Here is a 115,343-nt window from a genome sequence, read left to right as displayed (position 1 = left end):
GGCACCTATGACAGCCTCACCTGCGCGACGGTCGAGCGTCCCGACAGCCACCCCTTGCGTCCGGGCAACTACATCCCCATCACAAGATTCCTCACCCGTACCGGATTTTCCCGGCTTTCCGGGGTAACCACCAGCTTCACGTGGTGCGAGATTGACGGCGTCGAGCGGGATCATCCCATGCAATTCTGGATCAAGGGGCTGAATTGACCCATCAGGCCGGGCACTGGGCTGCTCACTCGCGGGCGGAGGAACTCCGCTGGTGATGCACTTACGGATTGAATCAAAAAGTATAAGAGTTTTGTATACTGCCCCCTGAGATCTCCTGCTGGCATAGAACTGAAACCAGTTTGCTGTTCTCCGTGCCTCCGTGAGCTTGAGCGAACGCAGTGAGCGGGTGAAAAACCATCTGATACTCCCCGTTCCGGGACTTTTACAATAGATTTACATTCCACCTGTCATATCTGCGGTATGCTTGAAAAAGGTGAACCTTCCCCCCGCAACCCCCTCCCCCGGACCGCCGCAAGGGCAACCAGCATGAACATTCTTCTCGTATACCCCCACTACCCCGACACCTTCTGGAGCTTCCGCCACGCCCTCAAATTCATCGGCAAAAAGGCTGCCTTTCCGCCCTTGGGCCTTTTGACCGTGGCCGCCATGCTTCCCCCTGCGTGGGACAAGCAGCTGGTGGATATGAATGTGCAACCACTGTCCGACAAGCAGATTCTGTGGGCGGACTATGTGTTCATCAGCGCCATGACGGTCCAGAAGGACTCCGTCAGTGAAGTTCTGGCACTTTGCCGCCGCCTGGGAGCCAGGACCGTCGTGGGAGGGCCGCTCTTCACCGCCGCCCCAGCCGAGTTTGATTCGGCTGACCACCTGGTGTTGGGTGAAGCCGAGGTCACCCTTCCTCGTTTTCTTGACGATCTGGACCACGGGCAGGCACGCCATAGCTATACCACCGACCAATGGGCGGAGATGCGGGAAACTCCCATCCCGCTTTGGGAGTTGATCGACCCCTCAAAATATGCGGCCATGAACATCCAGTATTCCAGGGGCTGCCCGTTCGATTGCGAGTTCTGCGATATTACCCAACTGTTCGGGCGCAGGCCGCGCACCAAGAGCACCGCGCAGCTGATCGGGGAACTCGATGCTCTCTATGCCTGGGGATGGCGCGAAGGTATCTTTTTTGTGGATGACAATTTCATCGGAGACAGGCGCAAACTGAAGACGGACACCCTCCCTGCCGTGCTTGCATGGCAGGAACGACACAAGCATCCCTTTGCCTTTTTTACCGAGGTGTCCATCGACCTGGCGGACGACCAGGCACTCATGGACCTCATGGTGCGGACCGGGTTTGAAGAGGTATTTATCGGCATCGAAACCCCGAATGAGGACTGCCTGAGTGAAACCGGCAAGATCCAGAACAAAAACCGCAACCTCCTTGAGTGCGTCAAGCAGATCCAGCATGCGGGCTTGCAGGTCCAGGGCGGGTTTATCGTGGGCTTTGACAGCGATCCCCTGTCGATCTTCGAGAAGCAGATCCACTTTATCCAGGAGAGCGGTATCGCCACGGCCATGGTGGGAATGCTCACGGCATTGCGCGGCACCAAGCTCCACCAGCGGCTCTTCAAGGAGGGCAGGTTATTGGGCGACACCTCCGGCAACAACACAGCCGTTGCCCTCAACTTTATCCCCCGCATGAAAGTGGAGACGCTTATTGACGGCTATCGGAGCATTCTTACCAGCATCTATGCCCCAAAGAACTACTATAGGCGGGTAACCGGCTTTCTCCGCGAGTACCGGCCTCTTAAACGGGGGAGCTTCCATATGAAGTCCGGTTATTGCGGGGCGTTCTTCAAATCCATCGTCATGCTGGGGATAATCGGCAAAGAGCGGTTCCAGTTCTGGAAGCTCTTCTTCTGGTCACTTTTCAGACGCCCGCGCCTGTTCCCCTTGGCCATTACCTTTGCCATCTATGGCTACCACTTTCGGAAGATAACGGAAAAAATGAACTGGAACGGCATGTTCGACGCGAGCGCCATTGAACATACCTGATCATGGGCTTGATAAACGTACCGCCCTGTCACAGAGACACAGAGAACAATACGGAATTTTTCCCTTTTTCTCATAACCGGAATGGTGAAGAAAAAACCGGCCCCTAAAAAGTTCTATCTCCGTGTCCCTACGGCCCTATTGTACATACCTGTTCTCCGGCATCCAGCTCCCACATGTCCCGGTAACGCCGGCTGCGCGCCAGCAGTTCGGCATGGCTGCCCCGCTCGGCGATGCATCCGTCGTCCATGAGCAGCACCTCGTCCATGGCCTCCAAGCCGATCCGGCTGTGGGTGATCACCAAAAGCGCCCGAGCCTCGGCATAGTCGAACACCCGCTCCAGCAACGAACGGGCTGCGGCAGCATCCACCCCTTCCGTCGGTTCGTCCAAAAGCAGGATCGGACTGTCCTTGAGGATTGCCCGGGCAATGGCCAGCCGGCGAACCTGGCCGCCGGAAAGCTTCACCCCCCCTTCGCCAGCCGGGGTATCGTACCCTTGCGCAAGGGCGGCGATTTCGTCATGAATACCGGCCATATCGGCCGCCGCAATCATTTCCTCCTCACCGGCCCCGGGCCGGGCAATCAACAGGTTTTCCCGCAGGGAGGCGTTGAATATAAAAGGTTGCTGACTGGCCACCGCCATCAGACGCCGCACGTCCTCGCCGTCATACTCCCTGATCTCCCGTCCCGCCAGGGTTATGGAGCCGCTATCGTAGTCCCGGAAACGGAGCAGCAGGGCCAACAGGGTGCTCTTGCCGACGCCGCTGGCCCCCACCACGGCCACCTTGCGGCCCGGCGACAGCTCCAGGTTGATATCTTCCAGGGTTGCCGCACCATTCCCATAGGAAAAACCGACTCCGCGCAGGCTGAGGATAGCATTCTCCGGCAGGGGTGCCGACTCAGGGGGTTCCATGACAGCGGGGGTTTCATCTGCCAAGGAGAATATACGCCGGGCCGCCGACAAGGTTTGCCCCAGCAGTCGAAAAGCTGGTGGCAACGGCAGGACCGCCTCAAAGGCAGCTTGGCAGAAGAGCGCCAGCATGACCATCTGGGGCCCGGTCAGGGAACCGGCACGTACCAGGGGGATCGAGATCACCAACGCCAGCCAGAGGGCAAGGCCGGAACAGAGCCCCACGCCACCGGCGGAGATACCCGCCAGTCCGGCCAAACGGGCCTGGTCGGCCAGCAGATTCCGATTCAACTCCTCCACCCGTTCTTTCTGACGCTCCGCCCCACCATAGGACAAAAGCTCTTCCATTCCCCGCAGGCCGTCCACTACGGCGGTGCGCAGTTCCGCTGAGGTCCGGGTCACCCGCGCCCCCGGTTTCCGGCCCAGCAGGTGGACCACCAGGGGGAGGAACCCGCCGGCCGCGAGCAGCAGCGCCGCGGTCGCCAGGGCCACCTCACTGCTGAAATACCACAGGAACAGGATGAAGATCAGGCTACCGCAGAGCGCGGTCAGAACCGGCGCCAGCAAGCGCAGGTAAAAATTGTCCAGGCTGTCGATGTCGGCCCGGATGCGGCTGAGAAGATCGCCGCTGGCATAACCCTCCAACCGGGCCGGGGCCAGCGGTTCGATGCGGCGGTAGATCCAGACCCGCAGCCCTGCCAGAATACGTAACGAGGCCTGGTGGCTGACCACCCGCTCGGCGTAACGCCCAAGGGTCCGCCAGATCGCCAGGGCGCGAATACCGGCCGCAGGATAGTGATAATTGATGGGAATGCCGCTGATCCCGGCAAGGGCCATGGCAGCAATGAACCATCCCGAGAGGGCCAGAAGCCCTACATTTGCCAGAAGCGTCATCAGGGAGAGCCCAAGAGCGGCCATAAGCCAGGCGCGATAGGGCCACGCCAATTTCAGGAGACGCAGGAGATCCCTCATGCCCCCTCCCCTGCGGCAGCCATCCGCGAGAACAGGCCACCCGCCACCCTCAGCTCTTCATAATTTCCTTGTTCGACGATCTTTCCCCCACTCATGACAACGATCCGGTCGGCATCCTCCAGGGTGATCAGGCGGTGGGCGATGGAGAGCACGGTCCGGCCCCGGGCAAGTTCCTTGAGCGCCTCCCGTACCATTGCCTCCGAATGAGCGTCCAGCCCGGCAGTCGGCTCATCGGTGATGATCAGGGGGGCGTCTTTGAGAAACACCCGCGCCAGGGCTATACGTCGTGCCTGTCCGCCGGACAGGCCAGCCCCCTGTTCGCCGATGACCGTATCCAATCCTTGAGGCAGGCGGCCGATAAACTCCCCGCAACGAGCCTGTGTAACAGCCTGAAGAACATCTGCCTCCGTGGCGTCCCGGCGCCCCAGACGAATATTGTCGCCAATGGTGCCATGAAAGAGGTGGGGCTGCTGGGGAACCCAGGCCACGTGGCGTCGCCATTGGTCGGGATCGCAGTGCGCCAGGTCCGCGCCGTTGACCAGCACCCGCCCCTGTTCCGGCACGGCAAAACCCAAAAGTAGCGCCGCCAGGGTACTCTTCCCGGCCCCGCTCGGCCCCACCAGGGCAACCCGCTCTCCCGGCGCCAGATTAAACGTGACACCGTTGATCACAGGGGCCGAGTCTGACACGTAACGGAAGTAGACATCTTCGAGGCAGATCCTGAGCGAAGAGATGGGGGGTAGTGGACGTGGTACCGAGGGGCGAGGGGCAAGAGGGGTGTCCAGCAGACTGAAGATGCGTTCTGCCGCGCCGATGGCCTCCATGCGGGCATGGTAGTAGTTACCCATCAAACGCAACGGCAGATAGAATTCAGGCGCCAGGAGCAGTACGGTGAAGCCGTCCTGAAAGGTCATACCACCCTTCAGGAGCCGAAAACCGATGATCACCGCCATCAACGCCACGCTGACCGTGGCGAAAAACTCCAGGACCAGGGCGGAGAGGAAAGCGAGGTAGAGTACCGACATGGTGGCTTTGCGGTAATCGTCCGAGATTTGGGCGATCATCCCGGCTTCTCGCCGCGAGGCGTTGAACATGCGCAGGGTAGCCAGGCCGTTGACCCGATCGAGAAAGTAGCCTCCCAAGCGAGCCAGTGTTTGCCACTGCCGCTGGTTGAGCCGTTCGGCGCCACGTCCGATCAGAATGGTAAAAAAGGGGATGAAGGGAGCCGAGAACAGCATGATCCCTGCCGAGATCCAGTCGGACGGAACAACCGCCGCCAGTATGGAGAGCGGTACCATGGCCATCACGGCCAGGTGTGGCAGGTAACGGCTGTAGTACCCTTCCAGCGCTTCCACACCGTCCACGATCACCGTGGCCACTTCGCCGGCACGGTCGCCCTTGAGCCGCAAGGGGCCGGCATCCAGCAGGCGCTGAAAGAGATCGTTACGCACATCCTGACGGATAGTGGCAGAGGCCGCAAAGGCAACCCGCTCCGAGACCCATGAAAGCCCGGCCCTCGCCAGCACTAAAGGGGGAAGCCAGAGCAGTTGGGGCAACACCTCCCGGTAACCGGCGCCGTCTATCATGACCCGGTGCACCAGCCTGGCCACGATCAGAGCCTGGGCGATCAGCACGAAGCCGCCCGCCACACCCAGTCCCACGGCAAGCAACAGGGTCGGCTTTACGCGATTTTTAAGGAGGTTGAGACGTTGTTCCGACGTAGGTATTTCAGAGGTGTCCGCGCTCACGAAGACCCGGTTACGCCGAGACGCCGCGCCGGCGGGCAGCCTCGAACAGGGCGATCCCGCCAGCCACCGAGGCGTTCAGGGAGGATACGCCGCCATGCAGGGGGATCGACAGGACCACGTCGCACTGCTTGCGCACCAAGGGGCGAATCCCCTCCCCCTCGTTACCGACCAGTAGGACAACCTTGCCGGTGAAATCCACATCGTAAAGCGACTGCCCAGCCTCGCCAGCCAGGCCGTAGACCCAGTAGCCGCCATCCTTGAGGCGTTGGAGGGTCTGGGCCACGTTGGTCACGAGGGCAATCGGGATAGTCTCCACCGCACCGGCTGAGGCCTTTTCCACGGTCGGAGTGACGCCGACGGCGCGATCCTTGGGGATAATGACGCCATCGCAACCGGCACAGGCTGCGGTACGGATCAGCGCCCCCAGGTTATGGGGGTCCTGGATGCCGTCCAGCACCAGCAGAAAACCGCTGTGTCCCGCCTCATCGATGCGGGTTACGAGATCGTCCAGGTCGGCATAACGGAAGGGTTCCACCATGAGCGCAACGCCCTGGTGATGACTGGAAGCGCACAGCTTGGTAAGATCGTCCCGCTCGCGTCGATGGACCGGGACTCCCCGTTCCTCGGCCAGTTTGAGGATCTTCTCGAGACGATGGTCGGTTGCGGAAGATTGCACATACAGCTCGAAGGCTCCACGCGTAGCGCGCAGCGCCTCCTTGACCGGGTTGACGCCAAAAACCAACTCGCCCTTCATGGGCACCCCCCTGCGATCTCATCCACGATCATTCGGGAAGCCTCCACCGGATCAGCGGCCTTGGCGATGGGGCGGCCGATTACCAGATAATCGGCTCCGGCAGTAACCGCTTCGGCCGGGGTCATGACGCGCTTCTGGTCGTCCAGGGAGGCGAACGACGGCCGGACGCCGGGGGTAACGATCAGGAAATCCCGGCCGCAGGCCGCTCGGATCGATTCGATCTCCAGGGGCGAGGCAACCACGCCGTCCATGCCGGAATCCTTGGCAAGGCGGGCCAGTCGGACGGCCATCTCCTCCACCGGGCGCTCGATCCCCACCTGACGCAGGGTTTCAGCCGTGGACGAGGTCAGGATGGTTACGGCCAACAGCCGGGGCCGCTCATCGCCGAATTCTTTGCGTACCGCGGCGGCGGCCGTCGCCATCATCTCTTCACCACCCAGGGCGTGCAGATTGGCCAACTGTACTCCGAGCCGGGCCGCTTCGACCATGGCTTTGGCTACGGTGTTGGGGATGTCGTGGTACTTGAGGTCGAGAAATACCTGCCCGCCATGGCGCTGCACGGTCCTGACCGCCTCGGGACCACAGGAGGTGAAAAGCTCCTTGCCGACCTTGAACATGCCCACATGGCCCGTCAACTGTGCCGACCAGCGATCGATGTCGGCCAAGCCGTGGACATCCAGGGCAAAAATGATTTTGTCACGTGCTTGTTCATTTGTCATACGACACCTCTTTTATACACCTGCCACAGAGACACGGAGACACAGAGGTTCACAGAGGTTCACAGAGAAAGGCACAAATAGATTCGGCCAAACCGGCATCAAAATTCGTATGGTTTGCCTTACTGCCTTGCTTTTCTCTGTGTCTCCGTGTCTCTGTGGCGGAATTTGATTGTTATTTGGATTTTGTTCTACAGCAGGTTTGCCGCCAGTTCCGCCAGCTCCGAGCGTTCCCCTTTAGTCAGGGTCACATGGGCGGCTATCTTCTCCCCCTTGAACCTCTCCACCAGGAAGCTCAGACCGTTGCTGGACGAATCCACGTAGGGGTTGTCGATCTGGTAGGGGTCGCCGGTCAGTATGATCTTGGTCCCCTCCCCCACCCGGGTAACGATGGTCTTGATCTCATGGGGGGTCAGGTTTTGGGCCTCATCCACAATCAGATATTGATTGGGGATGGAACGACCGCGGATGTAGGTCAGCGGTTCGATGTCCAAAAGCCCCATGGCCATCAGCTCTTTGTACCCCTTGCTGTGGCGCTTCTCCGACTCGTGCCCCGAGATGAGCAGTTCCACGTTGTCAAAGATCGGCTGCATCCAGGGGGTCAGTTTTTCCTCGATGTCACCCGGCAAAAATCCCAGATCCTTGCCCATGGGGAACACAGGCCGGGAAACCAGAAGGCGGTTGTACACATTTTCTTCGGCTGTCTTGTGCAGGCCTGCGGCGATGGCCAGAAGCGTCTTGCCGGTGCCCGCCTTGCCCACCAGGGTCACCAGTTTGATGGAGTCGTCCATCAGAACGTCCAAGGCAAAGGACTGTTCGCGGTTGCGGGCGAAGATGCTCCAGATACCTTCCTTGGGGACCTTCCGCACCGGGACGATGTGCCCGCTGTCCGCATCGTAGCGGCAGATCGCGGTATGGGAAGGGTTGGTGTTGTCCGTGATGGTGATGAACTCGTTGGGAGCGAGCCCTTCCGGCGCCTCCAGCCAGTTCTGCCCGTAGAACCGGTCCACGGCATCGGGCGCCATCTCGATGCTGCGGGTTCCGGAATAGAGATCCTGGATATCGATCTTATCCGATTCGTAATCCTCGGCGGCCAAACCGATGGCATCGGCCTTGATACGCAGGTTGGTGTCCTTGGTAACAAAGATGAGCTCGGTGTCGGGAAAGCGGTCGCGCATATCCAGGGCTACCGCCAGGATGCGGTTGTCGCCGCTGTCTACCCGCAGATCGACCGGCAACCGTTTGAGATAGTTTTCGCTGAACAGCTCAACCCGCAGGGTTCCCTGGCCAGGGAGCGTAACGCCGGATGCCAGCGATCCCTTTTCCCGCATGGTGTCGAGGATACGCGAGATCTGGCGGGCGTTACGGCCGGTTTCGTTCATGTCTTTCTTGAAGCGGTCGACCTCTTCGATGACGGTTATGGGAATGATGATGTTGTTGTCCTGGAATCTGAACAGGGATTGGGGGTCATGCAGCAGTACGTTGGTATCGAGGATGAAGTTTTTCACGGAAGGCCTTTCTGTCGGGAGTGATTAATAGACCAAATACTTCAATCTGCTACGGAGTCACAGAGACACGGAGAACTGCATTGAACTTGATCCAAAACTTAAAAAACGGCCACCTATCTCTACCATTCAATTGAATATTTTAAACTCATTCTCAAAGATCTTCTCTGCGTCTCCGTGTCTCTGTGGCAGATTTGCATGCCTTTTTACAGACGGCAGCATTCTACAACGGCATCGCAGAAAATAGCAATCTCTTCGCCCGTGGAGAACCAGCCCGGACTCATACGCAGGGTGCCGCCGGGAAAACTGCCCAGGGTGCGGTGCGCCCGGGGGGCGCAGTGCAATCCGGCCCGCACCGCAATATCATGGTTGTGGTCCAGCATAAATGCCAGGGCTGCCGGGTCGGCTCCCGCAACGGTAAAAGAAAGTACGCCTCCCCGCAGGGCCGGGTCGGAGGGGCCATAAAGCGTTACCTGCGGCAGTTCGGCCAGACGTTCTGTGGCTGACGCCACCAGTCGGCGTTCCTTGTCCCCGATGGCGACAACGCCCTGCTCCAGGACGAATTCGACCCCTGCCCTGAGCCCGGCAATACCTGGCAGGTTATGAGTCCCCGCTTCAAAACCGTCCGGCAGGATCAGGGGTTGCTCCTCGGAAGAGGAACTGGTGCCGGTCCCGCCCTGAAGAAGCGGTTTCAGGGAGACGGATGGCGAGACATAGAGGAACCCGGTTCCCTGGGGGCCGTAGAGCCCCTTGTGTCCCGGCGCGGCCAAAAGGTCGATACCGGTCCTGATCACATCGATCGGTTCGCTGCCCGCCGATTGGGCTGCATCCAGTAGGAACAGCGCACCGGCCTCACGGGCGATTGCCCCCATGCTGTCGATGGCCTGGATTGTGCCGCATACGTTGGAGATATGCGCCAGGGCGATCATACGGGTAGTGGGCCGCAGAGCGCGCCTGACATCGTCCGGGTCCACCATGCCCGTGCCGTCGGCCCTGACGATGGTCATCTCAACCCCAAAGGCGCGCAGCGCAACCAGGGGGCGCATCAGCGAATTATGCTCCATGGAGGTGGTGATCACATGGTCGCCGGGGGTAAGAACTCCACGAAGCGCCAGGTTGAGGGCCTCGGTCGTGCTATGGGTCATGATGATCCGTGAAGAATCGGGGATGGCAAACAGGGCGGCGATGGCGTCACGCGCCTGAAGCAGCAAACGGCCGGCCTCCAGGGAACGCCGGTGCCCCCCGCGTCCCGGTGACGCGCCAATCTCCCGCATGGCGTGCATGACTGCCTGGTAAATGGATTCCGGCTTTGGATGGGATGTTGCCGCGTTATCGAGATAGATGGACATGGGGTAGTTTCGCTTCAAGGCAGAATGGGCGGCTGGCTGGAAAGCCAGGGGAATACCTGCACCGTACCGGAACGCGGCTCCTGTGAACCGCCGAAGACCTTGGATGAAACGCTCTTTTCATCGTCGCCGCCCCACCAGTTCTGAACGGCAGTCACAACTTCCCGCCCGGCGTTGTAGAGATTGAAGCCGCCGTTACCGCGGAAAGCGCATCCCCAGACTGTTGCCCGGCCATCCTCGATCCGCAGGGCGTCGCGGTCGTTGTCGGCGAAAAGGGAGCGGTTGACCTTCATGCGGGCGGAACCGAGTTGCAGGGCCGTATCCTTGTTGAGCATGAAGCGCGTCATGAAGATCTGCCCTTCACCGCCCGTTACCACGGCCCCGGCGCCGTTGGAGGAGATGCTGCCGGAACTGATCCTGAGGCGGCATTCCTCGGCCAGAATGCCGTAGCGAGCGTTATCCGTCACACTGGTGGATGTAAGAACGACTGAGGATCGAGACAGGGACATGCCCAAGCGGTTCGTACTCACGCTGCTGTCGCGCAGCTCGAATTCGCCGTCGTGGACTTCGATACCCGTTTCGCAGGCGGAAAAACTCGACGACTCGGCACTGACAATGCTGTCGCGCAGCACCACACCTGTCTTCGAGAGGGTGACTCGCACCGACTTGGCGGTAAAGGCCGAGAAGTGCGCTTCAATGCCTGTTTCCGCTCCTTCGACGGAAGTATGCTCAAACTGGTTGCGCTTTTCGGTGGAGAGCAGCAGAATGCCGCCCCAATCCCCTCTGACCGGTGTAGGAGCATCCGACGAAAACCGGATCGGACGCTCGGCCGTGCCGATGCACTGAATGCGTCCCAAGACCACCAGCCGGGCCTTTTTGATACTCCCCTCGATGCGGGCAAAGCGTACCGTCGTCCCCGGTTCGATGCGGAGTGTAGCCTGGGGGGCAACCACCACGGCCCCCTTGATCAGTACGGTCCCGCGCCAGGTCGCGTCTTCGGTAAGGGTCGCCTGTTCGTAACGGAGGTCGGAAAGGCCATCGAAACTTTCCCTAGAGGGAGTTGCCGGGGTATTAAAGGCATGGGAGGCCGGCGGACGGGCCGGTTCAAGCGGGATAATGCCGTGTAACCGGGCAGACATGACGCTTTTGTTGAGCGGGGTTTCTTCACGCGTAACAAAAGTGTTTTGACAACCGGCCAGCGACAGGATGATGAGGCAAAAGCCGATGCTCGCGAACGCAAGGTTCTTCACATGGTGCTCCATTCGGTAATGAGCACGTTCTATCATACTGCGGCGATACTGTAAATTTTTTGTTCATTTCAGCACGTTATGTTTGCCGTAAATATTATATTGACTTGTCATATATGTTGTGGTTTATTTTCCCATGTTCTACCAAATATTGTGGTTTTACTCAAACAAACCATACCAGCCCAATTGCTCAATATAATTCAATTTTTTGCGCCACAAGGAGAACCATCCATGAAAAAGGAATCCGCACACGACACAATCCCCGACCTTTCCAAAAACGCCGCAACCGTCCTTGAAAAGCGTTACCTGAGGCGCGATACCGAGGGCAAGGTTCTGGAGACCCCGGCCGATATGTTTCGCCGGGTGGCCGAAACCATTGCTGCTCCCGATAAACAGTTCGACAAGAAGGCCGATATCAAAGGCTTGGCCGAAACGTTTTACCGCATGATGACCAGCTTCGAATTTCTTCCCAACTCCCCGACCCTGATGAATGCCGGCCGCCAACTGGGGCAGCTCTCGGCCTGTTTCGTCCTGCCGGTGGGCGACTCCATGGAAGAGATCTTCGACGCGGTTAAATTTACCGCCCTGATCCACAAATCCGGCGGCGGTACCGGTTTTTCGTTCTCGCGCCTGCGCCCGGCCAACGACGTGGTCAGCTCGACCACCGGCATCTCCAGCGGCCCGCTCTCCTTCATGCGGGTGTTCGACATCGCCACGGAAACCATCAAGCAGGGCGGTACGCGGCGCGGCGCCAACATGGGCATCCTGCGGGTCGATCACCCCGACATCATGAATTTCATCATGTGTAAGGCCGACCAGAGACACCTCAACAACTTCAACATCTCCGTCGGCTTGACCGAGAAATTCATGCAGGCCGTGGAACGGGACGAAGAGTATGATCTTATCAACCCCCGTGACAAGAAGGTTATAGGTAAACAAAACGCCCGCAAGGTCTTTCATCGCATCGTAGTGCAGGCCTGGGAAAACGGGGAGCCGGGCATTATCTTTCTGGACCGTCTCAACCGCGACAACCCCACTCCCCATATCGGCGAGATCGAGTCCACCAACCCCTGCGGCGAACAGCCGCTGCTCCCCTATGAGTCCTGTAATCTGGGCTCCATCAACCTGGGGAAATTCGTCAAGGACAACGCCGTTGACTGGAAGAAACTGAAAACCGTGGTACACGACTCGGTCCACTTCCTGGACAACGTTATCGAGGCCAACAACTATCCCCTGCAGCAGATCCACGACATGACCCACGCCAATCGCAAGGTCGGCCTGGGGGTCATGGGATGGGCCGACATGCTGATCCTGTTGGGGGTTCCCTACAACTCCGACGAGGCGATCAAACTGGGCAAAAAGGTGATGAAGTTCATCAACGACGAAGGGCACCTTGCATCCGAGGAACTTGGCAAGCAACGCGGTTCCTTCCCCAACTTCAAGGGTTCGATCTTCGACAAGAAGAGTGCGCCGCCCATGCGCAATGCCACGGTCACCACAATTGCCCCCACCGGCACCATCTCGATCATCTCCAACGCCTCCTCCGGCGTGGAGCCGCTCTTTGCCGTCTCCTACATCCGTACCGTCATGGACAAGAACGTGCTGGTTGAGGTCAACCCGATGTTCGAACAGATCGCCAAGGAGCGTGGCTTCTATTCCGAGGCGTTGATGAAGAAGATCGCCGAACACGGCACAGTACACGATATCCCCGAGGTCCCGGAGGACGTGCGCCGAGTATTCGTTACCGCCCACGACATCACTCCCGAAGACCATATCCAGATGCAGGCCGCCTTCCAGCTCTACACCGACAATGCGGTCTCCAAGACGGTCAATTTCCCTAATTCGGCTACCATGGACGATGTTGAAAAAGCCTATATGCTGGCCTACGAAACCGGCTGCAAGGGTGTCACCATCTACCGTGACGGTTCCCGCGACGAGCAGGTTCTCTCCACCGGCAAGAAAGAGGAACAGCAGGCTGCCGTCGCCGCCACGCCGGTGGAAGAGGAGAAAAAAGCCATCAAGCGCGACCGGCCCAAGGCGCTCAAGGGCTGGACCCACCAGATGCAAACCGGCTGCGGACCGCTCTATGTAACCATCAACGAAGACAACTCCGGACTATTCGAGCTCTTCACCACCATGGGCAAGGCCGGCGGTTGCGCCGCGTCCCAGAGCGAAGCCATCGGCCGCATGGTATCCCTGGCATGGCGTAGCGGCGTCCAGGCACGTCAGGTAATCAAGCAACTCCTGGGGATCTCCTGCCACTGCCCTTCCGGCTTCGGCGACAATCGCATCCTCTCCTGCGCCGACGCCGTGGCCAAGGCCATCCAGGCTCACATGGTGGCCAACGGCTATGACATCAACGCCGAAACCGCCACCCAGGAACGAGGCGCCTGTCCCGATTGCGGCGGCATCGTCGAGCACGAGGGGGGCTGCTGCGTCTGCCGCGTGTGCGGGTACTCGGAGTGTGCCTAGCGGAGATTACTTCTCCATGATGGACAACTGAAACACGACCGGCGCCGCGGAATCTTCCGGGCGCCGGTTTGCGTTGGGGGTTGAGTCACCTGTATAAGAAATTTTGTGGTTTCCTCTACAAATGGCGAACACACCATATCACGTCAACCTGTTGATAACCTGCTATTAAATATTTGAATTTTATTGGAGAATTTGACGTTGTTTCAAAGATTCATTTCCAAACAACTGGCAAGACCGTCGGGCCTGTTCGGACGATTATTCACTGCCCGATGGCTGGAAAAAGCTAATGCCGGGATGAACAGGCTGACGATTGAAGGACTTGCTCTGGGCGCACACGACCGGCTTCTTGAAGTGGGCTTTGGCAGTGGATGCCTCCTGGAAATGGTTCTGGCGAATAACTTGTGTAGCTCTATCGCCGGAGTGGACGTATCGCGCGAGATGATACAACATGTCAGTGGACGCCTTCGACGTTACATTGAAGAGGGGAAGGCCGAAATTCGATACGGAGATATTGAATCTCTTCCGTATGGTAATGGGGAATTCAGCAAACTCTGTAGTGTCAATACGCTGTATTTCTGGCATGATCCGAGGGTTGCCTTGGCCGAGTGCCTGCGTGTATTGGGAGTTGGCGGCCGGCTTACGCTCTGTTTCAACGCCAAGGCCGACCTTGCGCAGTGGCCCGGCCATGTGTACGGGTTTACCCTGTACGAACTGTCCCAAGTTGAGGAGATGCTTGCCGCCGCCGGTTTCTCGGCGATAGAGGTAATGAGTAGGAATGATCCCGGCCAGGGGCTCTATTACTGTGTTACCGGAACCGCAGCATAAGGCTTTTCACCAGTAACGGAAGATGGCGGACCAGCCGCATATTCCCCGAGCCTTTGGCAATCGCTTCGAAAAAAACGAAAACCCGTTGCAATTTCAAAAACATCGGGAGTAACGACAACGCCATGAATCTCGATAAAATTTCACGCAAAGACCTGTATGACATTCTCTGCAACATGCCGAAAGCAGAACTGCATATTCACATTGAAGGCTCACTGGAGCCGGAACTGCTCTTTGAACTGGCAACGCGGAACGGGATTCTCCTCCCCTACGCCACTATCCCGGAACTGCGAGCAGCCTATGACTTTACCGATCTGCAGAGTTTCCTGGACATTTATTATGCCGGAGCCGGTGTGCTGCAAAATGAAGAAGATTTCTTCGATATGGCCTGGGCGTACCTGAAACGCGCCAAAACGGAACATATCCTCCATGCGGAAATCTTCTTTGATCCGCAGACACATATGGCCAGAGGAATTCCATTTAAAACGGTGATCAACGGGTTGGATCGGGCAATCAGTCAAGCCCGTGAGGAACTGGGACTCAGCGCTTCATTGATACCCTGTTTTTTGCGTCACCTGAGTGAAGATGACGCTTTTGCTGCGCTGGAGGATGCTCTTCCGTTCCGGGACAAGTTCATCGGGGTCGGACTTGACAGCAGTGAGCGCGGAAATCCGCCGGAGAAATTCGCCAGGGTATTTGCCCGCTGCCGGGAGTTGGGACTGCGACTTGTGGCTCATGCAGGTGAAGAAGGGCCAGCCGAATACATACGCCATGCCCTTGATCTACTGCACGCGGAAAGGATCGACCATGGTGTGCATTCTCTGGATGATCCCCAACTTGTCGCAAGGCTGGCGCAGCAACAGATACCGTTGACCATATGCCCCCTTTCAAACGTAAAACTCCGTGTCTTTTCGAGCCTTTCCGCTCACAACATCGGCACATTGCTGGCTGCCGGCATTGCCGTAACCATTAATTCCGACGATCCGGCCTATTTCGGTGGCTATCTGAACCGGAACTACACCGCTACGTTCGCGGCACTGCCGGAGCTTGGGGCAAGAGAAGCGTATCAACTGGCTCGTAACAGCTTCCAGGCCAGTTTTGTGGATGAAAGCATCAAAAATGAATGGATCAGGGAACTTGACGAATTCTTTTCGGGAATGGAACAAGAACTGACTCCTGCCCCGAATAATGGAAAATGATTACTGATTTTCCCGTCGACATTTTGGAGAACACCATACCATGCCCAAGGAACTGACCCACTGGATGCTGGCCGCACAATCCCTGGCCGGGCTTGAGGACACGCGCCGCCTCTCTGTCCTTATACGTGAACACCGGGCCCTGTACCTGGCCGGCGCGGTCCTGCCCGACACCCTGCTGCATCTCTACTTCGGCCCCCATGGTCCGGCAGCCCTCAGGCTGGCCCATCAATTCCACGACACCGCAGGCAACAGTTATGCGCCGCTCATCCGGATCGAAGAGAGCTATGGGGCGGCAGGTCTTCCGGCGGAGATGCTGGCCTGCCTGCTGGGGGTGCTCTCCCATATGGAGGCCGACATCGTTTTTCACCCCTTTGTCTATGCCCACAGCGGCGTGGGGGATATCGGTCGTCATTACCATGTGGAGACCGCCCTGGATTGCCATTTCTCACGCCAGGGCATCTATTTCCCCGCGCAACGGCTGGATAGCCTCATGACACCCGCCATTCGGGCCGAGCTTGTTACTGCCAGCGCCCTTTTATTCGATCCCGAGGGTCAACTGCCGCGCCAGGCCCTGGAACGTGCTCTCACGCTCCATTGCCGCATCCAGGCCCTGTACGGCAATACCTTCTGGAAGCTGGCTGCCCGTCTGCTGGCCTGCCTGCCGGTTCCCCTGTTCAAACACGCGCGCCACCTGTTCTATCCCCTGACCCGGTCCGAGGATGATCCCGGCGAATTGCCCGGCACCTGGCGGCACCCGGTTACGGGCGAAGAGAAGACCGAAACGCCCGATGACCTGGCAAAGGAGGTGGTACAACGCACCGTGGCCTTGTTCCAGCGGATTGACGCCGAGGACGGCCTGAAGGAGGTACTCAGCGCTTCACCGGGAGAAAACCTGCTGACCGGCCTCTACGGCGTCACGCAGCGCAGGATGGAAAATCATCCGGCATAAGAGAGTTTTCTTTCCCGAGCAGCCAACCTCAACTATACTACCTCCATGAGCACACCCGCCTTTATCCTGATCGTCACCTCGGCGGTCATGCATGCCCTCTGGAACCTGCTGGTGAAGCGCAGCCGCCACAAGACCGTCTTCATCTGGTGGATGTTCATAGCCGCCACCCTGCTCTTCAGCCTGTGCCTGCCGCTGGCGGGCGAGCCGTTCCGCTGGCCCGCCCCCGCAACCGCGCTCATGATCGCCATCGGCGCCGTCTGCTATGTCCTCTACCACCTCCTGAACGGCCGCGCGTACCGGGGCGGCGACCTGTCGGTCGTGTACCCCCTGTCCCAGACCTCCATGATCTACGTGCCGATCTGGGGCATGATCCTGCTGAAGGAACACCTGTCCCTCGTTGGCGTCGGCGGCATCCTGCTGGTGATCCTCGGGACCTTTGCGGTGCAGATGCAGCGCCTGTCCCTGCTGGAGCTGGTGCGTCCCTTCCGCAATCTGCGCAGCAGCTCGGTCCAGTCCGCCCTGGCCGCCGGGTTCATCTACTCCATCGGCTCCATAGCCGAAAAAACCGGGGTCACCAACTATTCCCCCCTCTATTTCACCTATTTCCTGGTCCTCTCCATGCTGGCCATGATGACCCTCAACCTGGCGCGCCCCAAGTATCGCCTCCATATTGGCCAGGAGTTGCGCGAGCACTGGAAGCTGGTACTCTGGAGCGGGCCGATCATCATGGCCTCGTTCCTCACCTTCCGCTACGGCCTCAATCTGTCGCCGGTCAGCTATGCCGTGCCGGTCCGCCAGGTCAGCATCCTGGTGGGGGTGGTGATCGGCATCCTGTTCCTGGGGGAGTCCTTCGGCAGGATTCGCCTGGTCTCGGCGCTGCTCATTCTGGCCGGGGCGGCCCTGATCAGGCTCGGATAACATGACCATGGACACGACCGTCGCATTTTTGAAAGAACTTTTCCCCACCTCCTGCCACGGGCGCATCCTCCTGGTGGGCGGCTGTGTGCGGGATCATCTGCTGGGACGGGAGCAATCCGACATCGACCTGGTCACCTGCCTCGATGAAGCGGAACTGCGCGCCTGCGGCTTCCGCCGGGTGGACCCCAGGAGTACGACCACGATCTGGTTCCGGCATGATCGGGCCTTCGGTTCCATTGAAGTGACACAATTGCCCGACGTGGACGCTGCCCTGGCCACGGACCTGGCCCGGCGCGATTTCGTCGTCAACGCCATGGCCATGACCCTGAACGGCAAGGTCATCGACCCTCTGGGGGGGAGGCACTATTTGGAAGAACGGCTCCTGGCCACCTGCTCTTCCAATTCGTTCAGGGACGATCCGCTGCGCCTGTTCCGCGCCTTCCGGTTCGAGGCCGACGACTGGCGGATGACGCCCGAAAGCGAAGCGTTGATCCGAGAGCAGGAATGGGGGCAGCTGTTGAGCCCCGTACCGGTGGAACGCTTCTCGCGAGAGATGCTGAAATCCTTGGAATGTGCAGAGCCGGAACGCTTTTTCAGCCGCATGCTCCAGTTCGACGTGGGGCGGGGCTACCTGCCGGAACTCTTTGCCATGCCCGCCATCCCGGCCGGTCCCTTGCAGCATCACCCCGAGGGGGACCTGTTCAGCCATAGCGTCCAGGTACTGCAACGGGTGACGCAGCGCACCCCTGACCCCCTGGCCCGGTTCTGCGCCTTTTTCCACGACATCGGCAAGCTGGTCACCAACCCGGAGTTCTACCCCAAACACCACGGCCACGAGGATGCGGGAGTCGCTATGGCCCGCACTCTGTGCGAGCGCCTGCGGCTGCCATCCGATTACCGCACGGCCCTGGCCTGGACCAGCAGGCTCCACGGCCTGCTCAACAGATGGGGGGAACTGCGGACAGCCACCCGGCTGAGGACGGCCCAGCAGGCCATGAAGGCTGGAATTGGGGAGATCCTGCCCCTAGTGGCGATGGCGGACAAGCCGGATGGCTTGTTTTCAAAAGAGAAATGGGAACGTGCTGTTCGGATTTCCGCCATGACCACCGTGGAGTTAGGAATCGACGAGGTACGGTTGGAGGGGATCGCGCCGGGGAAACGGGCGGATTTTATCTTGCAGAGAAGGGTCGAGATGTTGCGGGGCGGGGATGGAGGGGGAAGCGGGTAAGCCGTACTGTAAAGCCCCATCCATCTGTAATCACACAAAAAAAGACGCCCGGACCACTGCCGGACGCCTTGAATTGCATCATTATGACACATCATCACCGGCCTCTCACAAAGCTCACAGAGGCACGGAGAGAATCCTGAAACCTTTTGGGTCCACGAATGACACGAACGGACACGAACACGGCGGGGGAACCTTTGACCCGACAGGTCTTACCCTGATTATGTTCGTGTCCGGGTTTCTTTCGTGCAGTTCGTGCCTTTCGTGGACAGCCTTGTGAAACACCCGCCACAGGGCGAATGCTTTTCGTCGTCATTCTCCAATAATCAGGGTGTACATACAGGCGGCGCGGACGCGAAAGCGTTAAACACATTGGCCCCTGTCGTTATTGCCTCGAAGACATAGTTGCCGATAACCGTCAGCCCCTGTGAATAACCATTCAAGACATTTGACTGGTAATAGCCGACAAGTTGGGGGTCGGCCGAATTCGCTACATTAACAACGAGGAAATTCGTGTGGCCGGGGTAAAAATCGACGGATTGCTCGACAATATAGGCAAACTGGCCGGAAACGACGATGTCTTCCGCAGCCTTGAGGGTCACTACGGACGACACGACCTTCGGACAGAGCGGTTGGGAGATGTCGACAAGATACAGGGTTCCGTTCGTCAGGGTGCAGCCCTCGTCATCGCAAAAAACGCCGTGGGCCGTCACATAGGCCAGGTTCCCGGAAACGGCGATACCGCGCGTTGTGTCGCCATTCGGCATGGTGGGGAAGGTAAGGACGGTTGACTGCTGCGGTGCGGCCGGATTGGAGATGTCCACGACAAGAAGTGAATTCTCCATGGTGACGAAGGCGTAGTTCCCGGAAACGGCGACGGCAGTAGGAGTCCCGGTCAGGCTGAGCGAGGCCGTCAGAGTCGGTGACGTGGGGATGCTGATATCGACGATGCGCAATTGATTGGGAATGCCATTACTGGCAGAACCGGCGGCGGTGACCAGGTAGTAGGAAGAGAGGGACATCTTGTTCCCCCCCAGGCCGGAGAAAGTATTCACCAGGACCGGCGCAGTGGGGGTTGAGACGTCAACGACAGTGAGCGCGTCCGGACCGCCCACGAACACGTAACGGCCTAACGTCGCCAGGTCAAGGCCGCCAGCCCCGGTCAGTGCCGCCACTTTTGCGGGCGCCGTAGGGCTCGTGAGATCGAAGACCGTCAATTGCCCACCATCGGCTGTGTACACGTAGGCACCCGAAGCAGCGGCACGGGAGCCCGCCTGCCCATACCCAAGGTTCAGGCTTGCGGCCGGAGTAATCTGGGGGGGAGTCGCCATTGCCGTTGCCGCTACACCTAACACCACCAGCACTGCCGCAGAAATGAGAAACCTCTTCATCTTCGTCCTCCTCTTCTTATGTCGTTTTGAAAAACCGACTCATGAGAAAACCAATACGCCTGTTTTTCTATACCACCTTCTACTCCCTGCAAACGCATAATTCAATCGCAAAATCAATATGTTAAAAAAATTAACACTATCCTGAAAGTGTTAATTAAATTAACACTCCCCACCCTTTTTCCCATCCTCCTGGTATCACATAAAAAAAGACGCCCGGACCACTGCCGGACGTCTCAAATTGTATCATTATGACACATGGCTCTCACAAAGCTCACAGAGGCACGGAGAGAATCTTGAAACCTTTTTAGTCCACGAACGACACGAGAAACACGAACAAGGCGGGGTGAATCTTTAACCCGGATAGTTTAAACCGCTGTTATCCCGATTTTGTTCGTGTCCTGGTTTCTTTCGTATCTTTCGTGCTTTTCGTGGACAGCCTTTTGGCGGGTTATTCCGACATCTTCAGCCGGAAGATCCACACCCCGGCCCCAAAGGTCAGCATCGCCGTGATTGCCACCTGAAGCGCGGAGCCCACGGGAAAGACGCCGCTCACCAGGGCCTGGCGGGCTCCTTCAAACAGGGCCGTGGTGGGCAGGGCCCGGACCCAGGGTATGACGTTGGCCGGATAGGAGGAGAGCGGGAAGAACAGGCCGGACATGAAGATCAGCGGCATGATGAAGACCGCCTCGACCTTGCCGATGGTCTCGGGCTTGTCCATGACCGTGCCGCAGATCACGCCGGCGCAGGAGAACAAGGCCGAGCCGGGTATCAGGAAGGCCAGGTACGCCAGGAGGTGAAGCGGCGAGAAACGGAACGGGGTGATGGCGAAGATCACCAGCCCTACGGCCAACCCCTTGACCAAACCGTGGGAAAAGCCGGACATGATCTTGGCGATCACGATCTCGGAGACCGAGATGGGGGTCACCCGGTAGGATTCGATGGTAAACTGCACCTTACGGTGGAACCAGAGGCTCCAGGTGCTCTCGCTGTAGGCTGCGTTGACCGCGGTCATGGTGATCAGCCCCGGCGCGATAAACAGGCTGTAGGGCACGCCGTCCACCAGGCCGATGTACCCCTTCATGCCGATGCCGAACGCCAGGTAGATGGTCATGGGATAGGCCACCACCGCCACCAGTTCGGACAGGATGCTGCGACGCAGGACCAGCATATCGCGGCGCCAGATGGCAAAGGCCCCTCTGAACACTATTCCCTCACCTTCTCGCCGGTCAGGCTGAGAAACACGTCTTCCAGCGTTTGTTCCCGCAGGGCAATGCGTCGTACCGGAGCGCCGTTCAGAGCCGTGACCACCTCGGCGAGGCATTCCCAGCTTTCGAGCCCCACGCAGACCGACCGGTCGTTTACCTCGATCTGCCGCACACAGGCCATTGCCCGAAGAATTGCCCCATACCGCCCGGCGTCCTCCCCGAACTCTATCAGGTAGAAGGTCCCCCCGGCCAGACGGTCCTTCAGTTCCTGGGTGCTGCCCAGGGCGATCAGCCTGCCGTGGTCCATGATGGCGATCCTGTCGCAGAGCTGTTCGGCCTCTTCCAGATAATGGGTAGTCAAGAAGATGGTCATGCTGCCGGCGATGGATTTGACATAGTCCCACACCGCCCGCCGCGATTGGGGGTCGAGCCCGGTGGTCGGTTCATCCAGGAACAGCACCCGCGGCTCGTGCAAGAGCGCTCGGGTCACCACCAAACGACGCTGCATGCCGCCCGAATAGGTATCGGGAAAATCCTTCTGTCGGGCGGCCAACCCCATCAACTCCAACAACTCATCGATACGTTTCCGGTAGTGCCTGCTCTCCATGCCGTGCAGCCGGGCGTGCAGTTCCAGGTTTTCCCGTGCCGTCAGGTAACGGTCCAGGCTGTTCTCCTGGGGCACCACCCCGATCAGGCGGCGGATCTCACGCCCGTTGCCGCGGGTATCCAGGCCTTCGATAAAGGCCTCGCCCGAGGTCTGGCGCATCAACGTGGTCAGGACGCGGATCAGGGTAGTCTTGCCGGCACCGTTCGGGCCCAGCAGGCCGAAGATAGCCCCTTGGGCCACCTCCAGATCGAAGTTTTCCAGGGCGGTCAGGTCGCCGTAGCGTTTGGTGAGGCTATGGGTGATTATGGCTGCAGACATGATCAGATTAAACCTTCTAACGGACCACCATTAACACCTAATGCTTCAACCTTTCGTTTAACTTCTGGATCATCTTCCAGCACCGGTGCATGGAATGGCTTTACCCGGGCGTCGATCACCAACGGTCCACGGCAACCCCAGTGTTTTGCACGCGTCGAAACACCGATACCATAGATGTCAGTAGCCGGGTTGGAGCGGGTAAAGGTAACCCAGAGGAAGTTGTTAAGGGCAGCCGCCGCAAAGGGGCTGTCGTCGCAGGTCACGATCAGAGGGAAACCATCAAAACACTCCCGCTCGGCGTAAAAGCGGCAGAACTCCTCCATGGCCGGGTCGCACTCCCCCCTCCCCTGCCCCGAACGCGGTCCCTGAATCGCCAGAATACCGGGCAGGCAGACCGCCGCCGGACCGAAACCGGGCGGCAGTTCCAGCCCGGCCGGCACTTCGGTTGCCAAGGTGCGCCGTTTTGGACCGGCGGCGGCGATGACCACCTTGGACCCTTCGTTGAGCCCGGTGCCGCTATAATCCAGGGTATCGATAGTAGAGGCGGTCTGAAAATGAAGATCGGCACGCCAGTCGGCCCGCTCCAGCACATGGCGGAAAAAGGCGACGATATCGTGAGTATGCAGGCCGGGGGCGTCCTCATGGGCCGCGATGAACAGGTACTTGGCCAGGGAGAGTTGGCCCTGGCCAAGGATGGCGTTGGCGATGGTCAGCAGCTCCTGGGGGTGCCGCTCCGGCGCATAGGGGACATATCGCTCGCTGGCCACGGCCAGGAGCAGCGGATGCACGCCCGCCGCGTCCACGGCATGCACCTCCTTGACGCCGTTGACCACAGTGGGGATCAGGGGACCGGTCAATTCGTGAATAAAGGCGCCGAAACTGGTATCCTCCTGGGGTGGCCGCCCGACCGTGGTAAAGGGCCAGATGGCGTCACGGCGGTGATAGACCGCCTCAACCTGGATGAAGGGGAAGTCGTGGGTCAGGCTGTAATAGCCGAGATGGTCGCCGAAAGGGCCTTCCGGCAGGGTTTTGGCTGGATCGACGACACCACAGATGCAAAAATCGGCCTCGGCCGAGACCGGCAGATGTCCCGGCAGGCGAGCCATGGGGATACGGTGGCCTCCCAGGAGTCCGGCAAAGGAAAGCTCCGGCATTCCCTCCGGCAACGGCATAACCGCCGCCACAGTCATGGAAGGGGCACCGCCCACAAAGATGTTGACTCGCAGTAAATCACCCCGTTCGATGGCCTCGGCGTGGTGCGCCCCGATACCGCGCTGAATCTGGTAATGCAGCCCTGCCTGCCGGTCGGCGGCATAGGTATTACCGGAGATCTGTACCCGGTACATCCCCAGGTTGGATGCTCCGAAGCCTGGCTTGGCCAAGCTCTCGGTGTAGACCTGCGGGAGGGTTATGAAGGCACCACCATCCTTGGGCCAGGATACGATCTGGGGCAGATTGGACAAGCTCGTGCGGCATTCCAGCACCGGCGCATGGGAGACGGTTTTGGGCAGGAGATGGTACGCGGCAAAGGGTGCCTTCAGAGCATCCAGGGGGTGTTTGATCAGGGAAAACGGGTTGATCTTGGCGTCAACCAGGCGACGGATATCGGCCAGACTGTCGCGGAAGATGAAACGGGTACGCTCCAGGGTGCCAAACAGGTTGCCCAGCAGGGGAAAGTTGCAATTAACCGGATTGGTGAAGAGCAGCGCCGGCCCACCGGCCTGGTAGACGCGTCGTTGGACAGCCCCGATTTCGAGGCGAGGATCGAGTTGCGCATCGATGCGCAGCAACATGCCGCGGCGCTCCAGGTCGGAGACGCATTCCTGCAGATTACGGTATCCCATCTGTCACCCGCCTACTGAAGCTTCTTGATGATCATTTCAGTCTGGCGCAGTTTTTCCTGCATCGTAAGGATCTCCTGGCGCGACGGTTCGTCAGTGATCCGCTCCAGTCCCTTGCTGAGCATCTTTTGCGCTTCGTCGAAGTGTCCGGCCTTATGGCGCATCCGGGCCAACGTCACAAGGTACAGGGCATTCTCCGGGTCCAGGGCCACCGACTTGCGCAACGACGCTTCGGCCTCCGCCTCTTTATCGCTTTTGGCATCCTTCAATGCTTTTTTGAAATATACCAAGGCTATAATTTCGTTGATCTCTTTACGGCCCTCCGCATCTTCGAGCTTGGCGGCAGCCTGTTCAAGAAAGGTTACCGCCTCGTTGTAATGCCCGCTACGGATATGCACGGCCATGACGGTGTGAATGCTGTCCTTGTTCTGGGGGTTGAGTTGGTAGGCCTTCATCAGCGTCTTCAGAGCCGATTCATATTCTGCCTGGGCAAGCAACCCGCGCCCTTCTTGTAGCAACGCATTGACGCGAAGCCTGGTAAGTGCAGTTTTAAGGGATTGGTCGGCGATGGTGTTGATCCGCTGGTCGTAGAGGGCGTTAAATTCCTTGGCGCGGCCAAGCCTGGTGTAACAGTTTGCCAAGCCCCTGATGTAGTGGGTCAGTTGCGGGGACCCCTGCCCGAAAACCGAATCGGCCAGTTTAAGAGCCTTCTCGAAGAGCGGCAACGCCTCCTCGTAATTGCCGCTCTGGGTGAGGAAAAAGGCGTGGTAAAGCGTAGCTTGGGCTTCAAACTGGTTGCTCAACTGTTTTAGAGCCGCGGGAGCGGCTTTTTCATCTTTGACGAGGTTCAACGTCATGCGGCCAAGGTCAAAGGTGCAGTGGTTGACCGTCGTGTTGCCGTTCAGTTCTCCTGTAAGCGTTGTACCGGAACGGGTAAGTGAGAGGGTGGTGCTACTCCCCTCTTCTCCGGGATAGCCGATCCTCAGATGAGACAGGTCCGAACCGGACAGTTTTCCAACGGCAATTCCCTCGCTCTCAAAGTAGCCGTTCAAATCCGTCTGGGCGCTATCTTCCACTATGACCAGGGTCGTGGAATGTTTTCCCAAAACCCCTTCACAGACCTTGCTGGGCGCGGTAACGGCATCCATGGTCCCGCGGTAAAGTTGCATTCCCGCCAGGGCCGGCGCTGCGGTCAATAGAGGGATAACAAAAGGCAAAACCCGGACAACAGCGAATCTCATAATCCCAGTACCTCTCTCCACCATGTAAATGAATACTTGACCGCTTCAGGTTAACATTGTAATCAGACAAACACAATCAGGATTGCTGTAACTGGAGCCGACATGCCGCGCATGACCCTCTTCAAAAAGATCCTTGCCATCACGTTGTTTTTGACCCTGATGCCGCTCCTGGCCACGTCGCTGATCCTGTTCTCAAACCTGGAAAAGATCAACTCTCGCCTGACAACGGAGATTGCCGCCGATGCCGATACCCAGGCATCGGAGTTGCTCCAGATGCGCGCTCAGCAGGTCGCTGACAGCGTGTCCGATTTTCTTCATCAGTGCGAAAGCGATCTCCAATTTCTGGCGCGCTCCAACCTTGATCGCCGGACCCTGCTCAACTTCTATGCCAACCGCCGCGGCGAAGTCTGGGAGCGACGAGGCACTGCCAAAGCCCCCCGCGAGACACGGGAACTCATCCCTCTCTACCGGTCAATCGCCATTATCGACAGATACGGTCACGAGCGGACTGTCATCCGGGACGGCGGCTTTTTACCGGCATCAGGTCTTATGGACGTTTCACGGCCTGCACATACCGAATTCAAGGGAGAGGACTATTTCCAGCGTATCAAGGTACTGAAGCGGGGTGATGTGTATGTCAGCCACCTGACCGGATTTCACGTATCCCGCCAGGAACAACTTGTTGGCGCGGATGAACCGGAAACTGCCTACGGCGGTGCAACTTATCAGGGTGTGATCCGCTTCGGTTCGCCGCTTTTCAACCGGGCGGGACGTTTCGACGGCATGGTTGTCATCTCCCTCGACCACCGACATCTCATGGAATTCACTCAACATATCGACCCGGGCCGGAATTTTTCCACCATCTTCCCGTCCTACAAAAGTGGAAATTATGCTTTCCTGTTCGACGACGAAGGGTGGATCATCACGCATCCCAAATACTGGGATATTCGCGGCCTGGACCGCCGGGGCAGACTACTGCCGGCCTACAGCGAACAGTCGGCGCCCGGCGATGTTCAGAATGGGCGCATCCCCTTCAATCTTGATCGGGCCGGCTTTGTCCATCCCAACTATCCCCGGGTGGCCGAGGAGGTCAGGCGGCAAAAGGCCGGTTCCGTCGACATAACCAATGTAGGGGGATCCAAGAAGATCATGGCGTTTGCGCCGATCCGTTATGACACCAGCGATTACCGTCGTTACGGCATCTTCGGTGGGGTAACCATCGGCTTTCAGGTCGATCAATTTCATGACCTTGCCCGCAAGGGAAGCCGCATGATCGACCGGCAACTGGGCCAGCACCGTACCCTGAGCGCCATCATCCTGATGATTGCCGCCCTGCTGGCCGGATTGGCGGCATGGGGGCTGGCGCGGGGTATTACTCAACCGCTCAGGCAGTTGAACGAAGGAGCCCGCAAGCTGGCTGAGGGGGACACCCGCAACCGGGTAAACGTCACCTCCGGTGACGAGATCGGCGAATTGGCCGGCGCCTTCAACTTCATGGCAGACGAACTGGAATTACGCAAGATCAGCCTGCATTCAACCCTGGACGAACTGCGGCGCTCCCGCCTGGAAATCCTTGACGAACGCAACTTCAAGGAGAACATTCTGGAGAGTATCTCCAGTGCGATCCTCACCTTTTCTCCCCAGGGCCTGCTCACGTCCATAAACGGAACGGGGCACCACTTTCTTGGGGACGACATCGCCGTCAACACACACTTCAATGAAGTATTCCGCGGCTGGTCCGACATGCCTCAGCGCATTGCCCACGCCCTGACGACCCGTAGCGGCTACGGCCGTGAGCCGCTCACCATAGGCCAAGGTGCCGACACAACCTATTTCGAAGTCGGTTTTTTTCCTATCGGCAACGACACAGAGCAGGGTCTCACCGTCACCATGCGTAACGAAACCGAGCGGGAGAAGCTGCGGGACGAGATGATGCGGCTCGACCGTCTGGCATCCTTGGGCAAGTTGGCGGCCGGTATCGCCCATGAGGTGCGCAATCCTTTGACCGGTATCTCCCTGCTGCTGGACGACCTGCATGACCGCGCAACATCCGTTTCAGGCGACCAGGCGATGATCAAGAAAGCCGTGGCCGAGATCGAACGTGTTGAACGCCTGATCACCGCACTATTGAACTATTCCTCGCCGGTCCGGGCCGAATTCAGGGAGGGCGACCTGAACGCGGTAGTGCATGACTCGCTCCTGTTGATACGGCGGCAGTGCGAACGTCGTAAGGTTGCCATCGAACTGAAGATTCAGGCAGTCCCGGTTTTCCGCTTTGACCCGGAGAAGATCAAGCAAGCTCTGCTCAATGTCGTCAAAAACGCCCTGGAGGCCATGCCCGACGGCGGTCGCATCGTCATCTCGACCGCTTCCGATGACAAAAACGCACTGGTCACTATCTCCGACAACGGGCCGGGCATCGCCTCCGACGACCTGCCCCTGATCTTCGAACCGTTCTTTACCCGCAAAGGGGCGGGAACCGGCCTGGGGCTCTCCATTACCCACCGTATCATTGTCGAGGAGCACCATGGCCGCATCAGCGTGGAAAGCGACGGGGACACGGGAACTCGTTTTATCCTGGAACTGCCACGCAACAAGGACTCCGTGGAAGCTTGATGACAGCCTGACCAAGAAAAGGACTGACATGGAAAAGATTCTGATAATAGATGACGAAAACTTTATTCGTGAAAACGTGGAGCGCATTCTGGAGGACGAGGGTTTCCAGGTCTGCGCCGCCGCTTCGGGAAAAGAGGCGTTGGAAATCGTCGCTTCGGATGAGATAGATCTGGCGCTGCTCGATCTCAATCTGGGGATTGAAAACGGTATAGACGTGCTCAAGGCTCTCAAGGAGCTTGATCCAGACCTCCTGGTGATCATAATAACCGGTTACGGGTCAGTGGAGAGCGCGGTGGAATCCCTGAAACTCGGGGCGTTCCATTACATGAAAAAACCTTTCAAAGCCGATGCCTTGCGGGTTATCGTCAAACTGGCGCTACAGACACAGACACTGAAACGCGAAGTGCGCAACCTGAAGCGGGCCGGCGGCACCCTACCGGGCCGTTCGCCCATGATCGGCACAAGCCGGCTTTTCAAGGAGTTGATCGCCCAGATTGGGGAGATAGCCCGTAGGCCATCCACCGTTCTGATCAGTGGCGAATCGGGCACCGGCAAGGAGTTGGTGGCTCGTGCCATCCATGAGTTGTCCGACCGTAGCGAGGCCGCCTTCATAGACATCAACTGCGCCTCCATCCCGGCGACGCTCCTGGAGAGTGAGTTGTTCGGCCACGAGAGGGGAGCATTCACTAACGCTACCAGTCGTAAAACGGGCCTGTTCGAAGAGGCCCAGCGGGGCACCATTTTCCTGGACGAGATCGGCGAGATGGACCTGGCCATGCAGGCCAAACTGCTGAGGGTATTGCAAGAACGCACTATCCGGCGGGTGGGCGGGATCAAGGATATCCCCATCGACGTGCGGGTAATTGCCGCTACTAACCGCGACCTGAACAAGCGCATCAAGGAAGGAGCCTTCCGGGAAGACCTCTTTTACCGCCTCAATGTGTTTCCCATCCATATTCCGCCGCTACGGGAGCGGACCGAGGATATTCCAGCCCTTGCAGCCTATTTTCTGGATAGTTTCAGCAGGGCCTTTGGGCGGAATTTTTTGGAGGTGTCATCCGAGGCGGTCCGCTTGATGGAACGGTATGCCTGGCCGGGAAACATTCGGGAACTCAGGAACGTGATCGAACGGATCAGTATCATGCGCTCCGGTCCGGTCCTGCTGGCCGAACACCTCCCCCAGGAGATACGGACCAGTCAGACTGACACCCTGGCGCCTCAGATTGCAGACATGGAAACCGCTGACATACTCCCCCACGGCATGGGGCTTGAGGACGCCCTGGCGATTTACGAACAGGCCATCATCGGCCAGGCTCTGAAAAGGACCGGGGGCAACGTACTGCAAACAGCCTCACTCCTGATGATCCCGCGCGGCACTCTGCGTTACAAGATGGAAAAATACGGCCTCTGACTATTTTACTGGCCGATTTCCGCCACATGCCTGGCTGTTTTTCGCCACCCGCCCCCCTTGCATACCCGGCCGCTTATGGTAAATTATCAACTCAATGCAGCAATATCCGCACATTATCTTATTCCTTGATTATGGCACCTTGATTGCAGTAGGATAGAACACCATTTCATATTTTGGTAAACAGTTATCAACCTGGCTGGCAATCACAACAAACAAGGAGGTTAAGCATGTTCAGAAAGATTCAGGTAACAGCATTGGCCCTGATACTGGCATTACCGATGGCAGCCCATGCCGCTAAGGTAAAAATTGGTTTTATCAATTCCATCACCGGTCCCGAAGCCCCGATCGGGGAGAATCTGACGAACGGCGTTACCTTGGCCCTTGAAGATTTGAAGAAAAAGGGGATCGATGTCGAACTCGTTAAAGAGGATGACACCGGCAAGCCGCAGATATCCATGAGCGCCATGGAGAAACTCGCCACGCGGGACAACGTGGTCGGCGTGGTCGGTCCCTACACCTCGGCGTGCGCCAACGCTATCGCCAAGGTCGCTGAGAAGTACAAAGTGCCGCTCCTGATTCCTGTCGCCTCAAAGGACGAGATCACCAAACAAAATCTTAAATGGCTCTTCCGCCTCAGCGCCACAACCACCGACTATGCTGAAATACTGATTGATATGGCGGCAAGCCTCGGTAAGCAGAAAACCATGGCCATTATCAACGAGAATACCGATTTCGGCACATCGGCCGCCCGCGCCGCAAAAGCCGTGGCAGCCCAGAAGGGTATCAAGGTCGTCTTTGAGGAGGCATATTCCAAGGGGTCTCCCGACTACCGTTCGACCTTGACCAAGATCAAGGCCCATAATCCCGACCTGGTCTTCATGGTTTCCTATGTTGCCGATGCCATCCTGCTTATGCGCCAATCCCGCGAGATCGGCTTGCAGCCCAAGGCCTTCCTCGGTGCCGGCGCCGGGTTCGCCGTGGCACAATTTGCCAAGGAACGGGCCATCTCCAACAATGTTTTTTCCAGCACCCAATGGACGGACGACGTGAACTGGCCCGGCGCCAAGGAATTCGGCAAACGCTACAAAGCGCGCTTCGGCAAGGAACCGACCTACCACGCCTCTACCGCGTATGAATCCATGATCATTATGGGTGAGACCGCTGCCAAGGCCAACGGCAACCGGGAAAAATTGCGTGAAGGGCTCAAATCCGGCAAGTGGAACGGCGTCATGGGCGAGGTAAAGTTTGCCGATTACGGTGGCTATACCAACCAGAACAAGCATCAAATGCTGGTCGAACAGATCCAGAATGGAAAACACGAAACCGTCTACCCTGCACAGTTTACATCGCACAAACCGGTGTACCCTTTCCCCAGATGGAAATAATGACTCACTCACCGTATTTATGACAGGCAAGCCTGCGGGGATGGTAGTCGCCATCCCCGCAGCTACCACAACCGTTGTCTCGATGGCGCTGTTTTATCCAGAACCCGGAGATTGCCTACAATGACCGTATTTCTTCAATCATTGCTCAGCGGCGTACTCGTCGGCGGCGTCTATGCCCTGATAGGAATCGGCCTGACTATAATTTTCGGCGTGATGCGTGTAATCAATTTCGCACACGGCGATATTCTCATGCTTGGCATGTATCTGTCCTACTATTTGTTTACCCTTGCGGGAATTGATCCCTTCGTATCGGTATTGATTGTCCTCCCCGTCATGTTTCTATATGGCGGTTTTTTGCAGAAGGTCTTCATCAACAGGGTGCTGAATGCCCTGCCGCAAAACCAGATACTGCTGACCATCGGACTCGGCCTCATCATGAGCAATACCATGATGCTCGTGTTCACCTCCGACTATAAAATACTAACGACCAAATACTCTTCAGCAAGCTTCCAGGTGCTCACCACCATCATCAACCCGGACAAGTATGAAGAATTGTACAACCGCGGCAACTCTCTCCTGAAGGACGCCAAGTCATCAACCGAAAGCAAAGCCGCTGACCTGTTTACCGAGGCCGCTTCAAAGTTTGCCGAAGCGACTAAAATAAGCCCGGACCAGTACCGTGCGCTGAATAACTGGGGCGTTGCCCTCGGTGGCGAGGCGTTCCTGAAGGGGGGGGCTGAGGCGGACAGGCTTTTCGTCCAGGCCTATGAGAAGTTCGCGGAGGCGGAAAAGACAAGCCCCGACGATTTTGATGTCAAGTATAACTGGGCCTCGACTCTCGCACGGCAGGCTGCGATGAAGAAAGGCGCGGAGGCGGAGTCCCTCTTCGCCGACGCATCCCGTAAGATGGCAGCAGCTCTGGATGTGCAATCCGACAGTTACGATGGCCTCAACGGGGCCGCTTTCATCCTGTACTCCCAGGCAAAACTCAAAAATGGCGCCGCGGCTGACGACTTGTATCGCCAAGCCCTGGAAAAGTACGCGGCCGCAGCCGAGGCCAAGACTGATTCGGGCGACAATAACACCCCGCCGGATGTCTCAGGCAAGTCCGCCGACGAGATCCGCGCCTTGCTGGCAGCAACCTACCAATCTTTTCGCCCGGCGTTCAAAATCAAGCCGGACAAGCGGGGCGCGGGGATTTCCGTATCATCTCCCTTGGCCATTTCATTTATCATCACCTTTATCATTACCGCGTTCCTCTATTGGTTCCTGAAGAAGACCGATACCGGTCAGGCCATCCGGGCGACTGCCCAGGACCGGGAAGCTGCCCAGTTGATGGGGATCAACGTCAAACGCATGTCGATCATTGCCTTCGGGTTGGGCGCGTCGCTGGCCGCCACTGCCGGAGCGCTGATTTCACCGACATACTACATCTTTCCCCAAGTAGGCAGCACATTTACCCTCAAGGCGTTCGTCATCACCGTCCTGGGAGGGATGGGGAGCATCGTTGGCGCGACGCTCGGAGGGATCATCATCGGTGTGGCAGAATCGCTCGGAGCGGTATACATCTCGTCGGGCTGGAAGGACGTTGTGGTCTTCGTCCTGTTCCTGCTGGTGCTACTCTTCAAACCGTCCGGCCTTATGGGCAAATCCAGAATGTAACGGGGATCGACAGCGATGAAGACAATCAGAACCATTCTTGCAACCACTTCAGGCCGTTCGCCAATCTCGGTCGCACTATTTCTGGCCGTGCTGGCTGCATTGTTCCTTTTTCCGCGTTTCGTCGAGAGCCCCTATACGCTCCACATAATGATCCTCTTCTTTCTCAGTACTATCATGGGTGAGAGCTGGAACATCCTGGGGGGCTACACCGGGCAGTATTCGGTAGGACACGCTGCTTACTTCGGAACTGGTGCCTACGCGACCATGATGCTGCTTCAATTCAAACAGATTCCCCCCTGGTACGGTGTATGGGTTGGCCTTGCAGCAGTTGCGGTGATAGCCCTGATTATCGGTTCCATCTGCTTCCGGCTGCGCGGGCCATATTTTGTTCTGGCTTCCATCGCTGTCGCCGAGATCATGCGCCTGTGCGCCATGAACCTTCAGAGCTTCACCAATGGTGCGGAGGGAATCCTGTCCGCCGGGTTACCGCCCTTTACGATCGGTGGTACCGTGATTACCGATTTCGTTTCAAAAGTGCCGTTCTACTACATCGGACTCTGTCTGGCACTGCTTACCATTGTTGTTACCTGGCTGGTGCAGAATTCCAAACTGGGCTACTACTTCCAGGCAATCCGCGAGGACCAGGATGCGGCAAACTCCCTCGGAATAAACCTCACCATCTATAAAAACATCGCCTTGGTAATATCGGCCATGCTTACCTCACTGGCAGGTAGCTTCTATGCCATCTACGTCGGTTTCGTTGATCCGCCGACAGTCCTGGCCCTGGATATCTCGGTGCAGATTGTCCTCATCTGCATCATCGGCGGAATCGGCACGATTTATGGCCCCGTCATAGGCGCTCTTGTCCTGGTACCTCTCTCAGAAGCGTTGCGGAGCAACCTGATCGCTTCAGCCATATTCAAGACCGGCATCGTTTCGGAAGAATCAAACATCGGCAATTTTCTCAAGGAAAACCTCGCCCATGCCCATACCCTTATCTACGGCATCCTGGTGGTGATCGTCATACTCTTCATGCCGGATGGCATACTCGGATTCTTCAAGTCGCTGACTGCCAGGAAGCATAAGGAGACAGCCTGATGGCCATTCTTGAAATCAAACACGTCAGCAAATTTTTTGGGGGCCTTGCCGCCAACTCGGATGTCTCTTTCGAGATGGAGGCAGGCATGGTCATGGGCCTGATAGGTCCCAACGGCGCCGGCAAAACGACCCTCTTCAACTGCATTACCGGCTACTATCCTCCCTCCAAGGGAGAGATTCTCTTTGACGGCCGACGTATGAACGGCCTGCACCCCGATGCAGTCTGCAAGCTGGGCATGGCCCGAACCTGGCAAAAGGTCCGGCCGCTGGCCAAGATGAATGTTGTGGACAATGTCATGGTCGGGGCACTGTGCCGTACCGGGTCCCTCAAAGTTGCCCGTGACATGGCCTTGGATCAGATCAAGATCGTCAAGCTGGAGCACAAGACAAATTTTCTTGCGGGCGGACTGCCCATCGGAGAGCGGAAAAAATTGGAGGTGGCTCGGGTATTGGCGACGCAACCCAGGCTGTTGCTTCTGGACGAAGTCATGGGTGGTCTCAATCCTGCGGAAAGTGAAGAAATCATTCAACTGATCCTCGACATCAAAAAACGGGGAATCACTCAAATGGTGATCGAGCATGACATGAAGGCCATCATGCGCATATCCGATCGGATCGTCGTGCTCAACTCAGGTGAAAAACTTGCGGAAGGCGCTCCACAGGAGATCGTCAGCAATCCCGACGTGGTGGCGGCTTATCTGGGCAGCGAATAATAATCGACATTTGCCACGAAGCCACAGAGGCACAGGGAACGTCAAAACAAAACGAAATACGATTTTCCGGTTTTCTCCGTGTGGCTAACGTTTCATAAGAGGTATTTTCATGCTCACCATCGATAAACTTAATTTCAGTTACGGCGACCTGAAGGTCCTCTGGGACATCGACCTGGAGGTTCAAGAGGGGGAAATCGTCACCGTGGTTGGCGCCAACGGCGCCGGCAAATCCACCACCCTCAAGAATGTCTCCCGCTTGGTGAAACCGACCTCGGGCAACATCACCTTTTTGGGAGAGGATCTCGAAAAACTCGAGTCCCATCAGGTGGTGGAGCGCGGCATTGTGCAGGTTCCCGAGGGACGGAAGATATTTCCCGAGATGACGGTTCTGGAAAATCTGCGCATGGGATCTTACATCACAAGTGCCAGGAAAGATCGCGAGGCGAACGTGGAGCGGGTGTTCGGCATGTTTCCCCGCCTGAAGGAGCGCGAAAAGCAGTTGGGGGGCACCATGTCGGGCGGTGAGCAGCAGATGCTGGCCATAGGCCGCGGCCTCATGGCAAACCCGAAACTCTTGCTGCTGGATGAGCCGTCGCTGGGGCTTTCGCCGCTGTTTGTCAAGATCATCTTCGAAATTATCCAGGAGATCAACCGGCAGGGGGTCACCATCCTGCTGGTTGAGCAAAACGTTTTCCAATCCCTGAAGATCGCCCACCGTGCCTATGTACTGGAAACCGGCCGCGTCGTCCTGACCGGTGCGGGCACGGATTTGCTCAATAATGAGCATGTCAAAAAAGCATTTCTGGGTATGTAGACTCTAAAGCCTTCCTTCCCCTCCCCTGCTCCTGGCAAGAACGGGAACGAAACCTTCCTATCAGCAGCAGGAGATACGAATCAAGGGCCGGGTGAGGAACATGAAAGGAACCGTCATGCAGACCGTCGAACAATGGATGACCCCAGACCCGATCACCATCGAGGAAAACGCCTCCATCATTGAAGCGATCCACCTGTTGAAAGAGAAGAACATTCGCCGCCTGCCGGTGACCCGCAAAGGAAAGTTCTGCGGCCTGATCACCGACCGCATGATCAAGGACTATTCTCCCGGCAAGTCAACCCCTCTGGATACCTGGGAGGTGCATTACGTGCTTTCCAAGGCAACGGTCAAGGATGCCATGAACCCCACCCCCTACACCATCCTGCCCGACGCGCCCCTTTGCCAGGCCGCCCAGTTGGTTCACGATAAAAAACTCTACGGATTATGTGTGACCGACAAGAATGGCGATCTGGTGGGGCTTTTGACTACCACCAATTTCATGGAAGCCTTGATCGCCATATGCACCATGGCGTAGCGGCCGACACTGTACGTTGCACCGGCACCATGCCACGGCAAGTGTCGGCGTACCGACAGTTTGTTGGTGTGTGTATTTAGAATCAGCGCTTGACGCGGGGATCCAGAGCGTCTCTGATCCCTTCTCCCAGCAGGTTGTAGGCCAGCACGGTCACCAGGATGGCCAGGCCGGGAAACAGGGAGAGCCACCAGGCAAATTCGATATAATCCTTGCCTGAGGTGAGGATGTTGCCCCAACTGGGGGTGGGCGGCTGGACACCGATACCCAGGAACGAGAGGGCCGACTCCGTCAATATGGCGCCTGCGATGCCCAGGGTGGCCGCCACCAAAGCCGGAGACACGGCATTAGGCAGGATGTGGCGGAAGATGATGCGTTTGTCGGAACAGCCGATGCAACGGGCGGCCATGATGTAGTCCATCTCGCGGATGGAAAGGGTCTCGGCCCTTACCAGCCGGGCCACTCCCATCCACCCGGTCAGGCCGATAACGGTCATGATGTACCAGATGGAGGGACGCAGAAAGGTAATAACCGCCAGAATCAGGAAAAAGGTCGGAAAGCAGAACATGATGTCAACGACCCGCATGAGGATGTTGTCAACCCAGCCTCCGTAAAACCCTGCCACGAGCCCCAGGACCGTTCCAATCAAGACGGCGATCCCCGCCGCTACAAAGCCAACCAGCAGAGAAATCCGCGCCCCGTAAACGATCCGGCTGAAGACGTCGCGTCCCAGGTCGTCGGTACCGAACCAGTGTTTCAGGGATGGGGGTGACAACACCTCCCAAGCGTTGATCTCATTGGGGCCGAATCGTACAATCAGGGGGGCCAAAAGAGCGACCGCCAGCATCAGCAACACCACAACCGCCCCGACCACGGCAAATCTGTTGCGCGACAAACGCGGCCAGAACACGGCACGGAAATAGGAATGCGCTCCGATCACTGCGCCCCCCTTCCTTCCCTGATGCGTGGGTCGGCCAGAGCATAGCAGACGTCGGCGACCAGGTTCCCGATCAGGGTCAAGAGAGCCCCAATGATCACGATTCCCATAACCACCGGATAATCGCGGGCCATCACCGCCTGGTAGAAGAGCTGTCCCATGCCGGGAATGGCGTAGATGGTCTCGAAGATAACACTTCCACCGATCAATCCGGGAATCGCCAGGCCCGCCTGGGTAATCAGCGGCAACAGGGCATTGCGCAAGGCATGTTTGTAGATCACCACGCGTTCCGAAAGTCCTTTGGCCCGTGCGGTCGTAATGTAATCCTGGCCGATCACATTCAGCATGGATGATCGCATATAGCGTGACAACCCGGCCAGGCTGCCGAAGGAAGCAACCATGATCGGCATGCAGAGATGTCTGGCCATGTCCCAGAGGTAATGCAGCATACCGTAACTGTCACTCCCCAGGGTGTGCAGGCCCGAGATGGGAAGCCAATTCAACTTGACGCCGAACAGGTACATCAAAAGCAGCGCCAGCCAGAAGGTCGGCACGGCGAAACCAACGAAAACGAAAATGGTTATCCCCTTGTCCAGCCAGGTATCCCGGTGGGTGGCGGCAATGATGCCGATGGGGACCGCCAAGCCGAATTCCAGCACCAGGGCGATAATATTGAGTGCAAGGGTAATAGGCAGGCGCTCTGTGATCTTGTCCTTGACCGGCCGGTTGTCCGAGGAAAAGGAGCGCCCCAGGTCCAGCCGTGCCAGCTTGCCGACCCAGGTAAAATACTGCTCGTGCAGCGGCTTGTCCAGGCCGTAAAATTTGCGCAGCCGCTCCCGTGCCTCCTTGCCCACCTTGGGGTTCATGGCCATCTGCATCTCCACCGGCTCTCCCGGCGCCAGATGGACGACCGAAAAAGTGATCAGCGTTATGCCGACCATGAGCGGGATCAACATCAGGATGCGTTTTACCAAGTATGTCGTCATAACATCATTCTCTCACAGAGCCACTTTTAGCAGATTGTTGAAAAACTCAGGTTGTTCAAAAATGGTCAGATCGTCGCACCCGCAGAAAGCCCCGCGGAGGCGTAGCAGCGCTACGCCGCACAAGGCGGCTTTTGAGGACGGCGGCGAGATGGCTGTTTTTCAACAACCTGTTAGTATACCTGCTCGGCCTTGGGCACGTACCATTGGATCTCGTTGTAGCCGATGCCGATCGGAGCCGGCTCCACTCCGCGAATCCTGGAGCTGACCACCGGCAAGGCATCCGGTACATAGAGAAAGGTATAGGGTTGCTCGTCGGCCATGATCTCCTGGATGCGGAAGTAGGCCTTCTTGCGTTTTTCCATGTCAAAGGTGCTGCGCCCCTCCACCAGCAGGCGATCCACCTCGGTGTTCTTGTACCCGATGAAATTCAGTTCGCCCGGATTGGTTTTACTGGAATGCCAGACATCGTACATGTCCGGGTCCGGGCTGGTTGTCCACCCCAGTATAACCACCTCGAAGTTCCCCTTGTCCACGAACTCCTTGAGGAACGTGGCCCACTCAACGATGCGGATCTTCACATCGATCCCCACATACCTGAGCCGTTGCTGAATGATCTGGGCTGTCAAAAGCCGTTGCTGGTTTCCCTGGTTGGTCAGGATGGTGAAGCTGAATGGTTTGCCGTCTTTCGTCAGAATACCATCGCTGTTTTTCTCCTTCCACCCGGCCTGGGCCAGAAGGTCGGCCGCATGTTTGGGATCGTAAGCGATGTCTTTGACGTTGGGATTGTAGGCCCAGCGGCCCGGAGCAATCGGCCCCACCGCTTTCCGGCCCATGCCGAACAGTACGCCGTGGATCAGTTCGTCCTTGTCGATGGCCGCTGTCAGGGCCTGGCGGATGCGCTTATCCTTAAAGAGCGGATGACGGAGGTTGTAGCCCATATAGACATAGCTGGATGAAGGATAGCGGTACTTAGTGAAGCGCGACGTAAAGTCGGCCCCGGTGGTCTGGCGGGCATACTGCACCGGCGTCAGTCCCATCATGTCTATGGCGCCTGCCTTAAGCTCCATGTACATGGTGGAGGTATCGGGGATGATACGGTAGATGTAGCGGTCGATCCAGGGTCTGCCCTCGAAATAGTCGTGGTTGGATTCCAGCACGATCTTCTGCCCGGCGACCCACTCCTTGAAGCGGTACGGCCCGGTACCAACCGGCGCGCGAGCCAGGGGGCTCTTGGTGATATCCTTGCCCTCAAGCAGGTGCGCCGGCAGGATACTGTTCCCCCACGAGGCCAGGGCCGGGGCAAAGGGTGTGCCATAGGTCACTCGAACGGTATAATCGTCGGGCGCAGTAATGCTTTTGACCTGTTTGAAATCCTCGGCATAGGCGGTGGGGGTTTTGGGGTCGATGGTGACCCGGTAGGTGTAAAGGACATCCCGGGCGGTAAAGGGCGCGCCGTCGTGCCACTTCACCCCCTTGCGTAGATGAAAGGTGATGGTGAGCCCATCCGGTGCAATATCGAAGGACTGTGCCAGATCGGGGACGATGTTCAGGTCTTTGTCGTATTTGACCAGACCGTTGTAGATCTGCCCTGCCACGGCATGGGATGAGGAATCGGTCGCCAGGAGCGGGATCAGGGTAGAGGCGTCGCCAATGGTTCCTTCCACCAGGGCGTCACCATAGGCGGGTTTTTCATCATGGGCGCCGCTCCGGGGCGGTGCCGGCGATTGGGTACATGCGGTAGTTGCGGCAAGGAACAGGGCCGGGAGCAGCAGCCTGAGGCGGCGCAGCCTGTTCATCGATCCCCGGGCTCCCCTTTGAGCTTGCGCAGTTTGTCCGCCAATTCCTTGCGATCAGGCTCGATCTTCAACGCCCGCTTGTAGAGTTTTAACGCCTTGCGGTAATCCCTTTTGGCATAATAGGCGTCCCCCAAGTGCTCGGCAATGGTGGAATCCTCCTCCACCAGGCGGTTGGCGTCTTCCAGGCACTTCACGGCCTCGTTATACCTTTTCATCTTGTAGTAGACCCAGCCAAGGCTGTCCAGGAAGAAACCGTCATTGGGGCGGATGGCGACGGCCTGCTTGACGTATTCAAGGGCCTGATCAAGATTGATGTCCATCTCGGCGTAGGTGTAGCCCAGAAAATTAAGCGCCTGGGCATCCTTCGGATTGATGGCGAGCACCTTCTTCATCTGTTCAATGGATTCGTGCCTCTTGCCCAGCTTGTCATAAAGAACACCGATGCGGAAGTAGAGGCGGGCTTCGTTCGGGAACTCCTTTTCGGCGCCGAGAACGAGGGCGAGCGCTTCATCGGTCCTGCCGAGCGACTCGTAGAGCGTCGAAAGATTGAGATACAGGTCAAGCTGGCCCGGATTAGCATCAATGGCATCCTTGAGCATCTCCACCGCTTGGTCGGTCTTGCCCTTTTCCTTGAGAATGAAGGCAATATGCCCTATGGCGTCCAGATAGGCGGGCGAATCGTGAGGTATCTTAGCGTATTCGGCGTAGGCGCGGTCTATATCCCCCTTCTCCTCATAGGTCATCCCCAGGTAGAAGCGTATCTGATCAGCGCTCGAATCCTTCTCAAGCATGTCGTTGAATACTTTGATAGCGTCGTCATACTGTTCCAGCTCAAGATGGAGCAACCCTATCTTGCGCATCGTTTCCGGGCCCGAGAGTCCCGTGTCCGCCGCCCGCTTCAGGAGCTCAAGTGCGTCCTCGAAGCGACGCTGCTGGATGAGAAGCTGAATCAGGCGCTGCAGGACCGGGATCTTGCTGTCATCATCGTCCACAAGGTTTTTGTAGATATCTATGGCCTTGGAATAGTCTCCCAACGCCTCGTACGAGGCAGCCATGTCAAGGGCAGCCTGTTCGAATTCGGGCCGCAGTTCAAGGGCTTTTTGAAAATAACCCACCGCCTCCCGGTACAGCTTCATCTGGCTGTAAGCCCGGCCGAGATAGTAGTAACCCAGCAGGGTATCAGGATTGATCTTGATCAACGACTTCAGAGTAGTAACGGTTTCCTCGTACTCGTTGAGCCGCGACAGGGCCAAGGCCAGATGCAGGTAGGCGTCTTCCCGGGAAGGATTAAGCTGAACCGCTTTACGCAGGTAGTCAAGCGCTTCCCGGTCCTTGCCGATGGAAGACAGGGTCGTACCTGCCAGAAGATAGGGATCGCGGTAAGACGGGTCAAGCTTGATAGCCTTATCGAAGTATTCCAGGGCCTCCTGCGCCTGCCCAATCTTCAGCTTAACCTCGGCAACGGCGTTGTTGAGGAAGGCGGAAGTCGGGTCCAACTCCAGGGCATCCCGCAGTATGGACAAGGCGGTGGGGAAATCTCCGTCATAGGCCGCCAACCGGGCTCGCGAATAGAGGTACAGGGCTCGGGATTGGCTACCGTATGCCATGCGGGATAACCCGGAATCGACAGACGTATGGGAACCGGTTGTCGCACAGGATGAAAGCAGAATGGCGGACAGCGCTATTATTGGTAAACTGAGCTTCACAGCGGCGTTCCTCGTTGTTGAAAAATGTAGTAAAACCTAGCATGAAACATAATCACCGTCAAATGAATATCAGAACGCCCAGTTGCTTGCGGAAGCGCCGTTTTAATGGTAGTATTCTTATCTGAGAGAGACCACCATATGCATCGTAACATATTAAAATCATTAATGAAACATGACGCCTACCCGGAGGTGGTCAGTTCCGTCGAACTGATTCAGACGCATGTTTCCTGGATATTCCTGGCAGGCGATACCGCCTACAAGATCAAAAAGCCCGTGGATTTCGGGTTTCTCAACTTCTCCACCATCGATCGGCGCCGCTTTTATTGCCATGAGGAGGTACGACTCAACAGTCGTCTTTGCCCGGACATCTACCTGGGGGTCGTCGAGGTCCGGGAGTCCCCCGGCGGAGCAGCGTTCTTCGGCGACGGCCCGATCATCGACTATGCCGTCAAGATGAAGAGGCTTCCGGCCGAACGGATGCTCGATCGCCTGGTGGAGCATGGAGAGGTGACCAGTGCCGATATGCGGGCCGTGGCCAGGGTCATCGCCGCATTCCACCACGCCGCCGCGACCTCACCCGCCATCAGCGAATACGGCCAACGGGAACGGATCATGGCCAATTGGCAGGAAAACCTCGATCAAAGCGCAGATGACCACCAGACACCTCTTTCTGCCGATGAGTTGGAAGTGATCCGGGAGTGGGTGTCATCATTCGTCAAAAACCGTTCTGAGCTTTTCGAAAAGCGTATATCCGGCGGGTTCATCCGTGAGTGCGACGGAGACATCCACCTGGAGAACATCTGCCTGACCGACGGCAAAATATATATCTTCGATTGCATTGAGTTCAACGAACGCTTCCGTTACTGCGACACCGCCGCCGATATCGCTTTTCTCCTGATGGATCTGGACTTCCACCGTCGTCGCGACTTGGCCGAAGCGGTGCTCGATGAATATCTGGCCGCTTCGGGTGATACCGGCCTTTGCGAGGTGATCGATTTTTACAAGCTTTACCGCGCATTTGTGCGGGGTAAAGTGGAAAGTTTCCGCCAGAACGACGGCGGCATCGATCCGCAGGAACGGGAACTCGCCGGTGGCAGATCCGCCGCCTATTTCCGGCTGGCACGCGGTTATCTCGAACGACAACGCCTGAAAACCACACTATTCATCACCTGCGGACTGACGGGAAGCGGCAAAAGCACCCTGGCGGCACAACTTGCCTTTGAACTCGGTATCGCAACCTACAATTCGGACAGGGTCCGAAAACAGATGGCGGCCCTGCCACCGGATACGGCCATGCATGTGCCGTTCGAAACAGGACTTTACTCGGCCGCTGCAAGCGAGGCTACCTATGCCGAACTACTACGCCTGGCGGAAGCCGAACTTGCCGCAGGACGTTCCGTCATTATCGATGCCTGTTTCATCAGCCGCGAGCAGCGTCATCGCTTTGGCCAACTGGCCGCAAGCCTGTCCCTGCCCTTCGTTGTGTTGCACTGTTCCTGCCCGGATACGGAGCAGCGACGCCGCCTGCTCAAACGGGAATCGTCCGGAGAGAGTGTTTCCGACGGCCGCCTTGAAATTCTCGAATTGCAGCAAAACAGCTTCCAACCGCCGGATGATTCGGAGGGTACCGTACTGAATATTGCCACCGCAACTCCCCCTGGAACTCTCGCCAGTCAGATCTACGCGAGGCTTATGCCATGACGAATCGGTTGCGTCACAGCCTCCTGCACAGGCTCCAATTTCGGGAATCATGGGTCATTTTCTTCGTGATGGGCTTCATCATGATGAACTTCCCCTTCCTGCATATCTTCAATAAGCCGGACACCATCCTGGGCTACCCGCTCATGTTTCTCTATTTTTATCTCGGCTGGGCGGTTTCCATCTTCGTAATATATCTTTTCACCCTGGCTGTCAGCCACACCACCGATAAATCCCCGGAGAACAAACAACCGTGAACTCCGGCTTCGCCCACGCGGCCATCATATCAACCATCTATACCGCGCTGATCTTCCTGATCGCCTGGTACGCCCACCACCGTAAGGAAACCGGCCGGAGCATCATCAGTAACCCCTACGTCTACTCCCTGTCCATCGCAGTCTACTGTACGTCGTGGACCTTTTACGGCAGCGTCGGCAAAGCGGCTACCGCCGGTCTGGACTTTCTGATGATTTATGTCGGGCCGTCCCTCACCGCTTTTTCCTGGTTTTTTCTCTTGCGGCGCATCGTTAAGATCAGCAAGGAAAACAATATAACCTCAATCGCCGATTTTATCAGCCTGCGCTACGGCAAATCTCTTTGGCTGGGCGCCCTGGTGACCCTGATCTCCATCCTGGGCATCATGCCCTACATCGCTCTGCAGATAAAAGCCGTTTCCACCAGTTTCTACCTGATCAGCGGCTCTCAGGGCAACCGTATCCACATACCCCACGGTGAATCGGAGTTGACGGTGCCGACCGGTCTGTTACTCGCTCTGATCCTGTCGATTTTCAGTATTATTTTCGGTGCCCGCAGACTGGTATCGAGCGAACGCCATGAGGGGTTGATCGCCGCCGTGGCCTTTGAATCACTGGTCAAACTGGTCAGCTTGCTCGGCGTGGGCATCTTCGTCACCTACTACCTGTTCGATGGGTTCAACGATATCTTCACCCGTTTTCATGCCGCCCGGCCCGAACTGTTCAAACAGCTTTTCACCTTTGGCGGTGCTCGCAACGATCCGGGCTACATACCGTCATTCACCATGCTCTTCATGTCCATGGCGGCCATCATGCTCCTGCCACGCCAGTTCCACGTCATGGTTATCGAGAACTCGGACGAGAAGCACATTACCAAAGCCATGTGGCTCTTTCCCGCCTATCTCTTTCTGATTAACCTGTTCGTCATGCCGATTGCCCTGGGCGGCATCCTGACTACCGGCAGCAGCAGCGGCGCCGATTTTTTCGTCATCAACATCCCGCTTCTCAGCGGGCACGGCACCATTGCCCTGCTGGCCTTCCTGGGGGGGCTGTCGGCCGCAGCCGGGATGGTGATGGTGGAGTCGGTAGCCATATCCACCATGCTTCTCAACAACATCTTCATGCCGGTCATTGTCCGGTTTACCCCACAACCCTGGTTCCCATATCTGCTGATCAACCTGAAACGGCTGGGTATCTTCATGGTGGTCTTCCTCGGGTACTTCTACTACCGGATCGTGGGCGATACCTACATGTTGGTGAATATGGGGTTGATCTCCTTCTCGGCCGCCTGCCAATTCATGCCGGCAATGCTGGGTGGCCTCTACTGGAAGCGCGGTAACAAGGCCGGCGCCATTACCGGCATCCTGTTCGGCTTTCTGATCTGGGCCTACACCCTGCTGCTCCCCTCGTTCGGCAAATCCGGCTGGCTTGAGACGGACTTGCTCACGAAAGGTCCTTTCGGTATCGGGCTCCTCAAACCGACCGAACTGTTCGGCCTCAGCAACATGGACCTGTGGAGCCACTCCCTGTTCTGGAGCATGCTTTTCAATATCAGTGCATATATCTTCTGTTCGATCCTGCTGCGCCAGGACGAGCCTGAGCGTGAACAAGTACGCCGCTTCATCGGCACTTACAATCTCGAACGCCCCGACCATCCGACCGAGACCAAACGCCTCTCCAAACCGGTTACCATCAGCCAGTTCGTTAACCTGATGGCCAAGTTTATCGGAGAAGCGGACGCACACCACGCCATAAGCAACCACCTTGGGGATCGCGAGATTGATGCGGAAGGTAACGTTTCCGAATTTGAACTCCCAAACCTCAAGCGTTTCACCGAGAAAACCCTGGCCGGTTCGGTCGGGGCCGCCGCCGCCGGGGCCATTGTGGACAGTTTCCTCTCCGACATGGGGTCGCGCATGGAATCGGTCTACGACATCTTCAGCTCAGTCCGCACCTCCCTCGACCAGAGCCGCGAAGCACTCTACGTCCGTCTGAAGGCATCCGAGATCATCAACCGTACCCTTGACCTCCAGATCATTATGGATGACCTGCTCAACCTGCTGCTCAAGGAATTCAAGCTGGATGTGGCCTTCATCCAACTGCGCGATGGCAACGGCACCCTCGCGGTCAAAAGCTATCAGGGAAGCAACCGGCGCCCCTTCAACCGGAACCACTGGTTCATGGAGAGCGCCCCTTATTGGGACATGGCGCTTTTGGACCGCAAAGCTCACTTCGTCAACGACACCAGCCAAATCGGGATGACCGTCAACTTTGAACAGACGCTGGCGGAGGGGATTGTCTCCTGCGCGTATCTCCCCATTTTCCGCGAGGGAGAACCATCACTAGGCGTTCTATCGGTTTTTTCCAAATCAATTACCGGTATATTCACTGAAGAGTTTATCAGCCTGTTGTGCAGCCTGGCAGGTCAGTTGGCCCAGGCGGTCACCATTGTCCTGGAGATGGAGGCCAAGGAGCGTGAACGAACCGGGAAGGAACTGGCACTTCTGGAAAAGGCCCGGGTCATGCGGGACATGGAAATCGCCCAGCAAATCCAGATATCGCTCCTGCCCGACGCCGCTCCGGAAACCTTCGGGATCGACATGGCGGGTCGCTGCATCTCGGCCGCGCATGTGGGGGGCGACTATTATGATTTTTTCAAGCGGGACGACCACACCATCGATCTCTTGATCGCCGACGTTTCGGGACACAGTGTCGGTGCGGCCCTGATCATGGCAGAAGTGCGCACCCTGCTGCGTGCCCAGGTCAATTCGGCCCACAGCGCCAGCGCCATCCTGCAGATCCTCAACAGCCAGCTTTATGATGATCTGACCCGCGCCGAACTTTTCATCACCATGTTCTACGCCAAATACAACTCCGCCACCGGTCGCCTCTCTTTCGCCAATGCCGGCCACAACCGGCCCATGATCAGTCGCGATGGTGAGTATTCATGCATCGAACTGGATGCGGAAGGATTGATCCTCGGCGTCAAGACCTCGGTGGTATTCGAGGAGCGCAGCTTTGAACTCAAAGCGGGCGATGTATTACTCTTCTATACGGACGGGTTGACCGAAGCGCGTAACGGGAATGACGAATTATACGGAAATGAGCGGGTATGCTCTCTCCTGCACACTCTGCGGCACCTGCCGGCCAAGGAGATCATCGACGCGTTCTATGCGGCGGTCGGCGACTTCACCGCTTCCGAGACATTCCAGGACGATATTTCGCTGGTTGTGCTCAAGATACTTTAGTGTATCGTGCGGTTAGCCGTGGGAAGTAATTCCTTTGCTCTTTTGGCCGCTGCCGAGGCGCGGCGACACAGGTGTCGCACGGTCTGCATCAAGGAGGCAGAACAACGGCAACGGCCTTAAGAGCCTTAATGACGAGTACGAACTAACCGCACGGAACACTACATCCACCACCGTTCCCCGGCCCTGGCGCCAGGGGGGCACAGAACGAAAGGAGTTACGCCATGCAATATAAAATCGAGGAAAACGGGGCCGTCAAGGTCGTCTACGTAAAGGAGGAGCGACTTGACGCCCACAATTCCGAGGAACTCAAGACAGAACTGAACCGGCTGTTCGACAGCGGGACGAAAGACCTGTTGATCGACCTCAAGGAGGTGCGTTTTATCGACAGTTCCGGCTTGGGAGTATTGGTATCCGGCTTCAAGAATGCCGCCGCGCGCCAGGGAAGCCTCAAGCTCTCCGGACTTCAAAGCCAGGTAAAGTCGATGTTCGAGCTGACCCGCCTGCACCGGGTATTCGATATCTTTCAGACCGTTGACGATGCGCTCGAGAGCTACTGAGCGCAACCTTCATTTACGTACATGCAGCTCTCTCACACGCGAGGTTGTCATGAAAAATACCATCGACATCGAGATCGTTGTACCTAATCAGACCCGTTACCTGAGCATGATCGGCAGGATCGGTGAGAACATGGTGCGGGAATTGGATCGTTTCAAGGGGGACCGGGAGGCCTTGGCGCACCACCTCAATGTGGTGCTGACCGAGGCCATGGTAAACGCCATCAAACACGCCAATGCCGCCGATCCCAACAAGGATATCCAGATACGCATCAGCGCTTCGGATAAAGAGATTTGCATCAAGGTTTATGACAGCGGCCAGGGCTTTGATCTCACGTCAGTGCCCGATCCCTGCTTCGAAGCGGATCAGCTCGGCGAGAAGGGGCGCGGCATCTTCATCATCCGGTCATTGATGGATTCCGTGGAGTACAAAAAAACCAACGAAGGGAATGTGCTGGAAATGAAAAAGAAGCTTGGCTAGATCAAATTGGCTTCAACATTCCATTCTCTTAATTTTATAAGTACGTTGGAAATCATTTCTTCAAGTTGTTCAGCAACATTTTTCGAGAGTTCATCACCCATCTCGATGCAGGCTGGCTGGATGCCGACCAACACCATCTCCCGGGGGGCGCACCCCATCAACTCTGCCACGACAAGAAGATCCTTGAGCCCCATCTGGTGAGGAGAAACCTTGGTTTGAAGTGCAATCGGCAACTCCTCGCCCGACAGTTGCACCATGGTTCCCGGTTTGCCTCCCGTTTCGACCGCATCCACCACCAAAAGCCGCTCAATCCCCTCCAAACTGGGCAGGAGGTCCAGCCCCAAGGTACCCCCATCCATGATCTTCACATGGAGGGGGAAGAGATACCGTTTCTGGAGTTCCTGGACAACCCGCACGCCTGCCCCGTCGTCACTCATCACCAAATTTCCGATGCCGAGCACCAGGATGGACGGCGATATATCTCCACGTAAATTCATAACGGCTCCCCTCCCCCGCTCCAAAAAAAAGGCGCGCCACGATGCGCGCCTCCATCATAACATCGAAATGCAATCGTCAATCCTCTTTTCTCACCGTAAACTTATAGCCGCAGAACATACTGGATATCTCGCTGCCATGCTCCTTGATATCCATCAACCAGGCGCTGTAGATATGATTTATGACAAAACCTACGATCAGCCACATGCAAAAATGGTGGGTCAGCCGCATCCCCTGATCGCTGAACATGACATACATGAAACCGAGCGCACGGTGCATCGAAGATCCGGGGGCATGTTCGGCATAGAGCGAAAAACCTGTCAGGATCATGATCGAGTAAATACAGAACAAGGCGATATAGGCGGTGGTCGCCAATGGGTTATGGCCAACGGTTTCAGGCACGTCCTTGTCGATCAGCAGATAATACCGAAGCATCTTGATCAACTTATGGCGCCCTTTGTCGGTGGCGAGGGGGAAAAACTCCCGCCAGCCCGAATACCTGTTGCCGATGAACGACCAGAGTACGCGCGAGATCACGCTGATGGTAAAGAGGTATGCAGCCGTAAAATGGATGAAACGAATCCATCCCATCGTAAAATCTGATGCAGAATGACCGAACGAGAATGGTGTGCCAATAAAGAAGCCGGTCACGGACAGTACGACGATACAGAGAACATTGGTCCAGTGACACCAACGTACCGGCAATTCCCAGATGTAATTCTTGAATTTGCACTGTTCACTCATACCGGCCCCCTTTCTAGGAAACTTTCACCTTGATCACTTCGTTTCCGGTTGCATCCACTACGTGAACGGCGCAGGCAAGGCACGGGTCAAAGGAATGGACGGTGCGCAGAATTTCGAGCGGTTTGCCGGGATCGGCAACCGGTGTACCGACCAGGGCCGCTTCATAGGGCCCTCGCTGCCCTTTGCCGTCGCGGGGAGAGGCGTTCCAGGTTGAGGGGACAACCGCTTGGTAATTGAGGATCTTCTGGTCCTTGATCTTGATCCAATGCCCCAAAGCGCCGCGCGGTGCTTCATGCCACCCGTAACCGCTGGCCTCGGCGGGCCATTCGCTGGGGTCCCACTTCTCGTTGGCGTGGATGCGATAGTCGCCTTTGGAAATATTGACGATCAGTTCGTCCAGCCATTTAGGGGTCTGGCGGGCAATCAGCAGACAATCGATACCACGGGCACCGGTCCTTCCCAAGGTGGAAAAAAGCGCCTCAGGGCCGACACCCAGCTTGTTTAGAACCAGTTCCACCGCCGCCTTTGTCTCCTTGTGCCCCGAGGCGTACGCCACCAGCACCCGCGCCAGGGGGCCGACCTCCATGGCTTTTTCATCGTAACGGGGGGCCTTGACCCAGGAGTACTTTTTGTCCGTATCAAGAAACTCATAGGGCGGTTTGGGACCGCTGTAGCGGGCTTCCGATTCACCGTCCCAGGGGTGGAGACCTTTTTCCGGACCGGTAGTGTACTCGAACCAGGAATGATCCACATATTCGGCCACCTTTTTCTGGTCCAACGGCAGCACCTTACTAAGGTCCCTGTTCAGAATGGCGCCCTGGGGCAACCATTGGTTGCCGGCTGCGTCGGGAAATTCGCCATAGCAAAGGTAATTGCCCACCCCGCCGCCAATGGCGGCCCACTCCTTGTAGAATGAGGCAACCGCCAGAAGATCCGGGATATAGACCTTTTCGACGAAATCCTGGGCCTTCTTCAACAGGCGCTTTATCTCCTCCAACTTGTCGGCGTTAAGGGCGTTCTGGGAGTCGGGATCGATAGGGATCGCCATCCCCCCAACCAGAAAGGTTTGGGGATGAGGGTTCTTGCTCCCCAGGATGGCGTGAATCCTGATCACATCTTTCTGCCACTCCAAGGCTTCAAGATAATGGGCCGTTGCCATCAGGTTGGCCTCGGGAGGCAGTTTATAGGCCGGATGCCCCCAGTAGGCGTTGGCAAAGGGACCGAGGCGGCCCGATGCAACGAAAGATTTGAGCTTGTCCTGAACCGACTTGAAGTAGGTTGTAGAGTTGTTGGGCCAATCTGAAAGCGAGGCAGCCAGGACCGACGTCTTGCCCGGATCGGCCTTGAGGGCCGAGGTTACGTCCACCCAATCCAGGGCGTGCAGGTGATAGAAGTGGATGACATGGTCCTGCACATTCTGGATGCCGATGATGATGTTCCTGATCAACTGGGCATTGGGTGGAATCTTGATTTTGAGAGCATCCTCCACTGCCCGGATAGAGGCAATGGAATGCACGGTGGTGCAGACGCCGCAGAAACGCTGGGTCCAAAACCAGGCATCCCGCGGATCCCGTCCCTTGAGAATCTTCTCGATGCCGCGGAACATGGTGCTGGAACTCCAGGCATCGGTGATTCTCCCGTTATCCACCTCGGCTTCGATACGAAGATGTCCTTCAATCCTGGTTATCGGGTCAACCACTATCTTGGCCATTGCCTATCCCTCCCTGGTTTCGTCGCTGGGTTCTTTGTCTTTTCTGAAGGCGTTCAGCGCGCCGTGAACGGCAAAGGCTGCCGCAGCACCTGCAGCCAGACCGATACCGATCTTGTCGGCGGTATGCTCAATGCCGAAGCCGGGCACGTTGGGCAGACGCTTATACAGGGGCCCCATGGTGTCCCAGAAAGCAGGCTCTGAACATCCGGCGCAGCCATGACCGCTGCCCACCGGCCAACTGGTCTTGTCGTTGTAGCGCTGGGTGGGACAATTATGGAAGGTGGCTGGCCCCTTGCATCCCATCCGATAGAGGCAGAATCCCTTGCGGTGGCCGTCGTCGCCCCAATGTTCCACGTACTGGCCGGCGTCGAAATGGGCGCGGCGCTCGCAGTTGTCGTGGATACGCTTGCCATAGGCAAACAGCGGACGCCCATGGCCGTCCAGGGCCGGAATCTTGCCGAATACCAGGTAGTGAACCACGGTGGCGGTTAGATTGTCGGCATTGACCGGACAACCGGGCAGGTTGATGACCGTTGCGCCGGGGACCGCCTCCCTGACGCCGACGGCGCCGGTTGGATTGGGCACGGCGGCGGGGATACCGCCGAAGGAGGCGCAGGTGCCTACCGCAATGGTTGCCAGGGCACCGCCGCAGACCTGACGAGCACGATCGAGGTGCGACTTGCCGCCGACACAGCCGTAGACGCCGCCGTCCTTCATGGGAATCGACCCCTCAACGACACAGATGTATTTACCCCTGTAATCGGTTATGGTTTTTTCCAGGGCGGCTTCAGCCTGATGACCGGCTGCGGCCATAATGGTCTCGTGGTAATCGACGGAGAGAATATCGAGAATGATTTCCCCTACGGTCGGGTTGGCGGAACGGAGCAATGCCTCGGTATCCCCCGCGCAGTCCTGAAACTCCAGCCAGACCAGCGGCGGACGCTTGACCTCGTCCAGGGCCTGGGCCACCTTGGGAACAAATGCGGCCGGCAGGGCCATGGCTGCCGTCATGGCGGAACAGAACTTCAAAAAATCCCGCCGGGACACCCCCCGCTCTCGGAGTATTTCACCCACGGAATACTCACGACAAGTGTAATCACGTTCTACTGAACCGTTTTCAATACCATCATCGTGTTTATTCATACACAACCCCCTTTTTTGGTTGGCGTGGTCTAATTCCAATTATTATAGCCATGTAACAAAACATTTATTGCCATTTAGTATATTATAAAATTGTTCTATTGCAACACATTTATCTCAAAAGATCTGACACACCTGCAAAAAAAAACGGCTGCCAAAGCAGCCGTTGAAAATGAGCATTTAATAGGATCAGGATTTCAATCGGGTTTTCTTCTTTTGCTTCTGGGATTCCCTAAGACGCCTGGCGGCCCACTCGATCATCAGGTGATGGCTCCCATGGGGCGGGGAATCCGAAGCAGGCTTGCGTTGAATATAACTACCGTCCGACTGCATATCCCAGACCGAACATTGATCGGAAATATGGATATCAAAGATGGCACGCAGGTCCTTGGTCAACTCCGGGGACTCGACCGGGCAGAGAATCTCAACTCTCGCTTCCAGATTGCGCTTCATGGCGTCGGCCGAAGCGATGAAATATTCATCCGCTCCGCCATTCTTGAAATAGTAAAGGCGGGAGTGTTCCAAAAACCTGCCGACAACACTCATTACACGAATATTTTCAGAGAGTCCCGGGATGCCGGGGCGCAGGCGGCACGTGTCGCGCACCACCAGATCGATCTTCACCCCTGCCTGGGACGCGCGGTAGAGAGCCTTGACGATGTCGCCGTCTTCCAGGGCATTCATCTTGAACTGGATCAGCCCGCCGCCCTTTTGGCGGTGCAGTTCAATTTCCCGCTCGATCCGGGACAGCAGCGCCTTTTTAAGCATGCGGGGAGCCGGCACGATTTTCTGATAGTTGCGTTTTGCCATGAAACCGGTGGTCAGGTAATTGAACAGTTCCGTCACGTCCTGGCCAATGGTCTGGTCGCAGGTCAGGATGCCCAGGTCACTGTAGATGCGAGCTGTCTCGGCATGATAGTTTCCGGTGCCGATATGCACATACCTCCGCAGCCCGTTGTAGTCCTGACGCACCACCAGTATCACCTTGCAATGGGTCTTGAGTCCGACGACGCCGTAGGTGACATGGATACCGGCCTCTTCCATCCGTTCCGCCAGCCGGATATTGGCCGCTTCATCGAAGCGGGCCTTGAGTTCCACCACCACCGCCACCTGTTTGCCGTTCTGGGCGGCCAGAACCAGGGAATCAATGATACGGCCATGAACGGAGGTGCGGTAGAGGGTCATCTTGATGCCGCGTACCTTGGGATCGGTCGCCGCTTCGCGCAGGAAGCGCTCCACCGAGGTGGAAAAAGATTCATAGGGGTGCTGCAGGAGAATGGACCCGCTGTCGCGGATAATATGGAAGATATTGCGCGTCGTCTGCAACAAGGGATGTTCTATGGGGTAATGGGGCGGATCGTGTAGCCGGGCATAGTCGAGACAAGTCAGTTCGAACAGATCGCGCATGGCCAGAAGTCCGGGCACTTCAAAGACATCGTTTTCTTCATCCAGTTCCAGTTCAGCCGCCAGACGACCGCGATGGACCGGGTCCATACCGGCACCTATCTCCATACGTACAATCGGGGCAAACTTGCGCTCTTTCAACTCGGATTCGATCATGGCCATCAGATCGTCGGCCTCTTCTTCGTCCTTTTCGGTATTGGCGTTGCGGGTAACGCGAAAAATCTCGCAACTCACGATATTCATACCGGGAAAGAGCATATCCAGGTTGTTCATCATCACTTCTTCCAGGCAAACGAAATGATCTCCCTTCCCCACCCTGATAAAACGAGGCGTTCCCAGGCCGACCGGCACCTTGACCCGTGCCAGGGATACCTCTCGCGCTCTGGGGTAACGCAGGGTCACCAGCAGGTTGAGCGACAAGCTGGAAATGAAGGGAAAAGGATGGGCCGGATCGATGGACTGGGGGGTCAACAGAGGGAATATATTGGTATAGTAGTGTTCCCGAAGCGTCTTTTTCTCTTTTGCCGTCAGCTCGTTATAGGTTTCTATGGCGATACCCTTTTCCTCCAGCAGGGAACATACCTGGCGGAAAAGGGCATCCTTGCGAGCCTCCAGACCACGAATGAGGAGGTGGCATTCCTGTACCTGCTGGCGAGGTGTGCGTCCGTCCAGGGTCAGTTCCCGCATGCCGGCGCCGATCTGCTGTTTGAGGCCGCCGATGCGCTTCATAAAAAATTCGTCAAGATTGGAGCTGACAATAGCGATAAACTTCAGGCGCTCGAGCAGGGGCGTACGACTGTCCTCGGCCTCATGCAGCACCCTCTGGTTGAACGCCAGCCAGGTAAGTTCGCGATTGAGATACCATTCGCTGTCGTTCAGGTCGAACCCGGGCGCCGCCGGGGCTACACACTGTGCGGCTGCAGTCGGATTACGTTTCAATACCTTGGCTTTGGGAATTTTTTCCGCTGTTGTCTCAGCCTTTTCCACCTTGCCTCGCTTAGTCTTGTTCTGGGATTGTTTCTTTGCGTGGGGAGAGGTTGTCACCGTGATCTCCGTGGTGTCGATGTAATTTACCTTCAAAATGTTACATTATTTTTGCAGCTTGGCAACAAACATGAAACTGATTTGCCTCGGCAAGGCCGCATGTGGTACACCTGATCACCTATGAAACGACTCAATCCACCGCAGCAACAAGCTGTCAACCAGACCGAAGGTGCCCTGCTGGTCCTGGCCGGGGCCGGTTCCGGCAAGACCCAGGTCATCACAACCCGCATTGTTCACCTGCTCAAGGACAAGCGTATCTCCGCCGAAAACATCCTGGCGGTGACCTTCACTAACAAGGCAGCCCGTGAGATGAAGGAGCGCGTCGGTGCCATGGCCGGCAGAATAGCGGACGGGATCGTCATCTCCACCTTCCACTCCCTGGGGGTACGCGTCCTGCGGCGAGACATCCGGGCTTTGGGCTTCAAACCCAACTTCTCCATTTACTCTTCGTCGGATCAGGCCGGCGTACTGCGCCAAGCCATGCGTGAGCGGGACATCGATCCGAAACAATGCGATCCGGACCTGATCCTGTGGAAGATATCCGGCCTCAAAAACCGCCTGATCGGGCCGGCGGACTTCAAACCGGCACACGACGACAAGCTTGAACTGGCCGCGGCAGCCGTATACCCCCGCTACCAGGAACTGCTCAAAGGCTTCAACGCCATCGATTTCGACGACATCATCATGCTCTCGGTCAGGTTACTGCAATCAAACGCCGCAATCCTGGGGTACTGGCAGGAACGTTTCCGCTACATCATGGTGGATGAATACCAGGACACCAATGCCTCCCAGTACCTGCTGATCTCACTTTTGGCACAGAGGCACGGCAACATCTGCGTGGTGGGGGACGACGACCAGTCCATCTACGGCTGGCGGGGAGCCGAGGTGCAGAACATCCTTAACTTCGAACACGACTATCCCGGCTGCCGGGTAATCAAGCTGGAGCAGAACTATCGCTCCACCAGTTCGATCCTGGACGCGGCCAACAGCGTCATCAGGAATAATCCGGTCCGCACCGACAAGGCGCTCTGGACGGCCGGCGGCCAAGGCCGCGGAATTGACCTGATCGTCGCGGCCGACGAGGAGGAAGAGGCCGCCAAGGTAATTGATGCCATGATGTTGGAGCAGTTCCGGGACAAACTCCCATGGTCCGATTTCGCCGTACTCTATCGTTCCAATGCCCAAAGCCGCGCCTTTGAGGAAAAACTGCGCCTGGAGCGCATCCCCTATGTGGTGGTGGGAGGGCAGCAGTTCTACGAACGCAAAGAGGTCAAGGACGCCGTGGCCTACCTGCGGGTCATCGACAATCCGGGCGACGAGGCATCCCTCTTGCGCATCATCAATTTCCCCCGTCGGGGCATCGGCGATAATACCCTGGTGCATCTTAACCAGTGGTCCCTGGCGCATAACGTCCCTCTATTCGAGACCCTGGGCCGGGTGACGCAGATCGCCGACATCTCGGAGTCGTCAAAAAAGGCGGTAACGGCCTTCCACAGGATGATGACGGAAGTTATTGCCGGTTTCAGCCGTACCGACATGGGCGCTCAAGTCAACGCCCTTTTCAACCGCCTGCGCATAGAGGACGAATTGTACCGCACCCTGAACGACGCCTCCCAGGCCCGCAAACGGATCGAAAACATCGAACAGGTGGTCAACTCCCTGGCCATCTTCGAGGCGCAAACCCCCAGAGCCACCTTGTCGGCCTTTCTGGAACGAATAACACTGATGGACGAGGAAAAATCAGAGGACGACAAGGATCACGGCCACAATGCCGTCACGCTCATGTCGCTGCACTCCAGCAAGGGGCTGGAGTTCAATCATGTCTATCTGGTGGGAATGGAGGAGGACTTGCTCCCCCATAAGCGCTCAATCGAAGAGGATCCGGCCTGCGCCGAGGAGCGGCGGCTGTGTTATGTGGGCATCACCCGTGCCCGGCAGCACCTGACCCTCTCCCGCTGCCTGACCCGGAGGAAGTACGGTACCATCGAGGAGCGCAAGCCGAGCCGCTTCCTGGCCGAGATACCGGAACACCTGCTGATAGATACGGCGGACAATGACGGCGCACCGGGGGAGACGGTGGATATGGCGGCCGCTTTCTTTGCGCGGATGCTGGGGGAGTAACGAAGAGCGCTATTCTGCCGTGATCACCAAAAAACGATCATCAAAATGGGGTTCCAGCAACCGGCGAACATCATGCCACGACAGTCCCCCACCACCGCAGCCTGGCCGTGGCACTACAACCGTGGTCCACCCCGCTTCGTCAGCCATGGCAGCCAATTCTCGGGCAGACCGTTCGATCAGCCCCAGGTCCGGGATTTCGTAGGGTGAATGCTCCACCGGAAAACTCACCAGATTGTCGCCCAGATGGTGAACATGGTTGCCGTTCTCTGTTATGCAGGCGCCAAGCCTTTGGGAAAACCAGGGAAACAAGCGCGCCGCCTGGGCAGCAACCCCACGACCTATAACGGCCGTGCCGTTCTTCGTCACCTGCCCGTTGGTGGTGACGACGACGATGGCGGTTTTCTGATAGTCCCAGATATTGCCGCTGATCTCAAGCATGAAGAGCTCACCTCGAAAAACGCCCGCAACCAATGCCGGCGTGGGCTCTGCCGCCGTCAGTAAAGCTTGTGGATGAAGTTGGCGATCTCCTCGCCCTCGTCCGTGGCCTGCACCGGCATAACCCCCCTTATGCGGCCCAGCCCACCTCCCTCACCGCCGGATCGGGTATCGCTGAAGGTGGCCAACTCCTTGCCCGTCTTGGCGTCAATCAGATGGCCGGCAACCGAGATATTGGTCTTGCCGCTTTCCGGCGCCATCCACCCCAGAAAAAACTTTGCCGCTCCGATGCCGCCGTTGAACTTGGTGAATTTCCCTTCCACAATTATAGTCTTACCCTTTGTTGCGCCATTGGTCAGAACATTTTTGAATTTGCCTTCCTTTTTCAGGTTCTTGATGAGGCTCTCTCTCAGGTTTTTTACGATGGTCGGCTTGATTTCTTCGACGATCTTCTTTTCCTCGTCGTCAAGATTGACGAATTCAGCCCCCTCGGTGGAAAACGCCTTGACAATTATCGTGTCATAGCTGGACAGGCGCTCGGCAATGAAAATCGATTCCTTGCCTAATACTTCCGGGCTGGGCAGCGTATCCTTGGCAAATGCGGTGAATGCGCAACACAGCAAAAAAACGACAAGCAAAGAAACTTTTTTCATATCACCCTCCTCTAAAATTGTTACAATCAAACCTATAGCAACGTAGCGACCATTGTCAACAATAAACTCGCATTATTCCGGGCATTTATAAAACATACCGCACCTCGACCCCAATAAATGAGGTATCCCGTGGCACACACGAAGCTTGACACATCGGCGCATATCGCCCGGCTCCGGGCATTGGACAAGAGCTCGCTTCCGCCTGACGGCGGCCAACATTTCAACCGCCTGATCTTCGCCCGCAGTCCCTACCTGCTGCAACATGCTGAAAACCCGGTATCATGGTATGAATGGGGTGACGCGGCCTTTGAGAAGGCCCGCGACGGAAATTTGCCGATTCTGCTCTCTATCGGCTACGCCACCTGCCACTGGTGCCACGTCATGGCTCACGAGTCCTTCGAGGACGAACAGATTGCCGGTCTGCTGAACAACCATTTCGTCTGCATCAAGGTGGATCGGGAGGAACGTCCGGATATCGACGATTTCTACATGGCCGTGTCCCAGGTGTTGACCGGCAGCGGCGGCTGGCCGTTGAACATCTTCATGACGCCGGACAAGCGTCCCTTCATGGCAGTAACCTATATCCCACGACAGGGATACTCAGGTATGAGCGGCCTGTTGGAACTGCTCCCCAATATTGCGGCGCTCTGGCGACAGCGACCCGATCTGATCGAAAACAACTGCCGCAGCATCATGGAAGCCATGGGCAATATTTCCCGCAAGGAATCAAACAATACAAGCCAGGATTTACAAGAACTTATAGACACATCCTTCAACCATTTGCACAGCATGTACGACTCTCAGCACGGCGGATTTGGGACCGCCCCCAAGTTCCCCATGCCCATCAACCTGAGTTGGCTGATCGGGCAGGGGGCAGCGGGAAATCCTCAGGCGTTGGAGATGGCACTCCAGACTCTGTACAGGATAGGCAACGGCGGGATATGGGACCAGATTGGCGGAGGTCTGCACCGTTATGCCGTGGACCGGGAGTGGCTCGTGCCGCATTTCGAAAAGATGCTCTACGACCAGGCCATGTTCGGGCTGACGGTGTTGGAGGCGAGTCAAGCGACGGGTGATGATTCCTGGCTCGTGATGGCCGAAAACATCTTCGGTTTCGTTATGCGCGAGCTGACCTCACCCGAAGGGGCTTTCTACGCGGCTGTGGATGCCGATTCGGAAGGAATTGAAGGTAAATACTACGTCTGGGACAGACGTGAGATCGAGGAGTGCCTCGGCACAGATGCACCGCTGTTCTGCCGGTTCTACCGTGTGACCAACGAGGGCAATTTTGAGGGACGTACTATCCTGAATGCGATGTTCAAACTGGATGAGTTCTGCGCCAGGGAAGGGTTGGACCCAGAGGAAACCGGTAAGCGACTGGAACGCGGCCGCTTGCTGTTGCTGGAGCGGCGGGAACAGCGCATCAGGCCATTCAGGGACGAGAAGATTATTACCTCCTGGAACGGCCTGATGATTGCTGCCCTGGCCCGCGGGGGAGCGGTGACCGGCTCAAGCATATTCATGGAGTCTGCCATTCGCGCAGCATCTTTCCTGCTGGAACGGCTGTGCCGCAAAGATGGACGCCTCTTGCGCAGCTTTCTGGGGGAGGCGTCCGATGTCCCGGCATTTCTGGAGGATTATGCCTTCCTGGCGTTTGGCCTGCTGGAATTGTTCGAGGCCACACTCGACAAGGCTTGGCTGGAACATGCATTGCAGCTTGCCGACCAGATTCTGGAGTTGTTCCTCGACCCCAGCAGCGGTAGATTCTCGAAAACCGGCCGGGATGCAGAACCAATGCCACTGGCGGCATCCCTGGAACACGACGGTGTCATGCCGTCGGCATTCTCCCTGACCGCACAAACGCTCATCCGTCTGGCGCGATGCGTCGGAAGGCAGGACCTGCTGAATCATGCCCGCCGGTTGCTGGAAGATTGCAACGACGACGTACAACGCCAACCGGCAATCCACCTGGGAAGCCTGCACGCAATGGCCCTGCTGGAAAGTGAACCGGTTGAGGCCTATTTCAGTGGGCCGCGGGAACATCCCGTCATACAGCAGTTGCTGAACACCTTGAAATCGCGTTACTGCCCCAGCCTTACCCTGTTCTTCGAGGCGAACGACAGCCCTCCTGCGCTTTCCATCTGTGCCTGGGGGACCTGCTACCCATCGGTCTACAATACAAGCGATTTGGAACCCATTGTGGAAAGGGTTGCTCCACGTTTAAAACCTTCATAAAACGGTAGATAACCGTAGATAAACCCAAATATTTATCAGTGCCGCCGCAGGCCTCTGATCATCCCTGCGTCGAGCAGAACCGCCGCCGGGATGAAGGTGTCAAGCTCACTCACCGCCTCCCCCAGCAGCCTGCGGGTCAGTTCCCGGAACAGAAGTAATTCCTGGGCGAACAAATCCAGGAAGGGGTGGCGAAGGTCCTCCATCAGCGCAGCATCAACATCACAAAAGTTCAGGGTACACCACTCGTCCATCACCGCCTCCCCCGAGGTGTCGAACAGCGGAATGCCGTTCAGGCGGCAGGTCATGGGACGCTGCCCGTAGACCAGACAACTCCCGTCTTCCGCCAGAAGCAGGCAGGGGGTTTCGTCCTCTTCCGGCATCAACTCTTCCCACTCATCCTCTGGGATACGGTTGAGAATCCAGGGTTCGACAAAAGAGGGGTTGATGGCGGTCAGTGCGGAGAGTCGATCTGCCGCCTTCAGGCGCAAAGACCGCTGCACCTCTTCAGGAAGGGCGTCGATGCCGCTACGCAGGTAGAGAGCGTCCAGGATGGTGATATCGAACAATCCCCGGCAACAGGCCGAACAGCCGCGGTTGCAGACAATCCGGTCCCCATGACGCTGGATGCAGCCGTTGAACCAGCGATCCACCTCCTGCAGCAACGCCCCGTATCGTTCCAGTAGATTTTTCATGGAGTCACGCCTCCTTCGGCCGGCAATTGCGCCATTTTATCATTGTGGGAAAGAAGCCCGAAACGATACCCCTGTTTTTTGAGAAGAGGGATGAGTTCCTTCAGGGCCGCCAGGGTGGCATCATGGCCAGAACCGTCGTGGAAGAGCACAATGGCGTGTCTCCGTGGATTTTTTGCCAACTGCCCCAGCACCGCCTTCTCGATGAAGCGGCGGTCATGGGCGCCGCGTCTGGTGGAATCGTAACTGTCGATATCCCATTCGAAGATCTGGGCGCCTTCGGCGGCTACACGTGAAACCAGGCTTCTGTCCGAAGAACCGTAGGGGATTCTCACCATGTGGCCATCACCTCCCAGACGCTCAACCAAGGAAGCGGTCCGACCTATCTCGCTGGTTTCCCTACCAAAAGAGGCCTTGAGTTTGTGCAGGTTGTGGGAAAAGGTATGACTACCGACCCGATGCCCCATGGCAACCAGCGAGGTGACGTCCTTTTCGTGACCCTTGATGTTGCAGCCGAGGACAAAGAACGTGGCCCGTATGCTCTGGGACTTCAGGTAGGATGCAATCGGCAGCGTCAGGCGCGAAGGGCCGTCGTCGAAGGTGAGATAGATGGTGTTAAGCCTGGGAACGGTTCGCGGCATGACTGGTCGCGGCGAAAAGGGAATCCTGGCCTGGAAAGAACCATGCGGAGGTACTGAGACGTGGGGACTGTCATCATGGGGCGTTTCGTGATCGGGCTGCGGGAGTGGATATTTTTCGTGATCCACAGCTTGAACGGCCTGTCCCGTTTGGTCGGGCCGGTGCTCTTCTGCTTGCACGGCATTGTTTAATGAAACGATCTCATCAGCCACGCCAACTTCCGCGTTGTGCCGCTCGCTGCCGTCCGGATCGACGCTCAGCACAACCCCCTGTTTCAGCTTTACAGCGAGGAGGGTTCGGGAAAGCAGGCGACTCTCCTGACCGGCAAGACGGTACAGGTTGTCGGCCTCTTCAATCATGCCGCTTTTGCAATAGCGTTCGGCAAGTTCAAGTGTGCGCCGGACCGTATCGGCCTCATCGGGCGCCGAGGAATCGGCGGCCGCCGCCAAGGCTCCGTTGAAGCTGCTATAGGCGTCATTGCGCCAACGCGGGACTGCGGCGGCAGTGCACCCCGAAAGCAGCACGGGGAACAGCCACACTCCGAGGCGGCATCCTGAAGCAAACCGCATGGATACCGGTACCGTCACTGCCTACATATACACCATGACTTTGATGTTGATAGAGCCGTTGGCCGTGGTAAAGGGGATAGTCACACCCTTGCACTGGACATTGATACTGGTGCTCTCGTTGGGGTCCGGCGGTTCGGAAATGGCGCGCAATTGGCCGGAAACTACCAGCGGCAGCCCCAAAGCGACGCTGCCGTACTGTTCATGGTATTTGGTCTTGAATGCGCCGGCGATGTTGTTCGCCAGCTCGCCGACCGCGTCACGGATACACTCGTCGTCGGCTTCATCCACCATCAGCAACTCCTTGGCGACGCACTGGGCAGTTTTCTTGTCGGTGGCAAAGATGATGTAGCCGACCCGGTCCCCGGCCACACCCACAATACCGGTCACATCGGAATCCACAGGGTCCACCCGCTTTTCCACCTTACCGGCCAGCAGGTCGATGTTCATATAACTCTTGAAGGTGTCCTGGGTGGCGGACATGATGGTGAACATGATCTCTTCAAAGGAAATTAAGGACAAAATCTTTTACCTCCCGATCGTCGTTATGAGTTGTCGCCAGTTTTGCCTTAAACTACTCCCACTCGATGGTTGCCGGCGGTTTCTGACTGATGTCGTACACCACCCGGTTAACCCCTTTGACCTCGTTGATGATGCGTGAAGAAATGGTGCCCAGGAGTTCGTAGGGCAGCTTGACCCAGTCGGCGGTCATACCATCCAGGGAATTGACCGCACGGAGCGCGACAGTAAAATCATAGGTACGGGCGTCGCCCATAACGCCTACCGTACGTACCGGCAGAAGTACGGCAAAGGACTGCCAGATATCGCGATACAGACCGGCCTTGCGGATCTCCTCAAGCACAATGGCGTCCGCCTCACGCAGGATATCCAGTTTTTCTGCCGTCAGATCGCCGATGCAGCGGATCGCCAGCCCCGGCCCGGGGAATGGTTGACGGTAGACCACCTCGTCCGGCATCCCCAGTTCCTTGCCCAGCAGCCTGACCTCATCCTTGAAAAGTTCCCGCACCGGCTCCAGCAGCTTAAGGTTCATGCGTTCCGGCAGGCCGCCCACGTTGTGGTGGCTCTTGATGACCGCCGACGGTCCCTTGATGGAGACCGATTCGATCACGTCCGGGTAGAGCGTCCCCTGAGCCAGGTAATCCACCTCACCCAACTTGACCGCCTCTTCCTCGAACAGGTAGATAAACTCATTACCGATGATCTTGCGTTTCTTTTCCGGATCGCTGACCCCCGCCAGTTTTTCCAAAAAACGAGCCGATGCATCAACGTAGTCCAGATTGATTTTGAAATGTTTGGTGAAGAGGTTGACGACCTTCTCGGCCTCACCTTTGCGCAACAGGCCGTTGTTAACAAAGATGCACTGAAGTTGGTCGCCGATGGCCTTGTGGATCAGCACCGCCACGACCGAGGAATCCACCCCACCGGACAGGGCACAGATAACCTTACCCGTTCCGACCTTTTCCCTGATCGAGGCAATCTCGGTTTCGATAAAACCGGCCATGGTCCAGGTTGGCTTGCAGCCGCACACAGTGAAGACGAAGTTGCCCAGCATCTCATCGCCACGGGGTGTATGCACCACCTCGGGGTGAAACTGCACTCCGAAGAAACGGCGCTGTTCATCCTTCATGGCCGCAACCGGTGAATGGTCGGTGTGAGCAATGGTGCCGAACCCCTTGGGCATCTCCTCAATGCGGTCGCCATGGGACATCCATACCTCTTCATGACCGCTGAAGCCGCTGAAGAGATCGCCATTATCGTCGATCTGTAGTTGAGAGCGTCCGTATTCCCGCTTGTTGGAGCGCTCCACCCGGCCGCCCAGTTGCTGGGTCATGAGTTGCATGCCATAACAAATGCCGAGCACCGGCACGCCCAGCTCAAAGATGCGCTGGTCCGAGAGCGGCGCATCGGCGTCGTAGACACTGCACGGGCCGCCGGAAAGTACAATCCCCTGGGGATCGAACGACTTGATCTTTTCCAGGGGCATATTGAAGGGATGGATCTCGCAGTAGACGCTCTGTTCGCGAATGCGACGGGCGATAAGCTGGGTCACCTGCGACCCGAAGTCAAGGATGAGGATCTTCTGGCTGTGGATATCGGTGGTCATTATGGATCTTTCTTTGGAGGTTGTTGAAAAACAGCCATCTCGCCGCCATCCTCGAAAGCCCTTTCGTGCGGCGTAGCGCTGTGCTACGCCTCCTCAGGTCTTTTTACGGGTGCGACGATCTGACTATTTTTGAACAACCTGAGTTTTTCGACTGAGTTAATTGCCGACCCGGTAGTTCGGAGCCTCTTTCGTGATCGTCACATCATGTACGTGGGACTCCTTGAGGCCAGCGCCGGTGATGCGGATGAAGCGGCTCCGTTCCTGCATGTCCGGGATGGTGCCGCAACCGGTATAGCCCATGCCCGACCGGAGGCCCCCCATCAACTGGTGGATATTGGCCGAAAGCGGTCCGCGTAGCGGTACCATGCCTTCGATCCCCTCCGGCACCAGTTTTACATCTTCACCCACGTCTGACTGGAAATAACGGTCCTTGCTGCCATCCTTCATCGCACCGATGGAACCCATGCCGCGGTAGCTTTTGTAAGTCCTGCCCTGGTAGAGGATCGTATCGCCCGGCGACTCCTCGGTCCCGGCAAAGAGCGAACCGATCATGATACTGTCTGCGCCCGCCGAAACCGCCTTGGGCAGATCGCCGGAATACTTGATGCCGCCGTCGGCAATGACCGGCACGCCGTGCTTGTGGGCTACCCGGGAACACTCGTGAATGGCGGTTATCTGTGGCACGCCCACCCCGGCCACCACGCGGGTGGTACAGATGGAGCCGGGACCGATGCCGACCTTGATGGCGTCGGCGCCCGCCTTGATAAGCGCCTCGGCTGCCTCGGCCGTCGCGATGTTGCCGGCGATGATCTCAACACCGGGAAATGTCGATTTGGCCCGGATCACGGCGTCGATTACCCCCTGGGAGTGTCCGTGGGCGGTATCGATGACAATAACGTCGACCCCGGCCCTGATCAGCCCTTCCATACGGGCCTCCATCTCGGCAGTCGGTCCGACGGCAGCGCCGACCCGCAAGCGGCCCAGACTGTCCTTGCAGGCATTGGGATATTTCTTGACCTTCTCGATATCCTTGATGGTGATCAGTCCCATGAGGTTGCGTTCGTCGTCGACCACTAGCAGCTTTTCGACCCTGGTATGCTTGAGGTGTTCCTTGGCTTGTTCCAGGGTGGTGCCAACCGGTACGGTCACCAGGTTGCGTTTGGTCATGCGGGCCGAAATCGGCAGATCGTAATCGGTCTCGAAACGAAGGTCGCGGTTAGTGAGAATCCCCACCAGCTTGCCGTTAGGCTTGGTGATCGGCACGCCCGAGATGCGGTAGCGCGACATGATGTCCAAAGCTTCACGGATCTTCTGGTTGGGACGCATGGTAATCGGATCAACGATCATCCCCGATTCGCTCTTTTTAACCTTGTCCACTTCCTGGGCCTGAGCCTCAATGCTGAGATTCTTGTGAACGATGCCGAGACCGCCTTCACGGGCCATACAGATGGCGGTTCGGGCCTCGGTTACCGTATCCATGGCGGCGCTGACCAGCGGTATATTCAAGGGGATGTTGCGGGACAGGCGGGTGGAGAGGTTGACATCGCGAGGCAAAACAAGAGAGTGAGCAGGCACAAGGAGGACGTCGTCAAAGGTAAGACCTTCCGTTAACTTGTCGTAGGGCATATACAAAACTCCTCGTTGATTAATTTTAAAGAAGTTAGTACAGCAAACCAGGCAAGTCAAGATAAAAGGAGAAGGAAAGAGTATACCTGAAACCATGGCTGCCCGTACAAGGAACAAGCCGTAGAATCGGCCTTTTACAGGCGGAGACTACGGCTCGCTCCTGTAGTTATACCACATAGGGTGGGTACATATTTTATGAATGCCCAAAAAACAATCCCGAATTTGAGGTTCAGCGGGGAATGAACTCCTCCCGCGACGTAATCCGCTCCAACGCGGCCACGATAAGTTTGGCAGCATCCTCAAGATCGCTCAGGGAAACGGTTTCCACCGGTGTATGCATGTAGCGGAGCGGAATCTTTACCAAGGCCGTGGCCACACCGTTACGGGAAATCTGCATAACATTGGCATCGGTGCCGGTAGCACGGGGATTGGCGGTATGCTGTACGCTGATTTTTTCCTTCTCCGCCGCCGTGGAAAGCAGCTCGAACAGGTGCGGATTGATATTGGCACCGCGGGTCAGGATCGGTCCCTTGCCCAAGGCCACCTCGCCGTTGTGTTTTTTCTCCACGTCGGGCTGGTCGGTGGCAAAATCCACTTCAACGCAGATACCCACGTCCGGGTTGACGGTATAGCAACTGGTGGTGCCGCCCCGCAGGCCGATCTCCTCCTGAACGGAAGAAACACCATAGAGATCCACGGCCAGCTTTTTCTTGCCCGCCGCAACCAGACGCAATACCTCGGCCACCACGAAACAGCCGGCCTTGTCGTCGAAACCGCGCGACGATACCCGATCACCCGCCAAACGAGTGAAGGCACTCTCGAAGGTGACCGCATCCCCAACCCTGACCAACTTCTGGGCCTCCTTCTTGTCCCTGGCCCCGATATCGATGTACTGGGATTCCAGTTTGACCACGGTCTCCCGGTCCTTGGCGTCCATAAGGTGGATGGGCTTTTTCCCGATTACGCCGACCAAGAGGCCGTTCATGGTATGGACATTGACCCGCTTGCCGGGGGTCAGATGGGCGTCCACCCCGCCCACGGCGGCAAAGTAGAGAAACCCTTTATCGTCGATGTACTTGACCTGAAGACCGATCTCATCCGTATGCCCCACAATCATTACCCGTGGCAGATCCTTACCCTTACCCGGAATGCGGGCAAAAACATTCCCCATGACATCGGTGGTCAACTCATCGCAGTAGGGAGCGACATAGTCGCGAAATACACGCTGGGCCGGCTGCTCATAGCCGGACGGACTGGGGGCGTCGAGAAGCTTTTCAAGAAATGTCAGTGATTCTTTACGCATGACTCATACCTCGCTAATAGTGTAATTCAAACCTGTTATAATATCACTTCTAAAGCATTGCGTTGAATATTCAACCATAACCTCTTCCTCTAAAAGGGAGTCATCAGGCCTAACCACGATCAGCGCGCCCGACGGCCGCAGACGCACCAGGTTCTGCCGTTTTTGACCGATCACGTCCGAGAGCCGCGAGGGATGGCAGGCAACCCTGAAGGGAACGCCATCGGGCAAAGGCGCTATGAGGTGGCTCAACAGATCGAAATAGAGTTCCGAACGCACCAGTTGGCCGAGCGCCGGATGCCAGCAACCGGCCAACACCGTAGCGCTGTTCAGCCCGTCTGCGGCTTGAAGCCCGATACGAATGACGTCGATCCCGGCTCGCATGGCCTTGTGCAGAAGCTGTTTGCAGAGCGCAATCCCCTGCTCCAGGCTCAAGGGACGATAGTCGCCCGCCTGGTAGCGCCGGGCCAGTTCCGTCCCGTGCAGCACCACCACCGGATAGAGTCGCACAAAGGTGGCTCCGGCGGCGATCACCCGCTCCAACGACCTGAGCGCACTGGCAGACGTGTCGCCCGGCAGGCCGGGCATCAACTGTGCTCCGGCGGCAACGCCCTGCCGCCTGATGCAGCGCAGGGCGGCCTCGGATGCGGCTGAGTCGTGGCCCCGGCCACTCAGCGCCAGTACGTCGTCATCCATGGACTGCACGCCTATTTCGATGACGGCGACACCCAGGGCGGCCAAACGGCGAACCACGCTGTCATCCACGTAGTCAGGCCGGGTGGATACCCGTATGGACCCGACAATACCACTCTCCAGAAGGGGTCGAACAGAGGTAAGCAATTCATCCTGCACCGATTCCGGCAGGGCGGTAAAGCTGCCCCCGAAAAAAGCAACCTCCAAGGGGCGACCGGCTGCCGAGCGGTGCCAGGAGCCGATTGCGGCATGAATCTGCTGCCGGTCCGGCAGGTTGCCGAGGGAACCGGAAATTGCATGTTGGTCACAGAAAACACAGGTGTGGGGGCATCCCTGATGACTGATGAAGAAAGGAACCGTGACCGCTTCCACGTCAGCGTCCCTGATCTGACAATAGCCGTTCCAACGCCTTGGCTGCCGCAACCTGCTGGGCAACCTTCTTCGATCTCCCCTCCCCTTCACCTGTTACGCTGCCGTCCACCAACAATTGAAAGCGAAACTGCCGGTCATGGGGAGGGCCGGACTCCTCGCTCAGCCGGTATTCCGGCGGCGGCAGACCTCGTGCCGAGAGAAGCTCCTGCAACTCGCTCTTGGCATCCCGCCCTATCTCCCGGCCATCGGAGGCGTCAAGCAGGCCATCGAACAACCGGATCACCAAGCTGCGGGCCGCTTCCAATCCGCCATCACGGTAGATCGCCGCGATCAGTGCCTCAAGCACATCCGACAGGATCGAATCCTTGCCGCGGCCGGCCGTCTGTTCCTCGCCCCGCCCGAGACGAATAAAACTACCCAGGTCAAGGGAACGGGCCAGAGCCGCCAGAGTTCCCTGCCCGGCTAAATGCGCCCTGAAGCGGGACAGATCCCCCTCATTCCAGGTCGGAAAGCGGGAATAGAGCGTCTCGGCCAACATCATGCCCAGAACCGCATCCCCCAGGAATTCCAGGCGCTGGTAATCGCCTTCCTCCGTGCCGCTACGTTCATGCTGCCAGGAGGGATGGGTCAATGCCCGGCACGCCAGGCTGCGGTCACTGAAACGATACGCCAGCCGCTCTTCCAGTTGGTTGTAATCAATCTCCACGTCTTTGTTTCTCCTAGAGTTCAAACTATAGCCATGCAACCTGAGTTTGGCAACAGAAAGCATGCCGTCCGGCAAAGCAATGCGATACACATACTCTATATAAATTCAGTTGCGAATTCGCGGCAACTCACCTATAATTCAGCATTTGCAGATAATCGGCAAGGGACGGACGTGGGCTATTTCATCACATTCGAAGGTATCGAGGGGTGCGGCAAAACCACCCAGATCAGGCTACTGGCCGAACACCTGAAGGCTTCCGGCCGGGCCGTTACGCTGACGCGGGAACCGGGCGGCTGCGCTATTGCCGACAAGATCCGGGCCATTCTCCTGGACGCCGACAACCGCGCCATGTTGCCCCATGCTGAACTTTTACTCTACGCCGCAGCCCGCGCCCAGCATGTCGGCGAGATCGTCAGGCCGGCACTGGAGATTGGAAACGTGGTGCTGTGCGACCGCTTTACCGACGCCACCATCGCCTATCAGAGCAATGGTCGGGGTATCGAACGCCAGACCATTGACACCTTGAACAACCTGGCGTGCGGAGGCGTACGCCCGGACCTGACTGTGTTGATCGACTGTGATCCCGTTCTGGGCCTGGAGCGGGCGCGCCGCAGGATCGACACCTCCAGCGGCCCCCGTGAGGAACGTTTTGAACTGGAAGCCCTGGCCTTTCACCAGCGCGTCCGGGAGGGGTATCTGGCCTTGGCCGGCGGAGAGCCGCACCGTTTTCTGATTGTAAACGGCGGCGATTCGATTGAGCGGATCGCCGACACCATCGCCCGGCAGGTGGACTCACGCATGGAGGAACAGCAGCATGCCGTTCGCTGACATCGTGGGGCACGAGCAGGTTGTCGAGGTATTTCGTCGGGCGCTCCGCTCCGGGAAGACCTCCCACTCCTACCTGTTCGAAGGTCCGTCCGGCTGCGGGCGCAAAACGACCGCCCAGGCTCTGGTGCAAGCTATCTTCTGCTCAGAACGCGAGGACGACGCCTGCGGCGTCTGTCCCTCGTGCCGCAAGGTGGCGGCCGGCTCCCATGCCGACATCCATTACATCGAACCGGACGGCCAGTTCATCAAGATTGAGCAGGTGAGGGAGTTACAACGCGATTTATCCCTACGTCCCTACGAGGCGCCGCGTAAGGCCTGCATTATCGAGTCGGCGGAACGTTTCAACCCGGCAGCCGGTAACTCCCTACTTAAAACCCTGGAAGAGCCGCCCGGCAACGCCATCATCATTCTGCTGACCGAGAACGCCGGCATGCTGCTGCCGACCATCCGTTCCCGCTGCCAGGCGATCCGCTTTTCTCCCCTGTCGCCCGAGAACATCCGGTTGTTACTGGAGCGGCGCGGCATGACCCCTGAGACGGCGGAACTGCTGGCCCCCGTGGCCGAGGGCAGCATCCAGCGAGCTTTGGAACTGGATAACGAGGCCCTAGGCAACCGGCAGGAGATCCTGCTGACGCGCCTTTCGGGACTTGACCGGAACAACATCGCCACCATTTTCGACGCTTCCGAGGAATTGGGTGCGAGTCGGGATGAGACCTTGGAAACCCTGGACATGTTGATTTCGTTCATGCGGGATATCGCCCACTTGGCGGCCGGCAGCGCCGCTATCGTCAATGCGACGGTCCGGCCCGCCCTTGAAGGTTTTGCCGCCAAATGGCCCCTGCAACGTACTTTGCAGATACTGGACGATATCCTGGAGACCCGGCGTGCGGTTCAGCGCAACGCCAACAGCAAACTTGCCTTGGACAGGCTGTTCATGAGGATAACCACCACAGCACACTAAATCACAACGAACGGTCCGGGCCGCGAAAGCTCGCACCGGACGCTTGGAATAAAGGAGATATTTTTGCCACGCATTGTAGCCATAGAATTTTCAACGGCCGGTAAACTGTACGATTTCGATGCCGGCACCCTCGATCTGGCCCCCGGCGACAAGGTCGTGGTGGAGACCGAACGTGGTCTGGGGATCGGCACCGTTTTGCAAGCCCCGGTCGAACGCACCGAGAGGGTGCCCGAAAATCTGGTCGCCATCCGGCGTAAGGCCACGCCGGACGACATGGCGACCCAGGAACGCAACCGCCAATTGGAGAAAAGCGCCTTCGACTTCTGCCTCAAACGGATCATGGAACGCGGCATGCAGATGAAGCTGGTGCGAGTGGAATACCAGTTCGACAGCAGCAAGGCTGTATTCTACTTCACAGCCGATGGCCGGGTTGACTTCCGCGACCTGGTCAAGGACTTGGCCCATACCTTCCATACCCGCATCGAGATGCGCCAGATCGGCGTGCGCGACGAATCCAAAATGATCGGCGGGATCGGCATCTGTGGGCGGGAATTGTGTTGTTGCTCGTTCCTGCGCGAATTCCAGCCGGTATCGGTCAAGATGGCCAAGGAGCAGAACCTGGCCTTGAACCCCAGCAAGATATCTGGGCAATGCGGCCGCTTGCTCTGTTGCCTGGATTACGAATACGAAACCTACTGCTGCCTGCGAAAAAATTTCCCCAAATGCGGAAAACGGGTGCGTACCCCAACCGCCGCCGGCGTCATCGACAAGATCAACATCCTGACCGGTAACATCACCCTCAGGCTTGACGACAATAAGCAGATCACCATCCGGCGTGACGAGATCCTGAGCGACAGCGCCGCCGATGCGCTTCCGGCGCCGCCAGCGGCAACTCCGCCGCCCGAGGCCCGCCGTGAACAGCGTGAGCGCCGACAGCAGCGTCCGCCCTCTTCTCCGCCGCTCCAGCAGAAAGAGGAGAAACGACAGGAGAGTAAGCCGGCGATTGCTACTGCCCCGCCTTCCGTCGAGGCCGATGGCGACGAGACGCAGGATGGCCAGAAGAAGCAAGATGGGCGCCGCAGAAGCCGGCACCGCAAACACGGTCACCGCCGCAAACAAGGCGACAAGCCGGATACCAGCACACCCCCAACGCCAAAAACCCCGGGAGCATGACATGAAACCTACGTTCTACCTCACTACCCCTATATATTATGTCAACGACGTGCCCCACATTGGCCACGCCTATACCACGGTGGCAGCGGATGTCCTGGCCCGCTACAAGCGCCTTATGGGGTATGACGTCTATTTTCTGACCGGCAGCGACGAGCATGGCCAGAAGGTGGAAAAGGCCGCCACGACCGCCGGCGAAACACCACTGGAACTGGCCGACCGGGTGGTGAAACGCTTCCAGGCGCTCTGGGAACGGCTGGGCATCTCCAACAATGATTTCATCAGGACAACCCAGGAACGCCACAAAAAGGGCGTTGCCCATATCTTCAAGGACATACTTGAGAAGGGTGATATCTACCTGGGCGAGTACGAAGACTGGTACTGCACCCCCTGCGAAACCTTCTGGACCGAGACCCAGTTGATCGACGGCCGGTGCCCCGACTGCAACCGGCCGGTGGAAAAACTGAAGGAGGAGTCCTACTTCTTCCGCATGAGCAAGTACCAGGACCAACTCTTGGCCCACATCGAGTCCCATCCCGACTTCATCCAGCCCAAGAGCAAACGCAACGAGATCATCTCCTTCGTCAAGGAGGGTCTGCGCGACCTGTCCGTGTCGCGTACCACCTTTACCTGGGGCATCCCGGTGCCGGGCAACGACAAACATGTCATCTACGTCTGGTTCGACGCCCTGACCAACTACATCACGGCCTTGGGCTATCCCGAGGCGACGGACGACTACAAACGTTTCTGGCCGGTCAACGTACACCTGATCGGCAAGGACATCCTGCGTTTCCACGCCGTTTACTGGCCCACCTTCCTGATGGCGACCGGTCTACCCCTGCCGGAAAAAGTCTTTGCCCACGGCTGGTGGACCATCGAAGGCCAGAAGATGAGTAAGAGCCTGCAAAACGTGGTCGAGCCCAACATGCTGATCGACAAGTACGGCGTGGATGCCGTCAGGTATTTCCTGCTGCGTGAGGTGCCTTTCGGCCTGGACGGTGACTTTTCACATGCCGCCCTGGTCCAGCGGATCAATTCCGACCTGGCCAACGACCTGGGCAACCTGCTCAGCAGGTCGACAGCCATGGCGGTCAAGTATTTCGATGGCATCCTGCCTGCCCCAGGAGATTTGAACGCAAGCGACTTGGCCCTGAAAACGCGCACCGAAGGGATGATCGCCGCTGTGGAAGGGTGCATGAACGACCTGGCTTTCAGCAAGGCGCTTCAGGCCATCTGGGAGGTAATCTCGGCGGGCAACAAGTACATCGACGAGTCGGCACCCTGGACCCTGGCCAAGGACCCGGCCCTCAAGGAGCGGCTCGCCACGGTCATGTACTGCCTGCTTGAATCCCAGCGTATTGTGCATATCATCTTGTCAGCGTTCCTGCCGGCCACGACGGAGAAGGCCCTGGCCAGCCTGGGATGCGAGACGGAGAATACTCTGGTGGGCCTGGCCTGGGGCGGCCTGAAGGAAGGTACAACGATCACCAAGGCTGAAGCCTTGTTCCCGAGGATCGAGGGATAAAACAACCTGATTTTTGCCATAGAGCCATAGAGGATCGGAGAAAAAGATGAGATAATCTATGAAATCTGCCACGGAGACACAGAGAAAATCAGGAGTAAGGCAAACAAGAAAACGATTTTTTAGTGATGCTTTTGTCCTGATTTTTTTTGCTTTTCTCTGTGAACCTCTGTGTCTCTGTGGCAGAATTGCCGATTTTAGTTTGCACTTACTTCCGCTTGACCCGGAAACCGGCCTTCTCCATGGCGCTGAGATCGAGGCCGGTTTTCGCTTCCTGAACCGCCGCCGGTTTTTGGCTCCGCTGTTGAGGCTTCCCCCCGCCCGCCTCGGCCTCCTTTATGGAAAGCGCGATCCGCTTGCGCTGCGCATCTGCCGACAATACCTTGACTTTCACTACCTGCCCCACCGTGACTGCGTCGTTGGGATCCTTGACATAGCGGTTTGACAAGTGACTGACGTGTACCAGACCGTCCTGATGGACCCCGATATCCACAAAGGCACCGAAGGCGGTCACGTTGGTCACGATCCCCTGGAGGATCATTCCCTCCTGAAGGTCGGTTATCTCCCGGATGTCGTCACGGAAACTGGCGGTTTGAAACTGACTGCGCGGGTCGCGGCCCGGTTTTTTCAACTCCTCCATAATATCCCGCAGAGTGGGCATGCCGACACTGTCGCTCACGTAGCGACGCAGGTCGAGGCTTTCCGCCAGGGCGGGATCGGCGGCCAACTGGGCCAATGTCACTCCCCGGTCGGCAGCCATGGCCTCCACCAACGGATAACGTTCAGGATGCACGGCGGTGTTGTCCAGGGGGTGGATGCCATTGCGGATGCGGAGGAAACCCGCGGCCTGTTCAAATGCCTTGGCACCGAAACGGGGCACCTCCATGAGCGCCTTGCGGGACACAAAGGCCCCCTGCCGGTCGCGGTGGCCGACGATCGCCTTGGCCAGGGCCGGCCCCACGCCTGAAACAGAGGAGAGCAGCGCCCATGAGGCGGTATTCAGGTCCACCCCCACATAGTTGACGCATGACTCCACCACATCGTCCAGAGACTTCTTCAGCATGATTTGATTTACGTCGTGCTGATACTGGCCGACGCCGATGCTTTTGGGGTCAATCTTGACCAGTTCGGCCAGCGGGTCTTGAAGCCGCCGCGCAATAGAGATGGCACCCCGCACCGTCAGATCCAGATCGGGAAACTCCTCCCGGGCGATCTCCGAGGCCGAATAGACGCTGGCGCCCGCCTCGCTGACCATCACCACCGGCACATGCCTCCCCGCTTCGGCAAGCGTCTCCTTGGCAAATAGTTCCATTTCCCTACCCGCGGTGCCGTTGCCGATGGCGATCATCTCGATGGCGTGAGCTTCCACCAAGCGCAATAAATCCTGCTTCGCTTGAGGCACCCGTGCCGCTCCGGTATGAGGGTAGATAGTGACGTGTTCCAGAAAGCGGCCGGTACCGTCCACCGTCGCCAACTTGGAACCGGTGCGCAAACCCGGATCGATGCCCAACACCCGCTTGCCGCCTGCCGGCGGAGCCAACAGCAGATTGCGCAAGTTGCCGCTGAAGACACGGATGGCCACCTCATCGGCCAAATTCTTGGCTTCCAGGCGCAGTTCCACCTCAATGGAAGGAGCAATCAGGCGCTTGTAAGCATCTTCGGCTACCCCCTCCAGAAGCGGGACAAAGATACTGTCACGAGTTATCAGGCGGGCCTTCAAACCGGCCATGATCTGCTCCAGCGGTGCCAAGATGGTCAGGAAGAGCACCTCCTCCTTCTCGCCCCGGCGCATGGCCAGCATACGATGGGAAGGAATCGCCTTCAGCGGTTCCTGGTAGTCGTAGTACATCTCGAACTTGGTGACCTGCCCCTTCTTATCGGCCGCCACCCGCGAATTGAACGCCCCTTGTTCCCAGGTCAAGCGCCGCACCATGGCACGGGCGTCGGCATCGTCGGATAGCCGCTCAGCCAGGATATGCCCGGCTCCCTCCAGGGCGGCGACAACATCCGGTACCCCCTTGTCGGGGTCCACATAGGCCAGGGCCGCATCCTCCGGCATCCCGGTGGTCATCTCCTGGGCGATCATCAGATCGGCCAGCGGCTCAAGCCCCCGTTCACGGGCAATGGTGGCCTTGGTGCGCCGTTTAGGTTTGTAAGGGAGATAAAGGTCCTCCAGTTCGGTCTTCTGGCGGGAGATTTCGATCCGTTCCCGCAACTCCGGGGTCAGTTTGCCCTGTTCATCAATGGACTTGAGGATCGTCAGCTTGCGCTCCTCAAGTTCGCTAAAATAGGCAAAACGCTCCTCAATGGCGCGGATCTGGACCTCATCCAGTTCATTGGTGCGCTCTTTGCGGTAACGTGCGATAAAAGGGACGGTGGCCCCCTCCTGCAGAAGTTCGACAGTGTTGGCGACCTGTGCTGCTGTGAGGGAGGTGTCTGCTATGATTGCATTAATGATCGTGGTGAGCTGATCCTTACTGACGGGCATGGGGTTTCCTGTTCCTTCGTGATTTTTTTGGAGGTGCATATTATAAACAGGGTGAGAAAAATGGAAAGGGAGGCGCGCGAATACGTTACAAGCAACAGGAAGCCCGCAAAGTCACGATATTGTCGTCACAACCTTATTTGTCATAGCGCCACTTAAAACTCACGGCCTTGCAGTCGGGCAGCGCCTGACGGAAGTGGTTCAGGCCCTCCTCGCTGATCATTGTGCCACTACAGGTCAGCCATTTCAGTCCTTTGAGACGGGTCAGATTGTGGAGTCCCCGGTCGCCGATGGCGGTATGATAGATATAGATGCGCTGCAATTCGCCGAGCGAAACGAGTTGGGCAAGTCCCTCCTCGCTGATGGTGGTATTGGAGAGACATAGTTCCTGAAGCCCCGTAAGACGTGTGACGTGCGCCAGGGCGCTGTCGCCCACATCGTTCAGAAACAGCGCCTGAAGATCCTCTGGATGCAGGGTATCCAGGAAATCCAGCCCGTTGCCGTCAACCCCCTTGACGTCCAGCCGCACACCCTTGTTAAGAAATATCTCTTTAACGCCACGCGCGTTCCCCAGCCATTGCCAGTCTCGATAGTCCATTGAACCGACATTACGGACATAGAGCGTGCCATAGTTCTTATCCGCGGGAAAACGAATAACACGCGTTTTCACATTGGGTGAGCTCGGGGTATCGACCATGGCCTCTTCGCCCCGCAACACCGAAAGCCGTTTGCGCAACACGGAAATATCCTCATCCGCCTTGGCAACCATTTCAGCCAAAAGGTCGATCCCCTCTGCCTGGGCATCGGCTACCCGCAGCTTGAAACGATAAATGTCCGTCTGTTTCAGTTCGTCGATTTGGAGGATAACGGCATGGATATTCTGCTGCGTCCTGGCGATCTGACGGATCACCCTCACCAGCTCAGAAGCGATGTCTTTGCCGGAGACCGTACCGGTTCCCACCTCCCAATCCCAAAACAGCTCTTCAAGGGATTTGCGATCTCCCGATTCGTAGGCCTGGTTGGCAACTGACATCAACTCCTGGCGTCGCAGGCGGTCCGCCTCGTCGGAAGCCAAATCGGGATGTACCGCCTTGGCGACCCCGCGATAGAGTGACTTGATGCTCATTGAGGAGGTGTCGGGCGGACTTTCATCATCATCGTCCAGCAAGTCGGTCGTGCGCCGAAAATGGCTGAACACCTGTTCGTCCGACAGAGATTCCTGACGGGGAGGCGCCTTTTCCGTGCCGAGGATACCGTTCACCTGCCATTCCAGCTCTTCCAGTACGGTGATCCGCCCCCCCAAGGTATCCTCATAGAGTTGCTCGAAGGTACGGATTTCGGCCTTGAGATCGGAAAACATCCTCTCCCAATCCCCAAGTTCGAGTTGGAAACGCTTCAACTCGCGTTGTTTGCGTTCCAGCTCGACCTCTTCGGGAGTTTTGAGACTATTGCGAAAGGGGGGGGTCATGGCGCTATCCCCCTGCCCTGCATGAGCTCACGGGATTGGCGGGCCAGCGGCAAGGTTATACGGCGTTGTTCGGCCATGGAAAGCCGGAAAAGCGCCTCAAAAGCCGCGATCAGGTCGCCGACCTCACGACTGGCGGTCATCAGGATGTAATCGACCACATCATCAGGTACCCTCACCTGACGGTCATCGGCAATCTTTCTCAGGATCATACGCCGGGAATGATCGTCGGAGGCATCCACACGGGCGACAAGGCCCCACAAAAGACGCGAAATCAGGTGGTCGTCCAGGTAGGGCAGCTCGCGGGGCGGCAGGAGGCCGGCCAAGGCTACTTTCCGGCCACTGGAATAGAAGTCGTTGAATACCTGCCACAGGGCTGCCCGCAGGGCTGCCTCATCGGGCAGCAGGTGCAGGTCATCCACCACCAGGATCGGTACGCCGTTGAAGCGGGCGACGAGTTCATGCGCGGATAAGTTATCACGGCATGACAGGTAGCAGGCGGTTTCAGCGGGACAGAGGGAGTGGGCGATGGCTTTCAGCAGGTGCGTCTTGCCGGAACCTGCCGGGCCGTGCAGGTAGAGCAGGTTCTCGGCATCGGCCGGATCGGCGATGCGCCGGGCGAACTGCAAAGCCGCAGCATTGCCGTCGCAGGAGACGAAGCCATCGAAGCTGTACGCGGGTTTTATGGGAAAATCAAAAAACTGCTGCATCGTCAGAATAGGTTCCCTTGAGGCGATTCAGGCGCTATGCGGTCGAAGTGCAGATAGGCGGCGCGAGTGGCGACCCGGCCGCGCGGGGTGCGGTTCAGGAAGCCGTTCTGGATGAGAAACGGTTCATACACATCCTCGATGGTGTCACTCTCTTCGCCGATGGCAGCGGCGATGGTATCCAGCCCCACCGGGCCACCGGTGAACTTGTCGATGATCGTCAGAAGGATCATGCGATCCATCTGGTCAAAACCCATTTCGTCGATCTCCAGCAGCTTGAGCGTATCCTGAACCACCGTGCGGGTGATGACCCCGTTGGCCCGTACCTGGGCAAAGTCACGCACCCTCCGCAGAAGGCGGTTAGCGATACGGGGGGTGCCGCGACTGCGCCGGGCAAGCTCGACAGCCCCCTCGGACTCGATCTCCATCCCCAGGATCCGGGATGAACGGCTGATAATTGTGGCCAGTTCCTGTTCAGTGTAGAATTCAAGGCGCGAAATCACACCGAAACGGTCCCGTAGCGGCGAGGAAAGTAGCCCGGCCCTGGTTGTGGCCCCCACCAGGGTGAAACGTGGCAGATCAAGCTTGATGCTGCGAGCGCTCGGCCCTTGACCGATGATGATATCAAGTTGGAAATCCTCCATGGCCGGGTAGAGAATCTCCTCGACCACGTGGGACAACCGGTGGATCTCATCGATGAAGAGTACGTCGTGGGGTTCCAGATTGGTCAGGATAGCTGCCAAATCACCGGGGCGCTCGATAACCGGTCCCGAGGTCGACTTGATGTTGACCCCCATCTCGCAGGCCACAATATTGGCAAGGGTAGTCTTGCCGAGGCCGGGGGGGCCGTAGAGCAGGACATGGTCAAGTGCTTCCCCCCTGCCCCTGGCCGCATCGATGAACAGCCGCAGATTGCCCTTGATCTTTTCCTGGCCGATGTAGTCCGCCAGGGCGCGGGGCCGCAGGGTGGCATCGAATTGAGAATCATCGTCGCTTTTTTCGGGTGTGATGGCGCGCTGCTGCATTGCTACTCCGCTGTTGTTACCGGTATCAACCGCTAGCATCTCGTATGGATAATCGCGGGAAATGATTCCGAGTAATTTTGGCCGGGGCCAAGGCAGGGCGACGCAGGTGTAACAGGGCCTACATCAAGAAGCCCCAACGACGGCAGCAGCCAAAATAGCTCGGAATGACGTGGATGAACTAACCACACTGAGCGTTGAACTATGGCCTATTTTGCACCAATTGTCAAAGGAGGAGTACCGCTTTCCTCGGCATTCCCCGCCCAATAAATGCATGGAATTTGTGCCCGGCTATGCTAGTCTATAAAATAATAACGCACGGTCCCAATTCTCTGCCTGCTCCGCGGCAACTAAGGATGCGGCGCCAGGAGGTCAGCATCATGAAACCGATAATTGTCAGCCCGCTACTCATGTTTGCCACGGTAGCCGTGTGCGCCGACGGCGTACCGTTCATCGTGCCCGTGGACAAGGACGGGGCCCAGCGGGCGGAGGTATTGGGGGGCGATTACTTCTTCAAGCCCAACCACATTGTGGTCAAGGTCAACCAGCCGTTGGAACTGCTGGTGCGCAAGGACGGCTGGTTCATCACCCACTCCTTCGTCATTGACGCCCCCGAGGCAGGCATCAAGATCAACGAATCGCTCTCCCACGACCTGAAGACCATTGCCTTCGCCCCCACCAAGGTGGGCAGCTACCCGTTCTACTGCGAAAAAAAGCCGCCCTTTCTGGCCAGCCAGCGTGGCAAGGGCATGGAAGGCGTCCTGGAGGTTGTTGAGTGAAGGTTCTCTTCGTCCATCCCCACGGCAGCAACTTCATGCCGGGCGTGCAGGATATCACCACCATTTTCAATATCATGCCCCCCCTGGGGATCATGAGCATTGCCGCCTGGCTTGAGCGCCACGGCATAGAGGTCGAGATCATCGACTGCTATGCCACGCCCATGGAGGTTGACGATCTGGCCGACGAAGTCATCCGCCGCAAGCCCGACGCCGTGGGGTTTTCCACCACAACCTCGGCATTCCATGAAGGATATCGCATCGCCAGCGCCGTTAAGGAGCGGGATGCCGGGATCGTCACGGTTTTTGGCGGTGCGCACCCCTGCACCATGGGTGCGCCGCTCCTGGACGGCTTCCCTGCTATCGACTTCCTGGTGATCGGCGAGGGGGAGCAGACCATGCTGGAGCTGGCCCAGGCCGGCTTCATGGGGGCGGAGTCCCTGCCCGGCATCGCCTTCCGCCGCGACGGCAGGGGTGTGGCTACAGCCCCACGCGAACTGATCGCCAATCTGGACGATCTCCCGTTTCCCGCCTATCACCTGCTGCCCGGTTTCCCCAAACGCTACACCCTGCCGCTGTTCAGCTTTCCCACAGCCCCCAACACGAGTATCATCTCCAGTCGTGGCTGCCCCTATGCCTGTTCCTACTGCGACCGTTCGGTATTCTCCCGCGGATTCCGCTTCAATTCGCCCGAGTACATCGTCGAACACGTAGCTATGCTCAACCGCAACTACGGCATCCGCCATGTCTTTTTCTACGACGACCTGTTCACCTTCGACCGCAAACGGGTAGCGGAATTCTGCGACCTGAAAGCAAAAAAAAGGCTGAACGTTACTTACAATTGCATTGCCCGGTTGGAGCATGTGGATGCGGAACTGCTGTCGCTGCTCAAACGTTCCGGTTGCTGGCAGGTCAACTTCGGCATCGAATCCGGCGACCCGGAGGTGCTCAGGAAGCATCGCAAATTTTACGGGCTTGATGAGGTGGGCATGAAGCTGCAGATGGTCAAGAAGGCGGGCATGCGGGTCAAAGGACTCTTCATGATCGGCCTGCCGGGGGAGGACGAAACCGCCATCCGTCGTACCATCGACTATGCTCTGTCTCTGCCGCTGGAAGAGATCAACGTTACCAAGTTCACCCCTTTCCCCGGTGCTCCAATCTACAAGACCATCCGCGAGCAGGGTGAGTTCGACGAGAAGTGGGAGTTGATGAACTGCATGAACTTCGTCTTCGTGCCCACGGGGATGACCAAGGATCAGTTGGAGGAACTCTACAACGAATTCATCCGCCGCTTCTATCACCGCACCCGTATTCACTGGGGCTACACGAAGATGATCTGGAAATCGCCTCACAGTATCCTGGCTTTCCTGCGCAACCTGCCGGAGATCCTGGCCTTTGAGCGGAAGCAAAAGTGGTGACGGCGTCGTTCCATACGATGTTGCACCAAAGCAAGCCTAACGTCGTTAACAGACCGATCGGTAACACCGAACTTTCCTCGTAAACGGAACCGTGAGAGAACATGAAAAAAAGCGGCAAAGATAGGGCGTGTCTGTTCAAGGCGGTGTTGCTCGCCCTCCTCCTGGTCGTTCTCTGCATCCTCGTGTTGCGGGATTTACCGCCCGAATGGCTTGACCCCAGATGGCTCGAAATCTGGATCAAGAGCATGGGGATTCTGGCGCCCCTGGCCTATATCCTCCTCAGAACCGTTGCCATCGTGCTGACCGTTGTCCCCAACGCCCCCCTGGATGTGGCCGGTGGCGTCATCTTTGGCCCATTCTGGGGCACCATCTACTCACTCATCGGCTCCGAGGCCGGGGCCATTGCCTGTTTTCTCCTGGCCCATGCTCTGGGCAGGGAGGCAATCACCCGGCTCCTGCACCGGGAGGTGGCCTTCAACGGCCGTTACCCACAACGTCAGATGGCGTACATTGTCCTGTTCGCCCGCTTCGAACCGGTCTTCTCTTTCGCCCTGGTCAGCTACGGCGCCGGCCTGACCGGCATGTCGCTAAGAATCTTTGCCCTGACGACACTGGTGGGTATGACCCCCGGCACCATTTTGCTCAACTACTACGGAAAAACGTTCTTTACGGGCGTTTCCCTGACGCAGCAGATAATCCTGGGACTTGCCTTGGTCGCCCTGCTGCTGGCCATCCCGGTCTGGATCAAACGAAACCGGCCTGAATGGTGGGACGCAGCCACAAAGGAGGCAGATCCACCGGAAGGTGAACGCTAAAACCATGACGAATGAACGAAACGACAGTCCGTGGAAACCGGGCAGGTTCTTTAGTTTCATGGCTACCGTTATGCGGGATTTCCGGCGCAACCAGGGCTTTCTGCTGTCAGGTGCCGTCGCCTACTACACCCTGCTATCGGTGGTGCCCATGTCGATCCTCGTCATGACCGTGCTTTCCCATATCATCGGTGAGGAGCGGTTGGTGGCAACCATGGCGACCTACCTGGAGATGGTGGTGCCCGGCTATACGGCCATCCTGCTTGAGCAGGTACGGGTTTTCGTGCAAAACCGGCAGGTGATCGGTTCCATCGGTTTCATCGCCATGCTGTTTTTCAGTTCCATTGCCTTTTCGGTCCTGGAAAACGCCATCTCGGTGATCTTTTTCCACCACGTCAGACACGAGCGTCGCGGTTTTCTCGTTTCGGCCCTGATCCCCTTTGTCTACATTTGTGCCCTTGCCCTGGGAATCATTGTAGTGTCGGTAGCGGTGGGCGCGGTGGAGACCCTGGAAAACCGGCATCTGATCCTGTTCAACTGGAGTGTGAGCCTGGCCGGCACGGAGCGGATCGCACTGTACATCTTGGGGATCGCCGGAGAACTACTGATGCTCACTTCCATCTACCTGGTGATGCCCGTGGTGCGAATTACCTTTCGCCACGCCCTCATCGGTGGGGCGGCCGCCACGCTGCTCTGGGAGATCACCCGCCGGATACTGGTCTGGTATTACGCATCTCTCTCCATGGTTAATATCATCTACGGCTCAATTGCCACGGTGGTGGTGACCCTGCTCAGTATCGAGGTGTCGGCCATAATTCTGCTCTTGGGCGCCCAGATCATTGCCGAGTTGGAATCGACCCGTGCAACGAGCCCGGTTGAGCAGTCCGGCTTTGAGACCTGAAGTCACAAACAACATCACTCTGCATAACAGGTAGGTAAAACTCACTCTATGATACAGAAAACGCTCCTGACCACCCTTGTCCTCATTGCCATCCTCACCCCGTTATCTGTCCGGGCAGAAACAATTGTCGCCACGGCCTCCTCGGAATGCGCACTGCTGACCGGTTACGGCATCATCCACCGCTATTTCGGCGCTACCCGCACCCAGGTACAGACCTGGGACGTCATCGCCCGTTATGGCCGATTCCTCTCTGATGAGGTCGGTACGGGAAGCTGGTATCAAGGAAGGCACGAACTGCTGGTGGAGATACCTTATCACATGGCCGTGGACCACGACGCCAGGTCGATGGTAGGGGGATACCTTCTGGGAAGCTGGAAATTCACCGGACTGGAGGGCATCTACCCTTATGTTTTTGCCGGCGGAGGGATACTCTTTGTGGATGTTGGGCTACCCACCATGGGGAGCAAACTGGATTTTTCCTACCAGGGGGGGACAGGGTTGCAGTATTTTCTGCGCAAGAACACGGCGCTTATGGCCGAGTATCGTTATCATCACATTTCCAACGCTGGTACCGCCTCGCCCAACGAACCGCTTAATTCCAGCAAGTTTCTGGTGGGCGTAACGTTCTATCACTGAACCGCCCCGTCCATCCCACATTTTCGATGTGCCGCCATTTATCGGCATTCATCGGCCGTTAACTATCGATTCCAGATTTACTGGTTATTTCCCGCCGCCAAATATCTTTTTGATCCCCTTTTCCCCCATATCGATAATCCCCTTGCCGATACTCGTCACGCTGGAGATGCCAATCTTGGAAGCCAGGGCTGTGGCCACTTGGTCAACCAGGGTCTGGCGGACGGCAAAATGTGGATCGTCGAGACTGCCGCTCAGTGAGAAATCAACCTGGAGTTCGTCCTTGTTGTCGGACAGGAACTTGATAAAGGCCCAGGCGGGAACCCCCATCAGCAAGCCCTTTGCCCCGGAATTGGCAAAGGCCAGATTGCTCAGGCGCAGGGTGCCGGGGGCATTCAGGCGGCGGTTTTCAATGGTTATGGTACTACTGGCGGACAGCTTCCCGGACGCCACACCCAGGTCACCCTTCTTGAGGAAGTAGGGCCGGAACTTGGTAATATCAAGTCCCGCAAGTTCCAGTTTAAGGTGGGTGTCAAGCCCCTTGGGGGTTATCTCGCCTCGCACCGAAAGGGTCCCACCACCTTTACAGGCCACATCCAGACGCACCGGCGACGCCCGCTTTGAAGCCGGCATGGTCAGGAAATCGGCGGAGAACGCAATGCTTTGGAATGTGACCAGATGGTATTGTTCACGAGGGTTGCTCAACCCCACCCCGCCTCTACGGGAGATGTGCCGGTCAAGCAGGTCCAGACTGCCGTTATTTATCTTGAGGGTATTGATCCGCACCGGCAGGGAGGCGGGCGACGAACGGGAGGGAGGCTCCTTGCGGGGTTGCAATATCTTCACGAGCGACCCGTCCGGGGCTATTTCCAGAAGCAGCCAGGGTTTTTCCAGGACAATCTCGCTGATATCCAGCCTGCCACTCAGGAGCGAAAGCAGGCTGGGGCGGATGACGATCCGTTCAACGGTGAGGCGATCGGCAAAACGACCGGGCCCGCCATGACGGGCAATCCGCACGTTGTCCAGTTCTACCCGGTTCCATCGAGCGGTTACCTTGCCCAAAGTCAGCCCGTCTCCGACCATGCTTTTCAGGCGCGACTGGACCAGGGTGGTGAGATGGGCATAGCCCCACCACATCCCGCAGCCGACAAGCAGCACCAGCACGGCCAAACCCTTGGCAAGGTGTTTTTTGAACCCGATCATATTCATGCAACCCTCTTCAATCAGTGCCGTATGGCAAAACCGGGCCGGTCATTTATTTATCTTACGGGGAATCTTAAGGAACATCGCAGCCGGAAGGGTCACCAGGCTGAAAAACGCTGTGAAGCCGACCCCCAGATTGGTAGCCCAGCCGATTGATGCCAGGGCGGGGTAATCGGCAAAGGCCAGCGAGCCGAATCCGGCAATGGTTGTCAGGGCCGACAGGAACACCGCCCGCCCGGCCTGAACAAAGCGTGCTTCAGCGTCGGGAGAGGCGCTATCCCCGACCCGGTGCCCGATATGCAGGCCGTAGTCGCTCCCCATTCCCACGATGGTAACAAGCACCATAGCGTTCATGAAATTAAGCTTCATACCGGCCAGGGCCATGACCCCCAGCATGGCGGCCGCTCCGCCCGCCACAGGAAAGAGGGGATAGAACACTCCTTCTTTTGTTCTGAAATGGCTAATAAGCAGAAACAGCACCAGCAAACCGCCGACCAGAAAACTCCACAGAAAGCTGTGGGATACCGATGCGGCCAACTGGCTGCTGACCAGTTCGACGCTGCTTGCCCGGGCCGCCGGGTCAAAGGCCGTGAGATCTTTCAAAAAGGCTGTCTGGCTGAACTCGGGCCCGCGATAGTAGATGAATATCAGACTATGATAGCCATTTGTATCGTGGATCAGGTGGCGATTGACGACGCCCCGCAACGGCGATGCCTCTAGCCGGCTGACCGCCTCGCTCTCGGGGAGCAGTTCAGCATTGCTGAAATGGGTAAGGGCATCGATAAAAGGCTGAAACGGTTCCGGGGCAAAGCCGTGCCGTAGCAGGGCTGCTCGAAACGCTGCCGCCATCCCGCTGCCGTTGCTTGTGGATAACCCCGTGACGATCTTCTGCTGCTCGCCGCGGTTGTTGATGACCTTACCCAATGACGACCAGTCGCTGATCCGGCCGGCCAGGCGGTAGCGCTCGGCCAGTTCCCCCACCCGTCCCGAGCGGGCCAGCACCTCGCCAAGATCGCGACCCTCCACGGCCACCAGCAGTTGCCGGGGCGCAAGACTCAAGTGCTTTTCGATCTTTTCCTGGGTCAGGAAAGCCTCGGAGTGCTGCGGCTGGAGATTTTTCAACTCACCATCGAATCTGACGGAAAAGGCGGCGGACCCAAGCGCGGCCAACAACAGCAGGGAAACTGAGGCGATCAGTCCGGGGCGCCGGCCTGCCAGACGCCAGACAAAGCGCAGCCCAAGACCGGGCAACGGCCGAAACGGAGCAGGAAAACGCTGTTCCATGAAGAGCAGGAGCGGCGGCAGAAAGAACAGGGTCGCATAGAACGAGTAGATCACTCCCAGCCCAACCAGAAGCCCCAGCTCAAACAAAGCGCGAACATCCGAGATCATCAGCGCCAGAAACGGCAGTGCAGTGGTGGTTGCAGCGGTAAAAAGGCCGTGCCCGGTATCGACTATTGCCAGGTACAGGGCCTCGTCCGGCACTCTGCCGGCAGCACGCTCGCCGTGATAGCGGTCGTAAAGATGAATGGAGTAATCGGTGCCCAGTCCGATGATCAGTGCCATGAAGGCGAAGGAGATTATATGGATAGAGGGGAGGAACAAACCTGCCGTACCCAGGGCCAGCACCACACCGGCCGAGATGATCAGGGGCAGCAGCAGGGTGGGTAGGAGACGGCGGTAGACGACGTAGAAGATCACCAGCACCACAACCAGGGAAGAGAGGATGCAGGCGACGATATTGGACTTCATCGCCGCTTCGTCCAATACGGCGCTGATATGGGCTCCGGCGCAGGTCACCCTGGCGTCGAGTCCTTTTCGAGCTTCGTTGATGCCGGCCACCAGACGCCGGGCAAAGGCAATGTCCTGCACCGGACGGGCCGGCTCGGCAATCAGGATCAATACCCGGCCGTCGCGGGAGAGGAAATAGGGCGATGCCGGGTCGAGATCCAACGCCTGGCTGCCTGCCTTGAGGCGCGGCAGAACGAATTCCCTGATATTGAGGGGATCGGCGGTGGCAAGACTCGTCATGGCACCGCCCAATTGCCCGGCGAGTTCAGTCTCAAGGCGTTGCAACGAGGCATCGAAGGACGCGCTGGAAAGACGCTCCTTCAGCCGTGGCAAGTCATCTGGTGCAACGAAGAGTTGCGGTCGGGTGACGGCATAGGCGACAAAATCGCTAAACAGCCTCCCCTCGTTCTCGTCGTAGATCCGCCAGGTAATACGGCTGAAGGCGGGACTACCGTCGATCCGAAGGGCTTTCAGCCGGACGGAAAGCTTTTCCGCTTCGACCGGCAACAGGCGGGGTTCGCCTTCCAGCAGGAAATAAGCCTCCTTGGCGCTACCGGTCCACTCCAGAGAGTCCAGCAGCAGGCGGAGGGCCGGAAGGCGCGAGGGGAAGAGACGGAAGATATCCCCCTCGAAACGGATGGTGGCGATAACGGTTAAAGATAGTGCCAGCAGAATCAACGATGCAGCAATGACGACACGGGGTGAGCGGACCGTTAACCGAAAGATCCATTCCAGATGTCGGCGCGTAAGGGCATTGCCGGCGGCAGTGATCCGGGAGAACCACGTGCGGGGAATGAACATTTACTTTCCTTGCAGCGCGGACAGCGGGTAAAGGGTCAGGTTATCCAGATGGGAAGTGAAGGCTTCAGGCGCCAGCTCGGCATTGACCTCCGGCTCGCTGATCTTGATGCGGAAGCGGTCTCCGTTGTGGCTGTACATGATGATCTCGGTTGCCAGGGGCACACCGTTCACCACCACGTAATCGTTATAATGGGCCTCGTCGCCGTTGGACAGACTTTTTGCGATCAGCAGCCCGTTCTCGAAGGTCACCCGCTCTTTCAGACCCATACTGTTGGTCCGCTCAACCGAGCCGTCGCGCAGCGAATTGCCGGGAGGCGGCACATCCATAACCCAGCGTGCCTGGCGCCAGGTATCCCCTTCCCCTTGCTGGGGAAGCTCGGCCAGCAAGCCGCGGAACGCCACTCTCTTGGAATTGTCCACAACCGTGATTTGATCGCCTGCCACAACGGTTTCCATTAAGGTAGTGCCAAAGGGGGAAAGTATCACCATCCTCATCCGGTCGGGACGTTGATAGAGCAGAAAACCGTTTGCCCCCATACCCTGTTCACCCTTGGTGATTGACAGGGACACGGCCGCCGAAAGAGTATCCACCTGGGCGCCGGTCCGATACTCCAGGGGCGGCCTGGGGGTCAAAGCGGCGCACCCGGAAACCAGGGACAGGGTGAGCAACAGCAATAAAAAAGAAATATGTCGTTTCATCAAGTGTCCGATCATTAGTGGCAAAATGTATCACTCAAGCCGGAAATCCCGGTCCGTCAGTCCCACGTTGCGGCGCACCCTTTTAAAGGTCATCATGGCGCGGTCGCCGTTCTGCTCGACGATGACCAGTTTCCTGATCGTGCCGTCCGCCAAAAAAGTAATAACCAGTTCCCTGACCTGTCCCTTGCCGCGTGGGGTCAGGGTGACAGTATAGAGCGGGCCGGTCGCATCGGCCTGAACGCCGACTCCCTCCGGCAGGGTGGTTATCGGTGCAGCCAGCCGAGAGAACCAGCGTTTCAGGCCCTGTTCAGGAGGCAGGACTATCCGGTTCCGCTCGCCGCCCGTGCCCATGACCTGTTCGATGGTATTGTCTCGCAGGATCATGCGACTGGCATAGGGGGCATTGAGTTCGAGATAGAACAGATCCGGCTTGCGGAAGCGTACCGTTCCGTTCATTGTCAATGCCCGTTTCAACAGCGAGAGGCGCTTTTCCTGACTGATATCGGCTGTAAAGTCCGTAACTCCGGTAAAAGCCTTGCGGAGCGCCTCAAGACCTTCCACGGCAGGGATCTGGCGAGCCTGGCAGGGAAAAGCGCCCGCCAGAAGCGCCAGTAGCGTACCGAACACGGGAAAAATCCGCCACCAGACACTGGGCCTGCGACGAGGAGCGAAATCACGTCCAAACCACATCACAGCTTGCCGACCCCCAGAGTAAGTCGAGCCGTAGCCAGCATACGGCCAGCGCAGGCAACCTCTCCCTCCACCATGAAGAGCCTGCCAAAAGCTTTGGCTACCCGAACCGACACCAAAAGCAGATCGCCGGGCAGAGGAATTTCCGAGAATTCAGCCCGGTCGATAGCCGCCAGAAAGCCCCCCTCCCCTTCTTCCTGAATGGTGAGGATGCCGGCCAACTGAGCGATGCACTCCACCAACAACACCTGGGAAAATCCCTGGCCCGACGTAACGGCTATCTGGGCGACTGCCCGAACACCGGCTTCCAGTTCAACGACCCGGTCAAGCAGCAGAAAAGGATAGCGATGAGGGAGATATGCAGCGGGATCGGCGTTAATACGAAACTCCCTTCATGTCGCAGTGAGAAGTGGAGGCTGCGCCGGTCCCCCCCGTAAAGCGGATAGCATAATAGGGACCTTCGGGAGAGGCCGCCAGATGCAATCCTTGTTGGCCGGGCTTCAGCGAGGCCAGCAAGGTAGCTATGGCCGTGCCCCCCATGGCCAGGGAGCGCCCAAGTATGGAGGAAATATCGAAGGTGGCATGAGCTTCAATCCGCTGCATCAGTAGCGGGGTGTCGCCGGCTGTGCCGGAAAGGGAAATGAGGTCGCACTGTTCAGCTCCGGTGAACAAACGATCCGCACCTTCCTGCTCATGACCGGCCGGGAGCAAACCGACGGAAGCGACCGCTTCGACCGTAGCTTTGATGGGGGCGTTGCGCCGAGCGGCGTGGGCGGCGCTCTCCAGAACCAGGATGCCGCTCCCCTCGCCGAAGCAGGCGGCATAACGCCGCAGTTGGCCGGTGGCGGCAAAGCCGGTGATCATCAGCGGCATCAGGTCATCGGCCCCGCCGGTAAGCATGACGTCTGCCCGCCCTTCGGTGATGAAACGGCAGGCCATGGCAAAGGCCGACTCGGCCGAACAGAACCGCTGCACCAGAGTCACATTGGGACCTTTCAGGCCATGCTCGATGGAAGAGTTACTGGCGGGCGCATTGGAAACCGTGTTGGGAAAGAGCACCGGCGCCAGTCCCTCGACACCGCCTTTGAAATAGCCGCTGAGGAACTCGGCAGAATTGGCCACGCCGCCGAAACCGCACCCCAGTGCAATACCGATCCTCTCTGCATTGATGTTTTTCGGGTCGATACCGGCATCCTTGAGGGCCAACCCTGACGCGCCTACGGCAAACTGGCTACAACGGTCCAGCTTGCGCGCCTTGAGCGGCGGCATAAAATCCGAGGCCCTGAAACCGAGCGCCTTGCCCCAGCGCTGCCCACCGTTTGCCGCTATCTCGTCCGGCACCGACGACAAGGCATCCCGACCCGACCCCAGAAGTTCCAGCACCGCTTCGATACCGTTGCCCGCGGCGGTCACGGCCGAGAAGCCGCTAATAACAATATCGTTGTAGGAGTAGATCATATCCCCAGCACCAGTGATGTGATGTTGCCTCCGAAGGCGAAGGAATTGGACATGGCGATGCCGGCCTCGCAGGGACGTTTCCCCTCGTGGCAGTAGTCCAGGTCGCATTCCGGGTCGCGACCGCGAAAATTCAAGGTTTGGGGGATAGTGCGGTGGTTGAGGGCGATCACCGTGGCCAACGCCTCGATGGCGCCGGCCGCCCCCAGGCAGTGGCCGGTCATGGCCTTTGTGGAAATGAGCGGAACCGAGGGGACCCGTTCGCCGAAGACCAGCTTCATGGCGTTGGATTCCACCACATCGTTAAGGGGTGTTCCGGTACCATGGGCATTGACCCATCCCACCCGGCTGCTGTCGATACCGGCTGCGGCAATGGCATCACGCATGACCCGCGCCGCTGTGGAGCCGGTCGGCTCCGGGGCGGTCATGTGATACGCCTCTCCGGCCAGAGCATAGCCGAGCACCGCACCATAGATCCGAGCTCCCCGTGCCAGGGCATCCTCTTCACTCTCCAGCACCAGAAAGGCCGCCCCTTCCCCCAGTGATATTCCCTGGCGCCCCAGGCTGAAGGGGGAGCAGGGTTCGGGATCGACCACCTTCAACGAGTTGAAACCGCCGAAGGTCAAGAGCGACAGGGTATCGGAACCACCAGCTACTACGGCCCGTTGTTGGCCGGTGGCAACCAGTTCGGCACCCCAGCCGATGGCGGTGGCCGAGGAGGAGCAGGCCGTGGTAACCGTGCCCTGATAGCCCGCAAGGTTGCAGGCCAGCGCTATCTCAGTAGCGGTCTTGTCGGGCAGAACGCCGCGCAGCAACACCGGCGGAGCGCTTTCTCCGGCAAGTAGAGACCTCAACCACTGTTCCGACTGGAACATGCCGGCAGCGCCACCCCCCATGGAAACCCCCATGTCAAAGGGCGAATAGTGACCTGCCAAACCACTGTCCGTCAGGGCTTCAGTGACAGCGATCAGGCCGAACTGGTCGGCGCGGGAGAGCTTTCGCGCTGTTGTGCGGTCGAAATGATCCAGCGGAGCGTACCCCTTGACCTGGCAGCCGATACGAGCCGGAAAGGCTGACACGTCGAACAGGTCCAAAGGCGCGATGCCACTCTTGCCGTTCAGCAGGGCGTCACTGAACTCAGTCACATTCTTCCCGGCCCCGCAAAAGACCCCAAGCCCGGTTATGACGACACGTTTTTTTACCATTTAACACCAGATATCAATCAAATATTACTATAACATAAAGCTATGCTTTAAAAAAATATCACGGTTTTCGCCCAACGTAATCACCTTTATCTAGACAGTACCGCCATCCACGACCAAAGCCTGGCCGGTAATGTAGGAGGCCCTCTGGGAGGCCAGGAAAAGAACCGCCTCGGCCACCTCCCCTGGGGAGCCGATCCTGCCGAGGGCCGAACCCTTGACGACCCGTTCCACCACATCCTGCTTCAGCCCGGCAGTCATGTCGGTCGCAATCAGGCCGGCCACGATGGCGTTGACGCGGATGCCCATCGCCCCCACCTCCCGGGCCAGGGATTTGGTGAAACTGATGGCGGCTCCCTTCGAGGCTGCGTAATTGGTCTGGCCGGCAGTGCCGGTCAAGGCGGAAATGGAAGACACTGTAACGATACTGCCGCTACGACGCGCCATCATCTTGCGCACCCCCCACTTGCAGCAGTGGAACAAGGGCGACAGGTTGGTGCGGATGACAGCATCCCAATCCTCCTCGGCCATCATGGCTAGCCAGCCATCGCGGATAATACCGGCGTTGTTGACCAGAATGTCTATATGACCGCTCTCTCGAGATGCCGCGTCAATCAATTCCTGGGCACCTGCGGCCGTGCCCACATCAACCCTGATTACGCTGATTGTTCCGGCCAGGTCCTGCGCCTCCGCAACAAGCGCCGTTGCCGCCTGGTCGTTGCTCAGGTAGGCGGCAAAGACGTGTGCCCCCTGGCGGGCGAACAGTAACGAGATGGCCCGACCAATCCCGCGCGTACCGCCGGTTACCACCACGATATGGTCTCTGAATTCCATCGAAACTCCGGTGAGTATGTCATTATAAGTATATCATTCTAACGTTTTCACCGGAGCATGTCCAGAGTTGACATCAAAGGCTCTCGTCCGCCCCTTGCGGTAGGCGGCAATTCAGGCGCTACGAATTATTTTGGAATGAAGCCCTTGACAGCCTGACTGGTACGCCGGTATGGTGGAGTCACTTATTCTCGGGGCGGGGTGAAATTCCCCACCGGCGGTATCCCGTTTTTTTCCGGGGAGCCCGCGAGCGCCTCTTTCCTTTTGGGAGGAGGGTCTGCAGATCTGGTGAGATGCCAGAGCCGACGGTGAGAGTCCGGATGAAAGAGGATAAGGCAGCGACCTACCCCCCTGGTGACTGACACCACCCGGCGCGCTCTCGTGCGTGCCGGCATGTCACGACTGCCGTCCTGCCGCCCTGAGACCAATTCCCCTTGTTGAAGGAGTCGAATCATGTCTCAGGAACTGCTGGTCTCTTTTGGTACCCCTTTTGAACGTGTCGAGAGCGCCCTGGCCGCATTGCGCATCGGTGCCGGCGTGCTGGTCACCGATGATGAGGAGCGGGAAAACGAGGGAGACCTCATTTTTTCTGCCGGGTCCCTGACCGCCGCCCAGATGGCGCTCATGATCCGGGAATGCAGCGGGATTGTGTGCCTTTGCCTGACACCCGAAAAGGTTGCTGCCCTCAACCTGCCAATGATGGTGGCGGAAAATTCGAGCCGCTATCAGACCGCCTTCACGGTAACCATTGAGGCAGCGGAAGGCGTGACTACCGGGGTTTCCGCAAAAGACCGGGTGACCACCATCCAGGCCGCCATTGCCGACCAGGCACAGCCGTCTGATTTGAACAGCCCCGGCCATGTGTTTCCCTTGCGGGCGCGTCCCGGCGGCGTGCTTGAGCGGGGCGGCCATACCGAGGCAACGGTCGATCTGATGCGACTAGCCGGGCTCAAACCGTGCGGCGTGCTATGCGAGTTGACCAATGAAGACGGCACCATGGCCCGGATGCCGGAAATCATCTCTTTTGCAAAGCAGCATAGCCTCCCGGTGGTTACCGTTGCCGACCTGATAGCCTATCGGCAGCAGGGCGGACACGATAGTACAACACAGGGGCTATAAATCGGGGAAAGTTTAGAAGGGTCCGCATCTGTGCAGGGCCTCATGTCCTTACAGATGCGGAATCAACAACCTGACAGGGGTGTTCACAGGGGTGACATATCGAGTTATTTCCCGGTTGTCTGAAGTGGTACCGTCATCTTCGCGCCTTGCCGCACTGGTCTTCGATGCTGACCTTGAATACCTTGGTCAGTGCCCACTTTGCTTTGATGTAGTCCAGCCCTGACGAAAGAAACTCCCGGGAATACTTGGCTAGAAGCCCTTCCAAGGCCCGTTGTTTTTCCTCGTTATAAACCTCCGTGGCCCTGCCGGAGATAACGACACTTTCATACCTGGTGGCAAACTGGTCGGGCAATACTTCGGTCTTACCGACCACACAGAACGACACCCTAGTGTCGGCTGCAATGTTATTCAGCTTGTGCCCTTCCACAGCGCAGTGGAAGTAGATGGCATCGTTTTCGATGCAGTAGCTAAGCGGGATGCCGTACGGCTGGCCATCCGAGCCGCAGGTTGAAAGGATTCCATACTCACCCCGTTCCAGGATAGCCCTCGCCTCCATTTCCGTTAGAGCCCGCTCATTGCGGCGCAGTTCATGGTGCATGCCAGCAACTCCTTGGTGGTATCGATTGGCAGGGCCTATCGGTTAAGGATCGCCATCATGGCGGCCGGATAGCGTTCACCCGCTACCGCGCCTCTAGGCAATATCGCTTCAATTTCAGCCGCTTCGGCCTCACTTATCGCCACCGTCCCGGCAGCCACGTTCTCTTCCAGATACTTCCTGCGTTTGGTCCCCGGTATCGGCACTATATCGCTACCCTGCGCCATTACCCACGCCAGGGCCAGTTGTCCGGCCGTGACGCCTTTACGAGCTGCAATAACCTTTATGTGTTCCACCAGATGCAGATTCTTGTCGAAGTTCTCACCTTGAAAACGGGGGGACAGGCGCCGGTAATCGTCGGCGTCAAAATCCTCGAAACGCGTAATCTGTCCGGTCAGGAAACCGCGGCCCAACGGGCTGTAGGCAACAAAGCCGATCCCCAACTCCCGCAGAGTGGGCAGCACCCCATCCTCCGGATCGCGGCTCCAGAGCGAATATTCGCTTTGCAACACGCTGATTGGATGCACGGCATGGGCGCGGCGGATAGTGAGCGGACCGGCTTCGGACAGGCCAAGAAAACGGACCTTGCCGGCTGTCACCAACTCGGCCATGGCCCCCACGGTCTCCTCTATCGGCACTTCTGGGTCCACCCGGTGTTGATAGTAGAGATCAATATGATCCAGCCCCAACCTTTTCAGGGAAGCATCACAGGCCGAGCGGACATAGTCAGGCCGCCCGCATACACCGCGATAGTTCGGGTCTTCGGTACGGACAATACCGAATTTAGTCGCCACAACCACATCCTTGCGTATTCCCTTGATCGCCCTGCCCACCAGTTCCTCGTTGGTAAACGGGCCATACATATCGGCGGTATCCAGCAAGGTGACGCCCAGTTCCAGAGCGCGATGGATCGTGGCGATGGCTTCCGCCTCATCCCGCTGACCGTAGAAATCGGACATTCCCATGCACCCCAACCCCTGGGCTGAGACAACCAAACCCTGCGTTCCCAGTGTTCTCTGTTCCATGTTCAATCTCCTTGTGGTGTCAGTGAACGGGCCAGGTAAATGTTTCCCCCGCCGCCATCTCCTTCATGGCCGGGCGGGGCCCGTCCTTGGGCAGGGCGGCCAATTCCTTGGCAAATTGTTCCGGGGTCCCTTTCAGCACCGGGTTTGAACCGAAATGCATTGGGACGACCAGGCCGGGATTGACTAGTCCGGCGGCCAAGGCGGCCCGTTGTGGCCCCATGGTGAAATGCCCGCCGATGCAGGCCAGCATTATGTCGATCTTGTTCAGCGAACCGATCAGGGCCATATCGGAGAAGACATCCGTATCGCCGGTGTGGTAGATGGTAGGACCGTCCTTGATGGCGATCACGAAGCCGCCCGGCGTGCCGCCGTAGACCACCTTGCCGGGCAGCGGGCTATTCGGAACGCCCTCCACAACGGAGCTGTGCACGGCCGGAACCAGCAGGATTCGCACCTCACCATTCAGCAGGCTTAGTTCACCGCCTGGAAAGGCCATATGGCTGCGCTCGACCAGTTTTTCGGGAAAACCGCCATACTGCACCAAGGCGCGGCCCAGGTCATAGTTGGCCACAAGTCTGGCGCCGGTCTTTTTGGCTATCTCCACACCGTTACCGATATGGTCGCCATGGCCGTGAGTGATCAGGATCAGGTCCACCCTGGTGAGGGCGGCAAGGTCTGCGGCACCGTTCTTGTTCAGAGAATTTATGATTAATGGATCAATCAGCAGTACCTTGCCGGACGGCGTCCTGATCTTGAAAGCTGACTGACCGTACCAGGTCAGTTCTGTCGTAGCGCCTGCCGAAACATTAACGGGCATGGCTAGCCCCATGACGAGACTCAACATACCGGCCATCTGCATCAATTTGCTCATTGGCGACCTCCCCGGGTTCAGTCTTGTCTTTGGTCAGGGCCAACCCTGAGTTGACCTTGGCCAGAATATCTTTCATTTGTAAACGCTCCGTTTCGTCGAGCGTTGACATGATCCGGCTGACCCGTTGATAGTGCTGCGGCAAGATGCGGTCCAGCAGTTCCTGTCCGGCCTCGGTGATGGTCACCACAAAGGCGCGCCGGTCCTCTTCGTCCGTCTCACGGGTTACAAGCCTGGCGCTGAGCAGGCCGTCCACCACGCCGGTCATGGTGGCACAGGAGACGCCGGTACCGGTGGCCAGCCGGGAAACGTTCAGACCCGCCGGGTTGCGCAGCAGCAGGATCAAGACGAAAAATTTGCGTTGGGAAAGACTGTGGCGGGCAAGGAACTGATCCAGATCGCTCTGGCAGTCGCCGGAAACCCGCATCAGGTTCAGCCAGGCCTCTAGCGCCGGAACTTCCAGCATTGGGTAGCGCTGCGCCAATTTTGCAATGGTACCGCTGTCAGGCAGGTCTTTGATCTCAAACATCGGACACCTTCGACATTTTATTAAGTAAGCATATATTTAGTCTACTTAATATATTTGTCAAGAGAATACATGCGGCAGACAATGCATGAGCGCGATTCAGAATCTTCTGCTGTCGTAGGCCCAGTGCAAAAGCGCCTGACGCTGCTTTTTCCGGCACGACAGGTGTCCCTCCGGGCAGTTCTTCCGTAGCTGGGCGATATGGCGCGTCATCGCCCTCCATCTCCTGATCTGTCGCTCGTCATCGGCGCACCTCCTGCCCATATAATACCGGCAGTACCACTGGAACCACCCCCGCGGGTCATCGGTATGAATCCATCCCTTTTCCCTCCAGTAGGACAGCGGTTTCGAGGCGTTGACGCCAAAGTAGTTCAGTTCGGGGACATGGAGCTCATGACAAAGTTTGGCGTTGACAAACCACTCTTGCGGGAACTCGTTAGTGCAGTCGGTCATATACTTGCCACCGAAAACCCCTAGTTCGAGCATCTCCTTTGGGGTCAATTCCGGCCTGAAGCAGGGGTGGAAATTTTCTCCTATCGGTTCCGTCAGAAAATAGACGTAATCCGTTTGCATCATGTCGCGAACACATACACGTATTTTTTCCATAAGCGTTTTCCGTGAGGACTGTTATGCTTTCAATTTTTGGGCAATTTTGGCTACATGTGCACCCTGATAGCGGGCGATGGCCAATTCGTTCTCCGATGGCCTGCGTGAGCCGTCAGCCCCAGCCAGGGTGGTGGCGCCGTAAGGGGTGCCACCAGTGATCTCGTCCATGCTCAGAAGCCGCTGTTCTGCATAGGGCACGCCAACTATGATCATGCCTTGGTGCAGCAGGGTGGAATGGAAGCTGGTGATAGTGGTCTCCTGACCACCGTGCTGAGTAGCAGTGCTGGCGAACACGCTGCCCACCTTCCCCACCAGCGATCCTTGCATCCAGAGCTTACCGGTCTGGTCGAGGAAGTTGCGCATCTGTGCCGCCATGTTGCCGAAACGGGTCGGTGTGCCGAAGATAATGGCATCCGCCGCCACCAGCCCGTCAACGGTTGCAGTCGGGATATGGGCAAAGCTCTGCCGTGCCGCCTTGGCCCCATACTGTTCAAGCACGTTTTCCGGGATCAGCTCCGGCACCTGCAACAAGTCCGCGTTGCATCCGGGAATGTTACGAACACCCTCCGCCACCGCTTCGGCCATGGTGTAGATATGTCCGTACATACTGTAGAAAACAATCTGGATGTTTGTTGTCATGATTAAGCCTCCTTGAAGTCGGTATGATAAACAAATTATACGACACAAAGCCGCCAAGTAAAGGCTGGCTCGGCCACAACACAACACCACGATGCTACATTTTTAGCTGCGGATGCCGATAGGAAAAGTATCTGGTTGAAGGAGGCCCGGCATGGATCTATCCACTGTCGCCCACGACTACAATGTGCCCTTGACACGCCCGGAACGCGACCTGATCTCCCGGTTGGACGCCAACGCATCCTCGGGTTCCGAAGACCGCTACGAACGACAGATGAAAGACCTGGCTACCGCGCGCGGGCTGGCGAAACAACTGCCTGACCGGCAGACGTCCGAGCGGCAGAATAAGCTGGAAAAGGCCGCCATACTGAAAGAACGCCTGAGAACGCTCCGCCAGATGATACCGTTCCTCAGCCCGTCCGCGGCAAAATCACTGAAAGCCGAGATGCAACAGATTGCGGCGCAGATAGCCTCCTTGACAGGCGGAAGCGGCGGTGGCTCCGGCGGTGGCTCCGTAACGGCCGAAACGTCAACCCCGGAATCCGCCCAAACAGGCAACGCAGCAGCCCCACCTCAGGAGGCCACGACACAGACAGACGTAGCGGCCAAAGAGACAGACGGGGGGCCGCAGGAACAACAGCCCGCCTCATCCGACGGCGACGACCAGAGGAGCGCACCAACGAGCACTACCCACAGCGTGGAGGACCGTCAACTGAAGGAGGCGGTCGAAGAACTTAGGGGTCTGTACAAAGCGGTGATGGCGGCGCTGAAACGCAAACAGCAGGCAGGACATGGTGCCGGGCTCGAACTCCGGGTTTACGTCGCCATGCCGGAGACAACGGGCAGCGTTGGCGTCAAGGTGTAGCAGGGACGGAAACCAAACGGAAGGGACCGGGGCAGTGGAGAAGGCCGGCCAGAAAGTGTGCGCGGAGCAGGGGTCACGGGCGCGCCGTCACAGCGGTTTGATACGGCTCCTGCCCAGGCGTTTCATCAGCTTCCAGAGCGGCCCCTTGACCGGAAACATGCGCAAGGCCTCCAACATGGCATCGCTGATATTTACCTCAAGGCCTGGCACAACCCAGTTCTTGCGTTTAATCGCCTCCGTTGTGACCAGTTCGGTCAACTCCTCCCGGACGGCGGGCGAGATGTAAAAAACCGGTTCCATAAGGTCGGTGGTGTTGTCGATGATCCCTTCCGCCAGGGCGGTCCGGTGCAACGGGGTGCCGGGGAAGATGCGGATGCCGGTCATAGCAATGATCGCGGTCGGCTCCAGTTCGTCCATCAAGCCAAAACTTTCCAGGATGGTTTCCCGCGTCTCCCCCGGCCCACCGAAGAGGATGTAATGGGCAAAATCCACCTGACGCTCACGGCACAGGCGCGACCCCTCGCGAACATCGGCCACCGTAAAGGCCTTGCCCAGGTTTCTGAGCATGAGCGGCGCGCCGGACTCGGTTCCGTACTCCACGGCGTCGCAGCCTGCGGCCAGCATAACATCCAGCAACCCGGGCGGCATGAAAGCCGGGTTGATGAAAGCAGACCAGTTGATCGCCAGCCGTTCCACGGCCATGGCTCGGCATAGCTGTTCGGCAAACTCGGTCGGGTAGTTGAAGATGTCGTCCACAAAATAGATATAGCTGACCCCGTGATCCTCAATCAGTGAGCGTATCTCGGCGATGATATCCCGAACCGGCCGCAGTCGCATCCTACGCCCCTCCAACAGCGGATAGGTGCAGTAGATACAGGCAAAGGGACAACCGCGTTTGGTCTGCACATTGGCCATGCCCCCCTGGCGCTGATAACGCGCCACGTCGAACAGGCTCCGGTCAGGGGTAGTGATCCGCTCTACCGGCAGTGCCGGCAGGAATTCTTCGGCGCCCCGTACCAGTACCCCCGGCAGGTCGGACGCGCCGGCCCCGCGCACAATCGATTCCACAAGACGGGGCAGGACTTCCTCCCCCTCTCCCACCACACCATAATCGGCATCCACAGAGACCAGGATTTCACGAGGCATCAGGGAAAAACCGGACCCACCCACCACAACCAGGGCACTCCTGCGGCAGACGGAAACCACGTCCCGCACCCCGGCAAGATAGGAGCGGCATCCGGGCCAGGTCACGTTATCGATATTGCGCAGTGAGACCACCACCAAGGCCGGCAAGAACGAGGCGAGCCGTTCTGCAAGGGCCGTTTCCGGCTCCTGTTCGAAACAGAGGTCAAGCACGGAAAGTTCATGGCCTGCGGCGGCCAGGGGCGCAGCCAGATAGGAGAGGCCGATTGGGAACACCGGATAGGGAGAATGTTCACGATTGGCTGAAAGCAGTAGAATTTTCATGCAGCCTCCAGCCAAGCTTTCATGCGCTCGACCCGCTCGGCAACCACATGAGGCATCTGGAATTGCAAAACGCCGTTCAGGTCGGTCAGGGCGTGGCGGGTCAGGCCGGTGGCCAGTTTTTTACCGTCACTGTTCAGTATGACGCTTTCAAAGACCAGGGTAGCCGTCTCGCTGGGTAGCAGGGTGGTGCGGACGGTCAGCACGTCGTTATAGCGGGCGGGACGCAGGTACTTGACCTCCAATGCGACCACCGGCCCCAAATAACCAAGAGTTCCCAACTGGAAGGCATCCAGCCCGAATCTGCCGGCAAGTTCACTACGGCCGATTTCCATCCAGGCAACATAGTGCCCGTGCCAAGCGACCTGATAGGCGTCCACCTCATTGAATCGCACGGTTATGGCGGTTCCATGACTGTTCATAACCTGCTCTCGATCCAACGGTTGTATTTTTTGAGCGAATCCCCCACTCCCACCTCTATGAAACGGGTGACGCCGGAGCGCTTCAGGGCGCGATAGGTCTGTTCCCAGCGGACCGTTTCCGTCAACTCCCGCATCAGGAATACGGGAATCTCAGCGGCGGTGAGAAATTCCTGGTCAATGTGGTTCATGAGCGGAATTACAGGCTCTTCGTAGCGATAGTCTCGGAAGATGGCCATCAGTTCTTCCTCTGCTTCTGCCAGGAGCGGGGTATGCAACGGGGCGTCGCAAGGGAAGAGCTTGGCTGAAAAGGCCCCTGCTGTGAGCGCTTCGCCCAGGGTCGCCTCCATGTCGTGGCGCTTGCCCGCCAACAGAAAGTGATGTGATGTGTTATAGTTGGCAAGAAAAACCGAGCCCTCGGCGGCAAGTACTGCCAGCTTCTCCGCCGTAAGCCCCACCAGGCATCCCAAGGCATAATCCCGTCCCTGAAAACGCTGCTCCATGCAGGCACCGACCCGAAAAGCGATCTCCAGCGCCTCACCTTCGGTGACCGAACCGCAGGCTGCCAGGGCGGCATAAACCCCCATACTGTGTTCCGCAGCCATAGCAGGTTTCATCCCTTCCAGCCGCAGGCAGCGCAGGCGGTAGAGACTTATGGCCACACCATAGACCTGCAGCCCCACCTGCTCCGTATGGGTTTCCCCTGCCCAGATAAAGGTGGACAGGTCCAGACCGGTATGGGCACGGGCCAGGGCGGCGACCTCGCCGAAATCGATATCACCGGGAAGTGATGTGTCGTGGGCCAAAGGTTGGCCAGGGAACATGAAACAATTCATTTCTCACCTTTACAAAGGGCCTGCGGGACGCGACAATATCTCTCGCGATGCTCCCGCAGATATTCGGCCGGTTTCATCATGCGCTGGGTGCGCAGCAGAACCCGGATGATATAGGGTATCTGGGAGGGCCGCACCTGGCGAACCCAGTCCATGAGGCTCTTGTTGCCTGCCGTGTTGAGGATCGAGCGACGCCAGGTCTCGGCGTACAGTTCGAAAAAGCGCTCAGCCCCCAGGCGTGGTTCCCACAGCAGGTGGTGCATGTCGAAGTTGGCCCACGGCTGCCCGGCAGTGCGGGCCAGTTCGCTCTGGTAGTAGTCGGTCCCCGGTAGGGGCGTCAGGATGGTGAAGCCGGCCCGCTGGAGACCGTGATGCTCTACAAAGTCCCACAATTCATGGAACTGCGTCTCCTCCCAGTCAGGATCCACCAAAAAATTGCCATTAATACCGTAGCGCAATTCCCGGGCGATTCGCACCGCCTCAACACTGTCGCCAATGCCGGCATCCTTGGATAAACCGGCCAAGCCGCCGTCGCTCGCCGCCTCCAGACCAAGGAAAATGTCGAAGTCCTTGGCCAGGGGACGCCATGCGGCCATCACTTCGCCGCTCCGGCGGATCAAATCAGTGCGGGTCTGAACCAGGATCCAGCGTTTGTACACGCCGCGCCGCTTGAGAGCGGCGGCCAGTTCAAGACTGCGCTCGGGATTATACCAGAACAGATCGTCCGCTACAAAGATAGCATCGCCGCAGGTGGCGAAATCCTCCACAACCGCCGCGATGGAACGCTCCCGGCAAGTACGGCCGTAAAGTTGCCACACCGAGCAAAACGAACAGCGGTGGGGACAACCACGAGCTGTCTCGATCAGCCACACCGGCTTGAACAGCAGACAGTGATACCCGGTGCGATGCCGCTGCACCAGATGGCGGGCCGGCAAGGGGACCAGATCGAGCGGGGTGCGTTCCTCCAGAGGAGGGGTCGTGATCCAGCCATCGGCTGTTTTAAGGCGCAAGGCCGGCACTTCTGCAAGCACCTCTCCCCGTTCCAGACACGCTGCCAGACGCACAACCGCCTCTTCGCCGTCATCCACCATGACGGCATCAATCAGGTCATGCTCAAGAGGCGCCGGGAAGGCTGCAGCGGCATGCCCCCCCACCACGATGAAGGCCTCCGGCGAGGCCAGTCGAATCTCGCGGGCGGTCTCGAGCACCCGGTCGAATTCCAGGGTGTGAAGGCAACTAATGCCCACCAGGTGGGGACGCGTGCGGCGTATCCAGGTTGCGGCCCCGGGCCTGAAACGCAGGTCGGCAATGGTCACCTGGTGTCCTTTGCACAGCAAGGCAGCGGCGATATATTCGAGTCCCAGCGGTTCAACCCGGAAAAAGGGCCCAAGCCCGAAGCGGTCGTTGCCGGGATGGGGGCGAAGCAACAGGATGTTCATGGCTATATTCCCTGATCGTTGTCAAGCGTAGCAGAGGTTTGATTATCCGGATACACGACTTCCTCGTCCCCGTAGACGCCGCCCCGGCGCAAGACATTGTAGGCCAGGTTGATGAGCTTGCCGTTTCCCTGCATGACGCGCGAAAGTACCGAGGGCCAGCGGTAGACCTCACGGCGGGCGGCCCGCCAGCCCTTGTACAACTGCTCCGGCGTCATCAGCTTAGGACGGAAGACCACCTGGTTATGGTCATAGTGCTGCCATTCCTTATGCAGCATGCGCCCCTCCCGGTCGAACTGTTCGAACAGCGCCGTGCCGGGATAGGGGGTCAGGATGTGAAAGGTCGGAATACTGGGGGCGCACTCCTCCAAATACCGGACCGTGGTTTCAAAAACGCTTTCGTCGTGGTCATCGAAGCCGAAGATCATGGAGGCCTCCAGCACGATTCCGGTGTCCCGCACCCGTTTGATCAGATCGGCCTGACTGAATCGGCTGCCGGTCTTGGGGTGGTTGGCCTGAGGGCCGGCCACCGATTCGATGCCGACAAAAATGCCGATGCAGCCGGATTTTGCCAAGAGGCTCACCAATTCGGGATCTTCGGCAAACCGGAGATTGGCCTGTCCGCCCCAGCGCAGTCCGAGACCGGCCATGCCGCGCAGGATCGGCTTTGCCCGCTCCGGATCGCCAAGGATATTATCGTCAAGCAGTACCGTCAACTTACGGTCGAAGGAGCGCAATTCCGCCAGGATATCGTCGGGATCGCGATAGCGAAAGGTGCGGCCGAAATAGGGGGTAACCGTACAGAATGGACAATCGTAAGGGCAGCCACGGCTGGCCTGAAGGGTCTGGGTGGTCAGGTAGGTCCGGCCCGCCAGAAAATCCCGCCGCGACCAAGGGATCTCCAGACGATCACCTTGGGGGATGGAGCGATAGAACGGTGCCATACGTCCAGCCAGCAAATCGCTCAAAAGCTGTGCCCAGACCGGTTCGCCTTCGCCGATCACGACCGCATCGGCATGCTGTAATGCCTCATCGGGGAGCACCGTTGGATGGATACCGCCCAGGACTACCGGGACCCCCCTTTGCCTGAAGCGGTCGGCAATCTCATAGGCACGAACCGCCTGATGGGTCATGGCAGTGATCCCAACCAAGTCAAAATTGCCGCCGAAGGGGATATCTTCATGCATCTCGTCGGCCAGCACTACCTCCCATTCGGGCGGTGTTGCTGCGGCAACCTGCTTCAGGGAGAGCGACGGAAGTTGAAAACGGCGTACCCAACCCAACTTTTGGGTGGCAGGATAGACCAATAGCAGTCTCGGGGCACTGGTCGTCACAATGACAGCGTTCCCAAGCGGTGCGGAGTCAAACAGTTGGGCAAACCTGTCGAAGAGCAAGCTGTTTGCGTTGTCATGCCGACACCTTCCTGCGGCCCAAGGCGGCGCGGAAGCCGAAATTCATCGGTCCAAAGACTTGCACCGAGCGATGCAGCTTGAAGATGCGCCGATACATGGAGGGAAATGAGTAAAATGAACGACAGAGCTGTTCATAGCCCTTTTGGAGTTGTTCGGCGCTCATGCCGAGCGGTCGGAAGGTGACGTGCTCCATATCGTAGTCGCGCCAGTTGTTGGAGAAGATGCGCCCCTCTGCCTCAAGACGGCGGCGGACGCTGGTCCCGGGATAGGGGGTCAGGATGGGGAAGATGGCCGCCTCCAAGCGGGCCTCTTCGCAGAAGCGTAACGTCTGTTCGAAGATGTCCGGGGTATCGCCGTCGTAACCCATCACAAAGGAGCCCAGGATGCCGATGCCGTTGTCGCGAAACGCCTGGGCGTCCTCCAGATAGGAGCGGGCCCGGTTGGTGACCTTGCCCATGGCCGACAGGGATGCCTGGTTCAGGGATTCGAAGCCGACGAACATCCCTACACAGCCCGACTCTCCCGCTGCTTTCATCAACTCCCGGTCGGCGGCGAAATCGATGGGCGAATGGGAGAGCCACTTGAACTTCATGCCCTTCATACCGGCAAACAGCTCCAAGGCATACTTCCGGTCGGCCACAATGTTGTCATCCACAAAAAAGAGGAACGAGTTGGCCTTGCGGAGCTGTTCCAACTCCTCGAGAATGTTTGCCACTGGCCGTTTGCGGTACTTGCGGCCGTAGAAAGCGGTCACCGAACAGAACTCGCAGTCAAAGGGGCAGCCGCGGGTGGTCTGAATGGTGTTGGTGAGCAGATACCGCTTGCCCGTGAATATCTCGCGGCGGGCACGGGGAATATCGGCCATCTCCACCTGCGAATCGGTCTGATAGACGCGCTTGAGGAGCCCATTACAATAGTCGGACAAGAGTTGCGGCCAGACCAGTTCCCCCTCGCCCACCACAACGGCATCCGCATGGCACAGCGCTTCATCCGGCAGGTTGCTGGCATGAAAGCCCCCCATGACCACGGTCTTGCCCCGGCGGCGAAATTCGTCGGCTATCTCGTAGGCACGGGGTGCCTGGGGCGTCATGGCAGTCAGTGCGACAAGGTCGGCAGCACAGGAATAGTTTATGGTCTCAAAATTATCGTCAAGAAAGGCAACGTCCCACTCCGACGGGGTAACGGCGGCAATCGACGCCAGGGAGAGGGTGGGAAATTTAAAGGCCAATTCCCCCCACAGGCGCCCCTTTTCCCAGCCGGGCGAGACGAAAATCACCTTCATTTTTTGTGTTCCGCGATGTAATCCGCCATGCTGCGCACCGAGGCAAATACCTTCGTGCCGGTGGCTGCATCGGGCACCACCACGCCGAAATCCTTTTCCATGGCCACGACCAGTTGCAGGGCGTCGATGGAATCAAGTCCCAGTCCTTCTCCGAACAGGGGCGCGTCCGTATCGATCTCGTCGGGAGACATACCCTCGATGCGCAGGCTTTCGATGATCATCTGTTTAACCTTCTGAATCAACTCTTCACTCATTCACAAATCCTCTCACAAATATAGTGCTTCGCATGTGCGTTTTTATCAGCAGTATTCCCAGCGTTTGCGGGTGGTATAGAGGATTACTCTTCGCCCCAAAAATCAAAAAAGTTGTACCACTGGTCGGGATACTGCCTGATATAGCGTTCAAAAACCGCAGCCAGTTGTTCCATACCGCTCCGAATCGCCTCGGTATGCGCTCCGTGGCCACCCCTAAAATAAATCGGCTCATCCATCAACGTGGCGTATCGATCCCCTTCAAGCGGCACGAAAACCGGAATGACCGGCGCTCCGCTGGCCAGGGAAAGATAGGCGGCCCCTGCCGGAAATGGTGTTGGTTTTCCAAAAAAATCAACGACACTGGTATGGGACGAACCGTCGCGCTCGCCCAGAAGACAGAGCACCTCGTTGCGCCGAAGGGCGTTTACCGCTTCGATGATCGCAAGGGGCGAGGTGTCGTCGCGGTCGACGTAAATAAAGCCGATGCCGCGAGCGCCTCGCACCTCCTCCCGCAATTCGTTTACCTTCTCATCCGGTTCCCGGAAGGTGAGTACGTTAATCCTGTATCCCAGGTCGGCCAACCCGAGTCCGCCCAGTTCCCAGTTTCCAAAATGGGGCGAAACCAGGATTGCGCCGGTTCCCGCGGCCAGGGCGTCATCCAGCGGCTTCTGAGAACTGCGCCGACCGATAAGGGCCTGTAGCCTGGGGCCGGTCAACCGCATCATCAGCATCACATCGCACCAATTGCGTGCGTACTTGTAGTAGGCCGAAATCACCAGCCTCTCCACATTTGAGCGGCCGGTGACGGTCCGCATATTTGCTCGAAAACCTCGGCGTTTCTCACCAAGCAGAAGGTAGAACAGCATCACGAAGCAAAAGGCGGCCGGAGGAAACAAACGTCGCGGCACCAGTATGGTGAACAGTTTGATAAGGAACAGGTTGATGCCACTGTAGAGGGTCATCTCAGGTTCGCGACACCTTTCCCTTTTTGACCGGATGGTCCTTGAATTCCGCCTCCCACGCCTCGTCGGCTATCTCGCCGTAGCGTCGCGAATAGTCATCCATGCTGTCGGCCAGGCCGGTAAAGATCTCATCTGCACCCTCGTGAGTGGCGTAGGCACCTTCCGAGGAAAACAGTTCCCGCCCTGCATCGGGGTGATCGATCAACATACAGGGGCGCAGAAGATTATCGTGCCCCCCCTGTTTTTCGCGGATTTTGTGGAACAGCGGCGACGCCAGAGCGTCGCGTAGCGACGTGTTGCGGATATTATCCGCGGCAAAGTGGCAGAAGACGCACGGTTCGATATCGCCGTTGGCATTGATATGAAAGTACTTTCTTCCACCGGCCAGGCAACCGGAGATCATCGGCCCATCGTTCCAGAAATCAACGAACAGCATCGGCTTTGTTGCCCGATAGCCAACCACTGTCCGACGAAGGAGATCACGCTGTTCGGGGGTTGGCATCAGTTCCGGGTCCGGTTTGCGTCCCACTGGCACATAGGAAAACAGCCACATGGCAAAAACGCCCTTATCAAGAAGCATGTCAATGTAATGGGAGTCGGTGATGATATCCGTGTTTTTACGGGAATGGGTGAACGAACCGCAGAAGGAGAGTCCCCCTTCCCGCAGCAGGTCCATGGCCCGCATGACCTTTTTGAAATGCCCGGCACCACGGCGTTCGTCAGTCTCCTGTTCATACCCTTCCAGCGAGAAGGCCGGCATGACGTTGCCCACCTCGGTCAACCGCTCCACCATCTGCTCGTTGATCAAGCCGCCGTGAGTAAAGACCAGAAAGGCCATATCGCTGTGTTTCTTGAATACCTCGAAGATCCCTTTCATATAGAACGGTTCGCCGCCGGAGATGACCGCAAAATAGATCCCCATTTCCTTGAGCTGATTCAGCACCGAATCCAGTTCGTCCAGGGACAATTCCAGAGACTTTTTGTAATCTCCGGCATAGCAGCCGTAGCAGGAGAGGTTACAGCGCATGGTCGGACTGATCACCACTGTGGAAGGCGGGTAAAAACCATTCCTGTCGGCCCACTCCTTGCGTTTATTGGTGCCGTTCAGCAGATGGTTGATGGCCAGATTGCTGATCCATTTATCCCGCTGGTTGGGGTGCAGATCGCGCAAGATGCGGCGCGGAAACTCGATACTGGGGTGTTTGTCGCGGATCAGACCGCGAATCCAACGGATACGATCCTTGTAGTAATCCTTTTTAGGGATCAGTTCCATCAGGTGAGTCATCTTGATCAGCGTCTCATCCGATGAATTCGTCGCCATGGACAGGAGGTACGACAGCACTTTCTCCCTGGTATAATTTTTCAGCGTTTGGATCATGCTTTCCACTCCACTAACCTTAACTGCTTCAGATAATGCGGCAAATTTCTTTTCATCACATATAGCGCAGGAACGTCATGCAGATATTCCAGGTATCCCGCACCGGCCGAAAATGACTCGTGGCGCGGCCATCGGCCACCCTCGCCGGCACCGGCAGCGAACCGATCGTAAATCCGCTGCGCCAAGCCTTCATAAGAATCTCCATCTCCAGGTTATAGCCCTCGGCATTGAGCGTGACCGAACGGAGCAAGCGCCCGGAATAGCAGCGGAATCCAGACTGGCTGTCGCTGATCTCAAAGCCGGTCCGCTGTCGCATGCACCAGACGCCGAAACGGTTCCAGACCTTGCGCAACCCCCCCATTTCCTGAAACTGGCGGTAGCGGGAGGCAATCAGGATGTCCAAACCGCCCTCGCGGGCTGCGGCGACCACCCGTGGGACTGAGGATACATCATGCTGGCCGTCTGCATCAAGGGTTACGACCATATCAAAACCATGATCCAGTGCCCATCCAAAACCGGTCCTGAGCGCCCTTCCCTTGCCAAAGTTACGCTCGTGGCGCAACAGGATCGTCCCGTGGTCGGCAACGATGTGTGCCGTTGCATCCTGTGATCCGTCATCAACCACCACCAGCGGGTACCCCAGGCCGACGCACTCGTCCAGGACCGCAGGCAGGGTCTTACCGGCATTGAAAGCCGGGATCAGGACGCAGACTGCCATGAATCAACCTGTTCCCGCAAGGTGGTAAACGTATATTGTCCCAGCAGCCTTCGCAAACGCGGTAGTGCGTCCCGCCGAGTTCCATAGGAGGCAAAGCGTTTCAGGAGCGGGAGCTTGAGTCGCGGTCCGTCGGGATCGACCTCCCGGGGGTGCAGGTACAGTACGGCCGCCCGGTCGGCACGGCCATACTTCTCGACCGTTGCGGAGATCATGGCGAACGGGAAGAAGCGAAACCCCCATCCCCCGCCGGTGGGCAGATTCCCCACCAGTGACGATGAGACCATGGGCGGTATCTCCCACAATATCCCATGTGTCGTCTGAATCCGGTACGGGTGCCGCTCAGCATTCCGGTCTCCCACAAAGGGGAGAGGGTTGCGACTGGAGTCGTACGTATAACCCCGCTGCGCCAGGATGTCGTCAAACCAGGAGGTACGGGCCGTTGCCGACCACTGGGGCGCGCGAAACCCGACTGGCCGGCAGCCGGTAATCCCCATGATGACGTCCTCGGTCCTGTGCAACTCCTCGCTGAACTCGGCAGGACTCAGCTCGTGAACCAAGCGATGCGAATAGCCGTGGGAAGCGATCTCGTGTCCCTGCCGGTGAATGTTGCGCACCAACCCCGGATCGGCCTCGGCCACGCATCCAAGGACAAAAAAGGTTGTTTTTACCTTGAACTCCGCGAACAGGTCAAGCAACACCTCCGTCGCCCCCCGGACACGCCAAGCTTCCGGCGGGATACGCGGCTGGTCTTTGAGGCCGCAGACATGAAACCAATCTTCAAGGTCTACTGACACGCTATGAACAGCTTCTTTCGCCACATTCCTCCAGAATTTTAAAAAATACAGTAATTATATTTTTTCGTCAATTATACCGAGCGACACGCAAAGTTGCGAGCCAAAAACAGAGTTTTCACCAAGACAACCGGTACTGCCCCATCCCGTAGGAAGCCCCTTTACCAAGATGCAGGTACTCTCCCAACGCGAGAAACGGCATGAGATCGTTGAAATCGCCGCTCATGACGCCGTTTCCCAAGACCCCGGACAGCGCCAGGGACCGATGCCCCGCATCGGCGAAGAAAAAATTGTCTTCCAGGAGTTCAATGCGGTTGGCGGCATAGGCATACTCGCGGAAGTTGTCTCGCATTTCATAGCTACAATAGTAATAAGCCAGAGCGGAAACCCTGCGCATCAGCGAACGAAGGAACTGTCCGGCATCAAACGAACACATGATCTTGCCGGTTTTTGCCAGTTTAAGCGGGGTTATGAAGGCAATTCCCACGGTATCGGTCGGACGGCAGCGACTGTCAACGATGCCTTGAGCGTCGAGTGTGACCAGATTTCCCGTGTCCGGCGCGACCACCCCAACGGCTATCGTCGTTGGATTTCCGTAAAAATCCAGCGATTCCACTAGGGAGATGGTTGCTTCGGCGAATTGCCCGACCTGGCATCCGTTTATGAGCAGGGAGCTCAGGGCTTTGATGAATTCCGTTGTATGATTGAGTGCCTTTCCCACCAGAACGAGCGTGCAGGTAAAGCTATCAGCCTGTTTTGAGGTTGTGCCGTGGGTGGGAAAGGAAAAAATGAACGGTAAAGGGGGCTTTTGATGGCACTTCACTGCGGACGGGTCGGCACCAAGCTGCTGACCGAACAAAACACGACGAGGACAGTCGGTGCAGCTTGGATCGTCGGAACATTCGGTGGCATTCCTGCGGCAGACAATACGCCTGAACACCTCGGCAAAGTCCGGGCCACTGCGATACAGATACGAAACCAGACGTGAGGTGTCGCGGGTACGAATGGTGAAACGGAGGTGAACGAAACTGAAATCCAATGCATGACCTCATTTGCGACAAAAAAATCGGGGCGCCCAGCAGGGTGCCCCGATTGTAACACATAACGGCTTAAGGCATAACAGAATTAGGAAAACTGAGCCTTCAAAAATTCGCGGTTCATTCGCGCAATGAACTTGACGTTGATTCCCTTGGGGCAGGCTACCTGGCACTCGTAGTGATTGGTGCAATTACCAAATCCGCACTGTGCCATGGCTTCAACCAGATTCTTGACACGCGTAGCTGCCTCTGATTTGCCCTGGGGCAGAAGCGCGTATTGGGATACCTTGGCGCCGGTGAACAGCATGGCGGCGCCGTTGGGGCAACCGGCCACACAGGCCCCGCAGCCGATACATTCGGCGGCGTCCATGGCCTCATCGGCAGCCGGTTTCGGGATCAGGATGGCGTTGCCGTCGGGCACCCCGCCGGTATGGCAGGAAACGTAGGCACCGGCCTGGACGATGGTATCGAGGGCGGAGCGGTCCACGATCAGATCCTTGATGATCGGAAAAGCGCGAGCTCTCCAGGGTTCGATATAGATAGTGTCCCCATCTTTGAACTTGCGCATGTGAAGCTGGCAGACCGTGGTGCGCTCCTGGCCGCCATGCGCCTTGCCGTTGATGACCTGGGAGCACATGCCGCAGATGCCTTCGCGGCAGTCGTGATCGAAGACGATCGGCTCCTTGCCGGCGTGGATCAGGTCTTCGTTGACGACATCGAGCATCTCCAGGAAGGAGTGATGATCAGTGATGCCCTTAGCGGTATAGGTTTCGAATTTGCCGGGATCGTTAGGCCCCTTCTGGCGCCACACGATGAGGGTCAGTGTCATGGTCTTGTGATCGCTCATTATTTGTAGCTCCTTACGGCGAGATGTACGTTATCGAACTTTAACGGCTCCTTGTGTAGTTCTGACTCTTTATTATCGCCTTTGTATTCCCAGGCACCGACATAGCAGTAGTCCACGTCGTTGCGCTTGGCTTCACCGTCGTCGTACTGGTATTCCACGCGGAAGTGGCCGCCGCACGACTCATTGCGGTGCAGGGCATCGCGGCAGAGCAGTTCACCGAACTCCAGGAAGTCGGCGGTACGGCCAGCGTTTTCCAGATCCTGATTGAGATCGTTACCGGTCCCGGTGACCTTGACATTCTTCCAGAACTCTTCCCTCAGGGCTGGAATTTTCTTGAGGTTGGTCTCCAGAGACTCCTTGCTGCGGGCCATACCGCAGTTTTCCCACATGAGGCCGCCCAGCTCCCGCATGAATTCGCTGACGGTCTTTTTGCCGTTGATTTTGAGCAGTCTGTCGCGATATGCCGCCACATCATCCACCGACTTCTTGAACTCGGGGTTGTCGGTGGCCGTGCCAGAGGGTTTGACCGTGGCAAGGTAGCCGCCGATGGTGTAGGGGATGACGAAGTAACCGTCGGCCAGACCCTGCATGAGGGCCGAGGCACCCAGGCGGTTGGCGCCATGGACCGAGAAGTTGGCTTCGCCCAGCACAAACAGGCCGGGGACATTGCTCATCAGGTTGTAATCGACCCACAAACCGCCCATGGAGTAGTGCGGCGCGGGATACATACGCATGGGGCGTTTGTAACCATTTTCGTCAGTGATCTTCTCATACATCTCGAACAGATTGCCGTAGCGTTCACGAATGGTGTCTTCGCCGACGCGTTTGATGGCACTGCTGAAATCCAGATACACGCCACGGCCGCCCGGGCCGACGCCGCGACCATCGTCGCACTGTTCCTTGGCGGCGCGGGAGGCGATGTCACGGGGGGCCAAGTTGCCGAAGGAGGGATACTTGCGCTCGAGGTAGTAATCGCGATCCTCTTCCGCGATATCGTTGGGATGCTTGCCCAGGTCTTCTTTCTTCTTGGGCACCCAGCAACGGCCGTCATTGCGCAGAGACTCCGACATGAGGGTCAGCTTGGATTGATAGTCGCCAGCCTGGGGAATGCAGGTCGGATGGATCTGGGTGTAGCAAGGGTTGGCGAAGAAAGCGCCTTTCTTGTGGGCCTTCCAGTTGGCCGTGACCGAGCATCCCATGGCGTTGGTGGAGAGATAGAAAACGTTCACGTAGCCGCCGGTGCAGAGGCAAACCGCATCGGCCGCATAGCTTTCCAGTTCGCCGGAGATCAGGTTGCGCACCGTAATTCCCTTGGCCACGCCGTCAACAACGACCAGATCAAGCATCTCGCGGCGGTTGTACATCTTGACCGTACCTGCCTTGATCTGGCGGGACAGGGCTGCATAGGCGCCCAACAGGAGTTGTTGCCCCGTTTGACCGCGGGCATAGAACGTACGGGACACCTGGGCGCCACCGAAGGAGCGGTTGTCAAGGTAGCCGGCGTAGTCACGTGCAAAGGGCACGCCTTGGGCCACGCACTGGTCGATGATGTTGTTGGACACCTGGGCCAGGCGCCACACGTCGGCCTCACGGGCACGGAAGTCACCCCCCTTGATGGTGTCGTAGAACAGGCGGTAGATGGAGTCGCCGTCGTTGGGATACGCCTTGGCGGCGTTGATCCCGCCCTGAGCAGCGATAGAATGGGCGCGCCGGGGCGAATCCTGATAACAGAATGCCTGCACGTTGTAGCCCAACTCCCCGAGAGTGGCGGCGGCGGCACCACCGGCCAGGCCGGTGCCGACCACGATGACGTTGTATTTACGTTTATTGGCGGGATTTACCAGCTTCAGGTCAAAGCGGTGTTTGTCCCAGGTTTGCTCAATTGGTCCGGTTGGACATTTTCCATCAAGTATCACGGTAACCCCCTTAACCTTTCAGAAATCCAGAAATAATTGACAACGGGATGGCAACGTACCCCAACAGCAAGGCCAGAGCCACCAGCGTGCTCGCCTTTACAATGACTGGTAGCGTGCGATCATTACTACAGCCTATAGTTTGCGAGGAACTCTGGATACCGTGGGAGAGGTGGAGGAACAGGGCCACCATTGCGCCTGCATAGATGGAGAACACAAAGAAGCTCTGGAAACTGGAAACCACCATGGTATATACGTTGACCGTACCCTCGGCGTCGGTCACCAGCGCCATGCCCGGAATCACTTTCATAGTGAAGTGCAGCAGATGATACACAATGAAAGCAAGGATGAGGAGGCCGCTCCAGATCATGTTCTCACTGGCGAAGGTGGCCTTCTGGGTTGCCTTGACGGCATACTGCTGCGGTCTGCCGCCGCGGTTCTCGATGGTCAACTGAATGCCGTACCAGATGTGAATGGAAACGGCCGCCAGCATGAAGAGCCGAAATGCCCACACGAGCGGCGGCAAAGCGTGGAGATGCTCGGCGTAGGCGTTGATGCCCCCATGAAGCCACCCAAAGATAGTCGTGTTGCCGATCAGATGGACCAGGACAAACAGGATCATAAGCTGGCCTGTGACCGCCATCAGGATCTTTCTGCCGATAGACGAGGATGACAGTTGCATAAAAGTTCCTTCCTTTTCAAAATGGTGATACTGCTTGAACATCAGTTGAGTTTGAATGAGTGTAAATCATGCGGAAAACGGGAAAATCGCGGGGGACCACGCCAGCACAACCTTAAGACAACCTGCATTCCATCCTCCTTCGAGTGTATTTAGATGCGGCAGTCATGCAATTAATGCCAAATAGGTTCCTCTGCGAAATCCAGACAGGGCATAGTAAACACCGTTATAAAAAATTGCAAGGGTTTTGTGTATACAGAATACCGTTAAAACACCTCAGCATCCCAGTCGTCAGCGGGATTGCATTTGGGTTGACATTCTGATAGTAAGCTACACGCTGTTGCAACTCTTGGTTGGGGACACATGACATGATTCACACCAGCACCTTCCAGTGATGCTGTCGTCGTGGTTATGATGCGAACGGCTTTAGAACGGACTTAATAACGAGGGGCTAAATGTTATTCCATTTGATCAAAAAAGACAAGCATTCCGCTGCCCGTCTGGGGATTGTCACCACTTCCCGTGGCGAAATACCCACGCCCATTTTCATGCCGGTGGCCACCCACGGCGCCATGAAACCGCTCACCCCGGCGCAGATTGAAGAGACCGGCGCAAGGATTATCCTCAGCAATACCTATCACCTCCACCTGCAACCTGGTGAAGGTCTGGTGAAAAAGGCCGGAGGCCTGCACAAGTTCATGGCGTGGGACAAGCCGATCCTGACCGATTCCGGCGGATTCCAGGTTTTTTCGCTTCCCAACAAACGGATCACCGCGGACGGCGTCTTTTTCAAACATGAGGTGACCGGTGAGGAGATCTATCTCGACCCGGCCAGTGCCACCCGAATCCAACAGGACCTGGGGGCCGACATCATCATGGCCTTCGACGAGTGTATCCCCTACCCCTGCGATAAAGCGTATGCCGAACAGTCAACCCGCAAAACCATCCGCTGGCTCAAGGAGTGCCAAAATGCCATGACCGACAACGGCCAGGCTCTGTTCGGCATCGTCCAGGGAAGTGTTTACGAGGATCTGCGGGCCATGTGCGCCCGCGAGATGCGCAAATTGGACCTGCCCGGCTACGCCATCGGCGGAGTCAGCGTCGGCGAGGGGCTGGAACTGCTCAAAAAGGTAGTGGGCTGGACAGCGCCCCACTTGCCGGACAACAAACCACGCTACCTGATGGGGGTTGGCCTGCCCGAGGACATACTGGAGAGCGTCGAACGCGGCATCGACATGTTCGACTGCGTCATTCCAACCCGTTACGCCCGCAGTGCCACACTCTTCACCCGACGGGGTAAGATTCGCCTGACCAACAAGAGCTACAAACGCGACTTTTTCCCCATCGACCCCAGTTGCGACTGCTATACCTGCCGTCATTTTACCCGCGCCTATCTCCATCACCTGTTCGTCGCCAACGAGGTGCTGTCGGCGGTATTGTCCGCCCTGCACAATATCCACTTCTACCTGACCATGATGGCAGAGATCAGGGAGGCGATCGCCAACAACCGGTTCATGGAATACAAAGGGGCCTTTCTGGGGGAATATCTGGGGAGTGAACAAAAAAAACGCACCGCGTGACTCCCCTTCTCCCTGGAATTATGAAGGATAAGTGGAGCTAGCAGATCAAGATCAGAATACTTCCGTGGCAGCCATGCCATTGCCCGGCTTCACAAGTGGGCAGATGGTCGACCGGGCGTAGCTGCAAACAGATCTTGGTTCATGCGCTTTGATAAGGTCCATGTTCAGCGCTTGATCTTTTGGTCCAGCTCAAGATCCAGATTTTTCAGGCGATCGAGACTTTGGTGCAGTTCCTTGTTCTCGCGGGTGAGGGATAAGTTTCGCTCTCGCAGGATTTTCAGCTCACGCTGGTTGTCGCGAAGTGAGCCCACTCCCGCCAGATATGCAATTAAAGGTGCCGCCTGCCGGGTCCAGATGCTGCGGGGATACTCCTTTTTCAATCGAACCAACAGAGCATGGGCATGAGTATCGCCCTTCCCCCCTTCGTCACGCAGATAGAGCAGGGCAAGTCGAAAAAGCGCTTCATCCGTCACGCCGGACAACGCTTGGCCGTCTATAACCTTTTCTAACAGTCCTTGTGCCTCCCGCTCTTTTCCCTGCATCAGATAATGCAGTGCCCCGGCGAAGCGGCGTTCCTGTTCAACAGCCGAACCGGGCTCGGGAAACGGTTTGTTCCGCAACATGCCGCACCCGCCTCCGGCAAGTGCCAGCATGAGCGCCAGCATGAGCGCAATGATCCGTTCAGGCATCACAGTTGCC

At 57.7% G+C, this 115,343-nt stretch carries 101 protein-coding genes, 1 pseudogene and 1 riboswitch (2 of these 103 cut by a window edge); of the genes and pseudogenes, 36 read left to right on the top strand and 66 right to left on the bottom strand.

Annotated features, from left to right (window positions below; all coding sequences use genetic code 11):
- Nucleotides 1–207: the 3' end of a GNAT family N-acetyltransferase gene (locus LDN12_RS08700; protein ID WP_223922279.1), read on the top strand. It extends 396 nt beyond the left edge of the window; only the last 207 of its 603 coding nucleotides appear in the window; its start codon lies beyond the left edge, outside the window; the stop codon is at nt 205–207.
- Between the two features lie 327 nt (nt 208–534).
- Complete coding sequence (locus LDN12_RS08695) at nt 535–2,055, top strand: B12-binding domain-containing radical SAM protein (RefSeq protein ID WP_223922278.1); 1,521 nt, start codon at nt 535–537, stop codon at nt 2,053–2,055.
- Nucleotides 2,056–2,182: 127 nt separating this feature from the next.
- Here LDN12_RS08695 and cydC read toward each other — a convergent pair whose 3' ends face one another.
- The 7 genes from cydC to LDN12_RS08660 form a co-directional block, all read right to left on the bottom strand.
- The gene (cydC, locus tag LDN12_RS08690) at nt 2,183–3,934 is read right to left on the bottom strand and encodes a thiol reductant ABC exporter subunit CydC (RefSeq protein WP_223922277.1); all 1,752 of its coding nucleotides are present in this window, start codon (nt 3,932–3,934) and stop codon (nt 2,183–2,185) included.
- A complete protein-coding gene (gene cydD / locus LDN12_RS08685; protein WP_223922276.1) occupies nt 3,931–5,682 on the bottom strand; it encodes a thiol reductant ABC exporter subunit CydD in 1,752 nt (583 codons plus the stop codon). The genes cydC and cydD overlap by 4 nt, the downstream gene beginning before the upstream one ends.
- 10 nt (nt 5,683–5,692) lie before the next feature.
- Nucleotides 5,693–6,436: a 23S rRNA (guanosine(2251)-2'-O)-methyltransferase RlmB gene (gene rlmB / locus LDN12_RS08680; RefSeq protein WP_223922275.1), complete on the bottom strand. Its 744-nt coding sequence runs from the start codon at nt 6,434–6,436 to the stop codon at nt 5,693–5,695.
- On the bottom strand, nt 6,433–7,155 hold the full coding sequence (pyrF, locus tag LDN12_RS08675) for an orotidine-5'-phosphate decarboxylase (protein WP_223922274.1): 723 nt from the start codon (nt 7,153–7,155) through the stop codon (nt 6,433–6,435). Before pyrF ends, rlmB begins: the two co-directional genes overlap by 4 nt.
- A gap of 188 nt (nt 7,156–7,343) precedes the next feature.
- On the bottom strand, nt 7,344–8,660 hold the full coding sequence (locus LDN12_RS08670) for a PhoH family protein (protein ID WP_223922273.1): 1,317 nt from the start codon (nt 8,658–8,660) through the stop codon (nt 7,344–7,346).
- Between the two features lie 203 nt (nt 8,661–8,863).
- Nucleotides 8,864–10,006, bottom strand: a complete 1,143-nt coding sequence (locus tag LDN12_RS08665) for an aminotransferase class V-fold PLP-dependent enzyme (RefSeq protein ID WP_223922272.1) — start codon at nt 10,004–10,006, stop codon at nt 8,864–8,866.
- A 14-nt stretch (nt 10,007–10,020) separates the two neighbouring features.
- Complete coding sequence (locus LDN12_RS08660; RefSeq protein WP_223922271.1) at nt 10,021–11,253, bottom strand: right-handed parallel beta-helix repeat-containing protein; 1,233 nt, start codon at nt 11,251–11,253, stop codon at nt 10,021–10,023.
- A gap of 228 nt (nt 11,254–11,481) precedes the next feature.
- Between LDN12_RS08660 and LDN12_RS08655 the strand changes: the two genes are divergently transcribed.
- The 6 genes from LDN12_RS08655 to LDN12_RS08630 all read left to right on the top strand — a co-directional run bounded on the left by LDN12_RS08655 (nt 11,482) and on the right by LDN12_RS08630 (nt 18,838).
- On the top strand, nt 11,482–13,722 hold the full coding sequence (locus LDN12_RS08655; protein WP_223922270.1) for a vitamin B12-dependent ribonucleotide reductase: 2,241 nt from the start codon (nt 11,482–11,484) through the stop codon (nt 13,720–13,722).
- Between the two features lie 198 nt (nt 13,723–13,920).
- Entirely contained in the window at nt 13,921–14,547 is a 627-nt protein-coding gene (locus LDN12_RS08650) for a class I SAM-dependent methyltransferase (protein WP_223922269.1), read from the top strand.
- 122 nt (nt 14,548–14,669) lie between these two features.
- Nucleotides 14,670–15,743 carry an adenosine deaminase gene (locus tag LDN12_RS08645; RefSeq protein ID WP_223922268.1) on the top strand — a complete coding sequence of 358 codons (1,074 nt, stop codon included), beginning with the start codon at nt 14,670–14,672 and terminating at the stop codon, nt 15,741–15,743.
- A 40-nt stretch (nt 15,744–15,783) separates the two neighbouring features.
- Nucleotides 15,784–16,692, top strand: a complete 909-nt coding sequence (locus LDN12_RS08640) for a zinc dependent phospholipase C family protein (RefSeq protein ID WP_223922267.1) — start codon at nt 15,784–15,786, stop codon at nt 16,690–16,692.
- Between the two features lie 45 nt (nt 16,693–16,737).
- Nucleotides 16,738–17,610: an EamA family transporter gene (locus LDN12_RS08635; protein ID WP_223922266.1), complete on the top strand. Its 873-nt coding sequence runs from the start codon at nt 16,738–16,740 to the stop codon at nt 17,608–17,610.
- 7 nt (nt 17,611–17,617) lie between these two features.
- Nucleotides 17,618–18,838 carry an HD domain-containing protein gene (locus tag LDN12_RS08630; protein ID WP_223922265.1) on the top strand — a complete coding sequence of 407 codons (1,221 nt, stop codon included), beginning with the start codon at nt 17,618–17,620 and terminating at the stop codon, nt 18,836–18,838.
- A gap of 323 nt (nt 18,839–19,161) precedes the next feature.
- Here LDN12_RS08630 and LDN12_RS08625 read toward each other — a convergent pair whose 3' ends face one another.
- The 5 genes from LDN12_RS08625 to LDN12_RS08605 all read right to left on the bottom strand — a co-directional run bounded on the left by LDN12_RS08625 (nt 19,162) and on the right by LDN12_RS08605 (nt 25,438).
- A complete protein-coding gene (locus LDN12_RS08625) occupies nt 19,162–20,226 on the bottom strand; it encodes an LVIVD repeat-containing protein (protein WP_223922264.1) in 1,065 nt (354 codons plus the stop codon).
- 448 nt (nt 20,227–20,674) lie between these two features.
- The gene (locus LDN12_RS08620) at nt 20,675–21,430 is read right to left on the bottom strand and encodes an ABC transporter permease (protein WP_223922263.1); all 756 of its coding nucleotides are present in this window, start codon (nt 21,428–21,430) and stop codon (nt 20,675–20,677) included.
- Complete coding sequence (locus tag LDN12_RS08615; protein WP_223922262.1) at nt 21,430–22,356, bottom strand: ATP-binding cassette domain-containing protein; 927 nt, start codon at nt 22,354–22,356, stop codon at nt 21,430–21,432. The genes LDN12_RS08620 and LDN12_RS08615 overlap by 1 nt, the downstream gene beginning before the upstream one ends.
- A gap of 2 nt (nt 22,357–22,358) precedes the next feature.
- Nucleotides 22,359–24,200, bottom strand: a complete 1,842-nt coding sequence (locus tag LDN12_RS08610) for a UbiD family decarboxylase (protein WP_223922261.1) — start codon at nt 24,198–24,200, stop codon at nt 22,359–22,361.
- 11 nt (nt 24,201–24,211) lie between these two features.
- Nucleotides 24,212–25,438: a lipopolysaccharide assembly protein LapB gene (locus LDN12_RS08605; protein ID WP_223922260.1), complete on the bottom strand. Its 1,227-nt coding sequence runs from the start codon at nt 25,436–25,438 to the stop codon at nt 24,212–24,214.
- Between the two features lie 102 nt (nt 25,439–25,540).
- On the opposite strand from LDN12_RS08605, the gene LDN12_RS08600 reads away from it, so the two are divergent.
- The 9 genes and pseudogenes from LDN12_RS08600 to LDN12_RS08565 all read left to right on the top strand — a co-directional run bounded on the left by LDN12_RS08600 (nt 25,541) and on the right by LDN12_RS08565 (nt 35,672).
- A complete protein-coding gene (locus tag LDN12_RS08600) occupies nt 25,541–28,054 on the top strand; it encodes a PAS domain-containing sensor histidine kinase (protein WP_223922259.1) in 2,514 nt (837 codons plus the stop codon).
- A 28-nt stretch (nt 28,055–28,082) separates the two neighbouring features.
- Complete coding sequence (locus tag LDN12_RS08595; protein WP_223922258.1) at nt 28,083–29,465, top strand: sigma-54 dependent transcriptional regulator; 1,383 nt, start codon at nt 28,083–28,085, stop codon at nt 29,463–29,465.
- A 227-nt stretch (nt 29,466–29,692) separates the two neighbouring features.
- The gene (locus LDN12_RS08590) at nt 29,693–30,850 is read left to right on the top strand and encodes an ABC transporter substrate-binding protein (protein ID WP_223922257.1); all 1,158 of its coding nucleotides are present in this window, start codon (nt 29,693–29,695) and stop codon (nt 30,848–30,850) included.
- A 120-nt stretch (nt 30,851–30,970) separates the two neighbouring features.
- Nucleotides 30,971–31,645, top strand: a pseudogene (locus LDN12_RS17985) (hypothetical protein); the annotation flags it as partial.
- A 60-nt stretch (nt 31,646–31,705) separates the two neighbouring features.
- Nucleotides 31,706–32,512, top strand: a complete 807-nt coding sequence (locus tag LDN12_RS17980; RefSeq protein WP_374045086.1) for a branched-chain amino acid ABC transporter permease — start codon at nt 31,706–31,708, stop codon at nt 32,510–32,512.
- Nucleotides 32,513–32,527: 15 nt separating this feature from the next.
- Nucleotides 32,528–33,610 carry a branched-chain amino acid ABC transporter permease gene (locus LDN12_RS08580; RefSeq protein ID WP_223922255.1) on the top strand — a complete coding sequence of 361 codons (1,083 nt, stop codon included), beginning with the start codon at nt 32,528–32,530 and terminating at the stop codon, nt 33,608–33,610.
- Nucleotides 33,610–34,323: an ABC transporter ATP-binding protein gene (locus LDN12_RS08575; RefSeq protein ID WP_223922254.1), complete on the top strand. Its 714-nt coding sequence runs from the start codon at nt 33,610–33,612 to the stop codon at nt 34,321–34,323. Before LDN12_RS08580 ends, LDN12_RS08575 begins: the two co-directional genes overlap by 1 nt.
- Nucleotides 34,324–34,432: 109 nt before the next feature.
- Nucleotides 34,433–35,137 carry an ABC transporter ATP-binding protein gene (locus tag LDN12_RS08570; RefSeq protein WP_223922253.1) on the top strand — a complete coding sequence of 235 codons (705 nt, stop codon included), beginning with the start codon at nt 34,433–34,435 and terminating at the stop codon, nt 35,135–35,137.
- A 100-nt stretch (nt 35,138–35,237) separates the two neighbouring features.
- Nucleotides 35,238–35,672: a CBS domain-containing protein gene (locus tag LDN12_RS08565; RefSeq protein WP_223922252.1), complete on the top strand. Its 435-nt coding sequence runs from the start codon at nt 35,238–35,240 to the stop codon at nt 35,670–35,672.
- Between the two features lie 82 nt (nt 35,673–35,754).
- Here the strand turns inward: LDN12_RS08565 and opp4C are convergent, their stop codons facing one another.
- From opp4C to LDN12_RS08545, 4 genes are all read right to left on the bottom strand, one after another.
- Nucleotides 35,755–36,609 (bottom strand): oligopeptide ABC transporter permease, encoded by an 855-nt coding sequence (gene opp4C, locus LDN12_RS08560; protein ID WP_374045043.1) that lies wholly within the window; start codon nt 36,607–36,609, stop codon nt 35,755–35,757.
- Complete coding sequence (locus LDN12_RS08555) at nt 36,606–37,592, bottom strand: ABC transporter permease (RefSeq protein WP_223922251.1); 987 nt, start codon at nt 37,590–37,592, stop codon at nt 36,606–36,608. Before LDN12_RS08555 ends, opp4C begins: the two co-directional genes overlap by 4 nt.
- A 170-nt stretch (nt 37,593–37,762) precedes the next feature.
- Entirely contained in the window at nt 37,763–39,388 is a 1,626-nt protein-coding gene (locus LDN12_RS08550) for a peptide-binding protein (RefSeq protein ID WP_223922250.1), read from the bottom strand.
- A complete protein-coding gene (locus LDN12_RS08545; protein WP_223922249.1) occupies nt 39,385–40,995 on the bottom strand; it encodes a tetratricopeptide repeat protein in 1,611 nt (536 codons plus the stop codon). The genes LDN12_RS08550 and LDN12_RS08545 overlap by 4 nt, the downstream gene beginning before the upstream one ends.
- Before the next feature lie 264 nt (nt 40,996–41,259).
- Between LDN12_RS08545 and LDN12_RS08540 the strand changes: the two genes are divergently transcribed.
- From LDN12_RS08540 to LDN12_RS08520, 5 genes are all read left to right on the top strand, one after another.
- The gene (locus LDN12_RS08540; protein ID WP_223922248.1) at nt 41,260–42,795 is read left to right on the top strand and encodes a bifunctional aminoglycoside phosphotransferase/ATP-binding protein; all 1,536 of its coding nucleotides are present in this window, start codon (nt 41,260–41,262) and stop codon (nt 42,793–42,795) included.
- On the top strand, nt 42,792–43,049 hold the full coding sequence (locus LDN12_RS08535; protein ID WP_223922247.1) for a hypothetical protein: 258 nt from the start codon (nt 42,792–42,794) through the stop codon (nt 43,047–43,049). The genes LDN12_RS08540 and LDN12_RS08535 overlap by 4 nt, the downstream gene beginning before the upstream one ends.
- Entirely contained in the window at nt 43,046–46,294 is a 3,249-nt protein-coding gene (locus tag LDN12_RS08530) for a SpoIIE family protein phosphatase (protein WP_223922246.1), read from the top strand. The genes LDN12_RS08535 and LDN12_RS08530 overlap by 4 nt, the downstream gene beginning before the upstream one ends.
- Before the next feature lie 221 nt (nt 46,295–46,515).
- Nucleotides 46,516–46,851, top strand: a complete 336-nt coding sequence (locus tag LDN12_RS08525; RefSeq protein ID WP_223922245.1) for an STAS domain-containing protein — start codon at nt 46,516–46,518, stop codon at nt 46,849–46,851.
- Between the two features lie 49 nt (nt 46,852–46,900).
- Nucleotides 46,901–47,329 (top strand): ATP-binding protein, encoded by a 429-nt coding sequence (locus LDN12_RS08520; protein WP_223922244.1) that lies wholly within the window; start codon nt 46,901–46,903, stop codon nt 47,327–47,329.
- On the opposite strand, the gene LDN12_RS08515 is transcribed toward LDN12_RS08520, so the two are convergent.
- The 5 genes from LDN12_RS08515 to ppk1 form a co-directional block, all read right to left on the bottom strand.
- A complete protein-coding gene (locus LDN12_RS08515; protein ID WP_223922243.1) occupies nt 47,326–47,826 on the bottom strand; it encodes a HyaD/HybD family hydrogenase maturation endopeptidase in 501 nt (166 codons plus the stop codon). The two genes, LDN12_RS08520 and LDN12_RS08515, sit on opposite strands and share 4 nt — an antisense overlap.
- Before the next feature lie 76 nt (nt 47,827–47,902).
- Nucleotides 47,903–48,568 carry a Ni/Fe-hydrogenase, b-type cytochrome subunit gene (gene cybH / locus LDN12_RS08510; protein WP_223922242.1) on the bottom strand — a complete coding sequence of 222 codons (666 nt, stop codon included), beginning with the start codon at nt 48,566–48,568 and terminating at the stop codon, nt 47,903–47,905.
- 13 nt (nt 48,569–48,581) lie between these two features.
- Nucleotides 48,582–50,279 (bottom strand): nickel-dependent hydrogenase large subunit, encoded by a 1,698-nt coding sequence (locus tag LDN12_RS08505; protein ID WP_223922241.1) that lies wholly within the window; start codon nt 50,277–50,279, stop codon nt 48,582–48,584.
- A gap of 3 nt (nt 50,280–50,282) precedes the next feature.
- On the bottom strand, nt 50,283–51,422 hold the full coding sequence (locus tag LDN12_RS08500) for a hydrogenase small subunit (protein WP_223922240.1): 1,140 nt from the start codon (nt 51,420–51,422) through the stop codon (nt 50,283–50,285).
- Between the two features lie 186 nt (nt 51,423–51,608).
- Entirely contained in the window at nt 51,609–53,762 is a 2,154-nt protein-coding gene (gene ppk1, locus LDN12_RS08495) for a polyphosphate kinase 1 (RefSeq protein ID WP_374045085.1), read from the bottom strand.
- Nucleotides 53,763–53,987: 225 nt separating this feature from the next.
- On the opposite strand from ppk1, the gene LDN12_RS08490 reads away from it, so the two are divergent.
- Nucleotides 53,988–55,988 carry an ATP-dependent helicase gene (locus LDN12_RS08490; RefSeq protein WP_223922238.1) on the top strand — a complete coding sequence of 667 codons (2,001 nt, stop codon included), beginning with the start codon at nt 53,988–53,990 and terminating at the stop codon, nt 55,986–55,988.
- A 9-nt stretch (nt 55,989–55,997) separates the two neighbouring features.
- On the opposite strand, the gene LDN12_RS08485 is transcribed toward LDN12_RS08490, so the two are convergent.
- Nucleotides 55,998–56,426: an ADP-ribose-binding protein gene (locus LDN12_RS08485; protein ID WP_223922237.1), complete on the bottom strand. Its 429-nt coding sequence runs from the start codon at nt 56,424–56,426 to the stop codon at nt 55,998–56,000.
- 56 nt (nt 56,427–56,482) lie between these two features.
- Entirely contained in the window at nt 56,483–57,076 is a 594-nt protein-coding gene (locus LDN12_RS08480) for a DUF4410 domain-containing protein (RefSeq protein WP_223922236.1), read from the bottom strand.
- Nucleotides 57,077–57,205: 129 nt separating this feature from the next.
- Between LDN12_RS08480 and LDN12_RS08475 the strand changes: the two genes are divergently transcribed.
- On the top strand, nt 57,206–59,311 hold the full coding sequence (locus LDN12_RS08475) for a thioredoxin domain-containing protein (protein WP_223922235.1): 2,106 nt from the start codon (nt 57,206–57,208) through the stop codon (nt 59,309–59,311).
- Between the two features lie 35 nt (nt 59,312–59,346).
- On the opposite strand, the gene LDN12_RS08470 is transcribed toward LDN12_RS08475, so the two are convergent.
- The 8 genes from LDN12_RS08470 to rnc form a co-directional block, all read right to left on the bottom strand.
- On the bottom strand, nt 59,347–60,003 hold the full coding sequence (locus LDN12_RS08470; RefSeq protein WP_223922234.1) for a YkgJ family cysteine cluster protein: 657 nt from the start codon (nt 60,001–60,003) through the stop codon (nt 59,347–59,349).
- Complete coding sequence (locus LDN12_RS08465) at nt 60,000–61,208, bottom strand: polysaccharide deacetylase family protein (protein WP_223922233.1); 1,209 nt, start codon at nt 61,206–61,208, stop codon at nt 60,000–60,002. The genes LDN12_RS08470 and LDN12_RS08465 overlap by 4 nt, the downstream gene beginning before the upstream one ends.
- A 21-nt stretch (nt 61,209–61,229) precedes the next feature.
- Nucleotides 61,230–61,727, bottom strand: coding sequence for a chemotaxis protein CheX (locus LDN12_RS08460; protein ID WP_223922232.1), 498 nt, complete (start codon nt 61,725–61,727; stop codon nt 61,230–61,232).
- 52 nt (nt 61,728–61,779) lie between these two features.
- Complete coding sequence (guaA, locus tag LDN12_RS08455) at nt 61,780–63,330, bottom strand: glutamine-hydrolyzing GMP synthase (RefSeq protein ID WP_223922231.1); 1,551 nt, start codon at nt 63,328–63,330, stop codon at nt 61,780–61,782.
- Between the two features lie 156 nt (nt 63,331–63,486).
- Nucleotides 63,487–64,956, bottom strand: coding sequence for an IMP dehydrogenase (guaB, locus tag LDN12_RS08450; protein ID WP_223922230.1), 1,470 nt, complete (start codon nt 64,954–64,956; stop codon nt 63,487–63,489).
- A gap of 229 nt (nt 64,957–65,185) precedes the next feature.
- A complete protein-coding gene (locus LDN12_RS08445; RefSeq protein WP_223922229.1) occupies nt 65,186–66,259 on the bottom strand; it encodes a M42 family metallopeptidase in 1,074 nt (357 codons plus the stop codon).
- 3 nt (nt 66,260–66,262) lie between these two features.
- Nucleotides 66,263–67,321 carry an elongator complex protein 3 gene (locus tag LDN12_RS08440; RefSeq protein WP_223922228.1) on the bottom strand — a complete coding sequence of 353 codons (1,059 nt, stop codon included), beginning with the start codon at nt 67,319–67,321 and terminating at the stop codon, nt 66,263–66,265.
- A gap of 1 nt (nt 67,322) precedes the next feature.
- A complete protein-coding gene (gene rnc / locus LDN12_RS08435; protein ID WP_223922227.1) occupies nt 67,323–68,027 on the bottom strand; it encodes a ribonuclease III in 705 nt (234 codons plus the stop codon).
- Nucleotides 68,028–68,198: 171 nt separating this feature from the next.
- Here rnc and tmk point away from each other — a divergent pair, with 171 nt between their 5' ends.
- The 4 genes from tmk to metG all read left to right on the top strand — a co-directional run bounded on the left by tmk (nt 68,199) and on the right by metG (nt 72,511).
- A complete protein-coding gene (tmk, locus tag LDN12_RS08430) occupies nt 68,199–68,855 on the top strand; it encodes a dTMP kinase (RefSeq protein WP_223922226.1) in 657 nt (218 codons plus the stop codon).
- Complete coding sequence (holB, locus tag LDN12_RS08425) at nt 68,842–69,816, top strand: DNA polymerase III subunit delta' (RefSeq protein ID WP_223922225.1); 975 nt, start codon at nt 68,842–68,844, stop codon at nt 69,814–69,816. The genes tmk and holB overlap by 14 nt, the downstream gene beginning before the upstream one ends.
- Before the next feature lie 63 nt (nt 69,817–69,879).
- Entirely contained in the window at nt 69,880–70,989 is a 1,110-nt protein-coding gene (locus LDN12_RS08420) for a stage 0 sporulation family protein (RefSeq protein ID WP_223922224.1), read from the top strand.
- Nucleotide 70,990: 1 nt separating this feature from the next.
- A complete protein-coding gene (gene metG, locus LDN12_RS08415) occupies nt 70,991–72,511 on the top strand; it encodes a methionine--tRNA ligase (RefSeq protein ID WP_223922223.1) in 1,521 nt (506 codons plus the stop codon).
- Between the two features lie 205 nt (nt 72,512–72,716).
- Here metG and LDN12_RS08410 read toward each other — a convergent pair whose 3' ends face one another.
- The 4 genes from LDN12_RS08410 to ruvB all read right to left on the bottom strand — a co-directional run bounded on the left by LDN12_RS08410 (nt 72,717) and on the right by ruvB (nt 78,190).
- Nucleotides 72,717–74,996, bottom strand: coding sequence for a Tex family protein (locus tag LDN12_RS08410; RefSeq protein WP_223922222.1), 2,280 nt, complete (start codon nt 74,994–74,996; stop codon nt 72,717–72,719).
- A gap of 133 nt (nt 74,997–75,129) precedes the next feature.
- Nucleotides 75,130–76,461 (bottom strand): J domain-containing protein, encoded by a 1,332-nt coding sequence (locus LDN12_RS08405; protein ID WP_223922221.1) that lies wholly within the window; start codon nt 76,459–76,461, stop codon nt 75,130–75,132.
- Complete coding sequence (locus LDN12_RS08400; protein WP_223922220.1) at nt 76,458–77,168, bottom strand: DnaA ATPase domain-containing protein; 711 nt, start codon at nt 77,166–77,168, stop codon at nt 76,458–76,460. Before LDN12_RS08400 ends, LDN12_RS08405 begins: the two co-directional genes overlap by 4 nt.
- A 2-nt stretch (nt 77,169–77,170) precedes the next feature.
- A complete protein-coding gene (ruvB, locus tag LDN12_RS08395; RefSeq protein WP_223922219.1) occupies nt 77,171–78,190 on the bottom strand; it encodes a Holliday junction branch migration DNA helicase RuvB in 1,020 nt (339 codons plus the stop codon).
- 377 nt (nt 78,191–78,567) lie between these two features.
- Here ruvB and LDN12_RS08390 point away from each other — a divergent pair, with 377 nt between their 5' ends.
- The 5 genes from LDN12_RS08390 (at nt 78,568) to LDN12_RS08370 (ending at nt 82,730) form a co-directional block, all read left to right on the top strand.
- The gene (locus LDN12_RS08390; RefSeq protein WP_223922218.1) at nt 78,568–78,966 is read left to right on the top strand and encodes a cupredoxin domain-containing protein; all 399 of its coding nucleotides are present in this window, start codon (nt 78,568–78,570) and stop codon (nt 78,964–78,966) included.
- The gene (locus LDN12_RS08385; RefSeq protein ID WP_223922217.1) at nt 78,963–80,381 is read left to right on the top strand and encodes a B12-binding domain-containing radical SAM protein; all 1,419 of its coding nucleotides are present in this window, start codon (nt 78,963–78,965) and stop codon (nt 80,379–80,381) included. Before LDN12_RS08390 ends, LDN12_RS08385 begins: the two co-directional genes overlap by 4 nt.
- Before the next feature lie 101 nt (nt 80,382–80,482).
- Nucleotides 80,483–81,196 carry a TVP38/TMEM64 family protein gene (locus tag LDN12_RS08380; protein ID WP_223922216.1) on the top strand — a complete coding sequence of 238 codons (714 nt, stop codon included), beginning with the start codon at nt 80,483–80,485 and terminating at the stop codon, nt 81,194–81,196.
- Nucleotides 81,197–81,200: 4 nt separating this feature from the next.
- Complete coding sequence (locus LDN12_RS08375; protein ID WP_223922215.1) at nt 81,201–82,094, top strand: YihY/virulence factor BrkB family protein; 894 nt, start codon at nt 81,201–81,203, stop codon at nt 82,092–82,094.
- 48 nt (nt 82,095–82,142) lie between these two features.
- Complete coding sequence (locus LDN12_RS08370) at nt 82,143–82,730, top strand: acyloxyacyl hydrolase (protein ID WP_223922214.1); 588 nt, start codon at nt 82,143–82,145, stop codon at nt 82,728–82,730.
- A gap of 84 nt (nt 82,731–82,814) precedes the next feature.
- Here LDN12_RS08370 and LDN12_RS08365 read toward each other — a convergent pair whose 3' ends face one another.
- The 8 genes from LDN12_RS08365 to fabG form a co-directional block, all read right to left on the bottom strand.
- Nucleotides 82,815–83,936, bottom strand: coding sequence for a DUF748 domain-containing protein (locus LDN12_RS08365; RefSeq protein WP_223922213.1), 1,122 nt, complete (start codon nt 83,934–83,936; stop codon nt 82,815–82,817).
- Between the two features lie 42 nt (nt 83,937–83,978).
- The gene (locus tag LDN12_RS08360; protein ID WP_223922212.1) at nt 83,979–86,522 is read right to left on the bottom strand and encodes an MMPL family transporter; all 2,544 of its coding nucleotides are present in this window, start codon (nt 86,520–86,522) and stop codon (nt 83,979–83,981) included.
- Nucleotides 86,523–87,221: a lipoprotein insertase outer membrane protein LolB gene (locus tag LDN12_RS08355; protein ID WP_223922211.1), complete on the bottom strand. Its 699-nt coding sequence runs from the start codon at nt 87,219–87,221 to the stop codon at nt 86,523–86,525.
- Nucleotides 87,222–87,251: 30 nt separating this feature from the next.
- Nucleotides 87,252–87,848 carry an outer membrane lipoprotein carrier protein LolA gene (locus LDN12_RS08350; RefSeq protein ID WP_223922210.1) on the bottom strand — a complete coding sequence of 199 codons (597 nt, stop codon included), beginning with the start codon at nt 87,846–87,848 and terminating at the stop codon, nt 87,252–87,254.
- A gap of 62 nt (nt 87,849–87,910) precedes the next feature.
- Nucleotides 87,911–88,291 (bottom strand): hydroxymyristoyl-ACP dehydratase, encoded by a 381-nt coding sequence (locus tag LDN12_RS08345; protein ID WP_223924045.1) that lies wholly within the window; start codon nt 88,289–88,291, stop codon nt 87,911–87,913.
- Nucleotides 88,287–89,369: a beta-ketoacyl synthase N-terminal-like domain-containing protein gene (locus tag LDN12_RS08340; protein WP_223922209.1), complete on the bottom strand. Its 1,083-nt coding sequence runs from the start codon at nt 89,367–89,369 to the stop codon at nt 88,287–88,289. Before LDN12_RS08340 ends, LDN12_RS08345 begins: the two co-directional genes overlap by 5 nt.
- The gene (locus tag LDN12_RS08335) at nt 89,366–90,571 is read right to left on the bottom strand and encodes a beta-ketoacyl synthase (protein ID WP_223922208.1); all 1,206 of its coding nucleotides are present in this window, start codon (nt 90,569–90,571) and stop codon (nt 89,366–89,368) included. Before LDN12_RS08335 ends, LDN12_RS08340 begins: the two co-directional genes overlap by 4 nt.
- 90 nt (nt 90,572–90,661) lie before the next feature.
- Complete coding sequence (fabG, locus tag LDN12_RS08330) at nt 90,662–91,402, bottom strand: 3-oxoacyl-ACP reductase FabG (protein WP_223922207.1); 741 nt, start codon at nt 91,400–91,402, stop codon at nt 90,662–90,664.
- 180 nt (nt 91,403–91,582) lie between these two features.
- Nucleotides 91,583–91,735, top strand: a riboswitch (FMN riboswitch).
- A gap of 117 nt (nt 91,736–91,852) precedes the next feature.
- Here fabG and ribB point away from each other — a divergent pair.
- Complete coding sequence (ribB, locus tag LDN12_RS08325) at nt 91,853–92,518, top strand: 3,4-dihydroxy-2-butanone-4-phosphate synthase (protein WP_223922206.1); 666 nt, start codon at nt 91,853–91,855, stop codon at nt 92,516–92,518.
- Between the two features lie 133 nt (nt 92,519–92,651).
- Here ribB and LDN12_RS08320 read toward each other — a convergent pair whose 3' ends face one another.
- The 6 genes from LDN12_RS08320 to wrbA all read right to left on the bottom strand — a co-directional run bounded on the left by LDN12_RS08320 (nt 92,652) and on the right by wrbA (nt 96,777).
- Nucleotides 92,652–93,116 carry a pyridoxamine 5'-phosphate oxidase family protein gene (locus LDN12_RS08320; RefSeq protein ID WP_223922205.1) on the bottom strand — a complete coding sequence of 155 codons (465 nt, stop codon included), beginning with the start codon at nt 93,114–93,116 and terminating at the stop codon, nt 92,652–92,654.
- A gap of 35 nt (nt 93,117–93,151) precedes the next feature.
- The gene (locus LDN12_RS08315; RefSeq protein ID WP_223922204.1) at nt 93,152–94,138 is read right to left on the bottom strand and encodes an aldo/keto reductase; all 987 of its coding nucleotides are present in this window, start codon (nt 94,136–94,138) and stop codon (nt 93,152–93,154) included.
- Between the two features lie 19 nt (nt 94,139–94,157).
- Nucleotides 94,158–95,009, bottom strand: a complete 852-nt coding sequence (locus LDN12_RS08310; RefSeq protein ID WP_223922203.1) for a metal-dependent hydrolase — start codon at nt 95,007–95,009, stop codon at nt 94,158–94,160.
- On the bottom strand, nt 94,945–95,535 hold the full coding sequence (locus tag LDN12_RS08305) for a MarR family winged helix-turn-helix transcriptional regulator (protein WP_223922202.1): 591 nt from the start codon (nt 95,533–95,535) through the stop codon (nt 94,945–94,947). Before LDN12_RS08305 ends, LDN12_RS08310 begins: the two co-directional genes overlap by 65 nt.
- Nucleotides 95,536–95,631: 96 nt before the next feature.
- A complete protein-coding gene (locus LDN12_RS08300; protein ID WP_223922201.1) occupies nt 95,632–96,138 on the bottom strand; it encodes a hypothetical protein in 507 nt (168 codons plus the stop codon).
- A 21-nt stretch (nt 96,139–96,159) separates the two neighbouring features.
- Nucleotides 96,160–96,777: an NAD(P)H:quinone oxidoreductase gene (wrbA, locus tag LDN12_RS08295; RefSeq protein WP_223922200.1), complete on the bottom strand. Its 618-nt coding sequence runs from the start codon at nt 96,775–96,777 to the stop codon at nt 96,160–96,162.
- A gap of 151 nt (nt 96,778–96,928) precedes the next feature.
- Between wrbA and LDN12_RS08290 the strand changes: the two genes are divergently transcribed.
- Nucleotides 96,929–97,639 (top strand): hypothetical protein, encoded by a 711-nt coding sequence (locus tag LDN12_RS08290; protein ID WP_223922199.1) that lies wholly within the window; start codon nt 96,929–96,931, stop codon nt 97,637–97,639.
- 87 nt (nt 97,640–97,726) lie between these two features.
- Here LDN12_RS08290 and LDN12_RS08285 read toward each other — a convergent pair whose 3' ends face one another.
- The 15 genes from LDN12_RS08285 to LDN12_RS08215 all read right to left on the bottom strand — a co-directional run bounded on the left by LDN12_RS08285 (nt 97,727) and on the right by LDN12_RS08215 (nt 113,067).
- Nucleotides 97,727–99,106, bottom strand: coding sequence for a lipid biosynthesis B12-binding/radical SAM protein (locus LDN12_RS08285; RefSeq protein ID WP_223922198.1), 1,380 nt, complete (start codon nt 99,104–99,106; stop codon nt 97,727–97,729).
- Nucleotides 99,103–99,525, bottom strand: coding sequence for an acyl-CoA thioesterase (locus LDN12_RS08280; protein ID WP_223922197.1), 423 nt, complete (start codon nt 99,523–99,525; stop codon nt 99,103–99,105). Before LDN12_RS08280 ends, LDN12_RS08285 begins: the two co-directional genes overlap by 4 nt.
- Nucleotides 99,522–100,346 (bottom strand): ACP S-malonyltransferase, encoded by an 825-nt coding sequence (locus LDN12_RS08275; RefSeq protein WP_223922196.1) that lies wholly within the window; start codon nt 100,344–100,346, stop codon nt 99,522–99,524. Before LDN12_RS08275 ends, LDN12_RS08280 begins: the two co-directional genes overlap by 4 nt.
- 8 nt (nt 100,347–100,354) lie before the next feature.
- Nucleotides 100,355–101,794, bottom strand: coding sequence for a B12-binding domain-containing radical SAM protein (locus LDN12_RS08270; RefSeq protein ID WP_223922195.1), 1,440 nt, complete (start codon nt 101,792–101,794; stop codon nt 100,355–100,357).
- Between the two features lie 2 nt (nt 101,795–101,796).
- On the bottom strand, nt 101,797–103,125 hold the full coding sequence (locus LDN12_RS08265) for a B12-binding domain-containing radical SAM protein (protein ID WP_223922194.1): 1,329 nt from the start codon (nt 103,123–103,125) through the stop codon (nt 101,797–101,799).
- 73 nt (nt 103,126–103,198) lie between these two features.
- The gene (locus LDN12_RS08260) at nt 103,199–104,485 is read right to left on the bottom strand and encodes a B12-binding domain-containing radical SAM protein (RefSeq protein ID WP_223922193.1); all 1,287 of its coding nucleotides are present in this window, start codon (nt 104,483–104,485) and stop codon (nt 103,199–103,201) included.
- On the bottom strand, nt 104,482–104,739 hold the full coding sequence (locus tag LDN12_RS08255; RefSeq protein ID WP_223922192.1) for a phosphopantetheine-binding protein: 258 nt from the start codon (nt 104,737–104,739) through the stop codon (nt 104,482–104,484). The genes LDN12_RS08260 and LDN12_RS08255 overlap by 4 nt, the downstream gene beginning before the upstream one ends.
- A gap of 83 nt (nt 104,740–104,822) precedes the next feature.
- Nucleotides 104,823–105,701: a lysophospholipid acyltransferase family protein gene (locus tag LDN12_RS08250; RefSeq protein WP_223922191.1), complete on the bottom strand. Its 879-nt coding sequence runs from the start codon at nt 105,699–105,701 to the stop codon at nt 104,823–104,825.
- A gap of 1 nt (nt 105,702) precedes the next feature.
- Nucleotides 105,703–107,079: a radical SAM protein gene (locus LDN12_RS08245; RefSeq protein WP_223922190.1), complete on the bottom strand. Its 1,377-nt coding sequence runs from the start codon at nt 107,077–107,079 to the stop codon at nt 105,703–105,705.
- A 55-nt stretch (nt 107,080–107,134) separates the two neighbouring features.
- Nucleotides 107,135–107,797 (bottom strand): glycosyltransferase family 2 protein, encoded by a 663-nt coding sequence (locus LDN12_RS08240; RefSeq protein ID WP_223922189.1) that lies wholly within the window; start codon nt 107,795–107,797, stop codon nt 107,135–107,137.
- The gene (locus tag LDN12_RS08235) at nt 107,779–108,591 is read right to left on the bottom strand and encodes a polysaccharide deacetylase family protein (RefSeq protein WP_223922188.1); all 813 of its coding nucleotides are present in this window, start codon (nt 108,589–108,591) and stop codon (nt 107,779–107,781) included. The genes LDN12_RS08240 and LDN12_RS08235 overlap by 19 nt, the downstream gene beginning before the upstream one ends.
- 115 nt (nt 108,592–108,706) lie before the next feature.
- Nucleotides 108,707–109,627: a CRISPR system precrRNA processing endoribonuclease RAMP protein Cas6 gene (gene cas6, locus LDN12_RS08230; RefSeq protein WP_223922187.1), complete on the bottom strand. Its 921-nt coding sequence runs from the start codon at nt 109,625–109,627 to the stop codon at nt 108,707–108,709.
- Nucleotides 109,628–109,713: 86 nt separating this feature from the next.
- Complete coding sequence (locus LDN12_RS08225; protein ID WP_223922186.1) at nt 109,714–110,472, bottom strand: succinate dehydrogenase/fumarate reductase iron-sulfur subunit; 759 nt, start codon at nt 110,470–110,472, stop codon at nt 109,714–109,716.
- Nucleotides 110,472–112,388, bottom strand: a complete 1,917-nt coding sequence (locus LDN12_RS08220) for a fumarate reductase/succinate dehydrogenase flavoprotein subunit (protein WP_223922185.1) — start codon at nt 112,386–112,388, stop codon at nt 110,472–110,474. The genes LDN12_RS08225 and LDN12_RS08220 overlap by 1 nt, the downstream gene beginning before the upstream one ends.
- A 10-nt stretch (nt 112,389–112,398) precedes the next feature.
- Nucleotides 112,399–113,067, bottom strand: a complete 669-nt coding sequence (locus LDN12_RS08215) for a succinate dehydrogenase cytochrome b subunit (RefSeq protein ID WP_223922184.1) — start codon at nt 113,065–113,067, stop codon at nt 112,399–112,401.
- Between the two features lie 452 nt (nt 113,068–113,519).
- Here LDN12_RS08215 and tgt point away from each other — a divergent pair, with 452 nt between their 5' ends.
- Nucleotides 113,520–114,644 (top strand): tRNA guanosine(34) transglycosylase Tgt, encoded by a 1,125-nt coding sequence (gene tgt / locus LDN12_RS08210; RefSeq protein WP_223922183.1) that lies wholly within the window; start codon nt 113,520–113,522, stop codon nt 114,642–114,644.
- Nucleotides 114,645–114,808: 164 nt separating this feature from the next.
- Here the strand turns inward: tgt and LDN12_RS08205 are convergent, their stop codons facing one another.
- Both LDN12_RS08205 and LDN12_RS08200 read right to left on the bottom strand, forming a co-directional pair.
- Nucleotides 114,809–115,333, bottom strand: coding sequence for a tol-pal system YbgF family protein (locus LDN12_RS08205; protein WP_223922182.1), 525 nt, complete (start codon nt 115,331–115,333; stop codon nt 114,809–114,811).
- A protein-coding gene (locus LDN12_RS08200) for a diguanylate cyclase (RefSeq protein ID WP_223922181.1) crosses the window boundary here: on the bottom strand, nt 115,326–115,343 show its end. 1,302 nt of this gene lie beyond the right edge of the window; only the last 18 of its 1,320 coding nucleotides appear in the window; its start codon lies beyond the right edge, outside the window — the gene reads right to left on this strand; its stop codon occupies nt 115,326–115,328. The genes LDN12_RS08205 and LDN12_RS08200 overlap by 8 nt, the downstream gene beginning before the upstream one ends.

The organism is Geobacter sp. AOG2 (assembly GCF_019972295.1).
Taxonomy (GTDB): Bacteria; Desulfobacterota; Desulfuromonadia; order Geobacterales; family Pseudopelobacteraceae; genus Oryzomonas.
This window is presented reverse-complemented; position numbering and strand designations above follow the sequence as displayed.

Coding starts and splice junctions, on each gene's coding strand:
- ruvB (WP_223922219.1), bottom strand. CDS start 78,190: ATGCAGCAGCGCGCCATCACACCCGAAAAAAGCGACGATGATTCTCAA.
- LDN12_RS08470 (WP_223922234.1), bottom strand. CDS start 60,003: ATGAAAAATCTACTGGAACGATACGGGGCGTTGCTGCAGGAGGTGGAT.
- rlmB (WP_223922275.1), bottom strand. CDS start 6,436: ATGAAGGGCGAGTTGGTTTTTGGCGTCAACCCGGTCAAGGAGGCGCTG.
- LDN12_RS08590 (WP_223922257.1), top strand. CDS start 29,693: ATGTTCAGAAAGATTCAGGTAACAGCATTGGCCCTGATACTGGCATTA.
- LDN12_RS08695 (WP_223922278.1), top strand. CDS start 535: ATGAACATTCTTCTCGTATACCCCCACTACCCCGACACCTTCTGGAGC.
- LDN12_RS08605 (WP_223922260.1), bottom strand. CDS start 25,438: ATGAGATTCGCTGTTGTCCGGGTTTTGCCTTTTGTTATCCCTCTATTG.
- LDN12_RS08380 (WP_223922216.1), top strand. CDS start 80,483: ATGAAAAAAAGCGGCAAAGATAGGGCGTGTCTGTTCAAGGCGGTGTTG.
- LDN12_RS08370 (WP_223922214.1), top strand. CDS start 82,143: ATGATACAGAAAACGCTCCTGACCACCCTTGTCCTCATTGCCATCCTC.
- LDN12_RS08215 (WP_223922184.1), bottom strand. CDS start 113,067: ATGCAACTGTCATCCTCGTCTATCGGCAGAAAGATCCTGATGGCGGTC.
- metG (WP_223922223.1), top strand. CDS start 70,991: ATGAAACCTACGTTCTACCTCACTACCCCTATATATTATGTCAACGAC.
- LDN12_RS08490 (WP_223922238.1), top strand. CDS start 53,988: ATGAAACGACTCAATCCACCGCAGCAACAAGCTGTCAACCAGACCGAA.
- fabG (WP_223922207.1), bottom strand. CDS start 91,402: ATGGAATTCAGAGACCATATCGTGGTGGTAACCGGCGGTACGCGCGGG.
- LDN12_RS08390 (WP_223922218.1), top strand. CDS start 78,568: ATGAAACCGATAATTGTCAGCCCGCTACTCATGTTTGCCACGGTAGCC.
- ribB (WP_223922206.1), top strand. CDS start 91,853: ATGTCTCAGGAACTGCTGGTCTCTTTTGGTACCCCTTTTGAACGTGTC.
- LDN12_RS08310 (WP_223922203.1), bottom strand. CDS start 95,009: ATGAGCAAATTGATGCAGATGGCCGGTATGTTGAGTCTCGTCATGGGG.
- cydC (WP_223922277.1), bottom strand. CDS start 3,934: ATGAGGGATCTCCTGCGTCTCCTGAAATTGGCGTGGCCCTATCGCGCC.
- LDN12_RS08545 (WP_223922249.1), bottom strand. CDS start 40,995: ATGGCATACGGTAGCCAATCCCGAGCCCTGTACCTCTATTCGCGAGCC.
- LDN12_RS08535 (WP_223922247.1), top strand. CDS start 42,792: ATGACGAATCGGTTGCGTCACAGCCTCCTGCACAGGCTCCAATTTCGG.
- LDN12_RS08245 (WP_223922190.1), bottom strand. CDS start 107,079: ATGATCCAAACGCTGAAAAATTATACCAGGGAGAAAGTGCTGTCGTAC.
- pyrF (WP_223922274.1), bottom strand. CDS start 7,155: ATGACAAATGAACAAGCACGTGACAAAATCATTTTTGCCCTGGATGTC.
- LDN12_RS08270 (WP_223922195.1), bottom strand. CDS start 101,794: ATGAACATCCTGTTGCTTCGCCCCCATCCCGGCAACGACCGCTTCGGG.
- LDN12_RS17980 (WP_374045086.1), top strand. CDS start 31,706: ATGAAGAAAGGCGCGGAGGCGGAGTCCCTCTTCGCCGACGCATCCCGT.
- guaB (WP_223922230.1), bottom strand. CDS start 64,956: ATGCCCTACGACAAGTTAACGGAAGGTCTTACCTTTGACGACGTCCTC.
- LDN12_RS08315 (WP_223922204.1), bottom strand. CDS start 94,138: ATGGAACAGAGAACACTGGGAACGCAGGGTTTGGTTGTCTCAGCCCAG.
- LDN12_RS08360 (WP_223922212.1), bottom strand. CDS start 86,522: ATGTTCATTCCCCGCACGTGGTTCTCCCGGATCACTGCCGCCGGCAAT.
- LDN12_RS08405 (WP_223922221.1), bottom strand. CDS start 76,461: ATGACCCCCCCCTTTCGCAATAGTCTCAAAACTCCCGAAGAGGTCGAG.
- LDN12_RS08260 (WP_223922193.1), bottom strand. CDS start 104,485: ATGAAGGTGATTTTCGTCTCGCCCGGCTGGGAAAAGGGGCGCCTGTGG.
- LDN12_RS08610 (WP_223922261.1), bottom strand. CDS start 24,200: ATGGGATACCGTAATCTGCAGGAATGCGTCTCCGACCTGGAGCGCCGC.
- LDN12_RS08335 (WP_223922208.1), bottom strand. CDS start 90,571: ATGGTAAAAAAACGTGTCGTCATAACCGGGCTTGGGGTCTTTTGCGGG.
- LDN12_RS08505 (WP_223922241.1), bottom strand. CDS start 50,279: ATGGCCAAGATAGTGGTTGACCCGATAACCAGGATTGAAGGACATCTT.
- LDN12_RS08280 (WP_223922197.1), bottom strand. CDS start 99,525: ATGAACAGTCATGGAACCGCCATAACCGTGCGATTCAATGAGGTGGAC.
- LDN12_RS08255 (WP_223922192.1), bottom strand. CDS start 104,739: ATGAGTGAAGAGTTGATTCAGAAGGTTAAACAGATGATCATCGAAAGC.
- LDN12_RS08290 (WP_223922199.1), top strand. CDS start 96,929: ATGGATCTATCCACTGTCGCCCACGACTACAATGTGCCCTTGACACGC.
- LDN12_RS08400 (WP_223922220.1), bottom strand. CDS start 77,168: ATGCAGCAGTTTTTTGATTTTCCCATAAAACCCGCGTACAGCTTCGAT.
- LDN12_RS08340 (WP_223922209.1), bottom strand. CDS start 89,369: ATGATCTACTCCTACAACGATATTGTTATTAGCGGCTTCTCGGCCGTG.
- LDN12_RS08285 (WP_223922198.1), bottom strand. CDS start 99,106: ATGAAAATTCTACTGCTTTCAGCCAATCGTGAACATTCTCCCTATCCG.
- LDN12_RS08665 (WP_223922272.1), bottom strand. CDS start 10,006: ATGTCCATCTATCTCGATAACGCGGCAACATCCCATCCAAAGCCGGAA.
- LDN12_RS08355 (WP_223922211.1), bottom strand. CDS start 87,221: ATGAAACGACATATTTCTTTTTTATTGCTGTTGCTCACCCTGTCCCTG.
- LDN12_RS08240 (WP_223922189.1), bottom strand. CDS start 107,797: ATGGCAGTCTGCGTCCTGATCCCGGCTTTCAATGCCGGTAAGACCCTG.
- LDN12_RS08480 (WP_223922236.1), bottom strand. CDS start 57,076: ATGAAAAAAGTTTCTTTGCTTGTCGTTTTTTTGCTGTGTTGCGCATTC.
- LDN12_RS08375 (WP_223922215.1), top strand. CDS start 81,201: ATGACGAATGAACGAAACGACAGTCCGTGGAAACCGGGCAGGTTCTTT.
- LDN12_RS08500 (WP_223922240.1), bottom strand. CDS start 51,422: ATGAATAAACACGATGATGGTATTGAAAACGGTTCAGTAGAACGTGAT.
- LDN12_RS08515 (WP_223922243.1), bottom strand. CDS start 47,826: ATGAATTTACGTGGAGATATATCGCCGTCCATCCTGGTGCTCGGCATC.
- LDN12_RS08555 (WP_223922251.1), bottom strand. CDS start 37,592: ATGACGACATACTTGGTAAAACGCATCCTGATGTTGATCCCGCTCATG.
- LDN12_RS08305 (WP_223922202.1), bottom strand. CDS start 95,535: ATGTTTGAGATCAAAGACCTGCCTGACAGCGGTACCATTGCAAAATTG.
- LDN12_RS08600 (WP_223922259.1), top strand. CDS start 25,541: ATGCCGCGCATGACCCTCTTCAAAAAGATCCTTGCCATCACGTTGTTT.
- LDN12_RS08550 (WP_223922250.1), bottom strand. CDS start 39,388: ATGAACAGGCTGCGCCGCCTCAGGCTGCTGCTCCCGGCCCTGTTCCTT.
- LDN12_RS08525 (WP_223922245.1), top strand. CDS start 46,516: ATGCAATATAAAATCGAGGAAAACGGGGCCGTCAAGGTCGTCTACGTA.
- LDN12_RS08635 (WP_223922266.1), top strand. CDS start 16,738: ATGAGCACACCCGCCTTTATCCTGATCGTCACCTCGGCGGTCATGCAT.
- LDN12_RS08655 (WP_223922270.1), top strand. CDS start 11,482: ATGAAAAAGGAATCCGCACACGACACAATCCCCGACCTTTCCAAAAAC.
- LDN12_RS08365 (WP_223922213.1), bottom strand. CDS start 83,936: ATGAATATGATCGGGTTCAAAAAACACCTTGCCAAGGGTTTGGCCGTG.
- LDN12_RS08580 (WP_223922255.1), top strand. CDS start 32,528: ATGAAGACAATCAGAACCATTCTTGCAACCACTTCAGGCCGTTCGCCA.
- holB (WP_223922225.1), top strand. CDS start 68,842: ATGCCGTTCGCTGACATCGTGGGGCACGAGCAGGTTGTCGAGGTATTT.
- LDN12_RS08625 (WP_223922264.1), bottom strand. CDS start 20,226: ATGAAGAGGTTTCTCATTTCTGCGGCAGTGCTGGTGGTGTTAGGTGTA.
- LDN12_RS08615 (WP_223922262.1), bottom strand. CDS start 22,356: ATGTCTGCAGCCATAATCACCCATAGCCTCACCAAACGCTACGGCGAC.
- LDN12_RS08575 (WP_223922254.1), top strand. CDS start 33,610: ATGGCCATTCTTGAAATCAAACACGTCAGCAAATTTTTTGGGGGCCTT.
- LDN12_RS08630 (WP_223922265.1), top strand. CDS start 17,618: ATGGACACGACCGTCGCATTTTTGAAAGAACTTTTCCCCACCTCCTGC.
- LDN12_RS08300 (WP_223922201.1), bottom strand. CDS start 96,138: ATGGAAAAAATACGTGTATGTGTTCGCGACATGATGCAAACGGATTAC.
- LDN12_RS08595 (WP_223922258.1), top strand. CDS start 28,083: ATGGAAAAGATTCTGATAATAGATGACGAAAACTTTATTCGTGAAAAC.
- LDN12_RS08445 (WP_223922229.1), bottom strand. CDS start 66,259: ATGCGTAAAGAATCACTGACATTTCTTGAAAAGCTTCTCGACGCCCCC.
- LDN12_RS08225 (WP_223922186.1), bottom strand. CDS start 110,472: ATGAGCGATCACAAGACCATGACACTGACCCTCATCGTGTGGCGCCAG.
- LDN12_RS08645 (WP_223922268.1), top strand. CDS start 14,670: ATGAATCTCGATAAAATTTCACGCAAAGACCTGTATGACATTCTCTGC.
- LDN12_RS08565 (WP_223922252.1), top strand. CDS start 35,238: ATGAAAGGAACCGTCATGCAGACCGTCGAACAATGGATGACCCCAGAC.
- LDN12_RS08275 (WP_223922196.1), bottom strand. CDS start 100,346: ATGTTCCCTGGCCAACCTTTGGCCCACGACACATCACTTCCCGGTGAT.
- LDN12_RS08465 (WP_223922233.1), bottom strand. CDS start 61,208: ATGCGGTTTGCTTCAGGATGCCGCCTCGGAGTGTGGCTGTTCCCCGTG.
- LDN12_RS08520 (WP_223922244.1), top strand. CDS start 46,901: ATGAAAAATACCATCGACATCGAGATCGTTGTACCTAATCAGACCCGT.
- LDN12_RS08410 (WP_223922222.1), bottom strand. CDS start 74,996: ATGCCCGTCAGTAAGGATCAGCTCACCACGATCATTAATGCAATCATA.
- LDN12_RS08570 (WP_223922253.1), top strand. CDS start 34,433: ATGCTCACCATCGATAAACTTAATTTCAGTTACGGCGACCTGAAGGTC.
- LDN12_RS08205 (WP_223922182.1), bottom strand. CDS start 115,333: ATGCCTGAACGGATCATTGCGCTCATGCTGGCGCTCATGCTGGCACTT.
- LDN12_RS08485 (WP_223922237.1), bottom strand. CDS start 56,426: ATGCTTGAGATCAGCGGCAATATCTGGGACTATCAGAAAACCGCCATC.
- LDN12_RS08320 (WP_223922205.1), bottom strand. CDS start 93,116: ATGCACCATGAACTGCGCCGCAATGAGCGGGCTCTAACGGAAATGGAG.
- guaA (WP_223922231.1), bottom strand. CDS start 63,330: ATGACCACCGATATCCACAGCCAGAAGATCCTCATCCTTGACTTCGGG.
- LDN12_RS08250 (WP_223922191.1), bottom strand. CDS start 105,701: ATGACCCTCTACAGTGGCATCAACCTGTTCCTTATCAAACTGTTCACC.
- LDN12_RS08640 (WP_223922267.1), top strand. CDS start 15,784: ATGCCCAAGGAACTGACCCACTGGATGCTGGCCGCACAATCCCTGGCC.
- tgt (WP_223922183.1), top strand. CDS start 113,520: ATGTTATTCCATTTGATCAAAAAAGACAAGCATTCCGCTGCCCGTCTG.
- cybH (WP_223922242.1), bottom strand. CDS start 48,568: ATGAGTGAACAGTGCAAATTCAAGAATTACATCTGGGAATTGCCGGTA.
- wrbA (WP_223922200.1), bottom strand. CDS start 96,777: ATGACAACAAACATCCAGATTGTTTTCTACAGTATGTACGGACATATC.
- LDN12_RS08540 (WP_223922248.1), top strand. CDS start 41,260: ATGAAACATGACGCCTACCCGGAGGTGGTCAGTTCCGTCGAACTGATT.